The sequence below is a fragment of the Clostridia bacterium genome (assembly GCA_036654455.1).
Classification (GTDB): Bacteria; Bacillota; Clostridia; order Christensenellales; family CAG-314; genus JAVVRZ01.
This window is the reverse complement of record JAVVRZ010000002.1, coordinates 1-115,343: the sequence shown is the minus strand read 5'-3', so window position 1 is coordinate 115,343 and position 115,343 is coordinate 1. Positions and strand designations below refer to the sequence as shown.

93 protein-coding genes, 4 tRNA genes and 1 riboswitch (1 of these 98 running past the window's edge) are annotated in these 115,343 nt (G+C 37.7%); of the genes, 72 read left to right on the top strand and 25 right to left on the bottom strand.

Going from position 1 to position 115,343, the window contains the following annotated elements:
• Both RR062_02645 and proS read left to right on the top strand, forming a co-directional pair.
• Positions 1-315, top strand: partial view of a hypothetical protein gene (locus RR062_02645; protein ID MEG2026609.1) — the 3' portion only. Its footprint begins 1,089 nt before the window's first position; only the last 315 of its 1,404 coding nucleotides appear in the window; its start codon lies off the left edge, out of view; it ends in the stop codon at positions 313-315.
• Between the two features lie 222 nt (positions 316-537).
• On the top strand, positions 538-1,962 hold the full coding sequence (proS, locus tag RR062_02640) for a proline--tRNA ligase (GenBank protein MEG2026608.1): 1,425 nt from the start codon (positions 538-540) through the stop codon (positions 1,960-1,962).
• A 111-nt stretch (positions 1,963-2,073) separates the two neighbouring features.
• On the opposite strand, the gene RR062_02635 is transcribed toward proS, so the two are convergent.
• Genes RR062_02635 through RR062_02625 form a run of 3 tightly spaced genes read right to left on the bottom strand, consistent with a single transcriptional unit; the run spans position 2,074 to position 5,242 of the window.
• Positions 2,074-4,053 (bottom strand): AAA family ATPase, encoded by a 1,980-nt coding sequence (locus RR062_02635; GenBank protein MEG2026607.1) that lies wholly within the window; start codon positions 4,051-4,053, stop codon positions 2,074-2,076.
• Positions 4,050-4,208: a hypothetical protein gene (locus RR062_02630; protein MEG2026606.1), complete on the bottom strand. Its 159-nt coding sequence runs from the start codon at positions 4,206-4,208 to the stop codon at positions 4,050-4,052. The genes RR062_02635 and RR062_02630 overlap by 4 nt, the downstream gene beginning before the upstream one ends.
• Complete coding sequence (locus tag RR062_02625) at positions 4,205-5,242, bottom strand: metallophosphoesterase (protein MEG2026605.1); 1,038 nt, start codon at positions 5,240-5,242, stop codon at positions 4,205-4,207. The genes RR062_02630 and RR062_02625 overlap by 4 nt, the downstream gene beginning before the upstream one ends.
• Before the next feature lie 258 nt (positions 5,243-5,500).
• On the opposite strand from RR062_02625, the gene RR062_02620 reads away from it, so the two are divergent.
• The 5 genes from RR062_02620 to RR062_02600 all read left to right on the top strand — a co-directional run bounded on the left by RR062_02620 (position 5,501) and on the right by RR062_02600 (position 10,856).
• A tRNA-Arg gene (locus RR062_02620) sits at positions 5,501-5,577 on the top strand.
• A gap of 177 nt (positions 5,578-5,754) precedes the next feature.
• A complete protein-coding gene (locus RR062_02615) occupies positions 5,755-6,291 on the top strand; it encodes a sigma-70 family RNA polymerase sigma factor (protein MEG2026604.1) in 537 nt (178 codons plus the stop codon).
• A complete protein-coding gene (locus tag RR062_02610) occupies positions 6,281-7,435 on the top strand; it encodes a hypothetical protein (GenBank protein ID MEG2026603.1) in 1,155 nt (384 codons plus the stop codon). Before RR062_02615 ends, RR062_02610 begins: the two co-directional genes overlap by 11 nt.
• 273 nt (positions 7,436-7,708) lie before the next feature.
• On the top strand, positions 7,709-9,424 hold the full coding sequence (locus RR062_02605) for a hypothetical protein (protein ID MEG2026602.1): 1,716 nt from the start codon (positions 7,709-7,711) through the stop codon (positions 9,422-9,424).
• Between the two features lie 358 nt (positions 9,425-9,782).
• Positions 9,783-10,856, top strand: coding sequence for a hypothetical protein (locus RR062_02600; protein ID MEG2026601.1), 1,074 nt, complete (start codon positions 9,783-9,785; stop codon positions 10,854-10,856).
• Between the two features lie 370 nt (positions 10,857-11,226).
• Here the strand turns inward: RR062_02600 and RR062_02595 are convergent, their stop codons facing one another.
• Positions 11,227-12,930, bottom strand: a complete 1,704-nt coding sequence (locus RR062_02595) for an MFS transporter (GenBank protein MEG2026600.1) — start codon at positions 12,928-12,930, stop codon at positions 11,227-11,229.
• A 325-nt stretch (positions 12,931-13,255) separates the two neighbouring features.
• Here RR062_02595 and RR062_02590 point away from each other — a divergent pair, with 325 nt between their 5' ends.
• The 8 genes from RR062_02590 to RR062_02555 all read left to right on the top strand — a co-directional run bounded on the left by RR062_02590 (position 13,256) and on the right by RR062_02555 (position 28,496).
• Positions 13,256-14,371 carry a hypothetical protein gene (locus RR062_02590; GenBank protein MEG2026599.1) on the top strand — a complete coding sequence of 372 codons (1,116 nt, stop codon included), beginning with the start codon at positions 13,256-13,258 and terminating at the stop codon, positions 14,369-14,371.
• Between the two features lie 109 nt (positions 14,372-14,480).
• The gene (gene murB / locus RR062_02585; protein MEG2026598.1) at positions 14,481-15,365 is read left to right on the top strand and encodes a UDP-N-acetylmuramate dehydrogenase; all 885 of its coding nucleotides are present in this window, start codon (positions 14,481-14,483) and stop codon (positions 15,363-15,365) included.
• 132 nt (positions 15,366-15,497) lie between these two features.
• Positions 15,498-16,244, top strand: a complete 747-nt coding sequence (locus RR062_02580) for a PHP domain-containing protein (protein ID MEG2026597.1) — start codon at positions 15,498-15,500, stop codon at positions 16,242-16,244.
• 201 nt (positions 16,245-16,445) lie between these two features.
• Positions 16,446-17,396 (top strand): DNA-binding protein WhiA, encoded by a 951-nt coding sequence (gene whiA / locus RR062_02575; protein ID MEG2026596.1) that lies wholly within the window; start codon positions 16,446-16,448, stop codon positions 17,394-17,396.
• Positions 17,396-21,013 (top strand): DNA polymerase III subunit alpha, encoded by a 3,618-nt coding sequence (locus tag RR062_02570; GenBank protein ID MEG2026595.1) that lies wholly within the window; start codon positions 17,396-17,398, stop codon positions 21,011-21,013. The genes whiA and RR062_02570 overlap by 1 nt, the downstream gene beginning before the upstream one ends.
• Positions 21,014-21,148: 135 nt before the next feature.
• The gene (locus RR062_02565; protein ID MEG2026594.1) at positions 21,149-22,882 is read left to right on the top strand and encodes an ABC transporter ATP-binding protein; all 1,734 of its coding nucleotides are present in this window, start codon (positions 21,149-21,151) and stop codon (positions 22,880-22,882) included.
• Between the two features lie 5 nt (positions 22,883-22,887).
• Positions 22,888-24,807 (top strand): ABC transporter ATP-binding protein, encoded by a 1,920-nt coding sequence (locus tag RR062_02560; GenBank protein MEG2026593.1) that lies wholly within the window; start codon positions 22,888-22,890, stop codon positions 24,805-24,807.
• Between the two features lie 140 nt (positions 24,808-24,947).
• Positions 24,948-28,496, top strand: a complete 3,549-nt coding sequence (locus tag RR062_02555) for a hypothetical protein (protein MEG2026592.1) — start codon at positions 24,948-24,950, stop codon at positions 28,494-28,496.
• A 230-nt stretch (positions 28,497-28,726) separates the two neighbouring features.
• Here the strand turns inward: RR062_02555 and RR062_02550 are convergent, their stop codons facing one another.
• Positions 28,727-30,412: a M3 family oligoendopeptidase gene (locus RR062_02550; GenBank protein MEG2026591.1), complete on the bottom strand. Its 1,686-nt coding sequence runs from the start codon at positions 30,410-30,412 to the stop codon at positions 28,727-28,729.
• 120 nt (positions 30,413-30,532) lie between these two features.
• Positions 30,533-31,390 carry a radical SAM protein gene (locus RR062_02545; protein MEG2026590.1) on the bottom strand — a complete coding sequence of 286 codons (858 nt, stop codon included), beginning with the start codon at positions 31,388-31,390 and terminating at the stop codon, positions 30,533-30,535.
• A gap of 214 nt (positions 31,391-31,604) precedes the next feature.
• On the opposite strand from RR062_02545, the gene RR062_02540 reads away from it, so the two are divergent.
• From RR062_02540 to RR062_02530, 3 genes are all read left to right on the top strand, one after another.
• The gene (locus RR062_02540; GenBank protein ID MEG2026589.1) at positions 31,605-32,954 is read left to right on the top strand and encodes an MATE family efflux transporter; all 1,350 of its coding nucleotides are present in this window, start codon (positions 31,605-31,607) and stop codon (positions 32,952-32,954) included.
• Positions 32,955-33,282: 328 nt separating this feature from the next.
• Positions 33,283-34,971, top strand: coding sequence for a M3 family oligoendopeptidase (locus tag RR062_02535; protein MEG2026588.1), 1,689 nt, complete (start codon positions 33,283-33,285; stop codon positions 34,969-34,971).
• A gap of 134 nt (positions 34,972-35,105) precedes the next feature.
• Positions 35,106-36,386 carry a PTS sugar transporter subunit IIC gene (locus tag RR062_02530; protein ID MEG2026587.1) on the top strand — a complete coding sequence of 427 codons (1,281 nt, stop codon included), beginning with the start codon at positions 35,106-35,108 and terminating at the stop codon, positions 36,384-36,386.
• 474 nt (positions 36,387-36,860) lie between these two features.
• Here RR062_02530 and RR062_02525 read toward each other — a convergent pair whose 3' ends face one another.
• Positions 36,861-40,646, bottom strand: a complete 3,786-nt coding sequence (locus tag RR062_02525) for a prepilin-type N-terminal cleavage/methylation domain-containing protein (protein MEG2026586.1) — start codon at positions 40,644-40,646, stop codon at positions 36,861-36,863.
• A 145-nt stretch (positions 40,647-40,791) separates the two neighbouring features.
• Positions 40,792-41,310, bottom strand: a complete 519-nt coding sequence (locus tag RR062_02520; protein ID MEG2026585.1) for a hypothetical protein — start codon at positions 41,308-41,310, stop codon at positions 40,792-40,794.
• Between the two features lie 378 nt (positions 41,311-41,688).
• Here RR062_02520 and RR062_02515 point away from each other — a divergent pair, with 378 nt between their 5' ends.
• The 3 genes from RR062_02515 to RR062_02505 are packed head-to-tail and all read left to right on the top strand — an operon-like array spanning position 41,689 to position 45,486.
• The gene (locus RR062_02515) at positions 41,689-42,813 is read left to right on the top strand and encodes a DUF362 domain-containing protein (GenBank protein MEG2026584.1); all 1,125 of its coding nucleotides are present in this window, start codon (positions 41,689-41,691) and stop codon (positions 42,811-42,813) included.
• A 36-nt stretch (positions 42,814-42,849) separates the two neighbouring features.
• On the top strand, positions 42,850-44,013 hold the full coding sequence (locus tag RR062_02510) for a lysophospholipid acyltransferase family protein (GenBank protein MEG2026583.1): 1,164 nt from the start codon (positions 42,850-42,852) through the stop codon (positions 44,011-44,013).
• A gap of 12 nt (positions 44,014-44,025) precedes the next feature.
• Positions 44,026-45,486 carry a hypothetical protein gene (locus RR062_02505; protein ID MEG2026582.1) on the top strand — a complete coding sequence of 487 codons (1,461 nt, stop codon included), beginning with the start codon at positions 44,026-44,028 and terminating at the stop codon, positions 45,484-45,486.
• A 205-nt stretch (positions 45,487-45,691) separates the two neighbouring features.
• On the opposite strand, the gene RR062_02500 is transcribed toward RR062_02505, so the two are convergent.
• Positions 45,692-46,204 carry an LURP-one-related family protein gene (locus tag RR062_02500; protein MEG2026581.1) on the bottom strand — a complete coding sequence of 171 codons (513 nt, stop codon included), beginning with the start codon at positions 46,202-46,204 and terminating at the stop codon, positions 45,692-45,694.
• Between the two features lie 116 nt (positions 46,205-46,320).
• Between RR062_02500 and RR062_02495 the strand changes: the two genes are divergently transcribed.
• The 7 genes from RR062_02495 to RR062_02465 all read left to right on the top strand — a co-directional run bounded on the left by RR062_02495 (position 46,321) and on the right by RR062_02465 (position 52,801).
• Complete coding sequence (locus RR062_02495) at positions 46,321-46,995, top strand: ThiF family adenylyltransferase (GenBank protein MEG2026580.1); 675 nt, start codon at positions 46,321-46,323, stop codon at positions 46,993-46,995.
• A 28-nt stretch (positions 46,996-47,023) separates the two neighbouring features.
• Positions 47,024-47,290 (top strand): hypothetical protein, encoded by a 267-nt coding sequence (locus RR062_02490; protein MEG2026579.1) that lies wholly within the window; start codon positions 47,024-47,026, stop codon positions 47,288-47,290.
• A 280-nt stretch (positions 47,291-47,570) separates the two neighbouring features.
• Positions 47,571-48,104, top strand: coding sequence for a helix-turn-helix domain-containing protein (locus tag RR062_02485; protein ID MEG2026578.1), 534 nt, complete (start codon positions 47,571-47,573; stop codon positions 48,102-48,104).
• A 51-nt stretch (positions 48,105-48,155) separates the two neighbouring features.
• A complete protein-coding gene (locus RR062_02480; protein MEG2026577.1) occupies positions 48,156-49,637 on the top strand; it encodes an ATP-binding cassette domain-containing protein in 1,482 nt (493 codons plus the stop codon).
• Positions 49,630-50,436, top strand: a complete 807-nt coding sequence (locus RR062_02475) for an ABC transporter permease (GenBank protein ID MEG2026576.1) — start codon at positions 49,630-49,632, stop codon at positions 50,434-50,436. Before RR062_02480 ends, RR062_02475 begins: the two co-directional genes overlap by 8 nt.
• On the top strand, positions 50,436-51,242 hold the full coding sequence (locus RR062_02470; protein MEG2026575.1) for an ABC transporter permease: 807 nt from the start codon (positions 50,436-50,438) through the stop codon (positions 51,240-51,242). Before RR062_02475 ends, RR062_02470 begins: the two co-directional genes overlap by 1 nt.
• Positions 51,239-52,801, top strand: a complete 1,563-nt coding sequence (locus RR062_02465; protein ID MEG2026574.1) for an extracellular solute-binding protein — start codon at positions 51,239-51,241, stop codon at positions 52,799-52,801. The genes RR062_02470 and RR062_02465 overlap by 4 nt, the downstream gene beginning before the upstream one ends.
• A 231-nt stretch (positions 52,802-53,032) precedes the next feature.
• Here RR062_02465 and RR062_02460 read toward each other — a convergent pair whose 3' ends face one another.
• Entirely contained in the window at positions 53,033-55,579 is a 2,547-nt protein-coding gene (locus RR062_02460; protein ID MEG2026573.1) for an ATP-binding cassette domain-containing protein, read from the bottom strand.
• 206 nt (positions 55,580-55,785) lie between these two features.
• On the opposite strand from RR062_02460, the gene RR062_02455 reads away from it, so the two are divergent.
• From RR062_02455 to pfkA, 3 genes are all read left to right on the top strand, one after another.
• Complete coding sequence (locus tag RR062_02455; GenBank protein ID MEG2026572.1) at positions 55,786-56,826, top strand: SIS domain-containing protein; 1,041 nt, start codon at positions 55,786-55,788, stop codon at positions 56,824-56,826.
• 59 nt (positions 56,827-56,885) lie between these two features.
• A complete protein-coding gene (locus RR062_02450) occupies positions 56,886-58,454 on the top strand; it encodes a beta-N-acetylhexosaminidase (protein MEG2026571.1) in 1,569 nt (522 codons plus the stop codon).
• 135 nt (positions 58,455-58,589) lie between these two features.
• A complete protein-coding gene (pfkA, locus tag RR062_02445) occupies positions 58,590-59,549 on the top strand; it encodes a 6-phosphofructokinase (GenBank protein MEG2026570.1) in 960 nt (319 codons plus the stop codon).
• 66 nt (positions 59,550-59,615) lie between these two features.
• Here pfkA and RR062_02440 read toward each other — a convergent pair whose 3' ends face one another.
• Positions 59,616-59,855 (bottom strand): hypothetical protein, encoded by a 240-nt coding sequence (locus tag RR062_02440; protein ID MEG2026569.1) that lies wholly within the window; start codon positions 59,853-59,855, stop codon positions 59,616-59,618.
• Complete coding sequence (locus RR062_02435; GenBank protein MEG2026568.1) at positions 59,852-60,340, bottom strand: helix-turn-helix transcriptional regulator; 489 nt, start codon at positions 60,338-60,340, stop codon at positions 59,852-59,854. The genes RR062_02440 and RR062_02435 overlap by 4 nt, the downstream gene beginning before the upstream one ends.
• 296 nt (positions 60,341-60,636) lie before the next feature.
• Here RR062_02435 and RR062_02430 point away from each other — a divergent pair, with 296 nt between their 5' ends.
• Positions 60,637-61,173 (top strand): phosphoribosyltransferase family protein, encoded by a 537-nt coding sequence (locus RR062_02430; protein ID MEG2026567.1) that lies wholly within the window; start codon positions 60,637-60,639, stop codon positions 61,171-61,173.
• Between the two features lie 219 nt (positions 61,174-61,392).
• On the opposite strand, the gene RR062_02425 is transcribed toward RR062_02430, so the two are convergent.
• Positions 61,393-61,466, bottom strand: a tRNA-Gln gene (locus RR062_02425).
• A 227-nt stretch (positions 61,467-61,693) separates the two neighbouring features.
• Between RR062_02425 and RR062_02420 the strand changes: the two genes are divergently transcribed.
• The 5 genes from RR062_02420 to RR062_02400 all read left to right on the top strand — a co-directional run bounded on the left by RR062_02420 (position 61,694) and on the right by RR062_02400 (position 68,117).
• Positions 61,694-63,175 carry a DUF1846 domain-containing protein gene (locus tag RR062_02420; protein ID MEG2026566.1) on the top strand — a complete coding sequence of 494 codons (1,482 nt, stop codon included), beginning with the start codon at positions 61,694-61,696 and terminating at the stop codon, positions 63,173-63,175.
• Positions 63,176-63,291: 116 nt separating this feature from the next.
• Positions 63,292-64,179: a cytidylate kinase family protein gene (locus RR062_02415; protein ID MEG2026565.1), complete on the top strand. Its 888-nt coding sequence runs from the start codon at positions 63,292-63,294 to the stop codon at positions 64,177-64,179.
• An 18-nt stretch (positions 64,180-64,197) separates the two neighbouring features.
• Complete coding sequence (locus RR062_02410) at positions 64,198-65,748, top strand: FGGY-family carbohydrate kinase (protein ID MEG2026564.1); 1,551 nt, start codon at positions 64,198-64,200, stop codon at positions 65,746-65,748.
• A gap of 63 nt (positions 65,749-65,811) precedes the next feature.
• Positions 65,812-66,423, top strand: coding sequence for a sugar O-acetyltransferase (locus RR062_02405; protein ID MEG2026563.1), 612 nt, complete (start codon positions 65,812-65,814; stop codon positions 66,421-66,423).
• A 149-nt stretch (positions 66,424-66,572) separates the two neighbouring features.
• Positions 66,573-68,117 carry an ABC-F family ATP-binding cassette domain-containing protein gene (locus RR062_02400; GenBank protein ID MEG2026562.1) on the top strand — a complete coding sequence of 515 codons (1,545 nt, stop codon included), beginning with the start codon at positions 66,573-66,575 and terminating at the stop codon, positions 68,115-68,117.
• A 170-nt stretch (positions 68,118-68,287) separates the two neighbouring features.
• Here RR062_02400 and RR062_02395 read toward each other — a convergent pair.
• Positions 68,288-68,363, bottom strand: a tRNA-Val gene (locus tag RR062_02395).
• A gap of 274 nt (positions 68,364-68,637) precedes the next feature.
• On the opposite strand from RR062_02395, the gene RR062_02390 reads away from it, so the two are divergent.
• From RR062_02390 to rsmI, 3 genes are all read left to right on the top strand, one after another.
• Complete coding sequence (locus RR062_02390) at positions 68,638-69,387, top strand: fumarylacetoacetate hydrolase family protein (protein ID MEG2026561.1); 750 nt, start codon at positions 68,638-68,640, stop codon at positions 69,385-69,387.
• Positions 69,388-70,272, top strand: coding sequence for a hypothetical protein (locus RR062_02385; GenBank protein ID MEG2026560.1), 885 nt, complete (start codon positions 69,388-69,390; stop codon positions 70,270-70,272). It begins immediately after the preceding gene.
• Positions 70,273-70,444: 172 nt separating this feature from the next.
• Complete coding sequence (rsmI, locus tag RR062_02380; GenBank protein ID MEG2026559.1) at positions 70,445-71,239, top strand: 16S rRNA (cytidine(1402)-2'-O)-methyltransferase; 795 nt, start codon at positions 70,445-70,447, stop codon at positions 71,237-71,239.
• Positions 71,240-71,426: 187 nt separating this feature from the next.
• On the opposite strand, the gene RR062_02375 is transcribed toward rsmI, so the two are convergent.
• The gene (locus RR062_02375) at positions 71,427-72,047 is read right to left on the bottom strand and encodes a hypothetical protein (GenBank protein MEG2026558.1); all 621 of its coding nucleotides are present in this window, start codon (positions 72,045-72,047) and stop codon (positions 71,427-71,429) included.
• 203 nt (positions 72,048-72,250) lie between these two features.
• Here RR062_02375 and RR062_02370 point away from each other — a divergent pair, with 203 nt between their 5' ends.
• Positions 72,251-73,138 (top strand): YitT family protein, encoded by an 888-nt coding sequence (locus tag RR062_02370; protein MEG2026557.1) that lies wholly within the window; start codon positions 72,251-72,253, stop codon positions 73,136-73,138.
• Positions 73,135-74,208: a YitT family protein gene (locus tag RR062_02365; protein ID MEG2026556.1), complete on the top strand. Its 1,074-nt coding sequence runs from the start codon at positions 73,135-73,137 to the stop codon at positions 74,206-74,208. The genes RR062_02370 and RR062_02365 overlap by 4 nt, the downstream gene beginning before the upstream one ends.
• A gap of 203 nt (positions 74,209-74,411) precedes the next feature.
• On the opposite strand, the gene RR062_02360 is transcribed toward RR062_02365, so the two are convergent.
• Positions 74,412-75,287 carry a RimK family alpha-L-glutamate ligase gene (locus tag RR062_02360; protein ID MEG2026555.1) on the bottom strand — a complete coding sequence of 292 codons (876 nt, stop codon included), beginning with the start codon at positions 75,285-75,287 and terminating at the stop codon, positions 74,412-74,414.
• Positions 75,288-75,604: 317 nt separating this feature from the next.
• Between RR062_02360 and tmk the strand changes: the two genes are divergently transcribed.
• From tmk to RR062_02340, 4 genes are all read left to right on the top strand, one after another.
• Complete coding sequence (tmk, locus tag RR062_02355) at positions 75,605-76,225, top strand: dTMP kinase (GenBank protein MEG2026554.1); 621 nt, start codon at positions 75,605-75,607, stop codon at positions 76,223-76,225.
• A 2-nt stretch (positions 76,226-76,227) separates the two neighbouring features.
• On the top strand, positions 76,228-77,190 hold the full coding sequence (locus tag RR062_02350; protein MEG2026553.1) for a hypothetical protein: 963 nt from the start codon (positions 76,228-76,230) through the stop codon (positions 77,188-77,190).
• The gene (locus RR062_02345) at positions 77,178-78,047 is read left to right on the top strand and encodes a stage 0 sporulation family protein (GenBank protein ID MEG2026552.1); all 870 of its coding nucleotides are present in this window, start codon (positions 77,178-77,180) and stop codon (positions 78,045-78,047) included. Before RR062_02350 ends, RR062_02345 begins: the two co-directional genes overlap by 13 nt.
• A gap of 84 nt (positions 78,048-78,131) precedes the next feature.
• Positions 78,132-78,305 carry a 4Fe-4S binding protein gene (locus RR062_02340; GenBank protein ID MEG2026551.1) on the top strand — a complete coding sequence of 58 codons (174 nt, stop codon included), beginning with the start codon at positions 78,132-78,134 and terminating at the stop codon, positions 78,303-78,305.
• Between the two features lie 168 nt (positions 78,306-78,473).
• Here RR062_02340 and RR062_02335 read toward each other — a convergent pair whose 3' ends face one another.
• The 3 genes from RR062_02335 to RR062_02325 all read right to left on the bottom strand — a co-directional run bounded on the left by RR062_02335 (position 78,474) and on the right by RR062_02325 (position 81,182).
• Positions 78,474-79,415 carry a 2-oxo acid dehydrogenase subunit E2 gene (locus tag RR062_02335; GenBank protein MEG2026550.1) on the bottom strand — a complete coding sequence of 314 codons (942 nt, stop codon included), beginning with the start codon at positions 79,413-79,415 and terminating at the stop codon, positions 78,474-78,476.
• Between the two features lie 46 nt (positions 79,416-79,461).
• Positions 79,462-80,640 (bottom strand): coenzyme F420-0:L-glutamate ligase, encoded by a 1,179-nt coding sequence (locus RR062_02330; protein ID MEG2026549.1) that lies wholly within the window; start codon positions 80,638-80,640, stop codon positions 79,462-79,464.
• A gap of 329 nt (positions 80,641-80,969) precedes the next feature.
• Entirely contained in the window at positions 80,970-81,182 is a 213-nt protein-coding gene (locus tag RR062_02325; protein MEG2026548.1) for a hypothetical protein, read from the bottom strand.
• Positions 81,183-81,374: 192 nt separating this feature from the next.
• On the opposite strand from RR062_02325, the gene RR062_02320 reads away from it, so the two are divergent.
• The 7 genes from RR062_02320 to RR062_02290 all read left to right on the top strand — a co-directional run bounded on the left by RR062_02320 (position 81,375) and on the right by RR062_02290 (position 90,568).
• Positions 81,375-81,992 (top strand): hypothetical protein, encoded by a 618-nt coding sequence (locus RR062_02320; protein ID MEG2026547.1) that lies wholly within the window; start codon positions 81,375-81,377, stop codon positions 81,990-81,992.
• Between the two features lie 30 nt (positions 81,993-82,022).
• Positions 82,023-82,802, top strand: a complete 780-nt coding sequence (locus RR062_02315) for a type III pantothenate kinase (GenBank protein ID MEG2026546.1) — start codon at positions 82,023-82,025, stop codon at positions 82,800-82,802.
• The gene (gene uvrB, locus RR062_02310; GenBank protein MEG2026545.1) at positions 82,790-84,754 is read left to right on the top strand and encodes an excinuclease ABC subunit UvrB; all 1,965 of its coding nucleotides are present in this window, start codon (positions 82,790-82,792) and stop codon (positions 84,752-84,754) included. Before RR062_02315 ends, uvrB begins: the two co-directional genes overlap by 13 nt.
• A complete protein-coding gene (gene uvrA / locus RR062_02305) occupies positions 84,751-87,576 on the top strand; it encodes an excinuclease ABC subunit UvrA (protein ID MEG2026544.1) in 2,826 nt (941 codons plus the stop codon). Before uvrB ends, uvrA begins: the two co-directional genes overlap by 4 nt.
• Positions 87,577-87,748: 172 nt before the next feature.
• Positions 87,749-87,846, top strand: a riboswitch (THF riboswitch).
• A gap of 71 nt (positions 87,847-87,917) precedes the next feature.
• Entirely contained in the window at positions 87,918-88,496 is a 579-nt protein-coding gene (locus RR062_02300) for a folate family ECF transporter S component (GenBank protein ID MEG2026543.1), read from the top strand.
• Positions 88,497-88,700: 204 nt separating this feature from the next.
• A complete protein-coding gene (locus RR062_02295) occupies positions 88,701-89,423 on the top strand; it encodes an NAD-dependent protein deacylase (GenBank protein MEG2026542.1) in 723 nt (240 codons plus the stop codon).
• A gap of 110 nt (positions 89,424-89,533) precedes the next feature.
• The gene (locus RR062_02290; protein ID MEG2026541.1) at positions 89,534-90,568 is read left to right on the top strand and encodes a glycerophosphodiester phosphodiesterase family protein; all 1,035 of its coding nucleotides are present in this window, start codon (positions 89,534-89,536) and stop codon (positions 90,566-90,568) included.
• A gap of 100 nt (positions 90,569-90,668) precedes the next feature.
• Here RR062_02290 and RR062_02285 read toward each other — a convergent pair whose 3' ends face one another.
• The 3 genes from RR062_02285 to serS form a co-directional block, all read right to left on the bottom strand.
• The gene (locus tag RR062_02285) at positions 90,669-91,046 is read right to left on the bottom strand and encodes a DUF4363 family protein (GenBank protein ID MEG2026540.1); all 378 of its coding nucleotides are present in this window, start codon (positions 91,044-91,046) and stop codon (positions 90,669-90,671) included.
• A complete protein-coding gene (locus RR062_02280) occupies positions 91,039-91,656 on the bottom strand; it encodes a DUF421 domain-containing protein (GenBank protein ID MEG2026539.1) in 618 nt (205 codons plus the stop codon). Before RR062_02280 ends, RR062_02285 begins: the two co-directional genes overlap by 8 nt.
• Before the next feature lie 300 nt (positions 91,657-91,956).
• On the bottom strand, positions 91,957-93,225 hold the full coding sequence (gene serS, locus RR062_02275; protein ID MEG2026538.1) for a serine--tRNA ligase: 1,269 nt from the start codon (positions 93,223-93,225) through the stop codon (positions 91,957-91,959).
• Between the two features lie 176 nt (positions 93,226-93,401).
• Between serS and cysS the strand changes: the two genes are divergently transcribed.
• The 5 genes from cysS to RR062_02250 all read left to right on the top strand — a co-directional run bounded on the left by cysS (position 93,402) and on the right by RR062_02250 (position 96,936).
• On the top strand, positions 93,402-94,787 hold the full coding sequence (cysS, locus tag RR062_02270; protein ID MEG2026537.1) for a cysteine--tRNA ligase: 1,386 nt from the start codon (positions 93,402-93,404) through the stop codon (positions 94,785-94,787).
• A 97-nt stretch (positions 94,788-94,884) separates the two neighbouring features.
• Positions 94,885-95,133 carry a hypothetical protein gene (locus tag RR062_02265; protein MEG2026536.1) on the top strand — a complete coding sequence of 83 codons (249 nt, stop codon included), beginning with the start codon at positions 94,885-94,887 and terminating at the stop codon, positions 95,131-95,133.
• A complete protein-coding gene (locus RR062_02260; GenBank protein ID MEG2026535.1) occupies positions 95,134-95,469 on the top strand; it encodes a spore cortex biosynthesis protein YabQ in 336 nt (111 codons plus the stop codon).
• A complete protein-coding gene (locus tag RR062_02255; protein MEG2026534.1) occupies positions 95,450-95,734 on the top strand; it encodes a hypothetical protein in 285 nt (94 codons plus the stop codon). The genes RR062_02260 and RR062_02255 overlap by 20 nt, the downstream gene beginning before the upstream one ends.
• A gap of 83 nt (positions 95,735-95,817) precedes the next feature.
• Positions 95,818-96,936 carry a hypothetical protein gene (locus tag RR062_02250; protein MEG2026533.1) on the top strand — a complete coding sequence of 373 codons (1,119 nt, stop codon included), beginning with the start codon at positions 95,818-95,820 and terminating at the stop codon, positions 96,934-96,936.
• Between the two features lie 194 nt (positions 96,937-97,130).
• Here the strand turns inward: RR062_02250 and RR062_02245 are convergent, their stop codons facing one another.
• Together RR062_02245 and nifJ are read right to left on the bottom strand one after the other, a co-directional pair.
• The gene (locus tag RR062_02245) at positions 97,131-98,024 is read right to left on the bottom strand and encodes a hypothetical protein (GenBank protein ID MEG2026532.1); all 894 of its coding nucleotides are present in this window, start codon (positions 98,022-98,024) and stop codon (positions 97,131-97,133) included.
• A gap of 167 nt (positions 98,025-98,191) precedes the next feature.
• Entirely contained in the window at positions 98,192-101,695 is a 3,504-nt protein-coding gene (nifJ, locus tag RR062_02240; protein MEG2026531.1) for a pyruvate:ferredoxin (flavodoxin) oxidoreductase, read from the bottom strand.
• A gap of 193 nt (positions 101,696-101,888) precedes the next feature.
• Between nifJ and RR062_02235 the strand changes: the two genes are divergently transcribed.
• The 12 genes from RR062_02235 (at position 101,889) to RR062_02180 (ending at position 112,393) form a co-directional block, all read left to right on the top strand.
• Complete coding sequence (locus RR062_02235; protein ID MEG2026530.1) at positions 101,889-102,734, top strand: energy-coupling factor transporter ATPase; 846 nt, start codon at positions 101,889-101,891, stop codon at positions 102,732-102,734.
• On the top strand, positions 102,719-103,567 hold the full coding sequence (locus RR062_02230; GenBank protein MEG2026529.1) for an energy-coupling factor transporter ATPase: 849 nt from the start codon (positions 102,719-102,721) through the stop codon (positions 103,565-103,567). Before RR062_02235 ends, RR062_02230 begins: the two co-directional genes overlap by 16 nt.
• Complete coding sequence (locus RR062_02225; GenBank protein MEG2026528.1) at positions 103,560-104,414, top strand: energy-coupling factor transporter transmembrane component T; 855 nt, start codon at positions 103,560-103,562, stop codon at positions 104,412-104,414. The genes RR062_02230 and RR062_02225 overlap by 8 nt, the downstream gene beginning before the upstream one ends.
• Complete coding sequence (gene truA / locus RR062_02220; GenBank protein ID MEG2026527.1) at positions 104,415-105,143, top strand: tRNA pseudouridine(38-40) synthase TruA; 729 nt, start codon at positions 104,415-104,417, stop codon at positions 105,141-105,143.
• Positions 105,144-105,370: 227 nt separating this feature from the next.
• Positions 105,371-105,805 (top strand): 50S ribosomal protein L13, encoded by a 435-nt coding sequence (rplM, locus tag RR062_02215; GenBank protein MEG2026526.1) that lies wholly within the window; start codon positions 105,371-105,373, stop codon positions 105,803-105,805.
• 11 nt (positions 105,806-105,816) lie between these two features.
• The gene (gene rpsI / locus RR062_02210) at positions 105,817-106,227 is read left to right on the top strand and encodes a 30S ribosomal protein S9 (GenBank protein ID MEG2026525.1); all 411 of its coding nucleotides are present in this window, start codon (positions 105,817-105,819) and stop codon (positions 106,225-106,227) included.
• Positions 106,228-106,478: 251 nt separating this feature from the next.
• Positions 106,479-107,372: a hypothetical protein gene (locus RR062_02205; protein ID MEG2026524.1), complete on the top strand. Its 894-nt coding sequence runs from the start codon at positions 106,479-106,481 to the stop codon at positions 107,370-107,372.
• A 117-nt stretch (positions 107,373-107,489) separates the two neighbouring features.
• A complete protein-coding gene (locus tag RR062_02200; GenBank protein MEG2026523.1) occupies positions 107,490-108,383 on the top strand; it encodes an FAD-dependent oxidoreductase in 894 nt (297 codons plus the stop codon).
• Between the two features lie 162 nt (positions 108,384-108,545).
• Complete coding sequence (locus tag RR062_02195; protein MEG2026522.1) at positions 108,546-109,859, top strand: hypothetical protein; 1,314 nt, start codon at positions 108,546-108,548, stop codon at positions 109,857-109,859.
• A 71-nt stretch (positions 109,860-109,930) separates the two neighbouring features.
• Positions 109,931-111,040, top strand: coding sequence for a cation diffusion facilitator family transporter (locus tag RR062_02190; GenBank protein MEG2026521.1), 1,110 nt, complete (start codon positions 109,931-109,933; stop codon positions 111,038-111,040).
• A 3-nt stretch (positions 111,041-111,043) separates the two neighbouring features.
• The gene (locus RR062_02185) at positions 111,044-111,865 is read left to right on the top strand and encodes a thymidylate synthase (protein MEG2026520.1); all 822 of its coding nucleotides are present in this window, start codon (positions 111,044-111,046) and stop codon (positions 111,863-111,865) included.
• Positions 111,866-111,886: 21 nt separating this feature from the next.
• Entirely contained in the window at positions 111,887-112,393 is a 507-nt protein-coding gene (locus RR062_02180) for a dihydrofolate reductase (GenBank protein MEG2026519.1), read from the top strand.
• Between the two features lie 170 nt (positions 112,394-112,563).
• On the opposite strand, the gene fba is transcribed toward RR062_02180, so the two are convergent.
• On the bottom strand, positions 112,564-113,487 hold the full coding sequence (gene fba / locus RR062_02175) for a class II fructose-1,6-bisphosphate aldolase (protein MEG2026518.1): 924 nt from the start codon (positions 113,485-113,487) through the stop codon (positions 112,564-112,566).
• A gap of 205 nt (positions 113,488-113,692) precedes the next feature.
• Between fba and gap the strand changes: the two genes are divergently transcribed.
• Together gap and RR062_02165 are read left to right on the top strand one after the other, a co-directional pair.
• Positions 113,693-114,694: a type I glyceraldehyde-3-phosphate dehydrogenase gene (gene gap / locus RR062_02170; GenBank protein MEG2026517.1), complete on the top strand. Its 1,002-nt coding sequence runs from the start codon at positions 113,693-113,695 to the stop codon at positions 114,692-114,694.
• 467 nt (positions 114,695-115,161) lie between these two features.
• Positions 115,162-115,238, top strand: a tRNA-Arg gene (locus tag RR062_02165).
• Positions 115,239-115,343: the final 105 nt, after the last annotated feature.

The window sequence follows — 115,343 nt, the reverse complement described above, 5'->3', positions numbered from 1 at the left end:
TTTATCTCGGTTATAGGCAACTACCTATACTACACTTTAAGCGAATGCAAGAATACGGCAATCGAAGATGGTATATATAGAGTTGACATCACAGCCGACAAGCTTGTTGAAGAATTTATAACTTCTAAAAAGATTTATACAAACTTTGCCTCTATTGACGTAGCGTACGGATATGTTTTCTTTATCAATTCGGAAAAAGCCGATAAGAGAAGAAATGTTTATCCATTAAATTGCGTCGAGCTTGCTAACCTAAGGGAAGAAAAACTATTTGATTTAACCAAGTATGTTATACCCGTACTTGACCCAACTAAATAATATTTAATTTTTTTGATTAAGACTGGGTATAAATAACCCAGTCTTTTTTATTTGCAATATGACTTTTTGACTATAATTATTTGTTTTAGATTAATTTTTAAATAAGTTTTTTGGTTACTAAGCAAAAAACTATTTCTTTACTTTAATTTGCGGTAAGGTTTTTTTCTTGACTAAACAGTCGTAATGTATTATATTTATAGTAATGAAATATGGGAGAAATTTATGCAGAAAGAATTTGTTAAAGAAGTTGCCGATATCAACTTAGATTTTCCACAGTGGTACACTGACGTAGTTAAAAAGGCCGAGCTAGCCGACTATGGCGCAGCAAGAGGCACAATCATATTTAGACCTTATGGTTACGCTATTTGGGAGAATATTCAACACGAACTTGACAAGCGTATTAAGGCAATGGGACACGAAAACGTATATTTCCCCTTGTTTTTCCCCACCTCTTTGCTTGAAAAAGAGGCGGAACACGTTGCAGGTTTTGCCCCCGAAGTTGCCACTATCACTAGGGGCGGTAAGGAAGAGTTGACTGAGACATTAGTAGTTCGTCCTACTAGCGAAACGGTATTTTCAACGGCTTATTCACAATGGGTGCAGTCGTATAGAGATTTGCCTATGCTTTACAATCAATGGGCAAACGTTGTAAGATGGGAGAAGACCACACGACCTTTTTTACGCACCAGAGAATTTTTATGGCAAGAAGGACACACAATTCACGCCACAAAAGAGGAAGCTATCAAAGAAACGCTAGATATTTTGGCAATGTACAAAGATTTCTGTCGCAAATTTTTAGCTATGGATGTCCTTACCGGTAAAAAGAGTGAAAAAGAGAAGTTTGCAGGCGCAGTCGCTACCTATGGTATGGAGTCTATGACGCTTGACGGCAAGAGCTTACAGGCGGGTACTTCGCACTTTTTTGGCGATAATTTTGCGCGCGCTTATGATATTAAATATCTTGACAAATCAGGCAAGCAACAATATGTATGGCAAACTAGTTGGGGCGTATCTACAAGGTTAATCGGGGCGCTAATAATGGCGCACGGCGACCAAAGAGGGCTAATTCTTCCGCCTAAGGTTGCTCCTACGCAAGTTATAGTAATTCCAATCGCCTCTTATAAAGAGGGCGTGCAAGAAACAGCCGAAAAACTTGTTAAAATGCTTAACAAGGCAAATATTAGGGCAAAGGGCGACTTTACCGACCAAAGAGAAGGTTGGAAGTTTAATCAATATGAAATGAAAGGCGTTCCGCTAAGAATTGAAGTTGGGCCAAGAGATATAGCTAGCAACGTTATGTGTTGCGTAAGAAGGGACGATTACAGTAAGAACAATTTGCCTCTATACGACATTGCGTCGGTAAAGAAGTTGTTAAAGACAATACAAGCCGATATGCTTACTTCTTCGCAAAACTTTATGTCTTCTCACCTTGTGCGGGTAGATACGCTTGAAGAAATGGGCGTTGCATTAGACGGTGGCAATATGACTAAGGCTTGTTGGTGCGGTTGTGCGGAATGCGAGGCTAAGATTAAAGAAAAATTCCAAGCGTCAAGCAGAGTTATGCTCAAAACCGACGTTAACGGTAAATGTATATGTTGCGGTAAGTCAGGTAAAATGATTGAGATGGTATTTGCAAGAGCTTACTAAAACGTCGCTTAGTTTTTACAAATAATAACTAATATACCAAACAAAAACAGCCGTAGGTAATTACCCATGGCTGTTTTAAGTTGAGAAGTAGTTTTTTGTAAATGACTATTTTTAGCTACGACTACTGTGACAGACGATATATATTATTTGATATTGTTTCGAAAGTTCGACAAGCAGTCTTTTAGCCTCTACAAGTTTGTCGTCGTCCATATTAGCTAAGGGGTCGTCTAATATTAAGAAGTTATTTTTGTTGTCAAGACACCCGCATAGAGCCAGCCTAGAACACAGCTTGACAATATCTTTGTACCCTTGCGACAAAAAATCATATTTTCTTGTTTGACCAAGCAAGGTAAAAGACGGGGTTAAATTGATGTCTAGGTCAAAGTTAAGCTCGGTAAAAATGTTGATTAGTTGTTTAAAGTTTTGTCTTAATTTTGGCAAATATTCTAACGCAAGTTCTTGTTTTGCCTTTTTTAAAAAGGTAGAAGTATAGTCAATCAAGGTAAATTCTTCTTCGCATTTTTTAAGTTCTTCGCCCAAATATTCTTGTTGCTCAACAATTTCTACAAGTTTATCTGCCAAATTTTTGTACGTTTTTATTTGACTTTCTTCTGTGGCAAGGTCGTGAGTAAGGGCGTTAATCTTTGCGATGCTTAAATCTAGCTGTCTTTGAAGCAATTCTATATTTTGAACGGATAATTGTTTGCCTTCAAGATTGTGTTCGGTTTTGTAATCGGCAATTTCTTGTTTAAGCTCGTTAATTTGTTTACAGTTTTGACTTAGCAAAGACAACTTTTGTTGCAGGGCAATAATTTCATTTGAGTAATTTAAGCAAATTTTACCAAAATATTTAGATAAGTATTCGTTAATATTAGCTATCTTGCCTTCAATCTCGGCTTGTCTATTTTTTAAGGTTTGCTCGTCGTTTGTTTGCTTAGAGTACATTGTATTTTGGTTTAATTTATTGTTATAGAATATGACAAAACTTACAGCCGAACATACAAAAGCTAGGGCTATTAAAATTATGCCGATTAAAGTATCGTATACGAAAGCTACGCAACCGCCAACTAAACAAGCTATAAACATTGCGATAAGGGCATAAAAAGCAATCTTTGATTTACCAGACAAAGTTTTTTGATTAGTTTGCGTAGGTTGAAGGTCTAAGTTTAGTTTAGTTTGAGCCAGTTCTATTAACTCGGTGTTTTTATCCATAAGTTGAGAAATTTTGTTTTCGTCAAGTATATCTAAGGGCAGACTCTCTTTAAGGCTCTTAGTTTGTTCTATAAGTTCGTCTAGCTTATTCTCTAACGTTTTAATATGCTCTAAATATATATTTTGTTGGCTTTGTTTTGTGGACAAAGCTATTTTTTGTTTAAGTGTTATTATTTGCGTTTCAAGTTCCTTAATTTGTTGATTTGTAAAGTCTAGCTGTTTTTCAAAAACTTCGACTTGATTTTGAGCCTTTCTAGCTTGGTTTTCGTCCAGTTGAAGTTGGCTAATTTTATCCTCCAATTTACAAATCAGTCCGCCTCGCCCTTTTTTAAGTTTGTAAGACATTCTTTTTTTGTCAAGAATGTCAAGCGCTTTTTTGTAATTTTCCTCGCTTTGACCGGCAAGCAAGCTGTTTAAACTACTATTCTCGTCACTCGACGTTAGTTCTATATTTTGTGGCAAATAGTAGCTACGCATATAGGTGTTTACATCTACTCCCAACACTTGAACGCCTATTTCTTGCGTATTATCGTAGTCCGTGGTCGTCATATTGGTTTTTTGGTCGTATACAACGCAAGATTTTTTGTCTTTTGTCCTTCCAAAAGTGCGTTCAATGCGGTATATCTTGTCATTTTGACTAAAAATTAAACTTCCGCCAAACACGCAATCGGCGAAAGGCTTGTATTTGTCGTATTCGTTGTCGCAAATAGAGTCTTTTCTAACGTCCTGAATATCATAAAGCATAGCTTTAATAAATACCGCAAGCGTGGTTTTTCCCCAGCCGTTAGGTTGACATATTGAGTTTAGGGTGGGGGCAAATTCGTAATCTAGATTTACTAATTTGCCAAAACCATCTATATGACAAGAAATAATTCTCATAAGTTTTCTCCCCTTAACACTTTAAGCCCATACTCGATTACCTTGCCTTTTTGTTGCTCGGTAAGCGTAGACGACGCCACATAAGACATAAATTGATTGCTCAAACATATTTCTTGACTTTTATCAATTTCGGGTTTGCAAGAAATAATTCTCATAAGTTTTCTCCCCTTAACGCTTTAAGCCCGTACTCGATTACCTTGCCTTTTTGTTGCTCGGTAAGCGTAGACGACGCCACATAAGACATAAATTGATTGCTCAAACATATTTCTTGACTTTTATCAATTTCGGGTTTGCTAGCGTCTTTTACGCAGAAGTAGAAGAACTTTTGCGAATATATTTCTTCAAGTTCTTTTATGCCCGTATAAGTGTCTATTTTGTAACTACCCTCTAACACCAAACGAACTATACTGGTAGGATTTACATTTTTAAGTAAAGTTTTTGCCGAGTCAAGTATTTGCGCATAATTAAGCGAAGTTAAGTCAAGACTGATTTGTTCGACTTGCCTGTATGCAAAGGGGATAAATGTCGACTTTATATTGTCGCAAGTGTCTAATAGAACAAAGCCTTTTTGCCCAAGCTCGTCGTACCCTCTGCCTTCAAGACAACCGCAGTAACAATATTTGCCTCGCCTGTCAAGTTTGTCTTGTCTAAATGCGTGCAAATGCCCTAAGGCGAGATAGTCAATATTTTTGTTTGTAAAGTCTACAAGGTTAAGATTGTCATTTTGCGAACGACTTGCAATTTGAGCGTGAAGAAGAACGATATTTTGGTTTGTAGGGCTAAGCGACAAAGAGCTAGCAAGGCAAGATATTTCGCCACAGCTTGCGCCACAAATGACAACGTTGCCGTAACTATAACTTGTCCAAGTCGAATTAAAGCGTTTAAGGTTGGGATAATTTAAAGTGGAGAGGAAATTTTGTTCGTCGTGATTGCCTTCAAGACACAAGAAGTCAATGTTTGCATTTGATTTGATTATCGAAGCAAACCGTTCTTTTGTGGCAAAAGTTGCAAAGTTAGTGTCAAAAATATCGCCGGCAAGCATAATAACGCTAACTCCGTTATCATTTGCGTACTCGGTAAGCCTTACAAAAGTAGTAATTAACTCCATTCTGCGTTTTTTTGCCAGTTCGCTAGGCAAAGCGTTTAGCGACGAATCTAGATGTAAATCCGAACAATGTATTAATTTCATTTCTTTCTCCTAAGAGTAATATAGCTAAGTTTAACACAATTTTAAAAGTTTATCAAGTGGCAAAATATATTACTGTCTTGCTATAATTTACAATTTAACTTATGTCTTGTTTAAATTTAACAAGCCAAATTGTTGAAATATTATTTAAGTGATTGACTTTTTTATTTTGTCGGTATATAATATGCTAGGTAAATTAGTAAATATTGCTTAGCAAAAAAGCAAATTTATCTTATTGCTTAACAAATTTATCAGCAATATGGACCATTAGCTCAGCTGGATAGAGCGTTGCGCTACGGACGCAAAGGTCGGAGGTTCGAATCCTCTATGGTTCGCCAAATAGATACGCTAGAATAATTGCGTATCTATTTTTTTATCATTGTTTAAGAAAAATAAAGGAATAATTATTGCAAATAACCTGCCTAGATGGTACAATATAGAAAATAATCAAATAATTATGCAATTTGTTAGAAATTCGAGCTAGTATAATTGTATATAAGGTAGTAGAAAAGAGTATGGACAACATAAGACTAAACCGTTGCGTTAAGGAGCTAAAAAAAGGTAAGCAACAGTATTTTGACGAATTCTTTGAATTGACGAAAAATGCTGTGTTTTACATTACTTTTAGCGTACTTAAAAATCAAGAGGAAGCTAACGACGTTATGCAAGAAACTTACATAACTTTCCTCAACAACCTTATTAGCCTAGATTGCGATAAAAATTTTCACGCATATCTACTTACGATTGCTCGCAACAAAGCAATTAACGTATATAATCAACGTAGATTTACCGCAAGCATCGAGAATGAAGAATTTCTATCTGCCGAAGCTCCTACTATATTTGATAGCATAGACACGCCTCTACTACTATTATGCAAGGAGAAGATGCCGGCTGAGGAATGGCAGTTAATCGAGCTTGCTGTAATACAAGGTTACAATAGAACCGAAATTGCCAATATGCTGGGTAAGCCTCTTGCCACAATTTACTGGCAATATAATAAAGCCATCGAAAAAGTTAAACACTATTACAAGGAGGTGTACGATGAAAGATAAATATAAACACGCTATTAATCAAGAGTTAGACAGCAAAATTAAAGTCGATAAGCAATATATTCTTAGTAGCGTCAACTGGCAGAATGCAAAAAAGAGTAAGCGTCCGCTTGTGTTTAAAATGACATTTGCCTCAGCCCTTGCGGTAATACTCTTGATTGTGTCGCTTACCGTATTCCTGCCAAGCGTAACTAGCCAAGCATATTGCGTTACAATGTCTATCAACCCTCGCGTACAGCTCGAAGTAAATAAGGATAACATTGTTACGGCTCAACAAGCCTTAAACGAAGACGGCGTCAAACTGCTACTTAACAACAATCTCGTGGGCAAGGATATTAAGGAAGCTACAAAAATTGTAATCGAGCGAGCCAAGAAGTTAGGCTATCTTAAAGATAACGGACAGTTAAAGTTAGGGGTTGTTAGCAAGGACAAAAAAACCCAAGAAAGCGTCTATACAGGTATACTTGCCGATGTTATGTCGGCGCTACAACAAGCAAATATCGCTAACGCCGACGTTCTATCTTTAAGCGAGGACGAAATAGAAACGTTGCTCGACCAACTAGACGAGAAAAAATTAAACGAATATCAAACGCAACTTATCAAAGACTTTGAACTAAAAATTAAAAACGGCTTAAAAACAAAGATTGACGAATTAACCAATCTTTCAAACAAAGTAACAGGTTGCAAAGAGGGTAAAATTACCTTAAATGAACTTAAAGAAACCTTAGCGGTATTTAAATACAAACTTGACTTTGATACAACCGAACTTGACACCACTGATAAAGAAGAACTTGCCGATAAGCTTGACGAGTTAGCTACAAAAATTGACGAACAGCTTGTAGACCTGGAAAAAATTCAAGCCGAATTAATTGACGGGTCAAAAACAGAAGAAGATTATAAAGATAAATTAGAAGATTTGTTTGAAATTGCTTCCGAAGACTTACTTGATAAGGACGGGAGCAATCAAGACGAAAACCCCGAAGAAGACACTAGCACTGAGGACAAGCCTACCGATAACCCTGATAACCCTACCGACAATCCCGATAACCCAACCGACAACCCTACCGACAACCCAGATAATCCTACCGATAACCCCGATAATCCAGATAACCCCGATAATCCCGACAATCCGCCTACCGACGAATAGACTCTAAGTTACATAAGTTGAAGCGCACTACTGTTACTAGAATTAAACTTTGTTCTAAAAATATGTCTTATTATATCGAAATTTTAACACTCAACGCAATTTGAGTGTTTTTTGTAATTTATAGGACAAAAAAATAACTATTTACGCTAAATTATCTTTTAAACGATTAAAAATTAATAGATAAAACTTGCAGAGATTTCAAAATGTGTTATAATTATATTAATTACATAAGAATATACAAATATTAATTAAATATTGTGGACGGAGATAACTATGAAGTACAAAACTTATAAAACTACAAACAAAAAAGGATTACTTATAAGCTTAATTGTAATAGCCTCTATTCTTGCGCTAACAGCCATTACATTCTTAATAATATCCTTAGTTGACGATGGCGACAGCGGAACTGGTGGAAATAAAATTGACATCTCGGGCGTAGTAACCTTTAATGGCGCAGGTTTGCCCGGCGTTAAGGTGAAGTATGGAACAATGGAAGTTGACGTAACCGACTCGCAAGGGCAATATGCAATAAATTTATACGAGGCGGCTACCATTACTTACGAAAAATTTGGCTTTAACTTCAACCCCAGTTCGGTTTTTGTTAACAAAAAGGGGCAGAAACAAGACGTTGTCGCTACCTTAGGCGAACAAGCAATAAATACTATTACAGTTAGATTTGTAGACGAAACCAATGCGCCAATAAATATCGACGTAGATTTTACCGTAGGCGACAAAACATATAAATATACCGCCGGCAATAGTTATGGTTTAACCGTCACCGCTAGCATAGGCGACAAGATAGAAATATTGCCTAACGACTATGTCGAAGGCGCTTCACAAACAATATTAGATAATAATAAAACTCTTTATACTACGACCTTAACGTATAAGCAGACTGAACTAACCATACGTATGGTAGATTTAAATGGCAACAATTTGAAAGGACTTGACATTTATGTCGACGCTGTAAAAATTGCCGAAACTGATAATAAAGGAAGCGTAAAACTACAAATTCCAAAAGACCAAGTAATAATAAGCGTTAAAGATAGTAGCGGTAATTTTGAATTTGATTCGTACTACGCTATCAACAAGCTAGATAACAACCGAGTAATTAAGGGCAGATACATCGCCAAAAAGTCTACTGCGGTAGAATATACATTTGTAGACAATTCGGGCAAACCTATTGCAGGCGATGTCTATGTCTATATTGGTATTGGTATGTGCCAAGGTCAACCTGCTTCAAGCCAAAAAGTTGGCAATTTCTACAAGATTGTAGTTAAAGATAAGCTAAGCATACCATCTTTACAAAAGCAATATTTTGAGCAAGGTCAATATATCACAGCTTACGCCGTCGTAGGTGATGTCGGCTATACCTTCAAAATTTATAATAGCTGTATTAGCGGTATGATAGTCGCCGTTGAGTCGCAAGTATTTAAAGGGACAATTAACGACCCTACAAAAGCAAATAGCCTAAACGTATACGTATCTAAACAAGGATACGCCTACGAGTGCGAATACGACTTGCAAGGATTAGGCAGTTTTTGCGTAGCTATACCCAAAAATGACGCTTTGTTTATCGACGATTTTCTTTTGACAAAAGTTGGCGATAGTTATAAAGTTGCAAATATTTGGGAAGAAGTTAAGCAGGGAGAATTACATTTATACGTAGCTAAAAAAGCGGTCTACAATGTAATCTTTAAATTCGAAGACGGTAGTTTTATTAACGAAAGCGATACTTCTTCGATAGGCAAATACGTTAAATTTATAAACAAAGACGGACAATTATTTAAAGCATCTATTACTTTTACAACCGGCGAAATGCCAGAGCAGAATACGACAATTACTCTATACGAGGGCGCTAATACAGAGTTTGACGTTTCAATATATTTAGACGAATCAATGGGGCAAGACGGTTACTATAAGGTTAGTTCGGTAATTGTTGATTCGGCAACTAAGACGATTACAATAGTCGTAGCTCCAAAGCAGTAAAAGGTTAAGTTAGAACAATAATTAATACGGTCAAAAAGGTTACGCTACAATTTAAAGTTAAATTAATAATATGTTTACCCTTTACAAATAAGTAAAGGGTAAATTTTTTTAAGTGGCAAATAGCTCTAAATTGCCTAGAATTTGTTTAGAAGAAAGGCTAACGAAAGCTAGATTAATTCTTTTAGACTAATAAAAAATAAAAATACACGGTATTATCTAACATTTAATTACAGTTATTAGAAATAATAGTAATAATAAAAGTTTTTTAAAATAATTTAAAGTATTTGTTAAAATTGTTAGAAAATTAGAAGGGTACGAATGTATATATAGTGTAAAACAAAAACGGAGGAACAAAAAAATGAAAAAAAGATTAAGTGTAATTTTAACGGTGATTCTTGCCTTAGCGCTAATCACCACAGCTTTGTCAGCTTGCACAGGCAAGACCATAGCAAGTAAGGGCGGAGTTAAATCCAAAGAGGTATATGCTTTCTCAGCAATGACAAGCGTAGAGTATTTATCAAATATGCCCGGCGCAGCTAGCGTTAACACAAACGGCAATATGTTTGCTAAGTTATCACCTAGATTAGTGCTTAATGCCGAAACAGCTCCTGTTCAAGAGCTTGCAAGACCCGCTAGCTTTACACAAGATGTTAACGAATTAGCTCGTTATATCAAAATGTTTGAAGGCTATATGACTCCTAGCGGAATTCAACAAACCACAGGCGCTCCCACAGCCGAAGACGGCGAGTATGCAACATACCAAATTAAACAAACTGTAACCACAACAAACGCTCTTGGCGAAACCGTAACTTATGTTATGTACTATAACGAAACTGCGCAAGCGGCAGACGCTAACCCCGAAGAAGTTCCTGAAAAAGACCCTGCAAATGCTGACGCTAACACAGAAGAAAACGAAAGCGATAAGCCAGCCGACGAGGAAGAAGAAACAGAGGAACAAGAAGACGAAGTTTCCACAACTCTTACGGGCGTACTAATCTATAATAACCAAGTATTTACCATCTCCGGCGAAAAAGAAGTTACAATCGAAGGCGAAGAGAAAGAAGTTGAAATTGAGTTTACAACCCGTAGCGAAGCTAACCCTGATAACTATATCGTAGTTAAACAAGAAGTTGAGCTAGAAGAAGTTGAGTTTGCTTACTCAATCTATGAAAAAGGCGAACTTGTAAATGAAACAAATGTTAGCTGGGAGAACGAACAAGGCGAAAAGGCCATTGAATTAGAGTTCACAGCAGTAGTAGAAGGCAAAGAACCCCTTAATATGTACGAAATCGAGCTTACCAAAGAGAACACTTACAGCGTAAGTTATGACTTTAACGGTTCGACAGGTAGCCTAACAATCGTAAGAACAGCCGAACAACTAACAGTTACTTATGACAACGGTTTTGTAGAAACTATCCAAGTAGCTAAATAATCTTCCTATCCCTTAGCTTAGAACGAACTAAGCAAATATGTTGAGCGCAGAGTTTACCCCCTCTGCGCTCTTTCTTTTTTTAAATGCCTATCGATTAAAAGCAATGACGTAGCGGTAGGTCAATTAAAGTATAATCAAGATAAGTCAACAGCAAATGTAATCTTAGCGTAATCAAAAGTCAGCGGTAAAGATAATTGAAAAAGAACAATACTATCATATATTTAGTAACGACCATACGCTAACGGACATAGCTAAAACTGTAAAGAATAGCAAAGGCTATAAAAATAACCGAGATAATCTTTTATCTCGGTTATTTTTATAGATTAATTAATAGTTTTGTCAATAAACTCTAATTTAATACAGTAATACTCTATTTTGATGTTGGACTGTCGCTAACTTCTAACAATTCTTCGGGTTCGGCAAGAGCGTCAAGCCCTTTATTCGCTTCGGGTTTGCTGTCGCCGTGCATTACAAATATCATAGTTACAAATGACAACGCAACAAAGATAGCGCCATAGGGGAATAATACGCTACGCATATCTAACGCCTCCATAAGAGCGCCCGAAATAATAGGCGTCAATGTTTGCGCAGCCATACTTGCAGTATAATAGAACCCTGTAAATTTGCCTACGTCTGCGCCGGTTGCAAGCTCTACTACCATAGGCAAACTGTTTACGTTGATTGCCGCCCAAGAAATGCCCGCAAGCACAAATAGCAAGCTCATAACAATCGAAGAAGTACCTGCGCCCATAAAACTAGCTACGGCAAAAGAAGCGGTAAGTATGATTATTCCGCCCATAATTGTTTTTTTACGCCCAATCTTGCTAGCGAGTAACCCAGCCGGGAAGAATGCGATTAAAGCGGCTATTTGAGCGATTAAAAGAGTAAAGTTGAAGTCCACGTTAAGCACAACCGAAGCGTAAACCGAATATTTGCTTGTTACGGCGTTATAACCAAAGAACCAGAACATAATTGACAACATCATAAAGACCAAAGATTTAATTCTTGCTTTGCCAAGTTTTTGCTTGCCGGTTTGGTCGACGACAATATCTTTTTCTTTGTCAAGACCGTATTTTGCAGTTTCGGCTTCCATTTCAGCGCAAAGTTTAGGTTCTCTTACGGTAAGGATAAAGACTATTAACGCAACAACCATAATTATACAAGTTATACCTATCATAGGTATGTAACTCATAAGAGCGTTGCTTGCGTTACCTGTGCCTATTACCATACCTAGACCAAGTATTATCGAACCGCCTATTACGCCCATAATGTTGATAATAGCGTTAGCTTTACTGCGCAAGGGTTTAATTGTAATTGCAGGCATTAACGCAACGGCAGGACTACGGAAGGTAGCCATAGATAGCAAGGCGAAGAATAATATTGCGATAAAGGCGATTAAACTTGCGGGGTTGTCCATAGTCACGCTCTTTGCGTAAGCGTCTCTTACGGGGATAACAAGGTCGCTATATAGTTGTTTTTGAGCGGTTATCTCTTTTTTCTGTTCGTCGGTTAATTTTTCATCGCTCGAAGCAGGAAAAATTAAATTTTCAAATGGTATTTCAGCCTCGCCTATATAGAGTTGTTTAAGCGTGCCTTTTTCAATCGTAGTATCAAAATATTTAGTAGCGTCGGTTTTTTTGTAAAGTTTATCCATCTTAGTGTAAGTGTAATTGAAGTAAGGGTTATCTATTTCACGATTTTCTTCCCACATTACACTAGATACTGTTTGCGGATTAGAATAGCTTTGCATTTTGGTAGCTTGCCCGGCGTCGGCAACCGACATAAAGAAAAAGCAAACGACGGCTATTACCGTACCTATTACGATAAATGGCGTGCGTTTGCCAAACTTCTTAGCGATTTTGCCGTCGGCTTTATCCGACAATGCGCCAAACAATGGTAGCATAAATAAGGCAAGTATGTTGTCAAGCGCCATAATTACGCCCGAGAGGGTGTGGCTCATACCATATTTATTTGTCAGCGTAAGCGCAACCAAAGAATCGTAAGTAGACCAAAAGGCGCATATTAAGAAAAATGCCAAGCCTACCAAAAAAGTTTTCTTGTAATTAAGTTTCATAACTAACCCTCCTAAGGTAATATGCGTAATTATTCTACTACATTTTTTTGTAATTGTAAACCCCATAATTTTTTTTATGTTAGAAATAGTATAATAAATTTTTGTTTACCCAATTTTAAATTATATAAAAAAGAATAATTAACAATTTTTCAAATTTTTACAGTTGCAAAATTTGTTATTTTTTGCGTTATTTTGACATTTGCAAATTATAATGTTTTTTGTTTAACTATATATATTTTTGTCTTATTATTTTCGACAAGTTTTTTAAACTTTATTTTTGGTTTTTAGCGTGGTAAATTGCGGTTTTCTTTCATAAGATAGGGGTATGAAAAAAGAAATTATTTCAATTATTATCCTTTTAATTTTTGTGTTTACTTTGCTTTTAGGCGTGGCGTATTTGCCATTTCAAAACGAGTCGGGAATAGACGGCAAAAAATATGACAGCATTATTACGGTTTGGCACATAGACAGTTTTGAGGGCGGTAACGTCAGTTGCGGAAATATTCTTAAAAATCTTGTAAGTAAATATGAACATATTTACTTAGGTTCTTATGTTCATATTGACATATTGACATATAATCAAGCGTTAGATAAACTTAGCAAAGGTGAACGTTTTGACATATTATCATTTTCGGCTGGTTCGGGCGCTAAATTTTTGCCCTATTTACAAGCCTACGAAGGCGCAGTATTTGCCAAGGATTGCTTTCAAAGCGTAGGCGAAGTCAGTGGCAAGATGTTTGCCGTGCCGTATTTAATAGGTTGTTATAGCCTAATTGCGACCAAGTCTTTTTGCGACCAAACATCTAATTTTACTACGCTTAAAGATAGAATTTTTACGCTTTCTAGCGATAGAAAAGTCGGTAAAAACGTCCTAGCTGTCAACGCATTTTGCAGTGGTTACAGCGAGTTTTCTAGCCCTCTTACAGCCCTCTACCTTGCCACGTCTTCACGACCGGACAAAAGTATGCCTAATACCTTTTGCCCAAAAGAGAGTCAATACAAGGCGTTTAGCGGGTTCATAAACGGCGAGTGTAACGTTTTACTAGCTACGCAACGTGATATTTCTCGCATAGAAGGAAGAATTAGAAGTAACCGAATAGGCGAAATTTTAGTCGAACCACTAGGCGAATTTACCGACCTTATTATGTGTTTTGCAATAAGTTCTTTCACAACAAAAGTTAGGCAATGCACAAATTTAATCGAGCTAGTTACCTGCCAAGAAACGCAAAAAAGGTTGGCAAATTATGGCGTGCTGTCGCCTCTTGACATAACAATTTATCAAGAGGGACATCTATCAGCTTGCGAGCGAGCGCTTGTTTGCCCCTATGTTATTAATGCCTTTTGCGACATAGCGATTATAGATAAATTAAGGCAAGAAAGCTTGCTGGGCTTATATGACGATAGCGTCGATATAAAGAAATATTTGCTTAAATGTTTTTAAATGCCGATAGAAATGTCAGTTATTATTTAGAAAATATACAATAATGCTAACTATTTATAAAATTTATATTTACTTACTTTAAATAATTGCAAAGAGTGTTTGGGGGAATATGATTACAGCTTACCAACAAATTGAGAATTTAGTAATAAGACACGACGTTGACTTTTCTAGCCTTACGACAATGAAAGTAGGCGGAAAAGCTTTATTGGTTGTCGAACCTTATTTAGTAAGACAAATAATACAACTTATTAATATTCTTAAAGAAAGCAAAACTAAGTACTTTGTTTTAGGACGAGGTAGCAACTGTATAGCCTGCGGGGACTACGACGGCGTAATTGTTTTGCTTGCAAATAATTTTTCTAGCATAGCTAGTTATGGCGACAGCGTGGTTGCGTGCGCAGGCGCTCCGCTTGCCCAAGTAGCTCAGCTCTGCCTCAAACGGCAACTTAGCGGAGCGGAATTTTTAGCGACTTTGCCCGGCTCGGTCGGCGGTGGCGTTACAAGTAATTGCGGTTGCTTTGGGCAAGAGATTTGCGATATAGTTAGTTCGGCATTACTAACCGACGGATATGTCACAAGGTGGTATTCGGCAAGCGAATTGAAGTTTAATTACCGAACTTCATTGATTAAAGACAGCGATAAAATAGCGCTAAAAGTTAAATTTAAATTAAAAAAAGGCGATAGAAATGCCATAGAAGAAAAGATAACGCAATTAAAAAGACAAAAATTAGCGACTCAACCGTTAAATTATCCAAGTTCGGGCAGTATTTTTTTGCGACAAGGCGAGATAATTCCGGCAAAATTAATCGAGCTTGCCGGGCTTAAAGGCATTAAAGTCGGCGACGCTCAAATTAGCCCAATTCATTCGGGATTTATTGTAAATTGCGGACACGCCACAAGTCAAGACGTAGTTAAATTGATAGAAATAATTCAAAATAATATTTTTACTAAATATCAAGTTAAACTTGTTAAAGAAGTTGTTTTTATAAAGTAAAATAATAATAACGACAAATTTTTATAAAAATGAAAAAAGTATTATTATTTTTTGTTAAAGTATGAAAAAATTTCCCTAAAATGTGTTACAATAAAAGAAGTATTACCAAGTAAACAGTTTAGGAGATAACAAATGATTTTTGGAGATTTTCACGCTCATACTAAGTTTAGCGACGGAAAAAACAAAATGGAAGATATGGTTAGCGCTGCGGTTGACAAAGGCTTAAAACAATTTGGCATTACCGACCACGGGCTAAGACACGTTGCATTTGGGTTAACTCGAAAAGAAATACCACTAGCTCGGCAAAAATTAGAAGAACTTAAAATAAAATACCCGCAGATTAAATTATACTACGGTATTGAAACTAATATTTATTCTTCAAGCGGTTCGATAGATTTACGCCCCGAAGACTACGATAACTTTGATTATATTATCGCAGGCTTTCACAAGGGTGTTTGGGCAAAAGATTTTATAGATATGTTTAGGTACAACCTTCCCGGTTTTTTTTGCGAACTACATTATTTTAGCAAAAGTGAAATTAAACTATATACCTCGACTTTTATTAACGCTATCAAGCACGGTAGGGTAAATATTATTTCGCACCCTTGTTACGCTCTGCCTATGGATATAGTAGAAGTCGGCAAGGCTGCTCTTGATTATGGCGTGTTGATGGAGCTTAACGGCAAGAAAGTAAGTATGAGCGACCAACAAGTCTTGCAGTTACAAGATTTAGGCACAAACTTTATTGTCAATTCGGACGCTCATAGGTGTGATAGGGTGGGCGATTTTACCGTTCCGCTTGGCGTTGTGGATAGGCTTAAACTCAACAAAGATAAGATTGTAAACTGGGACAAAGAAGTGTCGTTTATTAAAAGATAGTTAATTTATAGATATAACTAATAGAATAAATTTGCTAATTAACTAACTAATTAAGGGCATCTAATTACCAACTAAAATAAATTACTAATATCTAACCAATTTAAAGATTATAAAATATTAAGTTGCTAATAAATTAAAGGCAAACTTAACATTATGTTATAAGCCTTATTTTGCTAATAATTATATTTTGTAAGGATAGAAATGAAAACGTTCTCGCAAATAGTTAAAGATGAAACACTAGAAAAACTGCAACAACAGAAAATTTCTCCCTGTTGTATGCAGGTTTTTTTGGCTACCTCAATATTAAATAGTGAAATAGTCATTAATCAACAAGGGCTGGGTTTTTGTATAACTTCGGCAAATTTAGATTACATAAAATATATTTGTTCTCTTACGCTCAAACTGTACAACCAACAAAGCGACATTGTGGTAGAACAACTTAGCAAAACACGGGTAAAATATGTCATAACGTTAATAAATTCCCAACTGCTTAACGACTGTAAGGTCTTGTATTACGACCAAGACGGCTTAACTCAAATTGCAAAAAGCGTAGAAAAATATATGTGCGAAGACGATTGTTGCAAAAAAACATTTGTTAAAGCTTGTTTTTTGGTAGGCGGTAGTTTAAGTTTGCCCGAAAGTAGCGATACTGGCGAGGGAAAAACAGGATATCATTTAGAGTTTTCGCTCAACACTCTTGAAAGTTCGGTTATGTTGCAAGAAATTCTATCTTCCTTTGGTATAAATTCTAAGAGTTTAGAAAAGAAGGATAGCTATATAGTATATATTAAAGAAAGCGACGCAATTAGCGATTGTCTTAAACTATTTAACGCTAGTCAAAGTATGTTTAAGGTAGAGGACTTAAAAATTAACCGTTCTATGAGAAATAAGGCTAATAGACAAGCTAACTGCACGATTGCAAATATTGATAAAAGCACCGAGTCGGCAAACAAACAAATGCAAGCTATCCACTTATTGATAGCGCAAGGTAAAATGAATTTGCTTGACGACAAACTAAAACAATTTGCCGAAGCAAGAATAGAACACCCCTACGCAACTATCGCCGAACTTGCAACGCTACTTAATATTACTAAGAGCGGAGCGGTTCACAGAATGAATAAATTGCTTGATTTAGCCAAAGAGGAATACTAATGGAAGAATTTGCACATCTACATCTACATACCGAATATAGTTTGCTTGACGGCGCTGCGCATATAGAAAGTTTATTTGAAAAGTGCGTCAAAATGAATATGCATTATGTCGCTATTACCGATCACGGCAATATGTACGGCGCTTACCACTTTTATTGCGCAGACAAAAAGCGTCGCAATAATCTTAAAGAAAAGCGTGAAAAACTCAATCGAAGCAATCGTAAAGAAGCCGAAAGCAAAGGGCTAGAATATATTGATATTCCCCCAAGTTACGAGGAAGAATTTGTAGTAAAGCCAATTATCGGTTGCGAATTTTATGTCACCGACGATATGAACCGTCGTTCCGGCAGGGTCGACAGAGAGTTTAACCACTTAATTTTGCTTGCAAAAAATAATGTCGGTTACCGCAACTTAATGAACTTAGACAGCCTTGCTTTTACCGAAGGCTTTTATTACAAACCCCGCATAGATTTAAGCCTTCTTGCAAAGCATACCGAAGGACTAATTTGTATGTCGGCGTGCATAGCCGGGCAAATACCTCAACTTTTGTTGGATAATCGAGAAGCCGACGCAGAAAAAGCCGTAGAACAATATAAAAAAATGTTTGGCGAAGATTATTACATAGAAATACAAGATCACGGCATAGCCGAAGAAAAATATTGTATTCCTCGTTTAGTTGAACTTGCCAAAAAGTGTAACGTCAAGCTTGTAGCCACTAACGACGTTCACTATTTAAATCGAGCCGACGCCGAAATGCACGACATTTTGCTTTGCGTACAAACTGGCAAATATATTGACGACACCGATAGACTTAAATTTGAGGGTAGCGAATTTTATTTAAAGTCCTACCAAGAAATGCTTGATTTATTCCCCTTTGCTCCCGAAGCTATTGCAAATACTATCGAGATTGCCAAACAGTGTAACGTAACTATTCAAAAAGACGAAACGCTTATTCCTAACTATATTCCCGACAACGGACTTTCGCCGGAGGACTTTTTATATAGCTTAATGATGGAAGGGCTTAATGAAAAATATCCTACTCCGCTTAGTCAAGAAGTGTTGTCCCGAGCAAATTATGAGTTTGACGTAGTTAAGAAGATGAAATATATCGAGTATTATCTAATCGTTTGGGACTTTATACACTATTCTGAGCGTCAAGGCATAGCCGTAGGCCCGGGTCGTGGTAGCGGAGCAGGTAGCATAATTGCCTATGCGATAGGTATAACTAAGGTTGAACCGCTTCGCTATAATTTAATTTTTGAACGCTTTTTAAACCCGGAAAGAAAGACAATGCCCGACTTTGACATAGACTTTTGTATGGATAGGCGAGGCGAAGCTATCGATTATGTATTTAATAAATATGGCAAAGATAACGTAGCTCAAATTATCACTTTTGGAACAATGGCTTGCAAAGGCGCAATTAAAGACGTAGCAAGAGTGCTAAAAATACCTTTTGCCGACGTAACTAAGATAAGCAAACTTATTCCCGATGGCACTAAGGCTACAATTTCTCAAATTATCGGGCTAAGCAAAGATAAAGACGGCAACGACCTATCTATACCCGAAGTTAAAGAGATTTACGAGCAAGACTATCAAATGAAGAAGGTTATTAATCTTGCTTTACAGCTAGAAGGCAGTCCTAGGCATTGTAGCACGCACGCCGCAGGCGTAGTAGTTTGCCGAGAGCGTATTTGCGACCACGTTCCATTACAAAAGAACGGCGAAGATATTACCACGCAATTTAATATGAAGGAAGTCGAAGAATTAGGACTTCTTAAAATAGACTTTTTAGGGCTTACCAACTTAACCGATATTGACAAAACTATTAGACTGGTTAAGGAAACTAGCGGTGAAGTCATAGATTTTAGCAAGTCAAATTACGACGACGCAGGCGTGTACGAACTTATTTCTTCCGGCGATACGCAGGCAATATTTCAACTAGAATCGGGCGGTATGACTAAGCTAATGAAAGAGCTTTGCCCTAACTGTCTTGAAGATATTATAGCAGGAATTTCTCTTTATCGTCCCGGACCTATGCAATTTATTGGCGACTACGTTTGGGGCAAGCATAATCAAGACAAGGTAGTTTACAAACACCCTTTACTTGAAAATATACTTAAAAACACTTATGGTTGTATGGTCTACCAAGAGCAAATTATGCAAATTGTGCGTGAACTTGCAGGCTTTTCCTATGGCGAAGCCGACTCTATTCGTCGAGCTATGAGCAAAAAAAATGCCGACGAAATGAGCAATCAACGAGAGTACTTTGTCAACGGCAAGAAAAATGAAAAAGGCGAGCTAGTAACTAAGGGCGCAGTTAATATGGGGGTTAGCAAAGAAATAGCCAACGATATTTTTGACCAAATGACTGACTTTGCGCAATACGCTTTTAACAAATCGCACGCAGCGGGTTACGCTTATTTAGCTTATCAAACCGCATATTTAAAGAGGTATTATTTTGTCGAATATATTTGTTCCGTTCTCAACAATCGCACAAGCAAAGTTGACGAAATAAAGAAATATATCGCTTACGCAATAGAAAAGGGCGTAGAAATTCTTGTTCCCGACATCAATAAGTCAAGTCTAGATTTTTCGGTTGAAAGCCGACATATTCGCTTTGGGCTACTTGGCATTAAGAGCATAGGTCGAATTGCAATCGAGCGTATAATAGAAGAGCGCAATATTTCGGGCGAGTTTACCAGCTTGAAAGATTTTTTAACAAGGGTAGACAGCAAGGCATTAAACAAGCGCTTAGTTGAGAATTTAATTAAAGGCGGAGCTTTCGACTGTTTTAATGTTTCCCGAGCCGAGATGATGGCGACTTACGAGCCGATAATGGAGCGTATTTCTAACGATAAGAAGAAGCGTGAGATAGGGCAATTTTCAATGTTTGATATGTTAGGACAAGACTCGGCTTTTAGCGACGTCGAATTTGGTACGATTAAAGAATACGGACTTAAATATAAGCTGTCGCTTGAAAAAGAAGTTTTGGGTATGTGTGTTTCGGGCAATCCTCTTTCCGAATACGCTCAACGCCTTAAAGAATACGATTTTAACAGCAGTATGCTTTTTGCCACCGAGCAAGCCGAAGACGGCGAAACTACGCTCGAACAAGAATATGACGGCAAAAAGGTGACCTTAGGCGGCAATCTCAGCGACATATCTAAAACTTACACCAAACGCACTAATAAATTACTCTGCACTGCAAAATTAGAAGATATGACTGGTACTATTAGCTTAATGATGTTTGCTAACAGTTACGAGCGTAACAAAAAATATATCGTAGAAGATACTATGGTTACCGTAATAGGCACTCTTTCGGTAAAGAGCGAAGACGTTCCCAAAGTATTTGTAGATAAGATTATACCTTGGCAAGACAAAGAGGAAAAGAAGGTGTCAACTGCTCTATATCTAAGAATGCTTAAAAAAGACAACGGCGTTTATGAACAAATTTCTTCTATCTTACAAAATTACGAGGGCGATTTTCCAGTTATTTTAGTAATCGGCGAGAAGAAATACTCTATGCCTTCAACCGTAAGGCAATGCAAGGGCATAGAATACGAATTAACTAATATTTTAGGTCAAGGCAACGTTGTATTTGCAGAAAAGAAGGCTTAAATTAGGTTATGTTTAATAACCATATTTCACACTGACATTGACACAACAAGTAAGTAAGTTTATAATTACCTTGTTGTGTTAATTTTTATTTTTACATTAACTATTAAATATATTTAAGAAGGTACGATAAAATAGATGAAAAAGAAGGGTTTAGTTAGTCTGTTTGGAAATGTTAAGGGATATGTTCTTCCAACCATTCTTAGTCCGTTATTTATGATAGGCGAAGTAATTTTTGAAGTGTTGATACCTGCAAAAATGGCGGTTATTGTAAATTATATTCAAACCGCTAAACCTCAAATCGAGTTTATATTGCAAAGCGGATTAATTATGATAGCTATGGCGCTTGCGTCCTTGCTTTGCGGTATGGCTTCGGCGTATGTCGCAAGTAAGGCTAGCGTAGGATTTAGTTCAAATGTAAGACGCAGTTTATTCTATAAGATTCAAGGTTTTACTTTTAAAAATGTCGACACTTTTTCGACGGCTTCGCTAGTTACTCGGTGTACTACCGACGTTAACAACGTTCAAGTTTGCTTTATGCAGTTAATACGCATTATGGTTCGAGCGCCGCTTATGTTTGCGTTATCAATAGTTATGGCGTTTAACATTGACTCTCGTATGGCGTTAATATTTGTGGTTGCAGTGCCACTGCTTGTAGCTACGGTTACGGTATCGCTTGCGCTTGCTTTTCCTAAATTTAAGAAGTTGCTCAAAGGCTACGACGAAATGAACCAAGACGTTCAAGAGAATTTAATTAATATTAGAGTTGTTAAGTCTTTTGTAAGAGAAGATTACGAGAAGGAGAAATTTCGCAAGGGCGCAGGCGCTTTACTTAAATGGCAAATAGCCGCCGAACGCATATTTGTGCTACAAATGCCCTTAATGCAGTTGGTAATGTATGGTTGCAAACTTGCCATTACCGGTATAGGCGGAACGTTTGCTATCGAAGGCACGCTAGAAATAGGCAACCTTTCGGCAATGATTACTTATGCAGTTCAAATTCTCAACAGCCTTATGATGCTTTCTAACGTAGCGGTCACCTACGTTACAAGTCGAGCGTCAATATTTCGTATTTGCGAAGTTCTTCAAACTAACGAAGATATGAAAGACGGAACAAATAATAGACAAATAAACAGCGGTTCGATTAGTTTTTGTGACGTTGACTTTTCTTACGATAACAATATCGACGACGCAGTGCTTAAAAATATTAATCTCAACATCAATTCGGGCGAAACCGTAGGTATAATTGGCGGAACAGGTTCGGGCAAGAGTAGTCTTGTGCAACTTATACCTCGTCTTTACGACGTAGACAAGGGAGATGTGTTCGTAGACGGCATCAACGTTAAAGAATATTCTATGCAAGAACTGCGCTCTAACGTAGCGATGGTATTACAGAAGAACATTCTCTTTTCGGGTACAATCGCCGATAATTTAAGGTGGGGCGACGCTAACGCAACCGAGCAAGAAATTATCGACGCTTGCAAGGCTTGTCAAGCGCATCAATTTATAATGTCATTTCCCAATGGCTACGACGCTTTGCTAGGTCAAGGCGGAGTAAATATTTCAGGCGGACAGAAACAGCGTTTGTGTATAGCTAGGGCGTTACTTAAAAAGCCTAAGATACTAATTCTTGACGACTCTACTAGCGCAGTAGACACAAATACCGACACTAAGATTAGACAAGAACTTAAAAATATTCCTAACGTTACAAAGATTATTATCGCTCAACGTGTAGACTCGGTAATCGCTTGCGACAAAATTGTCGTACTTGACAAGGGGCAAATTGTTTCGGTAGGTTCGCACGAACAATTACTTAATGATTGCAAAATTTACCAAGAAGTTTACTATTCGCAAGAAGGAGGGGCAAAATGAAATCGATGTTTAGCAACGGAGTTAACGGACGGGCTCAAATGGGCGTAAGAAAGCCCGGCAAACCCAAAAACACTAAGCAAACGCTAGCCCGTCTATTTTATTACCTCAAACCTTATACTTTTCAAATGATACTTGTAACTGTGTTTGTTATGCTTGCCGCCATTTCTAATATAGCCGGTAGCTACTTGCTCAAACCTATTATTGACAACGCTATTATTAAAGGCGACTTAGGACTGCTTAAACAATATCTACTTATTATGGGATTGATTTATTTTGTTGGCGCAAGCTCGCTAATGGCGTATCAACGAATAATGGTAGACGTTAGTAGCGGTGTTCTTTATAATATTAGACTTTCGGCTTTTGACAAAATGCAAACTTTGCCTATTAGCTATTTTGACAAACGCACTCACGGAGAAATAATGTCGCTTTATTCAAACGATATTGATACTATGCGTGAAATGTTAGCCCGCAGTATTCCTCAGTTGATACAGTCGCTAACTACGATTATCGGTTTTTTAGTAGCTATGATATTGCTTAATTGGTTCTTGATTATAATTTGTATTGTTCAAGTTATAGTCAACGTATTTATTATCGGCGGTATCGGTAAACGCAGTAAAAATAATTATGTCGCTCAACAACGCTCTATGGGTGAAATTAACGGTAACATCGAAGAAGCCATCGAGGGGCAAAAAGTAATTAAGGTATTTAATCACGAGCAAAAGGCAAAGCAAGACTTTGACGAATTTAATCTAAAATTGTGCGCAAGCTCAACTCGGGCAAATACTTACGCAAATATTCTTATGCCTATTATGGGTAACACTGCGCATATATTTTACGCAATTATCGTAGTCGTCGGGGCGTTAATGATTTTTTATTCGGCAAACGGAGTCTTTACTTTGGCAGGGTTGAGCATTGCCGTTTCGGTGGGTAGTCTTGTGACTTTTTTAGATTATAGCCGTAGATTTTCTATGCCCATTACTAACTTGTCGCAACAATTTAATTCTATTTTTAATGCTCTTGCAGGAGCGGAAAGGGTATTTATTATGCTTGACCAACCTAGCGAAATAGACGACGGTCAAGTAACCTTAGTTAACGCTTCAATAGTCGACGGCAAGTTAACCGAGAGTTCTATTCATACCGGCTTATGGGCGTGGAAGAACATAGTAGACAATCAGCCGACATACGTTAAACTTCAAGGCGATATTGACTTTAAAAATCTTACGTTTAGTTACGAGTCTGACAAGGTCGTGCTAAAAAATATTTCTTTATATGCGAAACGGGGTCAAAAAATTGCTTTTGTTGGCAGTACGGGCGCAGGCAAAACAACAATAACCAACCTAATTAATAGGTTTTATGACGTTGACGACGGCAATATCACTTACGACGGCATTGACATTAATAACATTAAAAAAGCTGATTTAAGGCGTTCTCTTGCTATGGTGCTACAAGATACCCACCTATTTACAGGTACGGTTATGGACAATATTAGATATGGCAATTTGTCTTCGACCGACGAACAATGTATCAATGCGGCAAAACTTGCAAATGCAGATTTCTTTATCTCGTGTTTGCCCAACAAGTACCAAACAATGCTTACCGCAGACGGCGCTAATTTGTCGCAGGGGCAGAGGCAATTACTGGCTATTGCTCGTGCTGCCGTTGCCGACCCGCCGGTGCTTATACTTGACGAAGCTACAAGTAGCATTGATACCCGCACTGAAAAATTGATTGAAAAAGGTATGGACGGATTAATGAAAGGTAGAACGGTATTCGTAATAGCTCACAGACTGTCTACCGTACGCAATTCTAAGGCCATTTTAGTACTAGAAAAAGGCGAAATAATCGAGCGTGGCAATCACGATTCTTTACTTTCGGCAAAAGGCAAGTATTACGAACTATATAATGGTATGTTAGAGTTAGATTAAAGTGAAGTTTGGCAAGTTGCATTAAATAATAAATTAACCTTTTTAAGGTTAATTTATTTTATTATTGACTTTTAATGAGTATTAGCATATAATTTAAAAAACAAATTGCATATATATTTATTTATATAGGGAGGTCAATTATGAACAGAGGGTTGTGTTTTATACTGGGTATGTTATTTGGTATAATATTTCTTTTTGCCGCAATTTTTGGCGTAGGTTTTTACGCCTACAAAGAAGGCACGTTAGAAATGGTTGGTATCAAAAACGACGCATTAGGTCAATTCCAAAGTATGAAAGTCGAGAATTTGATTGATGTAATTATCAATATGAGCAAAAATCCCGATAATAGTACGCTTACATATCTTAATACCGAGTACGGCTTTGACTTAAATAGCTTAGTAGGGCTTGACACTATTAAGCAAGGATTTTACGAAGAAATTAAAGACGCTAAACTCGGGTTTATTTTGCAAGGCGATATTAACGGCTTTTTAAATACAATTAATTTAGGCGTAGGCTTAGTATTTGCCGATGGCGTAGTATCTAAGGGCGGTTACGAACAGCTTAAAGATATTAGCTTAACTCAATTATTAGGCGCCTTAGGCGACACTACGCAACTTGTCGGCTTGCTTAAAGACGTTAAACTCGGCGCTGTTTTGGGCAGTAAATTTACCGAAGTAGAAACTCCGCTAGGTAGTGGAATTTACGAATATACGGCTATTCCCGGCACTAGCGCAGGCGTACTTGGGTTACTTGCTAACTGTTCGATTGGTTCGGTTGCCGGCGTTATCTTAGGCGGAGAAGATATTCTTATGGCAATTGCAAGCGAGAATGGCGGACTAAAAAGCCTAGGCGAGCTTAAACTTGACGAACTTCTTAAAGATACGGGTTTTGGTAATATTGTCAAAGATAAGAAGATTGCCGATTTAATTAAAATTACAGGCAACGTTGCAAAACTTGAACTCGGCGGACTTTTCGACGGGCTTTATGTTGGCGCATTACTCAAATATGACCACGTAGACGTTAACCCCGACCCAGCAATAGAAGAACTTGTTTGGCAAGACAAGGGCGTTAAAGTAGACGCTTTAATGACCGCTCTTGCCGACATCGAACTAGGCAAACTTATCTCGGGCGGGTCGATAGACTTTAATTCGTTACTGGGTGACTTATATATTGGCGAAGTTATGAAATATACTAAGGGCGAACAGACAAATAAAGCCGAAACAGATATAGACCCAACTATTACCCCTAAGTATGCTTGGGATAATTCCGGCACAGCGGTAGAAGGACTTGAACTTTCTATGGCTAACGTCAAGCTAACAGATATTACAGGCGGTAAATTTGACGCTATGGGCATTGTTGGCGACGTAAAACTAGGTTCTCTACTTGGTCTAAGCGATACTGCGACGGGTATTATGGCAGTTTTAAAGAATAAGACAGTCAATGACCTTAAAAATGGCGCAATCGATAATATTCTTCTTGGCGAAGTACTTAATCTAGTAAAACATAATAATATATGGTACGAAACATTTGTCGCCGAAAATGACCCTTTAAATAAGGAAGCGACAGGCATATTTAAGACTCTTGCCGACTTAAAGATTAGCGAATTATCTAATAGCGCAGTATTTAACGACAAGCTAGATACGGCAAAAATTAAAGATTTGTTAGAGTTTAAGGGAACGGAAACCGGCATTATGAAAGAACTCGGCGACAAAACAATAGCTGACTTAAAGAATGGCACAGCCATAGATAATTTAAAGGTCGGCGTTACGCTAGGTCTTATCAACGTTGGCGGAGTTTGGTACGAAACATATACCGATGACAACAACGCAAGCAACGATGTCTTAGCAAGCGGTATAAATAAAGCTCTCGCCGATATGACTATTAAAGATTTGGCAGACTCAACCAAACTTAACGCAAAGATTGACACGATTAAGTTAGGCGAATTGCTCAATATCAAAGATGGCGAAAAAGGTATTCTTGGTTCTCTTAAAGATAAGACAGTAGCCGAACTTAAAAATGGCACTGCAATCGACACTGTAAAAGTTGGCGTTGTTCTAGGTCTTACCGAAGTAGGCGGAATATGGTACGAAAGTTATACCGACGCTACTACAAATGTTAAGGCGCAAGGACTCTATTCCGCTCTTGCAAGCTTAACTGTTAAGGAGCTTGGCGACATTACTAAGGACATAGATGGCAACACCGCAATCGACCGAGCGATTAATGGCATTAAGTTAGGCGAATTGCTCAATATCAAAGATGGCGAAAAAGGTATTCTTGGTTCTCTTAAAGATAAGACAGTAGCCGAACTTAAAAATGGCACTGCAATCGACACTGTAAAAGTTGGCGTTGTTCTAGGTCTTACCGAAGTAGGCGGAATTTGGTATGAAAGTTATACCGACGCTACTACAAACGTTAAGGCAAAGGGAATTTATTCTGCGCTTGCAAGCCTAACCGTTAAGGAGCTTGGCGACACTACTAAGGACGCAAATGGCAACACCGTAATGGACAGAGCGATTAACGGTATCAAGTTAGGCGAATTACTCAACCTAACAGGCAAAGAAACGGGCATTATGGGTTCGCTTGCAAATAAGACGGTAGCCGAACTTAAAAATGGCACTGCGGTTGATAATGTAAAAGTTGGCGTTGTGCTAGGTCTTATCGAAGTAGGCGGAATATGGTACGAAAGTTATACCGACGCTACTATAAACGTCAAGGCAAAGGGAATTTATTCCGCTCTTGCAGATTTAACCATTAAAGAGTTTGGCAACAGCTCTATTGTTGACTCAAAAGTTAACTACATTAAATTAGGCGAGCTACTAGATATTACTTCTTCAACTAAGGGCGTGCTTGGCGCGCTTGCCGATAAATCTATAAATGATATTAAAAACGGCGCTATTGACAAAATTGAAGTTGGTGTAGTGTTAGGGCTTACAAAGGCAAACGGAGTTTGGTACAAAACATATACTGACGACAACAACGCAAGCAACGATGTATTAGCGAGCGGTATTGACGGCGCACTTGCAGGTCTTACAATAGGAACTATGGACGCAGTCACAATTAAAAACAAAGTCAACGGGCTTAAACTTGCCGACTTAATCGATTGCACAGGCACACCTATGCTTAAACTTCTTGCAAACGCTACGGTAGGAGATATCGGGTCAAGATTAGACCAACTATATTTAGGCGAAGTACTCGATTATACGCTAATTTGGACTTGCGCAAATCCTACGCCGGGTCACCTTCATTCTATTGTTGGTTGCGCTCACGTTTGGGCAAAGGAAGTAACTAATATTGCTAACTACACCGTAACCGTTAACGCTATGGTCAAAAAAGACTCAATAGGTAATATTATTATGAAATCAGGCGAAAAATGGTATCAAGCCGAACAAAGCGGAGCAGAGTATGCGTTTGCCGACTGCGACGGCTTAACTAAGGTTATGGCGGACACTAAAATTGCCGAGGCTAATACAATATCTGGCAAATTGACAACCTGGGTGCAAAAAGCTAAGATTCAAACCTTAATAGATATGAATGTCCTTAACTTTGACTCTCAAACCAAGACTAATCTTACTAGAATTTTTGGCGACAATAGTTGGTCGACTCGCTCTATGCCGGGCTTTATAAATTCGTTGATTTATAAAATTTCTAACCCGATGTCTTCTATACCGGACGACCCTCTATTTAAATAAAAATTATTTATAAAATTTAAATACCAAACGAAAAAGAATATCCCGAATTTCGGGATATTCTTTTGTTATTGATAGATTAATATTAGATTGTTTTGGCTTACCCTAAACGAAGTATTAGCGTTTTAAACCATATTGATATTTTTAAAAAGTAGTCTTAGCTTAAAAATAAAATATTATAAATTTTGGTAAATTAGCATTGAGTAAAATTATCCGGTTTTGTTGTGGTAGTTTTAGCTAAGTTTGCTAAGTATTTTTAATACTTCATTTGCAACGTTATCAAGCGTGCCATTTGCAAAGGGGTAAGCAACGCCCGAATCTTTAATTAGTTTATCAAAACCTTTGTTACCACCGGCATAAACAAGTTCAATATATTTGTCAAACGCTTTTTTATAATTGCTTTGCATAGCTACAAGGAAACCAAACGCAACCGTTTGAGCTAGACAATAGTCGATGTAGTAGAAGGGGTTTTCATAAATATGCGCTTGATATTGCCATCTTGCGCCTCTTTCTAGGTAAGGTATATTTTCGCAAGACATATAAGGTTTGTATTTGTGTTCGAGTTCTTTCCATTTCTCGCATCTTTGGTCGGGGGTTAGAGTGGGTTGTTGGTAAACTATATGTTGGAATTCGTCGACCATAACGCCATAGGGAATAAACGAAAGCGCTGCGCAAATATGTTTGTAGAGATATTTTTTGGTGTCTTCTCCAAAAAACTTTTGCATATATTTACCGCAAAAGAACTCCATACTCATTGAGTGACATTCGGCTGTTTCGTAACCGCCTATATTTATTTCGTAGTCGCCCTTTTCAAACATAGCGCCATAGGCGTAAGCGTGACCAAATTCGTGCGTCATTACTTCAATATCGGCAGAGCTACCGTTAAAGTTTGCAAATATAAATGGTTGAGCATAGTCCGCTATATCAGTACAGTATCCTCCTCCCATTTTGCCGTCCCTAGCCACTACGTCAAAGGCCTCGCTTTTAACCATTTCGTCAAAGAACTCGCCGGTTTTTTGGCTAATATCGTTATACATTTTGCTAGCTTGAACAAAAATTTGGTCTTTATTTAATATTGGTTTAGGGTTACCATTTGAAAGGTATACGCCGTCGTCGTAAAACATAGTTTGGGCAATGCCAATTTTGCCGGCTATTTCTTCTTTAAGTTTGGTTACAACCGGCACTATTGATTGATATACGTTTTGTCTAAATGTAGATATCATTTGTTGGTCGTAGTCAATTCTTTGCATACGGTAATAACCTAGTTCGACAAAGTTAGCGTAACCCATTTTCTTTGCCATAGCGTCTCTTACCTTAACAAGTTGGTCAAATATTCCGTCAAGTTCGGCTTGATGAGATTGTAAAGCTACGCCGATAGCGCAACAAACATCTTTACGCACCTGTCTATCGCTATCTTCTAATTTACCACGAATAATGCTAAATGGTATTTTCTCGCCGTTGTAATCTACAAGAATTTGCGAAAGCAAGGTTGAATATTTTGTAGTCAGCGTATTTTCTTCTTGTTTTTCTTTAAGAATAATGGGCGAGTAAGCTTTGCTTTGGCACACATACATCTTGTAAACTTGTGGATTAAGTTGTTTTTCAAGTTGCTTGCGGAAAGGGGTGTTTAACATCAACTCGGTATATTTAAGCATAAGTTCGCTAAACATAGGGCTTGTTTGATTGTAGTAATCTACTTCGTTTGCATAAAACTCGTCCCTTGTGTTAAGGGAATACCGCACTTCGGCTATTTGATTTGGCGTGTTGAAATTTTTAATAATTTGAATGTGTTTTTCTCTTGCGTTAATACAATCGTTGACGGTTTTGGCGTTTTCCAGCAAGTTATAAACTTCTAGGTAGGCAGTTTTAGCTTGCTCGATAGTGTATCTAACATACTTAATTTGGGTAAAATTTTCCATTATGTTCTCCTTTTTGTAGAAATTTTATTTTTTGTAAATATTTTGTACAGCTTTAATTATATCAACTTAACATAGTTAAGTCAATAACGAATTTTTAAAGTTTGCTAATTTGTCATAAGGTTAAAATTTTTGAGAAAATTGACAATGTTTACAGAGTTCTTCAACGTGCGTTCTGTTTTGAAAACCTTTTACCATATCTTTAACTCTTTTTGTGTCAAGAATAGTTTCAAGGTCGTTAGAGTAAATATTACCAAGATTAATTATCCCTTCGTTATCAAGACAACAAGGCGTAACAGTCCCGTCAACAAGTATGGCAAGTTGTTCGATAATTGCGTGGCAATAGCCGTTTGCGTTTGCGTGGCTATTTGTTGTGTCGGGCCAGTCAAACTTTTCTGCAAAGCCAATGTAAGTATTTTCTTCAAGTTTTACAGTGTTATTGACTATGTTAAGTTGGGAAATATTGTACGCCTTTTTAATATAGTCTAATATCCTATCGTTTAAATTGTTTTTAGTAGGTATATCAAGTTCGTTTCCGTCAAGGTTCCATAGCCTTAAATCGCAAATTGTGTTTAGAGATAGTATTTTGCAAGCGTTTAGGCATTTTTCAAGATATTCTTCAAGTCCGCCTTGATTATTTGATTCGTAACTATGCAAAGAAAGGCTAATCTTTCTTAAATTTTTGCAATTTTTTAATATATTTAGGTTTTGTTCGAGTAACGTTCCGTTTGTGGTAATGTTAATTTTTTTGTCATAGCTAGTCGCAATCGACAATATTTCTTCTAGTTTTGGGTGCAAGAGAGGTTCGCCCATTACGTGAAGATAGATGTAATCGGTGTAACCGTCGACCTTTTTAAGCGTTTTTTCAAAGTTTTCGACGCTCATAAATTCTTTTTTCCGCTTTGTCTTTGGGCAAAAGTGACAATTTAGATTACACTGGTTAGTAATCTCTATGTACATACGTTTAAATCTTTTTTTCATTTTAACCTATTTTGCGATTGATTTTTATAAAATTAATTATAGCATAGCTTAGCCTTTTAAGTCAATGCAAGCTATTTGTTTGTTTTTAATTGATTAAATATATTTGACCTTAAACAATTAAACTTTTGTTTGTTTTTTAATTTTTATGCTTATTGAAATGTTATACTTTATTAACTAAGTAAGCTATAATTGAGAAATAGAAGGAAGATTACTTATGCAAAAAGATTTAACAGTAGGCAAGCCATTTTCGGTATTAATACGTTACGCATTACCGCTCTTTGGCAGTATTGTATTTCAACAACTTTATAACATTGCCGACAGTCTTATCGCCGGTAGATATATAGGGACGTCGGCGCTTGCTGCCGTTGGCAATTCTTATGAAATAACGCTAATTTTTATTGCCTTTGCCTTTGGCTGTAACATTGGTTCTTCGGTTGTCGTGGCAAAATATTTTGGTAGCAAAGACTTGGCAAAAGCTAAAACAACAATTTATACGGCGGTTATTTTTAGTTCGATATTAGGCGTTGTTTTAACAACGCTCGGGCTTGTGTTTGCAAATCCTCTTTTGCGTCTTATTAATACGCCTGAAAATATTTTTGTAGACTCTTCTAAATATTTACTAATTTATATAGGCGGATATTTGTTCCTTTTGCTTTATAACATAGCTAACGGTATTTTTTCTGCCTTAGGCGACTCAAAAACTCCCTTTATTTTGCTTGTAATTTCTTCAATTTCTAACGTAATTATGGATATTGTGTTTGTTAAATATTTGCATCTAGGCGTTAGCGGAGTTGCGTGGGCAACTTTTATTTGTCAAGGCGTATGCGGAACGGTAGCGCTTGTCTATGCGCTTATAAGGACAAGAAAGATATTCGCTCAAAAAGTTTGTCTTTTTGACTTTAAAATTTTAAAAGAAATATCTCAAATTGCAATACCTAGCATATTACAACAATCATTTATTTCTGTGGGAAATATTGTAATTCAAAGTTTTATTAACGCTTTTGGTATGTCTGCAATCGGGGGATATGCAGCGGCTGTTAAGTTGAACAATATGACCATTACTTCAATAACCGCAATCGGCAGTGGCGTATCAAATTTCACATCGCAAAATCTCGGGGCAAACAAGCCCGAACGCATAAAGACAGGCTTTATAAGCGGTATAGTTCTTTCTTGCATTTGCGCAGTGATATTTATAGCAATTTATATTCCATTTGGAGCTACTCTTGTAAGGTTGTTTATAATTGACGGCGATGTTACCGCTATTGAAGTTGGCAAACAATTCTTGCTTATTATTTCTCCGTTTTATGTTGTGATTGCAATTAAATTAGTTGCCGACGGAGTGCTAAGAGGGGCAAATAAAATGGGTTGTTTTATGATTTCTACGCTTACCGACTTAGTGATTAGAGTAGCGTTTTCGGCGATATTTGCAAAGTCTTTGGGCATAAACGGCATTTGGTGGTCGTGGCCCATAGGGTGGGTTATTGCCTCAATTATATCGCTAGGGCTATTTTTATACGTTCAAAAGTCTTTGCTCAAAAATAAACTAGAAGAAATAGAAATTTAATAAGTTTGCATTATTTACTTTATTTTATACTTAGATGTAGCTAAAAATAATAAATAAAAGTACGGCGTTACAGGTAAATTTAGTTTAACGACTTTGTTTTTATAACAAAACTAAAAGACAGTTTTAACAGACATAACGGTAGAAATTATATATAAACTCTTTAAATATAATAAAATATAGCAAAATGTAGCAAACAATGCATAGGCATACCTTGCTGTGTCAGTTATATGCAAAATTTATTATTGCATATTTTCGTGTTAAGTGGTAGAATAGTGATAAAATTAGTTATGCAAAATAAATATTTACTTAAAAATTAGGAGGGGCAACTATGGAAAAATTTAGTGAATTTGCGTATGTAAGACCAAATTTTGTCGAGCTTAAATCAAAGTTAAAGGGCTTGCTTAAACAGTTTAAGACTGCGTCTACATTTGAGGAAGCGGAAGAAGTTTATTTAGCTTTTGACAGCGAGAGCAAAAAAATCTCTACGCTAAGCGCTATTGCAAGCATTCGTCACGACATAAATACTGCCGACAAATTCTACGAACAAGAAGTTATGTATCTTAACAAGCAAGTAACTCTACTTATGCCACTACAAAAGAAAGAATATAAGCTTTTGCTTATGTGCAAATTTAGAAAGCAATTCGAGGATAAATACGGCAAAGTTATCTTTTTAAACGCCGAGGCAGACAGCAAACTTCTATCGCTTAAAAATATTATGCCTACCATTAAAGAAGGCAATCTATCAATGCAATTTAGCAAGCTAGTAGCTTCCGCAAAAACCGAGTTTATGGGCAAATCTTGTAATTTCTATGGTTTGCTTAAATATATGCAAGACCCCGACCGAGAAATAAGACAAGAGGCGTTACGCAAATGGTCAAATCTATATTGTTCGCTTTCGCCACAACTAGATAAGCTTTATTCTAAACTTGTGCAACTTCGCACAAAAATGGCAAAAAGATTAGGTTTTTCAAATTATACCGATATGGCTTACCTTATGCGACACCGTTACGATTACACGGCAAACGACGTTAAAAATTTCCGCAAACAAGTTCTTAACGAGATTACGCCGTTATGTCAAAAATTGATTGAAGAACAACGAGTTCGTTTAGGCGTAGACAAAATACATTTTTATGACGAAAGCCTTATTTTTGCCGACGGCAACGCTAACCCCATAGGTAGCACGCAAGAATTGCTTGATAAAACTATGGAAATTTATACGGCGCTTTCGCCCGAAACCCAAGAGTTCTTCAAATTTATGCGTTCGGGCGAGTTGTTCGACCTAGAAACCAAACCCAACAAACACATGGGCGGATATTGCGCAACTCTACCCGAATATCTTGCTCCGTTTATATTTAGCAATTTTAACGGCACAGGCGCAGACGTTCAAGTATTGACGCACGAAGCCGGGCATTGCTTTAATATGTATTTGTCAATGCGTCACAATAAATTGCTTAGTCTTGTTTCTTCAACAAGCGAAGTCAACGAGATTCACTCAATGAGTATGGAAATGTTTACCTATCCTTACTGGGATAAATATTTTGGCGACAAGGCGGATAAAGCTCGCTACGCTCACTTGGTCGAAAGCTTATACAATATGACTTATATGTGCGTAGTCGACGAATTCCAACACGAAGTTTATGCTTCGCCTAAGCAAACCGCCGAACAACGTATGGCGACTTGGCGTAGAATTGAAAGAGTTTATATGCCTTGGCGTGACTACGGCGACAACGCTTTCCTTGATAAGGGCGGTTATTGGATGCAAAAACAGCATATTTTCCTATATCCATTTTATTATATTGATTACGCCTTAGCTAGACTTGGCGCTTACGAATTTTACGGCAAGAGCAAGACCGACAAAACAGTTTGGAACGATTATGTAAATTTATGTCGAGCAGGCGGTAGCAAAACTTATCTAGACCTACTTAGTTATGCTCATTTATCTTCTCCTTTTGCAAAAGATAGCGTTAAAAAGGCTATTGGCTATTTGCAAGACGATTTGGTAGCTCCAAAAGAATAAAAGAGTTTATTTTAGTTAGTCAAACGTACTTTTAAAATTAGCTTAAAAAGTCTAACTTTTAGAAATTAGGTTTAACGCCACAGTAAAGATAAAAATATTAGTCAAGTTAACACAAAAAAAGGAAAAACAAAAAAATGAACAAAAAAACTAACCTTCCGTTTGGAAATATAGACGATAAAAAAGAACTTCCAAATAGCTCAAACACTCCCTTTGCAGGCGAAACCATATCTAGCGAGCAAGACGCTCTGCCCGAGCAAACAGCGCCTCAACAAGTAGAGCAATCTCCTCAACAAGTAGAGCAATCTCAACAAGCAAAGACCAAACAAACTTTGGGTTCGGTTATTAAGAAATTGTCTAAACGGTGGTTTATCGACGCTTTTTCGGGTATGGCGTTAGGGCTATTCGCAACCTTAATCGCAGGCACTATTTTTGAGCAAATCGGTAAATTAATCGGGGACAATCTCGTAGGCAACTTGATTGTTTTTATAGCAAAAGTGGCAAAAACTTCAATGGGCGCAGGCATAGGCGTAGGAATAGCGCATAGTTTAAAGACTGACAAACTAACTATGTTTGCGTGCGCAGTAGCAGGTTTTGCAGGCGCATTCGCAAGCGGTTGGCTTGGCAGTTTCACCATCAATTTTACGGCTATCGGGCAACCGGGTAACCCTATTGGAGCGTATTTAACCGCCCTTACTAGCGCCGAGCTAGGCAAACTTGTTGCCGGTAGGACTAAGCTCGACATACTACTTGTACCGCTTGTAGCGCTTACTACGACCTGTATTGTGGCTGTTACTTTGTGTCCGCCGGTTACCTATCTACTTAGACTGCTCAGTCAGGGCATTGCTATGGCAACAGTGTGGAGTCCTTTCTTAATGGGAATAGTAATCGCCGTAGTAATGGGGTTACTACTGACCTTGCCTACTTCGTCCGCTGCAATTTGGGTAACGCTAGCAACCTTAGCGCCTTCGCAAGAGTCGCTTTTACTTGCAGGCGGCGCTGCCGTTGTCGGTTGTTGTTGCCACATGGTTGGCTTTGCCGTTATGAGTTACAAGGAGAATGGCTTTGGCGGACTAATTGCGCAGGGGCTAGGCACAAGTATGTTACAAATACCCAACTTAATGCGTAACCCTCGTATTCTTATACCCCCAGTCGTAGCTTCGGCTGTATGCGGACCTTTGGCTACTACGGTATTTAAATTGCGTTGCGCAACCGGGGCAGGTATGGGTACGTCCGGGCTTGTTGGCGTGATAGATACAATTAGCGTAAGCCTTGCGCAAGGTCTTAATGTTTGGCTACTTGTCGGCGGTATAATTTTGCTTATGTTTGTTTTGCCGGCGGTTATAAGTTATTTTACTTGTCTACTGCTTAGAAAGGTAGGTTGGATATCTTCTGGCGACCTCAAACTTAGTCTTTAATTACAAACTAGGCAAGCGTCAATTTACTTAAATAACGCTTATAGTAGCAATATAATTAGTATATTTAGTATAGAATAATACCGCTTATGTTAGGCGGTATTACTTATTTTGTCGTACTAATGTTAGGCGGTATTACTAATTTGTCGGGGTAGGGGATTGCTTGGTCTTTGTTTAGCTTTAATTTTGTTTTTTGCAAATTTACTAACCCGATAAGGACGCTATCCTATCTTGTTTTGTCGTGCAGTAGAATAGCTTATATTCCGTATCTTTAATTCTTGAAATATTATTGTAGAACAGAAGTTTTTAGGCAAAAGCATACGCCCTAAGGTGAACAATACTTAGGGCGTATCTTATAAAAAAGGAAAGATATATGTAATAAACTACGGGGGTAATGTAGTTTTTACATTTTTGTTAGTCGCAAACTATTCTTTGTAGCTAAATCCGCCTCTAAGTTAAACGCTTAGCCGAATATGTTTAAGGTTTAGGTGGTGTATAGTACTCGATTACCGCCATAATGCTGATACTGCCACTTCCGTCGATAGCTTGCAGTAATTGATTGGGTAGCTTCGAAGTTGTCATCATAGTATTATACATTGCAATATAAGCGACCGTAGCGGCGGCAGCTTTTTGCTGTTTTTCTTGGTCGCTACCGGTTTGTTTCGCAAGTTGGTCAGCGTAAACCTTTACAATAAATTGCTCTTTTTCGGTAAGTCCGCTATTATTTTTGCCGAGAGCCGTTGTAACCTCTGTCTGTGCGGCAGTTACTGCTCCTGCAAATGCCGTAACTTGCGAATACTCGTTTACAGGCGCCATAAATGCTCCGCCTTGTTTGCGAGGGTCGTTGTTATTGATATCGGGAGTTTGGGCATCGCTATCTGGATTAAAGAAAAACGGTCGGCTAAGGTCGTAGGCATAAGTAGTAGCAGCCCCTTCTTTATTTACAAATTTAATATCCCAACAGGGGTTGAGATTACTTCCGTCGCCCGTTCCGCACATAATAAAATTCATTTTTTCAACCGCAGTTGCGTTTTCCTTTTTAATCGCTTGCATAGCGTTTCCCGTATATAGTATGATATTTGCTTCAACAGTTCCCTTAACGTTAGTCGCTAAACCGCTAAATCCGCTTGCTACAAACCACAGTTCTGTGCCGGATACCCAGTTGTCAAAGGTATTGTTGCCTTTAAATATATACTTAGGGTTATTAGTTGGAGAGTTGTTAGTAGTATCTTCGAATTTGTCAATTAAGTATACTAACGGACCGCCCGAGTTAGACAAGTGACAATCTTCTACCGTTGTTTCATAGCAAGCAAAGGTATCAAGATTGAATGTCGTAGTGTTGTAAATGCGAGTATTCTTTACGTAACTTTTCGAAAAGCCAGTATTGATCTTGTCAGCGTGATAAGTAATACCGCTAGAACCCGAAGTTAATATGCAGTTAGTTACATCGATGTCGCCAAAACCTTTAATGCAAATAAAACCGCTTGTTTCGTAATATTTTTCATTTACCGGGTCGCCGTTTACATCAGTGCCGTCGGGTCGTTTGTTGTTGCCAATAATCCTTAAATTATTAAAGACCATTTTGTTTAGCTCGCCAAATCTAACACCGTTAGCTCCTACCACCGCATTTCCAACTTTATCGCATCTAGCGCTTTGGAAGATTGCTTGATAGCTATTTGCAAGTTTAGCATTACTATTGCCGACAGCGTTATATACGCCGTGTTTATTTTCGCAATAACCAAGTCGAGCAAGTCTTGAACCGTCTACCGCAAAGTAGTTGCCGTTTACCGTAATGGTGTTAGCGACGGTATCTTCAAATCTTACAAAGGGGTTGCAATTTTGCGCTTTTTCGCCAGCCATAGAGTTACCGTCGTTTGCCCTAGCGTGACCTAAGGGCTTACCACTTTCGTCTACAAGTAACCAAGCCGTAATTACTTCGGCTACGCCCTTTTTGGTTCTTGTAAAGCTAATTGTCTTGCCGTCGGTAGAACGATTGACAGCAACTTCATCATAAGTTACTACGCCTTCTTTGGTTTGGTTATAAACGTAAGTTTTATATTCGCCAACAGTCTTTTCTACTACGTGATAGAAATTCTCTTTTTGGTCGTAATACATATTGCCAACGCAATTACATTCCGTGTCAGCGTCATAGAAATTTGCGCTTGTGTGCGCAGTTTTAAGTCGTAATGTTCTTAGCAAATTAACTGTGTGGACATTAAGGTCGGCAAAACAATTTCTCATATCTTCCTGCGTATATACGTTATGTCCGTCGTTTACGGTTACTTTCATTTCAACAGACAAATTAGTTTGATATTTAGAAGTAATTTTAAGGAAGAATGTCTTGCCAACTGCGCTTGCCTTTGTTCCTGTGGTGTCGGGGTCTGTTAAATTAAATTGTATGCCTCCGCTAACTATTGTAGCGTAGGTATCAAAGACGTTTGTTCCGTTTGTTCCTTCCTTTAACTCGTAGTTAAAGTATCCGCTATCAAAGGGCATATTTATCAATATATCGGGTATAAATACGTTTGAAGCGCCAACGGTATAGGGGACTACGGTAGCGTCAATATAACCCTCACTTTGAAGATTTTTAATATTGTCGCAATAAATATTGTAATCAGTTCCTAGCGTAAGCGTTGCGGTATGTTCGACTATTCTTACCTTCCAAGTAGCGGTGTCTGCGCCCTTTGTCAAGGTAATAACGCCGTATCCAACGCTACTTGCAGTTAGCTTTTTGTTTTGTTCGCTAAGAGTAAAGGCGTTGTCGGTTTGCATATTTATTGAAATTACCGCATCGGCAAAGTCATAAGTCATACCTTTAAACAGTATATAAGTCTTGCTTGCGGTTGATTTTTGTCCAATTACGTCGCCACTAGCATTTTTAATAGCCTCGTAGACTACTTTTGCGCCGGCTGTAAAACTTGCGCAAGAGGGCAAGCTGTCAGTTTGGTTGCCACCCTTTGCGATTATTTCTACGCTAATTATATCGCCGACTTGATAAGCGTTAGTGTCAACTTGCAAGAAGTTAACGCTTGTAGTGCGTGACAAGCCGTTGACAATAACAGTGTAGTTTGTAGCTTTTTCGCTCCTATCCCAGAATAAGCAACCTTCGGCGTAACTAATATTTGTCACCCTTGTATTTTGTCCGGGCGTTACAGTTACAATGTTGTTGCTTTGAGGTAGAGTATCTTTTGCCGTAGAATATGGTTGAGTAGTTGCAGTTAAGCCCGAATTTGTTGTTTCGGTATTAATTTTAGTTGTATCGGTAACATTGATTATTACGCTAGGGCAAGTCGCTACCATAGCTAGTAAGTCTAAGTGAATAGCGATGTCTTCGGGTATGGTAATATTTACCGTTGCCGTAGTAGGGTATTGAGCGAACAAGTCGCTAGGCAATACATAAGTCTTTTCGCTTTGTTTTAATGCGGCAGCGCTAGGCAGTACGGGTGTGTTGGCTACCGTTGGGGGGGGGCATTTTCCAAGTAACGTCAAAAGAGTACTAGTTGGTATAATAGCCGATTCGAGTTTGGCTGCCGTAACATTTACAAATACCCTAGAAAGGGCGTTTGTGATAAGACTATTTTCCGCCGAGCCTTGTTTGCTAGCGTCGTTTTGCTTAAAATTTGCTAATGCGCTAAAATAATCGTTTACCGAATAGTATTCGGTGGCGTTCTTTTTGCGGTTTGCCATAATATCTTCGTAGATACTTAGGCTGTCAATCAATTTATTTCCCGACCTATTGCCTTTTTGGTCGGCAGAAGCGTAATTAGCTATGCCCATACCTTTAATTATTTGATTTTGTGGAAAAGCATAATCTTTGCTAGAAAGTTTAGGCATATCGGCAAAGGCTTGATTAATAACATTATTTGCAATTTTTGTTCCCGTTGCCAAAGCGACTATTTCGTCGCTATCTTTAATAAGAAAGCTAAGCGTGGCATAGTCGAAGAATACGTAACAATCGTTATTAATAGCCGCGTTAAGCGTTTTAAATTGTCCTTCGACATTCGAGTCTACCGTTTTAAGTTTGTCTTTAAGCTTAACCATTGAAGGTTCGCCGTTTTCATAGATATCTTCTAATTTAAGCCCTTCGGCTTTTAGTATTGATATCGATGTGTTTAAGTTGCTAGTAGCTTCTACAACAGTGTCGACGTGCGCTCTTTTTATCACGCCCGCAAATGTTGGTATTAGTACGCCGGCAAGTATGCCAACAATAACTATTACAACCAACAATTCGACTAATGTAAAGCCTTTTGTATTTTTTCTCATACATTTTCTCCTTATAAATTTTATTTATAGCTATGCTATTGATATATTATATAAATTTGGTACGCTAAAAAATTGTAGTTAGACATACAAAATTTAAGCGTAAAACATAAGCGTGTTGAATTAAAAACTGTGTTATTACTAAAATTTATTGATTAAAACGACTAAATTGAAGATTAATTCTACGAATAAAAAATAAAGAATGAACAATTTGTTGCTTGAAATTTAAAGTAAAAAAAGATTGATTAAAGAAGATTTTTGCGTAGTCTTTGACTCCGCTTATAGAATATATTATTACCGAAACGCTTAGCGCTACAAAAATTTGCGACGCAAGCGTTTGAGCAAGTAGGGCAAGACCTGTTCCGCTTGTTATATTTGAGATTATTTCTCTTACGAATTGAACCTGCGTTTCTGTTAAATAAGACTTAATAAAGTTCGAAACTTCTACATAATTTATAGAAACAAAGATAGAAATTATGCCTACGCCAACAAATAGTAAAAATGCAAATGAAAAATGGCAATCGGCGACAACGGTTTGAGTTGGTTTTTCATTTAAATAAATTTGATTTGGGGCGAAAAAATTCGAACGCTTAATTAACCATAGTATCAAGTCCGCAACTACGGCTATAATAAAGATAATTAAAATAATAAAAAGCGAATTGAGCAAACAAATACCCCCACTTTGTTACAACAACCTCAATACCATATTACAACAAATTGTAAAAAACGCAATAGTTTTTTTAAAAAAATTTACATTATTTTATATAAATTGTTAAAATAGACACAAGTTTTTGTATATAGTTGACAAATTTAGCCGTAAGAATAATTTTTGTAAAATATTTTTCTCGCTAAATTTGCAAATTTAAATAATAACGCTATTGACATTTGCAACCAAAAACTATATACTAACGTTTAATGTATGTAGCAAATTCTTTATTAATTTATGTTAGCGTGCGAAAAAACCGAAGAAAAATAACTTTTAATTAGTCTAACGGCATACGAAATACAATAATATTTACGGGTTAAATTACAAGGAGAAAAATTTATGGCTTCGAAAGTATACTTTACAGATATGCGTGCCGAACCGGGCAATAACCTACTTCAAAAACTTAAAAAACTTATTATTAAGGCAGGTATTGATAATATAGATTTTAACAACAAATACGTAGCTATTAAGGTGCATTTCGGCGAACCCGGCAATATGGCGTATCTTAGACCGAACTACGCAAGAGTTATTGTCGACTACGTCAAGAGCAAGGGTGGCAAACCTTTCTTGACCGACTGCAACACTCTTTATGTTGGCAATCGCAAAGATGCGCTTGAACACTTAACCGCCGCTTATGAGAATGGCTTTAACCCCCTTGTTACTAACTGTCATACTATTATTGCCGACGGACTGCGTGGAACAGACGAACAGTTAGTCGAAGTAGTCGGCGGTACTTATGTCAAGCAAGCAAAAATAGGTAAAGCTATTATGGACGCAGATATATTTATTTCGCTCAATCATTTTAAGGGACACGAAACTGCGGGTTTTGGCGGAGCGATTAAAAATATCGGTATGGGTTGCGGTTCAAGAGCGGGCAAGATGGAACAACATTGCGACGGCAAACCTACCATAAACCTTACTAAGTGTAGAGGTTGCCACAAGTGTTCCACACAATGCGCCCAAGACGCAATTTACTTCAACTGCGACGGCAAAGCGGTAATAAACATTGACAAATGCGTAGGGTGTGGTAGATGTCTAGGCGAATGTAATTTCAACGCAATACATAACAGTAATAATTCTTCGGTTAAATTATTTAATATGAAGATGGCAGAATACGCAAGCGCAGTTTTACGCAATAGACCCAATTTTCATATCAATTTAATTATGGACGTAGCCCCTGTGTGCGACTGTCGTTCGGCAAATGATACTCCAATAGTTGCCGATATAGGTATGCTAGCTTCTTTTGACCCGGTCGCTCTTGACAAAGCTTGCGTAGATAAATGCAATCAAGCGCCCGTTCTTCCCAACAGCCAACTTGCCGAACAACTGGCTAAACACACAGATTTACACGAACACTTTAAAAATACTAATGTAAATAGCGACTGGCAAGCTTGTCTTACGCACTGTCAAGAATTAGGCGTAGGCGAACAAGAATACGAGCTAGTTTCAATAGACAAGCCATAATAAAATATAGCCAGTTAATTTTTAAGAGGCAAACAAATGCAGTGGATACAAAAACGTCATCAAAGGACATATAAATTTTTTGCGCCATTCTTTAAATGTGCGCTTAGAAGGCGTAACTTTACATATTCTAAGCATACTTTGCCGAGCGGTTCGCATTTTATTATTTCTAACCATTTGACTAAGGCAGACCAATTTATGTTGTCAATATTTTTCGGCAAGCTATTATATTTTGTAATGCGTGACGACTTGTCGAGTTTGCCTGTTTTGGGTAAAATTATCAATTATCTTGTCGCTCCTATACCAAAGAGCAAAGTTCATAGCGATATCGCAACTATACGCATAGCAAAAAAGATTGCAAAAGAGGGCGGTAACATTATGCTTTTTCCCGAGGGCAACCTCAGCTTTGACGGTAGACTTTGCGATTTTAGCATCGCAACAAGTAAATTTGCTAAATTACTTAATATTCCAATAGCTGTTGTCAACATTGAAGGCGGTTATGGCGCTATGCCTAGATGGTGTAATAAGCGTCGTAAAGGGTATTTAACGGCAGAAGTAAAAAGAATTATTTCGGTTGAAGAATATTCCGCTCTAACAAGTCAGCAACTGTACGACCTTATTCGTAGCCTACTTGACGTAGATAATTTTAATGCGATTACGCCTTATGTTTCGTCTGCACGAGCGGAATACTTAGAAACATTGCTATATGTTTGCCCACACTGCGGTTTTACACAGTTTGTTTCTAAGGGCAACTTTGTCACTTGTAATACCTGTAAGCGAACCTGGCAATATACCCCTAACCTTACGTTTGAACCGCCCGTACCTTTTAAAAATACAGGCGAGTGGCATAAATATCAGCTTGATTATTTACAAAATATAGATTATAGTAATGATAAGCCAATATTTACCGATACGATTAAAGCCTTAAAATTGAAAATTGCCGGTGGAAAAAATCGTCGTAAGAAACTATTCGGTCGCTCGACTATACAACTTTATTTTAACAAAATAGTCATTTCTTTTTATAATAGGACGCAAACTTTTAATTTTAGCGACATTTCTAGCATAGCTATGTTAGGACGCAACCGCATAGAATTGCTTTTTTGCGATGCCGACTACTTTATTGTGCCTACCAAAAGGCTTAATTCGGTTAAAGTTATTAATTTTTTTGATTATTATAAGGCGCAAGTTAATATTGATAAATAACAAGGAGAGTATATGACAAATTTTTGGGACGGCGATGTTTGGTCGCTTGTTACAACCCTAGCAATTTTGCTAGTTGCGTGTTTGCTGGTAAATATTCTATTTAACACATTTAAGTTTTTGCGTAAGTTATTATTGCCCGTTCCGGTTTTAGCCGGGTTTTTGGTACTTGCTGTGATATTAATCTATAATCTATGCGTACCCGACCACGTAGCAAACCCTTTAATGTCAACCTCTACGCTGGAAATTTTAACCTATCACGGTCTTGGCATAGGCTTTATAGCAATCGCCCTTAAACACCCCACAAGAAAGAAAAGTAAAATAAATAATACCGATGTTGTCAATGCCGGCATCATTACCGTTTCGGGTTATATTCTACAAGGCATTGTTGGACTTGTCATTACGCTAGGTTTGTCTTATATTGTTAGCGGAGTATTTGCAAGTTCGGGTATGATTCTTCCAATGGGCTATGGGCAAGGGCCGGGTCAGGCTTTTATTTGGGGCAAAAATTACGAGGCGTACGGCTTTACTAACGGAGCTAGCTTTGGTCTTGCGGTTGCTTCTTGTGGTTTTATTGCTTCTGCAATAGGCGGAGCGATATATTTGTCACGAATAAAACATAAACAAGGCATTAACCCCGATATTCTTGCAGAACTGCCCGAACAACGCCTTAACCGCACAAAGGCTAGCGTAAGCGTAGATAACTTAACAATACAGTGCGCTTTGATATTCTTAGGTTACATCATTACATATTTAATTATGTCCGGTCTATTTGCCATAATAAAATTAATCGAACCAATGGGCGACGGCTTCTTCACCAAGACTGTCAACCCGCTTATTTGGGGATTTAACTTCTTAATAGGTATGGTTGTCGGCACAGTCATTAAGATAATAGTAATAAAAATTGAAGATAAGAAAGGTATTGAGATACTCGACGACGCTTTGCTTAATCGAGTGTCGGGCTTCTCTTTTGACATAATGATAGTAGCTAGTATGGGCGCAATTAGTCTTTCGGCGTTTTTAAACCCCGAATTTATACTTCCGCTATCTTTAATATGCGTAGCCGGCGGAGTTATTACATACTTCCAAGTGCAATTTTGTTGCAAACGACTTTTCCCGACTTATGTAAACGAAGCGTTTTTGTCAATGTTTGGTATGTTAACAGGCACAGCTAGCACGGGTATGATTTTGCTTAGGCAAATTGACAACGAATATAATACGCCGGCTGCAAATAATCTAGTTTATCAATCTCTATACGCAATCGCTTTTGGTTTCCCGTTGCTACTGCTTATGGGACTAACTCCGCAAGACACACTGGGCGTAAATGGGTGGGCTTTCCTTTCGCTTGCTATAATGGTAGTAATGCTTGCCGTTTACACCGTTATATTATTTAGAAAACAAATATTTAAAAAGAAAGGTCTAGTTTTAAATGCTTCAACTGATACGCAAGAGTCAAGCGACCAAACAACGGAGTAATATGTTAGTTTGCTAGGACTTACAAATTTTAATTTTTATTAATGTATTAATTTTTTAAATTTAAAGGTCGGTAAAATAATTTACCGACCTTTTTATAATGTCATAATAGAAACATTTATTTGTTAGTATCGAACTTGCTGAAACTTACGATATTAACAGCGTGATTACCTAGATATTTAAGTAATTTAGCCTATAAGTAAAAGTTTTAATTGTTAGTATTAGATTTATGTTGATTATACATATCTACGCATAATACCGAACAAAGCGTTAAATCTACTAAACTGCTATCGTTTATTTCTACTTGATATCTATCGGCAAACGATAAACAGCGTTTATCTATAACTGCGACTACAACTGGGTTTTGTTTAGAAGTTGTAACTATATTATAGTCAAGTCCTAGCCAATTTCCGCTAACGTCAAATTTGTCCTCGCCTCTTTTAATGTAAAACCTTTTGCCAAAGCCAATGTGGAATTTTTGTTTAAACTTAGCAATTTTTTCATTATTTCTGTCTAGGATATCAATAGTTGTAAGAAATCTAAACAATCTTCTAACTAGGGTGAAGACGGTATTGCCGTCTTTGTCGAGAAGTCTTAATTTTTTGCCAGCCCAAAAACGTTGTCCGTATATTTTGTATACAAAGTTGCCGTTTTCGTCTAAAATGTCAATGTCTTCTCTTGTAAATGTAAAAAATTTTTGGCTGATAAAATACTTCATAATTTCTCCTTTTAGAACAATTTTTATTATTATATTATAAACTTATGATTTGCAACTGTCAATACATTCTTTACTTAGTTGTTTTTTTGTATTATAATAGTTTTAGCGGAGGGAATACGATGTTTCAAAGAACCGAACTTCTTATAGGCAAAGAGAACTTGGCTAAATTAGCAAGTAGCCGTATTGCTGTCTTTGGACTTGGCGGCGTAGGGGGATATGTTGTCGAGGCGCTTGCAAGGGCAGGCGTAGGGGAGCTTATTCTTATCGACAGCGACAAAATAGATATAAGTAATCTCAACCGTCAAATACTCGCTCTTAATTCCACCATTAATCAATTTAAAGTAGACGTTGCATTTAGCCGTATAGCCGACATTAATCCAAATTGCGTAGTTAAGCCCCATCGACTTTTTGTAGATTCTTCAACAATTAACGATATTGACTTTACTAATCTTACCTTTTGCGTCGACGCTATCGATACCCTTGTAGCCAAAGTTGATATTGTAAAAAAAGCTCAACAATTTAATGTTCCAATTATTTCTTGTATGGGCACAGCCAATCGCACTACCGCAGACTTTGTGATTAAAGACGTATTTAGCACTTCTAATTGTCCGCTTGCAAGTAAATTTAGAACTTTGCTTAGAAAACAGTCAATTAAGAGTTTGCCCGTTCTTGTTTCTCTTTCGCCCGCCGAGGTCAAATGTGTCAATCCGCTTTCGAGCATTTCTTACGCTCCTGCAATAGCCGGACTATTGATAGCCCAATATATAATTAAACATATTATTGATAACAATTAATCTAAATATTTTTGGAGGGACTTAAATTATGTCAAACAAACCAAGTAACGCTTTTACTCTTGTTAGTTTTGTGCTATTTATTCTTTGGGCAATCGGCACAATTCTTAACGCTTTTGGAATTTTTGCCTCAATTTCAAATGTTGTCAACCTCATTTTAAGGTTATTTGCCCTATTTTCAATGGTGTACTGCGCTTACCTTTATTACGTTTCACACAAAACTAAGGTTGTTTGCGTGTTTTTCTGGTGCGCCGTAGTAGTCGGCATAGTAGCCGTAATTTTGCCAATGTTTTTCTAAAAGTAAATTAGCGTAAAACTCATATTTATTGCGTAATGACTAATTTTATCAACAATTTTATCAACAATTTAGGTAAAGCATAGCAAGTATAAGGTTTAACTTAACAAAGTTAAGCCTTATTTTTTTGGCAAAAGGTTTAGTAAAATCAATCAAATTGTTTGCTAAAAACTATATTTTAAAAATATTTAAAAAAAGTTTAGTAAAATCAATCAAATTGTTTGACAACAGTAACTATTTAATATATTGTATTTCTTATAAAATATAGGGGGAAGAATAACGTATGGATATAGGCGCTAAAATTAAGCAAATAAGATTGCAACGTGGACTTACACAAGAGGAACTTGCGTCTAGGTGCGAGTTGACCAAGGGCTACATAAGTCAACTTGAAAATGACCTTGCTTCGCCCTCGATAGCTACCCTAGTAGATATTTTAAATATTCTAGGCGTATCGTTACAATTTTTCTTTTCCGAACAGGTCGACGAACAAGTAGTATTTACCGAAAAAGACTTCTTTATTTCTAACAATGACTCTCACGACCTAATTTGGCTTGTGCCAAATAGCCAAAAAAATCAAATGGAACCTGTAATAGTCGTGCTTGCAGAAAATGGTTCTACCGACCAAAGAGAACCCTTTGAGGGCGAAGAATTTGGTTATGTTTTAGAAGGTCGCATTGCAATAGAGCAAAATGGCAAGACATATAAAGCTAAGCGTGGCGACAGCTTTTACTTAGACGGCAGATATTCGCACACCATTACAAATCGTGGAAAAGGCGTAGCTAAGGCGCTTTGGATAGTCACCCCAAGCAATTTTTGATTAAACAACATATTTTACATACAATCAATACATAAGGAGAGTAATTAAATGGTGCAAAACACTAAAAACGACCGTATTATCGAGTTAAAGAACGTAAGCAAATTTTATGATGGCAACCCCGCAGTTAAGAACATTTCTTTGTCAATTAAGCGTGGCGAATTTGTAACTTTGTTAGGGCCTTCGGGCTGTGGCAAAACAACTACGCTGAGAATGATTGCAGGATTTGAGAATCCTACTTCCGGACAAATATTTTTTGACGGCGAAGATATTACTAAAATACCGCCATATTGCCGAAATATTAATACGGTTTTTCAAAAATATGCGTTGTTTCCCCATCTAAACGTGTTTAACAATATAGCTTTTGGTTTAAAGGTTAAATTAGTGCCAAATGGCGAACCTTATGTTAAAAAAGGCAACACTTACCAAGATATGCGCAAATTAACTAAGCTAGAAATAGCCGAAAAAGTAAACGCTTCGCTTAAAATGGTCGACCTTGAAGACTATGGTTACCGTGCAGTCGACAGCTTGTCGGGTGGTCAGCAACAACGTGTTGCAATCGCTCGTGCTCTTGTCAACGAGCCACAAGTGCTTTTGCTTGACGAACCACTAGGAGCGTTAGACTTAAAGATGCGCAAAGATATGCAACTAGAACTTATGTCAATGCACAAAAAACTAGGCATAACATTTGTCTATGTCACTCACGACCAAGAAGAGGCGCTTACAATGTCGGATACTATCGTAGTTATGGAAAGAGGCATTATTCAACAAATTGGCGCTCCGCAAAAAATTTACGACGAGCCCGCTAACGCTTTTGTCGCCGACTTTATAGGCGAAAGCAATATATTTACCGGTATTATGAACGAAGACTACAAGGTAAGTTTCTTAGACGGCGTTTACGAATGCGTTGACAAAGGCTTTAAAAAGAATGAGCCAATCGACGTAATTATTCGCCCCGAAGATATTAAAATTGTAAATGTCGACTCTCCTAAGTGTATGCTTGTTACCGAAGTAATCAGTTCGGTATTTAAAGGCACGTATTACCAAACTACTTGCCTAACTCATAATGCCGACCCTAGCGAACGAAACGAAATGTTAGTTCACGACAATGTCGAATGTAAGGTCGGGCAAGATATAGGACTATACGTCAAGCCTTTTGACTTACACATAATGCGCAAGTCTAGGGTAGTCAACACTATCGAAACAACTATGTACGAACCTAACGTTGTTACAATTTGTGGCGGTCGCTTTGATTGCAACGCAGATTTACCAAGCGACACTGCGGTTTCGGTTGCCATAGAATTTGACGACGTTCTTCTTTGCGACGACGAAAACGACGGAACAATAGCCGGTGAAGTTACCGATATGATATATAAGGGCAGTTATTATCTTGCAATAGTTCGTACCGACGACTACTATGAGTTTTTCGTAGATACCGAAGACGAATGGCTTAAAGGCGATAGAGTAGGTATTTCTATCAATAAAGATAAAATTAGAGTTACTCAAATAGAGGTTGAGGAGGTTGCAAATGATTAAAAATTTGTCTGCGAAGCGTAGGTTTTACACCTTAAAGCGTAGAACTTTTTCCTATCCTTACCTACTATTTATGATGGTATTTATAGTAATTCCTCTTGTGTTAGTGCTTGTCAACGCTTTTATGGTAGACGGACATATAAGTTTTTCTAACTTTGTTGACTTTTTTGCCGATAGCACAGGGTTTAGCGTGCTTGTCAATTCGCTTGTAATAGGGCTTGCAACAACAATGTTTTGTCTTGCGCTTGGTTACCCCGTTGCGTATTTATTGGCAAAATATCACGCAGGAAATAAGATACTCGTACTTTTATTTATTCTACCTATGTGGGTAAACTTTTTAATAAGAACACTATCTATTAAGACAATTTTTCTTGCCCTTGACGTAAAACTAGGTATGGGGACGGTCTTTTTTGGTATGGTATATAATTACCTACCCTTTATGATATTGCCTTTACACACCGTTTTGTCGGGCATTGACAAGTCTTACTACGAGGCTGCGCAAGACCTAGGCTTAGACGACTTTGGCGTCTTTTTAAAGACTACGCTACCTATGTCAATACCCGGTATTCTTTCGGGAATAACCATGGTCTTTATTCCTACTATTTCGACTTTTGCAATTTCGGAGTTGCTTAGCAATCGTCAAATTTTCTTATTTGGCGACTCAATCAACACTAAATTTATGCAAGATATGTACGGGGTCGGTAGTGTTATGAGTTTAGTTATGCTTTTGCTTGTAGTAGTATCTAATTTGGTGCTTACAAGATTTGGCGACACTAAGGATAAGGGAGGGGCAATTTTATAATGAAGAAATTAAAAAGATTTTTTGGCGAAAGTTACCTTGCCCTAATACTTACTTTGCTATATTTGCCAATTCTGGTAATAATTGTATTCTCTTTTTCGGGCAACAGCAATTTTACATTTAGTCAAGGGTTTACTTTTTCGGCGTACGTAGATATATTTACTTCAAGCAAGACTCAAACTTTGTTGTCGGCGCTTAAAAATACCTTGTTTATAGCTATAACTTCTTCGCTAATTGCAACATTATTAGGCACTTTTGCCGCTGTTGGTATGCACTACTTAGGCAAACGCAGTAAGAAACTTGCGCTTTCGGTAAATCAACTTCCAATGGTAAATAGCGAGATAGTTATGGCTGTTTCGCTTATGATATTCTTTGTAACTTTTTCTTTTCCGCAAGGTTACGTAAGACTAATACTGGGTCATATCTCATTTTGCACGCCCTATGTCGTGCTTTCGGTTATGCCAAGACTTGCTCAAATGAACCCTAATTTATATGAAGCTGCGCTTGACTTAGGCGTAAGACCGTTTAAAGCTATGTTTAAGGTAATATTCCCTTATGTTTTACCGGGTGTAATTTCGGGTTTTGTAATGGCGTTTACATTATCTATGGACGACTTTATCATAACTCAAATCAACAAGGGACAAACGGGTATAGAAACTTTGTCGACTTATATCTATGAGGACGCAAGATTAAAGAGCCTTGAACCGTTTTGGTTTGCAATATTTAGCATATTGTTTGTAGTTGTGCTTGCGCTACTGCTAATTGCAAATTTAAAGCGTTCAAGCAAAGGCAAGGAGGTAGCGGTATGAAAAAGGCACTTTCGATTATTATACTTATAGTTCTTCTTTCAACCACCCTACTCACTTTTACCGCTTGCGCAGAAGAAGCCGATATTCTTACAATTTACAACTGGGCAGACTATATTTACGACTATGAAGACGATTTTATGGCGTTTTATAAAGAAAAGACAGGGCGAGACGTTATTCTTAAATATGTAACATTTGACACTAACGAAACAATGCTCACTAAAATTATGAATAACGACGCTAGTATCGACGTAGCTTGTCCGTCCGAATACGCTATACAAAAATTACTTGTAGCTGATAAATTATTGAAGATTGATTATTTTAACGACCCATTCTACACTAATTCCGGCAACGTCGAACCCGATATAGTAAACAAAGTAAAAGAAAGTTTTGCCGATTATACCGCAAGCACAGGAATAGACCTTACAGAATATTTTGTGCCGTATATGTATGGCACGCTAGGTATTCTATTTAATGCCGATGTAATTACTAGGGAACAAGCTGAACAAGCCGGCTGGGGGTTACTGTGGAATAAGAATGCAAACGGTTTGGTTAGTCAAGATATTCTAGGTAAAATTTATATGAAAGATAGCATACGTGACGCTTATGCGGCAACCTTACTATACCTTAAAGAATACGATATGTTACCCGAAAAATATACTAAACTAACGGTTGAACAACTGATTAATACTATTGACGATACCCTGTTACAGCTTTCGCAAGATGTTTTAATCGAGCAGAAGGACCAACTATATGGTTATGAGGTTGACTTTGGCAAGAATGAAATGATTGCAAAGCAAGCGCTCGTTGACCTTGCTTGGTCGGGCGACGCAATGTACGCCATCGAGGAAGCCGAAGCAGTCGGCATTAATCTTGACTATATTATTCCCAAAGTTGGCGGTAACGTATGGTTTGACGGTTGGGTAATACCTACGACTTGTAAAAATCTAGAAGGCGCAAAAATATTTATTGACTTTTTAAATAGCACCTCGGTAGGTATGTACAATATGATGGAGATAGGGTATACTAGCGCAGTAAATAGAGACTTAATACAACAGGACGAGAATGCTCTATCTATTTATTATGAAGTATACGAAGTTTACGAGGACGCCGAACTTAACTTAGCCGAAGATATCTTTGACGATATTCATCAAAAAGTTGTCGACGTTACGGCTAATGCAAGAGAAGATAGACAAGCCGAAACAACTAACGACCAGTTTGAAATTGACCTAGCTACCAAATTGCTTGAAGTTTTGCCCGATAGCTATACTCACGAAATAGTATTAGACGCTTTGCAAACCGCAAGAGACGATTCGCTTGACTATTTCTTTAACGACTTGCGTCGTTATCCAACAATAGACGACCCTACGCTAGGCGTTATGCACGATTTTGGCGATAAGAACGCTTCGGTAGTAACTATGTGGGAAAAAGTTCGTTCTACCGGTATATCTCCTTGGGCGTTACTGCTCTATGTGCTTGCATTCTGCGTTGCCGTAGTAGGCGTTATGGTTGCGGTTTATTATATTAGAGCTTATCGCAAAAAAAGAGTTAAACTTGATTAAATAATAAAAATATAGTATTTTAAATTTTGTATTAAAAAGACGCTTGTAAATATTTACAAGCGTCTTTTATTGTTATAGTTACATTTGTTTAATTATTTTGGTTTTACCCGAGTAGCGCTACCAAACAAATTTTGTCTGTCTTGCTTTTACAACGTATTTATTTTGTTTGTCTTGCGTTAAGTTTATAAGGTTAAGGCATCAAGACTATATCTAGATTAGTCTAAACATTGTTTATTCTGTTCTTAGAGCGGTTACGGGGTCTTTGTTGCTTGCAATGCGGGCGGGTATTACGCCTGCAAATACCGTTAATACAAAGCTTATGCCTACGAGCATAAGAGCGTGCAAGGGGTTAAGCATTGCTAGCGAAGACAGTAGCGGAGCAACTGAGGACATTATTAGGTTGATAATAAGACTTAGGAAATAGCTTATTCCAATACCCAGTACGCCTGCTACAAGCCCGATTATAAAAGTTTCGGAGATAAATACGACCATAATATCTTTTTTGCTAGCGCCTAAACTACGCAATACGCCGATTTCTCTTGTGCGCTCTACAACAGATACATAAGTAATTATCCCTATCATAATACTGCTAACAACAAGTGAAATTGCCGCAAAAGCTATTAAAACATAGCTAATGCCGTCAATCAATATGCCCATATAATTTGTAAGTAGCCCGGTAGGGTCATAAATAAGTATTTGGTCTTTTTCTTCTTTGTCCTTGTTAAATTCGTCAATCGTATTAAGAACTTTTGCTTTTGACTCAAAGTCTTTTGCGTAGATATATATTTTTGAAGGCATATCGCTTAGCCCAAGAATTTTAGAAGTCGTTTGCCAATTTTCGTTTACGCTACTTGGCAAAAAGTGCGGATAGAATTCGCCCTTAGTTTTGGGGTCTTTTACCGCCGTTATATTTGAAGTTGTCGAAGACGTTTTAATACAAATAGCGTCGGCTTTTTCGTAATCTTTAATAAGTTGCTGGCTATTTGTTGTTTCGAGCATTTTGTCGGTAAGCATAGGGGTATATATTATTCCGGTGTTGAAATGTGGAGAAGGCGAATTAAATTTAGCTCTAACTACACCGCTAATAGTTAGCGTAATCGCTTGCTTATCTTGATACATTTCTTCGATATTTTTATTTTGCGTCAAGGTAATTATATTAAGATTTTTATCTTCTTTTTGCAAGGTTTCAAACGAATATTTATAGAATAAACTATTAGGTAGCACGGTTATTGTCTTGCCTACAAAGTCGCTTGTTTTAAAGCCGAGTTTAATTTGTTCTTGACTAAATCCCATCGCTTCAAGCACGGTTTTATCAACTTTATTATATTCGTCAACCACAAGCCCAATTTGGTTTTCTTTTGTTGGAAATTCTCCGTCAAGCGTGTCGTAGTTGTCGGTGATAAAAGATGTTTCTTTAATTAAACTTGTCCAATTTATAGAAGAATACATTGCGTTAAAGCTATCGACATAACGCATATATTTACTTAAATCCATTGTCGCCATCATTTCGGCGATAGAATAGTATGGGACGGAAATTTTTTGAAGTTCGCCGTTTTGGTCAAAGCCTTTGCGCATAAACATATTTAGTTGTAGTCCGCTGTTATAAGTTGCCACTTTAATAAAGTTTTTGGTATTTTCTTTAAGATATTCGATAAATTCGGGGGTAAAATTATTAGTATGTTGTAGGTCGCTTGCAACGTCGCCAACGTCTTCCCAAGAAACATCTCCGCCTGCGGTAATTCCGCTTTGGTCAATATCCGGATAAGCGTCTTGCGGGGGTTTAGGTTTTTCTTGCGAGTTTCCGCCCATAATATTGTGAATATTTTCAAAGTCTAACGCTTGACTTTTTAATATTGAAGAATAAATTGTAACTGGGGCGTTAGACATAGTATTTTGCTGTAAGCTGTCAATAAATATGCTAAATCCGTTAGAAACAGCAAGCACAAGGGCAATACCTATTATGCCAATGCTACCGGCAAAACTCGTAAGGAAGGTTCTTGTCCGTTTGGTAATTAAATTACGCATACTCAATTTGAAAGAGGTTGCGATTGACATTTTTGTTTTTTTAGGTCGCTCGCCATTTGTTATTACGGCGTCGTCTTGCGCTAACGGCGAACTGTCGCTTACAATTTTGCCGTCAAGAAGATTGATTATTCGTGTCGAATATGCTTGCGCAAGGTAAGTATTATGCGTAACCATTATTACTAATTTATCTTTTGCAATTTCTTTAAGTAGGTCAAGTACTTGTTGGCTTGTTACGCTATCTAATGCGCCGGTCGGCTCGTCGGCAAGGATAATTTCCGGGTCGTTTACAATCGCCCTTGCTATTGCAACCCTTTGCATTTGTCCGCCCGAAAGTTGATTAGGGTATTTTTTTAATTGATTGGCAAGACCTACTTTTTCAAGCGCAAGTTTTGCCTTTTGCAAACGTTCTTGTTTGTCCATTCCGGCAAGCGTAAGCGATAGCTCGACGTTTTGCAAAACATTTTGGTGAGGTATTAAATTGTAGGTTTGAAAGACAAAACCGATAGAGTTGTTGCGATAAGCGTCCCAATCTCGTTCGAAATAATCTTTGGTAGATATGCCGTCAATTACCAAATCGCCCGAGGTATACCTATCTAATCCGCCGATAATATTTAACAGTGTTGTTTTTCCGCAACCGGAAGGACCAAGTATAGAAACGAACTCATTCTTCTTAAACGTCACCGATATGTCGTCTAATGCGGTAACGCTATTTGCGCCAGTATAGATTTTTGTTATGTTTTTAATTTGTAACATATTACACCCGCTTATAGTAAGATTTTCATTTATTATATCACAAATTGTCAAACGCTATAACAAATTTTGGTGAAACTTTCAAAATGCTTTAATAAAAAGAATTGAAAAATTATTAATGTATGGTAAAATATATATAAATAATCAGTTATTTAGTACACAATAGACCTAACAAGAATATAATTGATAATATAGTAGGGAGGTATAATATGGAAACAATTATGTATAGAGAAATACTTTCTCAAAGTAAAGTATTAAAGAATACTTATGAGACTAATCAAGAGTTAGCCCAAAGGTTAGCCAAGAATATAAAAGATAAAAAAATAAAGCAAATTTTTGTAGTAGCTAGGGGTAGTAGCAACAATGCGTGTATGTATTTCAAATATCTATGCGAGATTTTAGTTGGTATACCAGTAAATTTTGTTAACCCTTCGGTTATTACCGCATACAAAGGCAAATTAGATATGTCTAACTCGGTAGTAATAGGCGTATCCCAAAGTGGCAAAGCGCTTGACGTACAATTAGTATTGTTTGAGGCAAGCAAACAAGGCGCAACTTGCGTAGCAGTGACTAACAGTCTTACCAGTTCGCTTTCGCTTACTACGCAGTACCATTTCTATTTAGATGTCGAGGAAGAAATTAGCGTTGCCGCAACCAAGACTTTTACGGCGCAGATGTTAGTTTTGCAAATGATAGTTTTTGCCCTTGCCGACGAAAAGACGCATTTGCCGTCAAAGCTTCCGATTTTGCCTAGCTTGCTTGATAGCACTTTCGAGCTTGCGCCACAGCTTGATATTTTAGCCGACAAACTACTTGTCGCAAAAGAATTGTTTGTGCTTTCTAGGGGATTAGCCCTTGCGGTTGGCGACGAAATAGCCCTTAAACTTCAAGAGACTTGCTATTTAAACGCTCGCAGTTACGCTATTTCTAACTTCCATCACGGTCCGTTTGCCTTAGTTAACGCAGATAGCAATATTCTCTTAATAGCTTTAAATGGTCAAACTTATCTAGATAATCAAGAAATTTTTAACAAACTCAGTTCGGTCGGTTGCAATATATATACTATTTCACAATCGCAAGAGCTTGTTTCGTCAAGCGCTTTTGGCGTGCTTTTACCCGAATGCGACCAATTCTACGCTCCGTTTAGCGCCGTTGTCGCAGGACAGTTACTGGCAAATAGCTTGTCGCTCAAACGCTCTCTCAACCCCGACAGTCCTAGGGGGCTAAGCAAAGTGACAATAACCAAGTAATTTTATTAATTTGCTTATATATATTTTAATGTTTTAATATACAAAAGGAGGCTTTGCAAATGAATAATTTAATACCCCGCCCCAACTTTTTTAAACATAAAGAAGGGCAATTTATTGTAGATAAGTCAGTCGGCGTTACTTCATGCGAACAATTTAAGGAAGTAAAATTGCTGTTAGAGAATCTAATTAGCAAGTCAATAGGCTCTACCTTGCAAGGCGAAAAAGGTATAGAAATTATTTGTGAGCCGACGCTTGACGTCGAGGCGTACGCCATTAAAGTTACCCCTACGCTTATTACTCTGTCTGCTTCTACCGTTCGTGGAGCAATATGGGGGCTTCAAACGCTAAGGCAGATTGCAAATTTAGATTTTTCGCATAAATCGTCAATTATTTTAAACTGTTTTCAACTAAAAGATAAACCACGATTTTCTTATAGAGGATTACATTTTGACATAGCTAGACACTTTTTTGATAAGCTAGAAATTATGCGTTTAATCGACCTTGCCTCTCGTGTTAAAATAAATGTCTTGCATTTGCATTTAAGCGACGACCAAGGCTGGCGAATGCAAATTGACGGCTACCCCGAGCTTACCAACAACAGCGCTTGTGTAATAAATTATGCGAAGTCAAATCGACAAGAGCAAGACGGTAAAGTATCTTGTGGTTTTTTGACCAAACAAGACTTAAAAGAAATTATTGCTTACGCCCAAAAATTAGGCGTAGACATTATGCCCGAGATAGATTTCCCCGGTCATACGCAGGCTCTACTTATGGCTATGCCCGAGTTATCTTGCGAAAGCAAACAAATTAGTTTGTGGGAAAGTTGGGGCGTATCTAAACATATTCTTTGCGCAGGCAACGTTAAGGTGTACAAAGTTTTAGAAGATATTTTTAGTCAAGTTTGCGAGCTATTTCCATATCCTTATATTCATATCGGCGGTGACGAAGCGCCCAAAGACGAGTGGAAGAAATGTTCTAAATGCAAGGCAAAACTAAACGAACTAGGACTTGCAAACTATGAGCAACTACAAAGCTATATGTTTAATTATATTGAAAAGTTCTTGCAATCACGAGGTAAAATTGTAGTTGGTTGGAACGAATGTTTGAGCGACAAGCTGTCAAATTCGGTTGTAGTCGAGCATTGGACAAGTCGACTTATGCGTTCTAGGCAAGATACGATTAAACACATAAATAGAGGTCGAAAGGCAATTATAGCTTACTTTACCTCAACTTATCTTGATTATTCTTACGCTATGACGCCTATTTCTAGGGTATATAATTTTAACCCTATATTTAAAGGCATTACCAAACAGGGCGAGAAAAACGTCTTGGGTATGGAGTGCTGTGTCTGGACGGAACATATTCCAAATCGAAAAAAACTTGATTTTAATCTTTTTCCTCGTCTATACGCTTTTGCCGAGAATGCGTGGAGCGGGTCAACCGACTACGCTCAATTTGTAGCAAGACTACAAAATTATTACCACACGCTAGATGTTTTGGGTGTAGAATATGCTCGGGGCTACGAATTTAAGGGTCGCAATCTTGTAACAGCTATGAAAGCCTTAGCCAAAGACGCTTATTGCGAATTTAACAAACAGCAAAACGCTCAAATAAAAGAAAAGAAATAACTAATAGAGGAAATTAGTCGTAAAAAAGTAATGGCAAACAAAAAAGCAAAGTAATATTAGCAAAGTAAAATAAATTTAAAGTATTAAAATTCTTAATCAATAAATATATACAAAAGAATTTGTAAAGAGGTAAAAATGAAAAAAATTGGTGTTTTAACAAGCGGTGGCGACGCTCCGGGTATGAATGCGGCGTTAAGAGCTTTTGTAAGATATGCTATCAATCAAGGCATTGACGTTTACGGCATTGAAAGGGGCTACGAAGGGCTTCTTAAAGGCAATTATCAACAACTTAATCGCCGTAGCGTGTCGGATATTCTTCAACGAGGCGGTACGATATTAAAGACGGCTCGTTCGGCAGAATTTATGACCAAAGAGGGCTTAGCGTTAGCTTGTGACAGAATAAGAGAAGCTCAACTAGAAGGCTTATGCGTTATCGGCGGCGACGGTACTTTTGCAGGCGCAAACGAACTCGCCAAAGCTAGCGGTATTGCAATTGCGGGTATTCCCGGCACAATCGACAATGACTTAGCTTATACCGACTATACTTTGGGTTTTGACACCGCAGTCAATACTATTCTTGACGCTATCAACAAGCTTCGTGACACTATGACTTCTCACGATAGGGCTTGCTTTGTGCAAACTATGGGTAGGCGTTGTGGCGATTTAGCCCTGTACGCAGGCATCGCAGGGGGAGCTGAGGCTATTCTTGTTCCCGAAGTGGAATACGACGTAACTAAGCTTGCCGACCTTGTGCTTGCCAACTACAAAAAAGGCAAAACAAGCGATATTATTGTAGTAGCCGAAGGCGCAGGCAAGGCGGAAGAACTTGCAATCGTGCTTAAAGCCTTGACAAAAATTTCAATGCGTAGCGTAGTGCTTGGGCATATACAACGAGGCGGAAGCCCGACTTTGCAAGATAGACTCCTTGGCGCAAGGTTTGGCGTTGAAGCTGTAAAAGTTCTACAAAAAAATCAAGTTCAAGTTGTAGGCATAAAGAACAATAAAATAATAACCTTAGATATTGACAAAGCGCTTTCAATGAAGAAGGTCTTTGACAAGAAACTTTTAAATATTGCAAATATTCTTGCCGAATAGTTTATTTTAATTTATATTAATTTTTTAACAAATAAAGACAGCTATTTTTAGCTGTCTTTTTGTTAGTTAAATTGTTATGATTATAGTAGCGTCGTTACTTATAATTTCAACTATTTGCAACCCTTTATATTTCTTTAATTCTTTTAAACTAGGTTTAAGAATACTAAGAATGTCTTTTTTGTCTATTATATCTTCTTGTAATTTGGTTTTTTTGCAAATCAGTTTAATTATAAATTTAGTTTTAACTATTGATAAAGGCAAATGCAACGACGTTTTTTTCTTCTCGCCACAAATTAAAATTTTCATTCCACCCACACCTCAATAGTGTCGCCGTCCTTGCTTACAATGTCTACGACTTTGCCAAGCATTCCCATTTCAACACATTGAAATAATTCTTCTAGGTCAACGCCTTCTAATTTTTGGCTGATTGTTGGAATTTTCATACCCGTTTTAGTTGCAGTTTTAATAAAAGTGTAGGGTAGCTGTACGTTGACTTTGTCGCCGTCGCTAGAAAGAATTTTAATTTTTAACATTAAATTCTTAACTTCTTTGTTAGTTAAGGTTTGAGATTGCTGAATTTGTTCGATTGTAGTCGCTCCAAGTAGGTCGTCTACCGTGGTGTCAAAAATTTTTGCCAGTAGCGGAAGGGAAGAAATATCCGGGCTTGTAACGTCGTTTTCCCACTTGCTAACCGATTGCGCCGTAACGCCCATTTTTTCGGCGAGTTGGTCTTGCGTATACTGTTTTTGTTTTCTTAAAAATGCTATTTTTTCTCCTAATGTTGTGTTCATATTGTTTACTTCCTTTTATTTATTTTGTTTTACATTAATATAATACTATTTGCTAACCCACTTTGCAATATATTATATTGATATTTTATATCAATCTAGTTGAATTTAACTATCGAGTTAGGTTATGCGTTAATATTTGTATCTGTTTAAGCGTTAGGCTTACTTTAAAATGTAAAAATAAATTGAGCGTGTTTTATTCGCTACTTGTAAAAGGTTTGACAAAATAATCTATTAGTAGTAACATTAAAATGTTGTTTTAGCAATAGACAAAAGATTTATCAGGCAAGGAGATAATTATGGACTTACTTAAATTAGACATCGCAGGTATGACGGCGGAACTGCCAATTTTACCGCTTCCAAGCGGAGTAATGATTGCTTTCTTTAATCTTCACGGCGCTCAAAAGCTAACTGAGCATTGCGCTAAGGCGTTAGCTCCTTTTGTTGAAGGTTGCGATATCTTATTTACGCCCGAAAGCAAGGCGCTTCAACTAACCCACTGTATCGCTCGTATTCTGGGTCACGACTACTATGCCGTTGCCAGAAAGACCAAGAAACTCTATATGCAGGACGGTATTGAAGTTGAGATTAATTCAAGTATCACTACTGGTCAAACGCAAAAATTATATGTTTCTCGTCACGATGTCGAACTTATGAGGGGCAAGAAAGTTGCCATTATAGACGACGTAGTTAGCACCGGCAATAGTTTACTAGGTTGCGAACAATTAGTAAAACTTGCAGGCGGTATTATCTGCAAAAAAGCCTTTGTGCTTGCAGAAGGTAAAGCAGCGGAGCGTAAAGATATCTTCTACCTCGCTTCTATTCCACTTTTATAAGCTACAAACTTAAAGTCGCTTTTAGCGACTTTTTTATTTTACTTAGTTTAGGTCGAATTAAGTAACAATAAATAAACATTGTTAGATAGTAGACAGCGTTAAATAGTAAATAAATATAGTTAAGACGATATAGCCAAAAGAAAATAAATATTTTTGCAAATATTAAACTAAAAACAGCAATTAAAAAAACGGCAACGAAATTTTGTCGCCGTTTAAGTTTGGCTAGGGTAGTAGGATTTGAACCTACGATGACGGAGTCAGAGTCCGTTGCCTTACCGCTTGGCTATACCCCAATATTAGTTTAATAATAATATAATATTAATTGTCGTTTGTCAAATACATAGAGGGAAAAAATACCTTTCGCAATTATAATAATGAAAAAGATAATTTTTTTTAAGTTCAAAAAGTCTTGAAATTTATAGTTAAATTTGGTAAAATTACGGGCAGAATTATTTTTTAAGACATTTATAAAAAGCGTTTATAAGGGTTACAATAATTAAAAAAGGGAGCGGGTCAACTAATGAAAATAGGGTTTGATAATAATTTATACGTCGAACAGCAAACGGCTAAAATTTTAGAGCGTATCAATCAATTTGATAATAAACTTTACCTAGAATTTGGCGGTAAGTTATTTGACGACCTTCACGCTTCGAGAATTTTGCCGGGTTTTGACGAAAATGTAAAAATTCGCTTGCTTCAAAAGTTAAAGGATAGGGTAGAAGTTATTTTTTGTATAAGTAGCAAAGATATTGTTCGTAACAAAATTCGAGCTGACTTTGGCATAACTTATTCCCTAGAATCTTTACGTGTAATTGACAACTTGCGTAAGGTAGGCATTCTTGTTTCGGCTATTGTAATTACCCTTTACGAAGACGAAGTACAAGTCAACCAGTTTATTAGAAATCTTACAAACAAGGGCGAAAAAGTATATATTCATAAAGAAACTAAGGGTTACCCTCTTGACGTAGAAACTATCGTCAGCCCCGAAGGTTACGGCAAAAATCCTTATATTCCAACCACTCGTCCTCTTGTTGTCGTTACTGCGCCCGGTCCGGGTAGCGGTAAGCTTGCAACTTGCCTTTCTCAACTTTATCACGAGAATCTTCACGGAGTCAAGGCTGGCTACGCTAAGTTTGAAACTTTTCCTATTTGGAATTTACCGCTTTCGCACCCGATTAACGTAGCTTATGAAGCTGCGACGGCAGATTTAGGCGACGTTACCACGATTGACCCTTATCATTTACAGCGTTACAATATCACAACTACAAATTACAATCGAGATATCGAGGCTTTTCCCGTTGTCAACAATATTTTGACAAATATTGCCGGCGAACAAATATATTTTAGCCCCACTGATATGGGGGTAAACTGTCTTTCAAGCGCAATTATAGACGACTCAGCGTGTAGATACGCTTCTTGCCAAGAAGTTATTCGTCGCTATCTAGTCGCCAAGGTCGACTATAAGAAAGGTCTTGTAGGGCTTGATACCGTTACAAGATTAGAATTTTTAATGCGCAAACTTGGGTTGTCGGTGACCGACCGCCCCTGCGTTACCCCTGCGTTAGAATACGAGCGTCAATGCAGTGTTCCCGTTACGTCTATCGAGCTTGCAAACGGTCAAGTAATTACAGGTAAACAATCAGATTTGCTTACGTCTTCCGCTTCTTGCACCCTCAACGCTTTAAAGACGCTTGCAGGCATATATGACGAAGTTAAGTTGTTACCTTGCGAAGTTATCGAGCCAATAGTGTTTTTAAATCGCAATGTTTATAAGAGCAAGCGTGAAATGATGACGCTTGAACAAGTTCTTGTAGCGTTATCTATCTCGCAATATTACAACGATACGGCAATAATCGCTTTAAAACAACTGCCCAAATTAAAGGGTTGCCAAGTTCACACAACCAGAATACTTACACAAGGCACTTATTCGGTATTTAGAAAACTAGGCATTGACGTTACAAGCGAAGACGTATACGTTTCGGGCGACTTATATACCGAATAATTTATTTAAGGCTAACAAAATTTGTTAGTCTTATTTTTTATCTTTATTGCAAAAGTCTTTATTATGTGATAAAATGAATAAGTAGAGGTCAAAATACATTTTTAAAGGATACATATATGTTTATAACAATTAACGGACAGTTAGGAAGCGGTAAGTCCGCCGTATGCGACATACTTGCAAGACAAGGCTACGACATATTTAGTACGGGCAGAATTCAACGAGATATCGCTCGTGACAAAGGTCTAAGCACGCTTGAACTCAACCGTCTATGCAGTAATGACTATAACTATGATTACTTAATCGATGGCAAGTCTAAGCAATACGCTAAGGATAACGCCGATAAAGATATAATTTTCGACTCTCGCCTAGCCTGGCATTTTATCACGCCGTCGTTTAAAGTTAGGTTGCTTGTTTCGCCCTACGTCGCCTCTTTGCGAGTATTTGCTAACCGCAAAGCAGAAGAAGAAACTTTTAGTTCAATCGAAGATGCCCAAGCCGAGCTTGACGCAAGATACGAAGAAGAAGTTTCTCGTTACAAAACTGTTTACAACGTAGACGTAACAGATTTTTCTAACTACAATTTAATTATAGACACCACTACAATTTCGCCCGAAAAGGTAGCCGAGCTTATTTTAAGCGCCCTAGACGACTATAAAAATAATCCAAAGTTACGCCGTGTTTATGTTTCGCCAAGCAATATTTATCCTACTCTTAACGTAGATACGATTAGAGTAGCTAAGGTAGATTATTTTATAGAACAAATTAATTGTCGTTGCGCCTTGCCTAAACTTGAAGTGTTAAGTTTTGCAAATAAACTTTATATTTATACCGGGCATACATTAGTAGTTTCGGCAAATCTTGCTCATTTAGGTTATCTCGAAGCGTTAATTTATTCGCAAGACGATACCTTGCCTAACGGGCTAACCGTAGGCGAATATATTAAGAAATCTAACGCAGACCTTGTTAGTTGGCAAACAATGTGCGGTTTTAATTACAAAGATTAATTTATTTTTGGAGAAGATATGGAACGACTAGTATTATCTATTGATTGTGGCACGCAGAGCCTTAGGGCTATGGTATTTAACAACGTTGGCGAACTTATTTGCATTTCTAAGCAAAAATATCCTCAATCTTACTATGCGCTACATTCGGGTTGGGCTGAACAAAGTATTGATTTGTACTGGGACAGCCTATGTAGGGCTACTAACGACTGTAAAACGCAAATAGGCGAGCGTTGGAACAACATTATTTGTATGACCGTTTCTCCAATGAGAGATACTTTTACTTGCGTAGATAAGCAAGGCAATACTATTAGAGATTTTATACTTTGGCTTGACCAACGACGAGCCGAGTGCAAAGCGCCCCTTCCCCTTAAATGCAAAGTCGCTTTCCGTTTAGTAGGTATGAGCGAGGCGATTGACGTTCAACGCAAAATTACCAAAAGCAACTGGATAGCCGAGAACCAACCTCAACTTTGGAAAAAAACTTACAAATATATGAGCTTAGGCGGGCTACTTAACTTTAAACTAACAGGCGAATTTAAAGAGTCGGTCGCTGGCTGTATCGGGCATATTCCTATGCAGTATAAAGAACGCAAGTGGAAACCTACAAGCGATATTCAATATCCCATTTTTGGTATTATTGACCATAGTTGGCTACCCGAATTAGTTCAACCCGACCAAGTAATAGGTTTAGTCACCAAAAAAGCAAGCGAGCTTACGGGCATTAAAGAGGGCTTACCTTTAATTTCTGCCGGTAGCGACAAAGGTAGCGAGGCAATAGGGCTAGGTTTAATAGACCAGAATAGCGCAAGCCTTTCCTTTGGAACAGCTTCTACAATACAATTTGCCACCCAAAAGTATATCGAACCAATGACGTTTATGCCTTCTTATCCGTCGGTAGCGCCAACGCTATTTAACCCCGAAATACAAATTTATCGTGGGTACTGGATGGTTAACTGGTTTTTAAACGAATTTGCGCAAAAAGAAGTTAACAAGGCTAGGGAGCTTGATATTCCACCCGAAGAAATTCTCAATGAAGAGCTTAACAATGTCCCCGTTGGTTGCGAAGGGCTAATGTTACAGCCTTACTGGGCGCCTCAACTCAAACAACCCGAAGGCAAGGGCAGTATTATAGGTTTCAATTCCGTTCATACCAAAGCCCACTTATATAGGGCTATTATCGAGGGCGTAGGCTACGCTCTTTACGACGGTTATTTAAATTTGAAGAAGCGTACAGGCAACGATATTAAATTTTTAACAGTAGCGGGGGGCGGTAGTCAAAGCGACGTTATTTGTCAAATGACAGCCGATATGTTTGGTTTACCCGTTAAGCGAATACAGACTTATGAGGCGACAGGCTTAGGCGGAGCAATTACCGGCTATGTCGCTATGAAAGACTATCCCGACTACCAAACCGCAGTTGCTTCAATGACGCACTATACAAGCGAGTTTATTCCTAATTTAGACAATCATAAACTCTATCACGAATTGTATACTGAGGTCTATAAACAAACTTATCCGCAGTTGCAACCAATTTATAAGAAGCTCTACGACATCTTAAAACGTGATTAACCTGTTTTACAAAGGCTAATTGTTTAATTAAGGTTTTACTTATTCGCTTTAAAAAGGAAATATATGACTGAAAAAGAACGTATGGACAAAGGGTTACTTTATCTACCGCTTTCGCCTCAAATATTAAAGAGTCAGGTTGAGTGTCTAATGTCGCTTTACGAATTTAACGCTTGCCGACCAAACGAGCTTGACAAACGAACTAATATGCTCAAAACAATGTTTGCTCACTTTGGCGACAATTCCTATATCGAACCGCCTCTTCACGCTAACTGGGGCGGTAGTCACGTTAGTTTTGGCGACAATGTTTACGCAAACTTTAATTTAACCTTAGTCGACGACGGTAATATTACAGTAGGCGACTGCGTTATGTTTGCGCCTAATGTTACAATCGCTACCGCCGGTCACCCTATCGAACCCACTCTACGTTCAAAAGGGTATCAATATAACAAAGACGTGGTAATTGGCGACAACGTTTGGATAGGTGCGGGCGTTTTAGTTATGCCGGGCGTTACAATAGGCAATAATAGCGTAATAGGCGCAGGGAGCGTAGTCACTAAGAATATTCCTAGCGACGTTGTGGCTTACGGCAACCCTTGCAAGGTTATTCGTCCAATTTCCGCCAAAGACCATAAATATTTTTATAAAGACCAATTAATCGACTGGGAGAATATTTAACCTTTCTTTAAATTAATAGTTTTATCTTTTAAGTCTTTAATAAGGCAAGTGTTCTTGCCTTTTAGTTTGTAAAAAACTAGCGATTTTATTATTTGCTTTTATAAAAAGCTATCTTATGATATAATAAATAAATATTTTGGAGTAAATTAATGAGCATACTAACGGTAAACAATTTAACCCACTCTTTTGACGGTAAAATTTTGTTTGAAAAGGCAAGTTTTAACGTTAACAGTAAAGAACATATAGGTATTGTTGGCTTTAACGGCGCAGGCAAGACAACTTTCGTCAACATTATCGCAAGTAAAATTATGCAAGACGAAGGCGAAGTGCTGTGGCTTAACGGCGTTCGTTTTGGTTATCTTGACCAACACGCAAATATCGACAAATCTTTGTCGGTTATGGATTACTTAAAGACTTCTTTTGAGAATTTATTTGTAACCGAGCAACGCCTCGAACAGCTTTATAACGAAATGTCTAATTTAACCGACCTAGACGAACTTGAAAAGTTATGCAACAAGAGTTCTAGACTTCAAGAACGATTAGAAACGTCGGGTTTTTATGAAATGGACGCAACCATTAAGAAAGTTGCCAACGGACTAGGCATAGGCGCTATCGGTTACGATACTAGCGTATCTATATTAAGCGGAGGGCAACGAGCCAAAGTAATGTTAGCGAAATTATTGCTTGACGACTATGATTTGATTATGCTTGACGAGCCTACAAACTTTTTAGACCTTGAACATATCGAATGGCTAGCTAAATATCTAGAAACTTATCAAGGCACGTTTTTGTTAGTTTCGCACAATACCGCATTTTTAAATAGAGTTACAAACTTTATTTTAAGCATAGAGAACCACGAAATTAAGAAATATCCCGGCAATTATGACGCATTTTTGCTTGCACACGACAATAATCAACGTCAATATGTTGATTCTTATGAGCGTCAACAGCGTGAAATTAAGAAGATGGAAGAATATATAGCCAAAAATAAGGCTCGTGCGGCAACCGCCGGTATGGCTAACAGTCGTAAAAAAATGCTTGACAAAATGGACGTGCTAACTAAACCCGTAACCGTACTGCCATCGACTTTTTCTTTTGAGTGCGACTCGGTTATTACTAAAAATATGTTAGTAGTTGATAATTTGGTAATTGGCTACGACAAACCTTTGCTTCCGCCCCTATCAATTCATATTGGAGGCGAGGACAAGCTGTGGATACGTGGTACGAATGGCATTGGCAAGACCACGCTAGTTAAGACAATTATGCAGTTAATTCCCAGTCTATCGGGCAAGTTTTCAATCAACGCAAATGCAAAAGTAGGCTATCTCGAACAAGACTTTTCATTTAGTAACCTTGCAAATTCGGCGATTGCTTACCTTCAAAATATCTATCCTAAATATTCCCAAAAAGAAATTAGAACCCTGCTCGCTAGCGTAGGACTTAAAGGCGACCTTGCCACTAAGGCGATAGGTAATTTGTCAGGCGGAGAACAAGTTAGAGCCAAACTCGCCTCTCTTGAACGCAAGCCAACCGGGCTACTTATACTTGACGAACCGACAAACCATCTTGACGTTCTCGCCAAAGAAGAACTTCTCAAAGCTCTGCAAGCTTACACGGGCGCAATTCTTCTTGTTTCGCACGAAATTGAGTTTTCCCAAGCGCTTTGTAACAAAGTTTTCGACGTTACCAACTAGGCGTTTTAGCTTGCGCCACAATAAAATGTAATTTAGGCGTTTTTAATTTGTATCGTAAAAACACAATATGCTTATAAGACTAAATAAGCATTTGCGACCGTCGCAAAAATAATTGACAATTCAAGGTTAATAGAGTACAAAAAAACGACAATAGTTATATTGTCGTTTTTTGGTGGGCGATACAGGACTCGAACCTGTGACTTTCTCCACGTCAAGAAGACACTCTCCCAACTGAGTTAATCGCCCGAATTTATTAAATTATACAGTATTTTAAACAAGTTGTAAAGGACTATTTTTCTTTTTACAAAAACATTTTGCTCGTTAGACTGTTTAAGCCGGCAAGATTAATTATTGATTGTTTAGTTTAGCGTAAATAAGCAAGGGTTAGCAAGGTAAAGTAAGAAGTTTTTTTAAAAAAAAGATAAGTCAATATTTAAAAATTAATCTAAGTTGAGGTTGATTAAATTGATTAAGTATGATAAAATAATCATAAATATATGATTATTAAGAGGTCTAAATTATGCAAATTGCGAGAGTTTTGTTTAATGACGTTCCAACTTACGCCGAATATAAAGACGGCAAATATTATCTAATTTCGGGCGACATTTACGGCGAATTTAGCGTTGGCAAGCAAATAGAAGTGTCAAGTTTGCTTTGCCCAGTCGTCCCAACTAAGGTTGTCGCTTTGGGCGTAAATTACGCTAAGCACCGTGAAGAAATGCGTCACGACCCTAATATGTTACCTGTAATCTTTCAAAAACCTGTTTCGGCGTTACTTGCGCCTGAGGGCAATATAGTTTATCCAACGCTTGCAAGCACAGTTCACTATGAGGCAGAACTTGTAATAGTAATCGGCAAGCGTGTTCGCAAGGCGAGCAAAGCCGACGCTGGCAAATATATCTTTGGTTATACTTGCGCAAACGATGTTTCGGAGCGTAATTTTCAAAAAATTGACGGTCAATGGACACGTGCTAAGGGTTATGATACCTTTTGTCCTGTTGGTAGCTATATTACAACCGATATTGACCCAACAAATCTAACCGTTCAAACCGTTCTTAACGGAACTGTCGTACAAGACGGCAACACCGCCGACCTAATAAGAAACGTTTACGATATTGTCGAATTTGTTTCAAGTATAATGACGCTTGAAGTTGGCGATATTATTCTAACCGGCACACCGCAAGGCGTAGGCGAAATCCACGTTGGCGATACCGTAACCATACAAATTTCTTCTTTGGGCAGTATTACTAATAGAGTAATCGCCGAATAGATGGGCATTGATGATATTTTAGCTCAAAAAGGCATAGTTTTGTCTGCAAATCAAGTTGCCGAAGACCTTGAAGTCGGCGACTTGTTTATTGTGCAGAGCAAATCGGGGTATCGTTTTACCAGCGACTCGGTTTTGCTTGCAAACAGCGTAAAAAATATCGCAAGCAAACATGTAGTCGAACTTTGTAGCGGTTCGGGAGTGATATCAATATTGCTCGCTTATAAGCAACGCCCAAGTAGCGTAGTTGCGGTAGAATTTCAACAGTCGCTTTACAATAATTGTTTGCTTAGCTTAAAGATTAATAATCAGCAAGATATAATAAAGCCCTTATGCCTAGACTGTAACGATATTTTATCGGCTATTACAAATAAACGGCAAAGTCTAAGCGTTAAACAGTCTAATTTAACGGCAAAACCTAACTCGGTAGAGGACATAAACTTAGACGGAAAAATTAGTTTAATCGCAAACGACTACCTTAACTATTTTCAAGACGTAGATTGCGTGGTGGCAAATCCGCCTTACCGCAAGCTAAATTCCGGGCAAACTCAACAAAATCAAGAAATTTTGCTTGCTCGCCACGAAGTCGGGCTTACTTTACAGCAACTTTTAGCGTTAAGCTCGGCAATTTTGAAAGATTCGGGTAGTTTCTATTTAATACATCAAGTTCAGCGGTTAAGCGAAATTATGGTTCTTGCCAGTCACTACAATTTACAGCCCAAAGAACTTACTTTTATTTGCGCTCGACAGGGAGTTAGCCCAAAGACTGTAATTATTAAGGCGACAAAATGCGGTAAGGTTGGTCTAACCATACTGCCGGACATAATAATTTTTGATAAAGACGGCAATTATACGCAAACTGTCAAACAATTATACGGTAAAGTTTAGCAAAGAAGTTGTATCAACTGCAAATTATATAAACAGTGTTGGTAGCGACGATAGTTGTAGTTATATCGCAAGTTAACATAAGCTGTCAAATACAAAAAATAGCAAAAATTTCGGCGTAAAATAGGGGGATAACAATTACTCTTATAATAAGTATAAAAGAAGTGGGGAAAAAGTGGTAAAAGTTTATTTTGTGGCAACTCCAATAGGTAATCTCGGGGAAATGAGTCCTCGTGCAATCGAAACGCTTAATTCTGTCGACGTTATTTACTGCGAGGATACTAGGCATAGCGGTATGCTTCTTAAAAATTTTAATATAACAAAACCTCTTCGTTCTTACCATAAATTTAACGAAGTTTCTACCCTTGCTCAACTTTCACAAGACATTTTAGTAGGTACTGTCGCCGTGATTGCAGACGCAGGCATGCCTACGATAAGCGACCCCGGACAAATAATGGTTAATTATTTGAAAGAAAACAATATCGCTTATACCGTTATTTCGGGCAGTTGCGCTTTTGTCAACGCAGTTGCGCTTTCGGGTTTTTCTTCTCCATTTACTTTTGTGGGGTTTTTGCCCGAAAAGACAGTCGAAAGAGATAAGCTTTGGCAGACTATTTCAACTGCCTGTACGCTAATATTTTATTCTTCGGTTCATAATGTCGAAGATGACCTCGCTTATTTATACACTGTCTTAGGCGAAAGGCAAGTTTGTATAGCTAGGGAGCTTACCAAACTTTACGAAAGCCTTACTTTTGGAACATTAGGTAGCGTAAAAATCGACGTTGCAAAAGGCGAATTTGTAATTGTTGTCGAGGGCAAACTCGAAGTCAACCCGCTGACAAATTTAACAGTTCAACAACATATAGATTACTATATCGATTGCGGACTAACCAAAATGCAAGCCATTAAGCAAGTCGCAAAAGACCGCAACATCACCAAAAACGAAATATACGCTAAGACAATTAAATAGAACTTACAAAAATAATCTTGATAAAATAAACGTTGCAAAAATAATCTTGATAAAATAAACGTTGCAAAAATAATATTGATAAAATAAACGTTGCAAAAATAATCTTGATAAAATAAACGTTGTAAAAATAATAATTTTTAGCAATAGCATAAAAAAAGGGTTACATTTATTATGTAACCCTCAATTTTTATCCCGCTGTTTTTTGTTTTCTACCACAATAATTGGCTAACGCTTTGTCAAGTAGAGGCAATAAATTTGTCACGTCCTCGTCGTCGATAATTCCTCCTAGAAGTTTAGTCAATTTTTCTGTTCTAATTTCCTTGTTTGTAAATTCCGTATAGATAGATTTAGCGCTATTTGCAAGCGTTTGCGCCTGCCCAATTAAGTCGGGCAGGCTTATTTGCTTGCTAAGCAGTTGCTCAGGCGCAGACGTAAAGGCTAACAACTGGTTATAGAATAAATTAAACAAGTCGTCTTTAAGCAAAGATTTAAGTCCTTTTTTGTTAACCGATTGATAGAGATGGTATAACGCCGTGCTTAGAGCGCCGGTAATCAGCCCCCTTTGTAACGAAATAAGTATGTCAAACTTTGTCTTGTTTGTACATAAACTTACAACTATACAAATTACAATTCCAAATATATAGGGGAATAAGGTAGAAGGGTCAAAAGTATGCAATACGTCGACTTTTACTTTGTTAATCAACATTTTTTTTGCAATAGCGGTCAAAAAACAACAGCACAATGCGCCAATCAAGAGATAAGCGTCGCTTGCGCCCAGTTCCAAAACGGTTTTTATGAGTTCGTCCATAATACCCTCCTAAAAGTTGCAACAACCCAAATACAACCATTTTTTTGTCGATGTATCAATCTCGACGCAAAATATTATAGAATACGTTTTGCTTTTGTCAATACTTGCCAACCGACAATTTCTAACTAATTTTACCTACTTTCCTCAATACACACGTCGCTTTTTTATTGACTTTTTTTTGGCTATTTGATACTATACGATTGATGAAGAAAATTAATATTAAAAACACTATTTTAAGTTATTTAAGGCTAACTTGTTCGGCGTTAGTCACCGCTACTTGCCTACACATGTTTGTTGTTCCTAACAACTTAGTACCGGGCGGTTTTAGCGGTATAGCTAGTATTATATACTACGCTACGGGTTTTCCTGTGCAATATAGCACCTTTTTGTTAAATTTACCTTTGCTTGTACTTTCGGTAATATTTTTATCTAAGGAATTTGCGGTTAAAACAATCTACGCCACCGTTATGGGGTCGGTTATTATGGAGTTGTTTGATATACTGCATTTGCCTGTTTTTGACGGAGAAATACTCGTCGCCGTATTTATCGGCGGTATCCTTGCAGGTATGACATTAGTGCTTGCTTACGGCGCTAGCGGTAGTAATGGCGGAACGGAAATCGTAGCAAAACTTATTACCAAGAAGAAGCCCGACGCCAGCATCGGCACAATCTTAATGAGCATTAATATTGTGGTAATGTCAATAGGCGGTTTTTTCACCAAGCAAAGCGGATACAACCTTTGGATTGTAGTTTACTCTTTGCTTTATAGTTATGTATGTAGCTTTGTGCTTGACCATTTCAGTCAATTAGCCGACCCGCTAGTTAAATTTACAATTATTACCGATAAACCCGCCGAAGTTGGTTCTAGCATAACTAACGCTCTTAAAAGAGGGGCAAACGTAATTGAGTGCCAACAGCCTAGTGGCGAGTCCTGCAAGAATTCGGTAATTGAGGTTGTTGTTCAAGTTAGACAAGTTCCATTAATTAAAAAAATATTACAAATTAACGACGCAGAGTGTTTTGCTTTTACAACTGCGGTAGACGGCGTAATCTTACGTCCTGATTTTAACAAGAGGTACAAAGTTTTATGAGCAAACAAAACCTTGACATTATAGGCGACGCCGACACGACGAATAATTCGGCTTCAACCGATACCGACGCTACTCAAATAGACAATACGATAAATATATCAACACAACCTTCAACCGATACGGACAAAGCTACAAGTTCTGCCGAGGTGGTTTCTGCCGTACCGCCAAAAAAATCGCCTTTATTTACAATAAAAACCGGGCTTTATACTGTTTTTTCCGCCCTTGCTAGGGCGCTTGCCGTACAACTGTTTTTAATACCTAACAGCATTGTTCTAGGCGGAGCTACCGGTATTGCAAGTTTAATTGAAATAAAACTATATAGCGTCAGCCCTATTTTTTCGGCTTGCTACTTTTTAATATTTATCAATATACCTCTACTGATAATAGCCTTTTTTAAAGTAGGCAAACGTTGGACTATTAGAACTACCATAAACGTTCTACTTACTTCAATATTTTTATGGCTGATTAAGTTTTTCGACCTCGCTAGATTGCTCAACACAACAAACAGCGAACAAACGGTGTTATTTGTGCTTATGGGTGGCGTACTATCGGGGCTAGCTCTACCAATGATGCTCAACGCTCACGGTTCAACAGGCGGTAGCGATATAATTGCCCTACTTATTCGCAAGAAAAACTCAGTTACGACAATTCGCAACATTTTATATATGGATATAGCTGTTTCGGCTTTAAGCGCAGTGGTGCTTATGAGTTTTAACGTCTTTGTGTTCTCAATGATGGCTTTGTTTGCTTCCGAAGTAATAGGCGAGATAATGTATAAAGGTTATTCTTCGGCTATGGTGCTAGAAATTGTAACCGACAAACCGCAAGAAGTCAGTCACGCTTTGATGTATGACCTCAAACACGGAGTTACAAATATTAAAATTCGTGGCACTTATACAAACAGTGAGAAGATGCTTGTGATATGTGTAATTTACAAACGCCAAATCAACGCTGCAAAACAATTAATTAGAGAAGTCGACAATAAGGCTTTTGCATACGTGCTTAACGTTAAAGAAGTTGTCGGTTTAGGTTTTAGAAATAAGGAAGAAGAACTAATTAGCAAAGACTAATCTACGTATAGTGTTAATTTAAGATAAACAAAAACACGCAAAAATATTTTTGCGTGTTTTTTTAATTGAAATTTATTAATTTTTATTTATTACTATTTTTAATCAATTTTTAGTATTTTGGCTTATTGCTTTTTAGCAATACTTATAATTCTTCGTTTAAATTTAGCAATTTTAATGTTTAAGAGTATTTAATTAGTTATTGTTTATTTATAAATTTTGTTATAAATATGTTGAGCATAGCCGGAAGCTACGTTTATACCCGTAACCGACTCAATACCCTTGAAGAAAGCATTGCTGTTTACTTCGCATAGTATAGGTTGACTATTTTGGTCAAACATTATGTCGACGCCACAATAATCTAAGTTGAGTACGCTTGCTACTTTTTCCGCCATATCTATAAAACTTTGTTTGGGTTCGATTTTGCTACCTACTCCGCCAAGTTCGAGGTTAGACCGAAAGTCATTCTCGTTGCGACGTAACATCGAAGCGTAGACTTTTCCGCCTATTACAATTATTCTATTGTCAAAGCCGTAACTAGATGCGATATACTGTTGATATAGGTGAGGCAAGCCTTTAAGTCTAGCGTAAATTTCCCTAAGTTCGGTTACGTTATTTATTAGACTAACTTGCTGACCAAACGAGCCAAAACATTGCTTAACTACAATAGGAAAGCTAAGTTTGCTACAAATTTGCGTTTCAAGCTCGTTAAAGCTACCCGTAGGCGAGTAATTGAGGGGGGAACTGATAGTAAAGGGCATAGCGATGTCGTGTCCTGCAAGGGCTATATAGGTAGCCATTTTGTCGTCGCAAAGATAAATCGAACGAGCGCTGTTAAACAATTTATAACCTGCAAGCTCTAACATTTCGGCTAAATGACGGTCTTTGTCAAGATATATTACAAAGTCGCAATCGGGTATATTTGCCTTAATTTTGTCGCAATCAATGTAGGCTGTGAGAAGATTTGTAATAACTTTAATCTCTACTCCTAGCGCTTTAAATTCTTGTAAAAGTCTATCCGCTTGATATTCTTGTCCGCCTCTTGTTGAGAAAGCGTTTATGATAATTAAACCTTTTTTCATATTTTTTATTGTAGCATATTTTTTGTTTAAATTCTACAATAATAAGGCAAAATGTGGTAAAATATATATGTAGATAAAAGTTTAAATAGCCATTACAATTAAAAGGAAAAAGTAATTTAGTCATAGATTACAAAATTTACAAAACCCTAACTAGACAAAACTTTTTTAGTTTGACCTATGCCGTTGAGTTACAAACAAAATACTATTTGACAATTTTGCTACTGTGTGCTTTAATTTATTAGGTTGACAAAAAGTTTTATTATTAATTTGCAATTACAAATAGAATTAGAGTACTATCAAGTAGAAAGGAAAATATAATGAATAAATTTATCACGATAGAAGGTTGCGAAGGCGTAGGCAAAACTATGCAAACCAAAATGCTTAAACAATATTGCGAGCAAAACAATTTAAATATCTTGTTTACACGTGAGCCGGGCGGTTCAAGGGTCGCAGAGAAAATTCGCCAAATTATACTTGACGCAAATAACGCCGAGATTTGCGATTTGTGCGAGGCTTTTCTCTACGCTTCGTCACGAGCCCAACATCTTAATGAAATAATCGTTCCTGCCCTAAATCAAGGCAAAACTGTAATTTGCGATAGGTTTGTAGATAGCTCCTACGCTTATCAAGGCATAGCACGAGGACTAGGACTAGAAAAAGTTCGTCTTTTAAATAGCATAGCCATAGGCGAATATATGCCTCAATACACAATCTTTCTTGACCTTGCTCCCGAACTTGCCTTCGCAAGAAAAGGCGGAGTTGACAAAAGAGATAGGATAGAGGTGCAAAACGCTGAGTTTCACAAAAAAGTATATTCGGCTTACCACGAATTGATTAGACAAGAACCGTCTAGGTTTATAGTAATCAACGCTTCTGGCACAAGAGAAGAAACGCAAGAAAAAATTAAATACGCTCTAAAAGTTAGAGGAATCTTATAAATATGGATTTAACTAGACTTCTACTTGCAAATAAACCAATTAAGACAATCAAACAGGCTTTTGCCAGCAACAAAGCAAGTCACGCCTATATAATAGAGGGCGAAGCTAGTATGGTTGAAAAAAGCTTGACTCTGCTAAGTTGTTTTGCCTTATGCGACAATTTTGGTTGCTTGTCGTGCGTAAACTGTCTTAACGCCCTTAAAGGACTTCACGTAGATTGTTCAAGTTATCCAAACGAAAAAGATAGAATAAACGTCGCAAATATTGAAGAACTTGTAGATTTGTCAGTGGTAAAGCCCAAAATAAGCAAAAATAGAGTTTTTCTAGTCAATGCTTGCAAAATGTCTTTTGCCGATAATTGGCAAGGCAAAATTTTAAAAACCTTAGAAGAACCAAATAGCAACGTTTATATTTTTATCGGCGTAACTAATTTAGGCGAGCTTAACGACACTGTAAAAAGTAGGTGTTATTGCGTTACGCTTGAAAAAACTCCGCCTAAACAAATTGCCGACTATTTTGTCGCAAATGGTTTTGAACTTAAACCATCTCAAATTGCAAGTGTGCTATGCGTGGGCAATCTTTACCGAGCCGAGCAAATTTTGCTTAGTAACGACTCTCAAATGTGCGATATTGTCTTCGATATGTTTATAAATATGACTTCGTCGGGTTACGCAATTAAATATGTGTCAAAACTTGCAAAATACGAGCAAAAATGTAAAGAATTGTTTTTGCTTATGCAAACAATTCTACTAAATAGCGTAAAATTAAATGGCGAGCTAGAATTATCTAGTTATATAGACGAGCTTAAACTTGTAGCTAACAATTACTCAAAAGAAAGCGTGTATAGAATAATCGAATATATTGATACTGCCAAACGAAATATAGATAGAGGCGTGTCCTATGACGCTACGCTTGACAACTTAATACTCAAAATTTTGGAGGTAAAACACAAATGCCAGATATAGTAGGCGTAAGATTTAAAAGCGCGTGCAAAGTTTATTACTTTTCACCCGAAGGCATAGAATTTAATGTAGGCGATAACGTTATTGTCGAAACAATTAGAGGCATAGAATTTGGTTTTGTAGCTATTGCTAATAAAGAAGTTGCCGACGACGAGATTAAAGGGCAACTCAAACCAATTATTAGAAAAGCTACCGAAAAAGATTTAGCCCACCAGCAAGATAATCTTGCAAAAAGAGAGCGAGCTATGCAACTTGCCCAAGAAAAAATTGACAAGCACAAGCTCGGTATGAACTTAACCGGTTGCGAATACACCTTTGACGACGCTAAAATTATTCTTTATTACACCGCCGACGGTAGGGTAGATTTTAGGGAGCTTGTCAAAGATTTAGCTAGCGTATTTCATATAAGGGTTGAACTTAGACAAATAGGCAAGCGTGACGAGTGTAAACAAGTAGGCGGACTTGGCCCTTGCGGTCGTCCTTGTTGTTGCGCTACTCATTTAACTGACTTTGACGATAAAGTAAGTATTCACATGGCAAAAACGCAAGGCTTATCTTTAAATCCCGGTAAAATTAGCGGTTTATGCGGTCTTTTAATGTGTTGTTTAAGATTTGAGAATGACCATTACGAAGAAACAAGCCGTTTTATGCCGGCAATAAATAGCATTATTACTACTCCGCAAGGCAAGGCAAGAGTGGTTTCTGTCGACCTACTTAGACGTAAAGTCAAGGCGGAGATTACTTCGGGCGACCAAAGCGAATACCACGATTATGACCTAGAAGAAATTAAAGCTTCTAAGGTGATAGCCGAAGCTATCGACGACAGCGTAGAACCCGACTTAAAGAATATTATTGACTAAAAAGTTTGTTTGTCTTGGTTAATAATTTGACAGTACTATCAATAGGTGTTAGAATATAGTTACTTAGTAGAGGAGGTATTTACTATGGCTCACAAAATTACAGATGCTTGCATAGCTTGTGGTTCTTGTCAATCTGTTTGTCCTACCGAGGCTATTTACGAAGGCGACGGCAAATTTGAGATTAACCCTGACCTGTGCGTTGACTGCGGTACTTGCGCAGCTCAATGTCCTGTTGGCGCAATAAAAGAAGCTGAATAACAGCTAGACGCCTTTGCCTGTGGTTTTCCACAGGCTTTTTAATAGGCTTAGAGTTAAACGCTTTAACTCTATTAAACAAATTTTAAAGATAAAATTACCTCTTACTTTTTGGGTAAGAGGTAATTTTTTTAAAAATTATTAGTTTAATATTTTGTTACTGATTTAGGTTTATTTCTTAATCTGTTTTTTTGATTGCTTTGCTTGCTGTTTAAGTTTAATTGCTTGGTCGATTGCTTTTTGTTTAGCTTGTCTAGCTATTTCGGCGTCAACTTTTTGGTCGTGATACTCGGTTTCAAGATTTTCCGGAAATAACATATTGCGTTTAAGTACTTGGAAAGAACCGCCCGAATAGTGTCCGTCGCATATTCTTTCGTCACAAGAAAAACCTAATTTTATTATTTTTTTGGGTACTACTTGATTTAATTCGTTTACAACCGGTTCCATTTTCTCTTTGCCCATAGCTACAAATAGTCCGGTCGTGCCGAAGTCGTAACAATGGTGAAAGATTGTGCTCATTTTAATTGATTTAAGGTTTGTAATAAAAAAACTTGTGTGGAAGGGCGATATATCTAAGAATTTTTTGGGCATACAGTTATTTTTATCGGTAATGCGCAAGAAATTTACTACCATTTTGGATAGCCAAATAGGTAGTCCGCCTACGGTGCGAGCTGTTTTTGTCGTACTACTGACGCTAGTTTGATTGAGATTAGAGTCAATTAAATGGTCAAGCGTATTTTTAATTTCTTGTATTGTTTCGTGTCCGCAGAAGGTGTGCTTGATGGTAATTTCTTCGGCGTCGTCCCTAAGTACTTGCTTAATTGTAAAGCAAACGGTAACGCCGTAACGTTCGTAAAGTCTAGCGTTCATTACAAAACGGTTGAAATGAGGGCGAATAGCAAGCGTACGCACTAACGAAGCAATTATTATGTGCATATAAGAATATTTTTCGCCGGTTTCTTCACGCTTTTTTGCTATAAATTTGTCCATACCTTCGCAAGGAATGTCAATCATAGAGTAATTTGTAGCGTCGTACCTGCGAGGCATTATACTCATAATTAAAGAAAATGTTGGGTCTACGGTTTTAATTCTAAAAGCTTCTCTTCTTTTCATATTTTTCTCCTTATAGCATATTACGATAGAACTTGTAAATTAATTTTTATTTATCCGCATAGTTGTTGAAGTAATTTTTAATAAGTATTATGGGCGTACCCTTGTCACCGCTACCGCTAGTTAAATCGGCTAAACTTGCAAGCAAATCGATATACCTACGAGGTGTCGTACCCTGTGTATTAAAGGCGTCGTTTTCTTTACTCTTATTCTTAATAATATCTTGCATGCGTTCAACTGCTTCTTGCCCCGAATAATCTTTAAGCGTAGTGTCGGCAAGATACTTTAATTTTAGCTCGTTAGGGTTACCGCAAAGGTTACTTGTGTATGCAGGGCTAGTTACTGGGTCTGCTAATTCCCAAATACCGCCGACAGGGTCTTTAAAAGCTCCGTCGCCGTAAACCATTACTTGAATATTTTTGTTTGTTGCAGTTTTAAGCGAACTAGCTAGTTGGTCGACAAATAATTGCGCGTTGTTAGGAAAAAGTTTTATGCTTGTTTGGGTTGCAAGATTACTGCCAAGCAAGCCAAATTGACTGTTAAATCCGCTACCGTCTACGCTAGAAGTCAATATTTCGTCAAGACAAATAACCTTAGCGCCCAAGCTTTGCAAGCGCTTTTTGGTGTGTTGCCGAGAGTGAATTTCGGCTACTATAATAGTGTTTGTATATTTAAGCAAGTTATCGCTACGGTTGCTAAGAATAATTTCGCAATTAGGGCAAATCGACTTATAATACTCTAAATAGTCGACTTTGGTAAAAGGGTGGCAAGGTTTGCCGAAAGTATCTACGAATTGTTCGTAGGTAAAACTATCAAAATAAGGGTTGACGTTAGAATTTACAAGAACTTCTTGCGAATTTGCAAACAAAGGATTGCCGACTTCGTCGCAAGGATAGGTGAGCTGAATAATAACTTTTTGACACGCTTTTGAAATTGCTTTAAGAATTAGAGAAAAACGATTTCTTGAAAGTATGGGGTTAAGTAGTCCTACGACTCCGCCGTTGGTTTTGCTAGCTATATCGCTTGCAATTTGGTCGATTGTTGCGTAGTTGTTTTGCGAACGAGCGACTACCGCTTCGGTTACGGCGACTATGTCGTTATCAAGTAAGGGCAAGGCGAGTTCTTGCTCGGCTTGCAGTACGCTACTTGTTACTATCTTTACTAAATCGTCGCCACGCTTGATTATTGGCGCTTTAACGCCTATGCTAATTGTCCCGACTGTTTTCATTTGTTGGTAGCTCCTTATTTAGATGACTTACATAAATTGTATTATTATTAAGCAAAAATGTCAAACGTCTTGCGATAAAAGTGCGATTATCACTAATAATTTAACGCTTATGTCGTTTATAATATAGTTATTTTGAAAGATAAACTAGACAAATTACGTTGAAATAAATTAAAAATTATTGTTTTAGTAAGGTAAAAAGTAAACCCATAATTAATATCATATTAAAAAGCATAGACTGCCATAAAGACAGTCTATCTTTTAATGGTTTTTAAGTACTATGTACTTCTTTGGTAAATTTTAAACTGCTTGGGGCAATACTTTAAAAAGTATTAGCAGTCTTTTTGACCTAGGCGAATTCCGCCACAGCACCACAATAAGCCAAGTAATAGAATTAGACAGCAGGGATTTACGTTGATTGAAAAGTTCTTAATCTTGCCACCACAACAGCAACAGAATATGATTATAAGAATAATCCAGTTGCAACCGCCACAACCGCCACGTCCGCCACCGTGCTCGTCTTGTGAAAAAAATTCTCCGAACATACATAACCTCCAATAAAGATTGACATAGGAATGTCTAATTTACTCTATGGTTTGGGGTTAAATTTTGTTACAAATTTTAAGCTTTATGGTATAATGTAAGCGAACCGTATTTAACTAACGGTATCTTAAAGTTTGACTGTTTGAGTAAATAAACAGTATGCGGTATATTTCAAGCCGTAATTTAAGGAAAAAATGAAAAATAAAACTTACTACATTGCGCTTTATGGCATTATGTTTGCGGCAATCTTTGTGGCAATGATGTTAGATAGGCTAATTAGTTTGGCTTTGCCAATTTCAACCGCAGCTTGTGTTTTACTCATTACATTTAGTTTTTGTTTCATTAAGAATGACTGGCTAATAGGTTTCTTTTCGGGTTTGTTCTTTGGCGTTGCAAGCTTAATCAAAGGAATAATTTTTAACGCAGTCGCCGTTCCAATCTATTTTGCCCCTTTACTTTACATTGTCCCTAGATTATTCGTAGGCATAGGCGCATTTGCAGTTTACAAGTTGTTTTTAATTATTTTAAAAGATGTCAATAATCAAACTGTCAAACAAGTTATTTCTTTGGTGCTTGGCACGTTAATAGGTTTATGTATTAACACAGTTTTATATTTGTTGGCTTTAAATGGAATAAAACTCTATATGGGCGAAGAATATACTGCGCTATTTACAACTATAAAAATAGTAATTTTTACCAATATTTTACCCGAATACTTAATTTCACTTATATTTGTTCCTATACTCGTGCTAAGAACAAGGGTAGCTTTGCATCTAGGTATTGAAGGTAGAGTCGCAAAAATAGAAGAATAATACAAGCTAATACTTTTAGGAGAATAACAAATGATACTAACCTTAGACGTAGGCAACACTAATATTAAGTTGGGGCTATTTACGGGAGACGAACTTGTCGGCAGTTGGAAGATAGGCACAGACGTAAGGCGTACTTCGGACGAAACAATAGCTATAATCAAACAACTCTTCCGCAGTAACGATATTGACGAACACAAAATTACAGGGGGAATAATGTCCTCGGTAATACCTCAACTTAACTATTCGCTTTTTCACGCTATCGAATATTATTTTGGTTTTAAATTAATTACTGTTTCGGCAGGCATAAAAACCGGACTTAATATTAAATACGAATCGCCTAAGGAGCTAGGTAGCGACCGAATCGTAAATTGCGTAGCCGCCTTAAAAAAATATGGCGCTCCCTTTATTCTAGTAGATTTTGGTACGGCTACGACTTATAACGCCGTAAACAGCAAGAAGGAATTTGTCGGCGGTTGTATCACGGCGGGAATAAAAACTACGCTTGAAGCTCTATGTTCTCATACGGCTCAGCTTCCAAGGGTAGAACTTGTAGTTACCCCTAACGTAATCGAGAATACAACCAGAAAGGCAATTCAATCGGGTATTATTTACGGCGCAATCGGGCAAACTAAGTTTTTGCTTGAAGAAATTAAGAAAGAATTAAACGCAAAGGACGCTAAAATTATCTTTACCGGCGGACTATCTCAACTTGTAACCGATAAATTTAATTTACACGACTATGTTGACCGTGAATTGTCGCTTGAAGGACTAAATATTTTGTATAAATTAAATACGCCATGCGAGAAATAGAAAAAAGAAATTTCGAATTGCGCTCGGCTTTTTCACCTTGCGGAGACCAACCGCAAGCCATCGAAAAGCTTTCGCAGGGAATAGCCGACGGACTGCGTTATCAGGTTTTAAGGGGCGTAACGGGTAGTGGCAAGACCTTTACCGTAGCTTCGGTAATCGCTAAGGCAAACCGTCCAGCTCTTGTTATATGCCATAACAAGACCCTTGCTGCGCAGTTATGCAACGAGTTAAGAGAGTTTTTCCCCAATAACAGAGTTGAATTTTTTGTTTCATACTACGACTACTATATGCCCGAGTCGTATATGCCTAACAAGGACTTATATATCGAAAAAGAAGTTGATATAAACGACGAAATAGATATGCTTAGACACTCCGCTACTTGTAGCCTAGCCGAACGCACAGATACTATCGTAGTAGCTAGCGTTTCTTGTATTTATGGTCTAGGCGCTCCCGAACAATACTACAAGTCGGCTCTGTCGCTTAGACCTAGCCAAGAATTTAATCGTGAAGATATGATTAAACGGCTTATCGAACTTGCGTATATGCGCAACGACTACGAATTTGCACGTGGCGTTTTTAGAGTAAGGGGAGATATCATTGAAGTTTTTCCTAGTTCGTCTATGGATAAGTCGATAAGAATTGAGTTTTTTGGCGATATAATTGAGAGAATTAGTCAATGCAATGCCGTAAGCGGAGCAAAACTTGCCGAATTAAATCACGTTGCAATTTTTCCCGCTACTCATTATACCGTGAGCGACAAACAAGAGGCTATCGCTCAAATAAGAGCTGACCTAGCAATCGAGGTAGAAGAACTTAAACAGCAAGGCAAGCTTATGGAAGCAACTAGGCTTGTTCAACGCACAAATTACGACTTAGAAATGCTCAACGAACTCAATACTTGTAGCGGTATTGAGAATTATTCTCGTTATTTTGACGGAAGAAAAGCAGGTCAGCCGTCATACACCTTAATAGATTATTTCGGCGACGACTTTATTACCATAGTCGACGAGAGCCATATCACCCTACCTCAAATTAGAGGTATGTATAATGGCGACCGAGCAAGAAAAGAAAATCTTGTAGGCTATGGTTTTAGAATGAAGAGCGCTTACGACAATAGACCGCTTACCTATGACGAATTCGACAAGAGAATAGGACAAGTTATCTATATGTCGGCAACTCCTAACGAATACGAGCTAAGCCGAGCCGACCAATTAGTCGAACAAATTATACGTCCAACCGGGCTAATCGACCCCCCGATTGAAGTCGTCAAGACACAAGGGCAAATCGACCACCTAATTGCAAATATTAAAAAGGTTGTCGCCGACAAAGGTCGTGTTCTTGTAACTACGCTTACTAAAAAAATGGCTGAGTCGCTTAGCAAATACTTAGGCGAACGGGGAATAGCCGTCAAATATATGCACAGTGAAATAGACACGTTGGAACGCATACAAATACTTAGCGGATTAAAAAATGGCGACTTTGACTGTCTTGTGGGCATAAATTTGCTTAGAGAAGGGCTAGACTTGCCACAAGTCGAGCTAGTAGCTATTTTAGACGCCGACAAAGAAGGTTTTTTGCGTAGCGAAAGCGCTTTAATACAAACTATCGGTAGGTCGGCAAGAAATGTAAAAGGTCACGTTATTATGTACGCCGACAATATCACCGGCAGTATGCGTAGAGCTATCGACGAGACAAATCGCAGAAGGGCAATTCAAAAAGATTATAATACTAAATATGGCATAACTCCAAAAACTATTGTGCATAATGTAGAGAATACTATAAGTATTAGAAAAGTCGACATTAATTTGACCCCGATTGATATTAAACTAGAAATCGAGCGAGTTCAAGCGGCTATGCGTTTATCGGCAGGACAGCTTGACTTTGAAAGAGCCATAATATTGAGAGAACAATTATCAAAATTACAAAAAAGGTTAGAGAAAAAGACTAAATGAAAGATATAATTATCAAAAATGCAAGAGAAAATAATTTAAAAGGCATAGACGTAGTTATTCCTCGTGAAAAATTAGTAGTATTTAGCGGTATTTCAGGTAGCGGAAAGTCTAGCCTTGCTTTTGATACAATTTTTGCCGAAGGACAGCGTCGGTATGTCGAGAGTTTGTCAGCATACGCTAGGCAATTTTTAGGGCAAATGAACAAGCCCGACGTAGAATATATCGAGGGTTTGTCGCCCTCAATCTCAATAGACCAGAAGACAACTAATAACAATCCACGCAGTACCGTTGGTACGGTAACCGAGATATACGACTATCTAAGATTGCTTTATGCAAGGATAGGCACTTCTTATTGCTACAAATGCGGTAGAGAAATTGTAAAACAAAGCGTTGACAGTATTTGCGACAAAATAATTAGTAACCCCGAAAATAGTAAACTTCAAATTTTAGCTCCCGTAGTCCGGGCAAGAAAAGGCGAATTTAACAAACTTTTCGACCAATTTAGAAAGGCAGGTTTTGCAAGGGTAAAAGTCGACGGAATTTTAACCAATCTTGACCAAACAATAGACCTAGAAAAGAATACTCGTCACACTATAAGCGTGATTGTGGATAGGTTGATTAATAAGCCCGACATAGTCAAACGCTTGACCGATAGCTTAGAGATTGCCTTAAAACTTGCCGACGGGCTAGTCGTATGCGATTGCGAAGGCGTAGAAACCTTATATTCTTCTAAATATACTTGTCCCGATTGCGAAGACGTAAGCATAGAAGAGCTTGAACCTAGAATGTTTTCCTTCAACTCTCCTTTTGGCGCTTGTCCTAATTGTACGGGGTTAGGCGTTCTTGCCGAATTTGACCTAGATTTAGTCATACCCGACCGCAGTTTAACGCTCAACAACGGCGCAATTAAGCTTATTGGGTTTAGTATGGACGGCGGAACGTGGATGCACAACTATCTTAATTCGCTTGCCGAAAAATTTGAGTTTTCTTGCGATACTCCGCTTGATAAGTTACCCAAAGACAAACTTGACATTATTCTTTATGGCAGTAGTCAACCTTTTGCCGTATACACAAAAAACGGCGATTACGCCTATAAAGCTAGCCGTTGGGAAGGGTTGCTGCCTATGCTTAAACGTAGATATACCGAAACTACAAGTGACTTTGCCAAACAGGAATATGAAAAATATATGGTTCAAACGCCTTGTCCAGTCTGTCAAGGCAAACGACTTAAAAAACAAGTTCTATCTATCCTTGTAGGCGGAAAGAATATTTATGACTTGTGTCAACTAAGCATAGTGGATACGTTAAACTTTTTTAACAACCTCGAACTTGACCAAACTAAGAGCGTTATTGCTAAAATGGTGCTTAAAGAAATTAAAACCAGATTAAAGTTTTTAATCGATGTCGGGTTAGGCTATCTTACGCTTGCTCGTAGTTCGGGCAGTCTTTCGGGCGGAGAAGCGCAAAGAATTAGACTTGCAACCCAAATAGGTAGCGGTCTAGTGGGCGTGCTTTATATATTAGACGAACCTTCGATAGGTCTACATCAACGTGATAATCGCAAACTTATTGACGCTCTTTGCAAGCTTAGAGATTTAGGCAATACTTTAATTGTGGTAGAACACGACGAAGAAACAATTATGTCGGCAGACTATGTCATAGATATTGGCGTAGGCGCAGGCGTTCACGGCGGAGAGGTCGTTGCGGTAGGTACTCCGCAACAAATTATGGCTTGCCCGCAAAGCGTTACCGGTCAATATTTATCGGGTAAATTAAAAATTGACATTCCTTCTCAAAGAAGACAACCCAAGGGCTACTTAACTATTGTTGGCGCTACCAAAAATAATCTTGCAAATATCGACGTAAATATTCCTCTTGGTTGTTTTGTAGCAATTACCGGCGTTTCGGGTAGCGGTAAGAGTAGCTTAATCAACCAAACATTAATGCCGTATTTGTCGCACAAATTAAACAGAGCTAGGGCTGTTTCGGTCGAGTGCAAAGAGATTAAGGGTTGCGAACAACTTGACAAAATAATTAACATTGACCAGTCGCCAATAGGGCGTACTCCTAGGTCAAACCCTGCGACTTATACAAGTTTATTTACTCAAATTAGAGAGTTATTTGCGCAAACCCCCTCTGCAAAAGAGCGAGGCTATAAGGCTGGACGGTTTTCCTTTAACGTTCCCGGCGGTCGCTGTGAGAATTGCTCGGGCGACGGTATAAAAAAGATTGAGATGAACTTTCTTGCCGACGTTTTTGTACCCTGCGAAGTGTGCAAGGGGAAGCGATACAACCGAGAAACGCTCGAAGTTAGATACAAGGGCAAAAATATCTATGAAGTTCTTGATTTAACCGTAGACGAGGCGTTAGAATTTTTTGACGCTATTTTCTCGATTAGAAATAAACTAAATACTCTTAGCCAAGTTGGGTTAGGCTATATTAAGCTAGGGCAATCGGCGACTACTCTTTCGGGCGGAGAAGCGCAAAGGGTTAAATTAGCAAGCGAATTAGCTCGCAGAAGCACAGGAAAAACGCTATATTTGCTTGACGAACCTACAACCGGACTGCATAGCGCCGACGTTAACAAATTAATTTACATCTTAACCAAGCTTGTCGAGGGCGGTAACACCGTAATTGTAATCGAACACAACCTAGATATGATTAAAGTCGCCGATTACTGTATTGATTTAGGGCCAGAGGGTGGCAACGAGGGCGGTAGAATAATTGCCGTCGGCACGCCCGAACAACTTAGCCTGCAACCAAATAGTTATACCGGTCAATATTTAAAGAAATTATTTGACAAAGATATAAATAATCAGTAATTTATTAAATTTTTGTTTAATAAGTTGCGTTTACTTTAAATAGTTTTTATATCGAATATTTGTTGACAGCTAATAAGACTTAGTAGAACTTACTAAGTCTTTTTTAAGGGCGAAAGACTCAAATATTTGCGACAAATATTGTATTTTTTTGCAAGCTGTGCTATAATAAATATGCAAAGTAGATACAGTGCGTTAAGTGTGCTATGAATGGGAAGTCGTCTAGCAACGAAAAGAGCCAAGCTCTTGCGGTACTGTATTGCGTCCGTTGCGATAATAAACGCATACTTTAAGTATTGCGTAAGTATTTCTACGGTCTTCCTTTGCATAAAGGGGGATTTTTTATGTTAACGGCTAAAAAGCTGAGTATCACGGCTATATTTGTGGCTCTTGACGTGCTTGCAAATATTTTTTCTATTCCTATTATGGGTAGCAATTACATTTCTTTTACATATTTAGTGTGTTTTGCCGCCGCTTTTTATTTAGGGCTTACCCCTGCTTTAATCGTAGGGGCGTTAGGCGACCTTATAGGCTGTTTAATTGTGCCAAAAGGGGCGTTTAACCCAGTTATTTTTATGTCCAGCGTGTTAATTGCGGTTATTCCCGCCTTAATATTTAAGATTAAAGGCGTAAATAAGTATGTTAAGTTAGTAATAGCTCTTGTTATTTGCACAGTCTTAGTTACGGCATTTTTAAATACCTATGCGTTATGGTTGATGTATAGCAAAGGCAAGACTTTCTTTGTCTATTTGTGGGCAAGACTTCCTTTTCAATTACTTAACACCGCTGTAAACGGGCTACTAATGTTTATACTTATGCGAATAGGAATAATTGATAAATTGATACAAAAATATGAAATAAATGCAAAAGTGGGCGACTCAAACGTAGTAGTTGAAGATACAAACGAAAAATTAGATAATTAAAATGCAGTAGTTGAGAATGCTAATCAAGCCTTAAACTTATGCGTAACGACAAAACTATTGACAATCAAGCCGAGCACGCAAACAAAATAACTGAAAAAAGTAGCGAAACCGACAACACAGAAATTTAGAAAATAATTAATATTATCGCAACTTTACGTTTAGGTCAAATTAAGTTAATTATTTAATAAATCAAGGAGCGAGAAGTTGACAAAGCAAGAAATTTTAAAAAGCTGGTTAGACGCTAGCTCGAATATCGTATTTTTTGGAGGGGCAGGCGTTTCAACCGAGAGCGGAATACCCGACTTTCGTTCGACGGACGGTCTTTATTCGCAACAATACAAGTATCCGCCCGAGCAAATTTTATCCCACGACTTTTTTGTAAATAATACCGCTGAGTTTTATAATTTTTACAAACAAAAAATGATTAATTTAACTGCTCAACCTAATTACGCACATAGATATCTTGCAAAGCTTGAACAAAAAAATAAACTTAAAGCCGTAGTAACTCAAAATATTGACGGATTGCATCAAATGGCTGGTAGCAAAAACGTTTTCGAATTGCACGGGTCGGTACATCGCAATTATTGTGAAAACTGTGGTAAGCTGTTTAGCGTAGATAGAATTGTAAATAGCGATAGAATTCCTCATTGCGAATGTGGCGGAGTAATCAAGCCCGACGTTGTGCTTTATGAGGAAAGTCTTGACGAACAAACAATTCTTGGCGCTGTTTCGGCTATAAAGAAATGCGAAATGCTTATTGTCGGCGGAACATCGCTAACTGTTTATCCGGCATCTAGTCTAATCAATTATTACAAGGGTAGTAAATTAGTACTTATCAACAAGTCAATTACCCCTTATGATCAACAAGCCGATTTATGTATAAATGAGTCAATAGGGCGGTTATTTGAAGAAATAGACGATATTTAACAGCAAAATTAAACATTTTTAATAAATTTTAATATTTTTCGTCAATCGTATATTGACTTAACTAAAAATAATTGTTAATATTAGCTAGAATACAGCAGGAGGACACAATTATGACTTTAAAACTTAAAAGGTGGCATAAAGCGTTAATTATTATTAGCGTAATAATTCTTGTTTGGGGGACAATCGCAATCTTTCCACGTAGCAAAGTTAAGAATAATCCGCTTATTGTTAACGACAGTTTGCCTTTATTGATTGCCCATCGAGGCGGTAGATGCGAATTCCCCGAGAATACGCTTGAAGCCTATTACAACGCATACAGCATTAACCCTAACGTTATGTTAGAAACCGACGTTTCAATCACTAGCGACGGCGTACTTGTAATGTGTCACGATTTAGCGCTTGACCGCACAACTAATATAACAGGGCTTGTATCCAACTACACCTATGATTATTTGCTTAAAAACGTAGACTTCAATTATTCTAACCCAATGATTTCAAGCGACTTAGGCTATGATGTTTACGACCAATCAAAGCCAAGGGAACAATACATAAGTTCTCACCCAAATTTTGACGGTAAGACCGTTAAACCTAGCGACGTTACCTATCCGTCGGGCGTTTCGGCAAGACACGAGAGCAAATTCCTTGTAACTACCCTCGAAGAAGTTTTAATCGCCTTTCCCAACAATTTAATTAGCGTTGAGATTAAGCAAGACGGACAATTAGGGGCGCTTGCTCTAAAAGAAACAATCAACCTATTAGAAAAATATAATTCATTTGACCGAGTTAGTCTAGGTTCTTTTAACAGCGACATATATAAATTGCTTAAAGAATACAAAAAGCAGTATAAAAATTTGATTTTTAGTCCCGAATATATGGGGGCGGCAGGTTTGCTTATTACAAGTTGGTTTTTGGTAGATTTATTCTATTTTGAGCCGATTACTTGTCTACAAGTGCCAATGGATATGAGCGGAATACAAATAGCCACACGCAACTTTGTAGCTACTGCGCACAGACATAACATTGCCGTACAATTCTGGACAATCAACAAGGTCGAAGATATGCGTAGATTAATTGATTTAAAGGTCGACGGTATTATGACAGATTACCCTAGTAGATTGCAAGAAGTTTACAATAGTCAAAAGTAATTTATATTTAGACTTATAAACCACAATATTTAAAATTAATTAGACTTATCAAATTTAGTTTGATAAGTCTAATTTTTAAAACAAGTAATAGAAATGGTATTTATATTACGTGTTGAATATCCGGCACTGCAAGGTTAGGGATATATTCGGCAAGCATAGCTATTATACTTAGTTGATTATATGCGTTTTTATAGTCTTTAAGTTCGACAAAAGCTGTGCAGTCGGTTATTCTAAGATTCAATTCGTAAGTGTCTATATGAGGTAAGAATAGCTCGCTTAGCTCTCTTAGTTTTATCCATTGTTTTTTCATATCAATTACGTTTTCATTTGTAATTGTCTTGTCGAAGGCTTTTTGCTTATAAACTTCTACTTGTTTTTCAAATTTTTTGTATTCTTTGCCGACAAGTACAAATTCTAGCACTCCGCCCGTTATTACCACTACAAGTAGAATTAAGGCTATTATTAGACTTTTATTCATTAATCAACTTCTCCTTGTAGTCTAGGGCTATAAAAGGTTTGTATTTGATGTGTATGATAACCCTATTTTTTTGGTCGGCTGTAAGCAACAAGATGTTTTTCATTTTTAGTTTTTTGCTTTTTATTATGCTTGTAATTTTGTCTTTATCTACCTTGTATCTACGCATATCGTCGTCGTCCCATTTGCCGTCAAGAATTATAGGTATAGGTAGAGTTTTAGGCTCTTTTGAAGTATCTTTGTTTGGTACAACCGAGAGTTGACCATTTGTTTCCATTAAACCGTAGTCAATTTCTTCAACGCTGAAATATCCTGCCGAGCGTATTGCTTGCAATAAGTCGTTGACCTGCATATTTAGTTGTTTAAGCGAATTTGCGCATATACCTTGCTTGTCAATTACCATTACGGGTTTGCCCGAAAGGATAGATTGAAGTCGCATATTTTTCGATAGCAAAAGTATGAGTTGATGTATAAAGAACATCGTAAGTATAGCTACTATGCCATAGCTAATTGGAATGTTGCGGTCTGCCATAGGTATGCAGGCAAGTTCGGCAATAATAAGCGTGATTACAAGTTCGAAAGGCTCCATCGAGCCTATTTGCCGTTTGCCCATAAGGCGTATTACTAGCAATAAAATAAAGAACAATATACCTGTTCGTAAAAATATTATAAGCATACTATTAGTTTTTAATTTAATTAAAAAAATATACTTATTAGTTTAGATAAAAAGTATATATAAAAATAAATATTTAAGTTAAAAGTCAAAAAAAAGAAACATCGTAGCGAAGATGTTTCTTTGGTAAGGTTTAATTATTAATTTTGTTAGAGATGGCTAAAAATATTTGTTAAGTATAACTATTTGTCAAAATTGTTAATTATTTTGTAAATATAGCAAGTTAAATAAATTTTGGCATTATTTTATTATATCAAAACCTGTATATTTACGCAAAACTTCGGGTACTGTAATGCTTCCGTCGGCATTTTGGCATTGTTCGACAATAGCGGGTATTAATCTACTTGTAGCTAGACCGCTACCGTTTAAGGTGTGCACAAATTTAATTTTGCCCGAACTATCCTTGTATCTAGTGTTATTGCGTCTAGCTTGATAGTCGTTACTATTTGATACGCTACTTACTTCTTTATAAATATTCATACTTGGTAGCCATATTTCTATGTCGTAAGTGCGAGCCATAGAGGCTGAAATATCCGCTCCTGCAAGTTTGCTTATTCTAAAATGTAGACCTAGCTTAGTAACTATGCGTTCGGCTTTGGCTACGAGCAGTTCAAACGCCTTTGCGCTTTGTTCGGGGGTAGCTATGCTTACCATTTCTACCTTATTAAATTGATGTCCTCGTATCATACCACGTTCTTCTTGACGATAGCTACCGGCTTCCTTGCGATAACACGGGGTATAAGCAAACATCTTAATCGGTAGGTCGCTTTCTTTTAAAATTTCTCCGCTATACATATTTACAAGCGCAGTTTCGGCCGTGGGCAACATAAATTGTTTTTGAGCGCCGTCGCCGTCTATCCAATAAACTTCGTCGGCAAATTTGGGAAATTGCCCTGCGCCATAACCGCATTTATAGCTTAGCATGTGCGGAGGAAGAATAAACTCGAAGTTATCCGCAAGATGTTCTTCCACAAAAAAGTTGAGTAGCGCCCATTCGAGAATTGCGCCCTTATTGCGATATATCCAATAACCATTACCGCCTAGTTTTACCCCTCTTTCGTAGTCGATTAAGTTATGGCTTACGCATAAATCTACGTGATTTTTAAATTTAAAGTTAAAGTTTGGCTTTTCGCCGATAATTTTTATAACTTGATTCTGTTCCTTATCGCCTGCTATAATGTCGTCGTCGGGCATATTTGGTAGCACTGCCATTGCAGAATTAAGTTCGTCTTGTACTGCGGTTAAGGTTAAGTCAAGTTGCTTGATAGTTTCGGCAAGTTTGCCCATAGCGATAATTTTGTCGCTTGCGTCAAGCTTTGAGCGTTTGAGCTGAGCAATCTCGGCTGTTACGCTATTTCGCTCGGCTTTTTTTGCCTCAACGTCGGCGATAATGCTACGGCGTTTAGCGTCTAACTCGATTATTGTATCTAAGTCGTAAGCCCCGCCTCTTTTTGCTAGGCGAGCTTCTACCAACTGTTTGTTCTCTACTATTAATTTAATGTCTAACATAATAATATCCTCTTTATTTAGTTAGTTGTAGTTTAGCACAAAAGCTACGATTTTACAAATAATTACAGGCAAAATATGTGTCAGGCTTACAATAAAAATATACTTTAAGTTTAACTTTGTTGACTTAAACAATAAAAAATAGTAAAATTATATCAATAAGTTAAGAGGTAGCGAAAATGATTAGATTTTATAACACTTTATCACGAACCAAAGAGGAATTTGTTCCTATTAAAGAAGAAGTCGGCATATATTCTTGCGGTCCAACCGTTTATAAATACGCTCACGCCGGCAATATGCGTGCTTATGTTTTTGTCGACACTCTTGTTAGAACACTTAAATACTTTGGCTACAAGGTAAAAAGCGTTATGAACATTACCGACGTAGGGCATTTGCTTTCTGACGCCGATACAGGCGAAGACAAAATGGCTAAGTCGGCAAAAGAAGAACATAAATCTCCGTTAGAAATTGCTAAATTTTACACAAACGCTTTCTTTAAAGATTTTGACAGTCTTAACAATTTGCGTCCCGTTGTAGTGCCACACGCTACTGATAATATCAAAGAAATGATAGCCATAGTCGTCGACCTACTCTCTAACGGATACGCTTACGAAACCGAAGACGGCATATATTTTGACATATCTAAGTTTGCAGGCTACGGCAAGCTGTCGGGCATTAACCTTGACGAACAACTTTCCGGCGCAAGGGTCGAAGTTAATTCAGGCAAGCGTCACCCTGCCGATTTTGCGCTTTGGAAGAAAGCTACGCCAAATCATATTATGCAATGGGACAGCCCGTGGGGCAAGGGTTTTCCGGGTTGGCACATTGAGTGTACGGCTATGAGCAAGAAGTATTTAGGCGAAGTTTTTGATATTCATACCGGCGGAGTCGACCATATTCCAATTCACCACGAAAATGAAATTGCGCAAAGCGAGTGCTGGTTAGGTAAGAAAACGGTAAATTACTGGCTTCATAACGAATGGATGTTATTTGAAGGCGGTAAAATGAGCAAATCTTTAAACAACGGCTACACCGTTACCGACTTTACAAATATGGGCTATTCGGCAATGGCATTTAGATATTTTTGCTTAAACACGCATTATAGACAAAAATTAAACTTTTCTTTCGAGGCTTTAACTGCCTCGCAAACAGCTTACGACAGATTAATAGCTACGCTTTATGCGCATAAACAAGCTAGTCAAACAACTGGCAAAGAAGTAATTGACAAATATTTGCTTGCTTACGAAGAAGCTATAAGCGACGATTTAAATATTCCTATGGCGCTAGGAATAATGTATAAGGCAATTAAAGAGCCTAAGAGCAAAGATATATTCGATTTAATTGTAAAAATGGACACAGTATTTGGCCTTAACCTTGCAAAAGCAGAACCTAAACAAGAAGAGCTAACCTTGCCCGAAGAAGTTATTGATTTATTGTCGCAACGCAAACTTGCAAGACAAAATAAAGATTTTGCAAGCGCTGACAAGCTTAGAGATAAGTTATTGGAATTAGGCTACGTAGTAAAGGACACTTTAAGCGGACAAGTTGTCGATAAGGTCAAATAGACTAAATTACCAAAAAATTAAATTATAATTAGTTAAGGGCAATTCTTTTAATAATATCTAATCTGCATTAATATATTATTAATGCGGAGGAATAATAATGAGCGAGAATTACCTAAGCGTAACTAATCAAGACGCCACAATAAAAGGCGTCACTAACGTCGAAAGTATTTTTGACAAAGAAGCCATTATTTCTAGGCAAGAAGGGCAAATCTCTTTTAAAGGCGAGGGAATAAGCATTAGTAAACTTGAACTTGAACAAGGTTTGTGCGTCATAAGTTATAGTGCGCTTCACTCCATAAATTTTGGCAAAGTTAAGAAGAAATTCTCTTTTTCTTTATTTAAATAGATGGACGTAACGCTATCCCAACCATTTATTTTTGCCGTATTTACTCTTGTGGGAATTGCGCTAGGGCTGTTTTATACAGTTACGCACCGTAGTAGTAACAAGGTATTTGTGGTAATTGCCGATGTTTTGTATGGCGTAACTAGTCTAATAGCTGTTTTTTATCTTAATTTAGCTATTAATTGCGGTAAATTCAGTCTTTATTGCTTTTTTGCCTTAGGACTGGGACTTTTTATTTATTGCAAAACTTGTCTTACCTCTATTGACAAAGTCTTAAAGTGGTTGTATAATAAGGCAACAAACTTTAAGGAAAAGGGTAATGACAATATTTCAAAATAAAAAAATATTATTAGCCGGTTGCCTAGCCATACTCGTAGTGGTAGTGCTTTGCTTTGTGTTGACGACTTTGCTTGTGCAAAAGTTTACTTTTGAAAACAAAATTAAGGAACTTGTAAAGCAAATTAAGGATAACGAATTTCTTATCGATAAATATCGTAACGACATCGAGTACCGCAAAACTACCGACTACATAATAGAACAAGCCAAAAAGTTAGGGTTACTTACTCAGGAAGAAATTGCTTGGGTAAACGATAAATTAAATTAATTAGCAACCGAAACAACAACGGTTGCTTTTTTTGAGGTATATTCTTGACACGACTACCAAATAAATTTATATACAAGATGTGTATGAGGTTTTGGTCAAAACCTATTTGCGACAAACTTGACGCTACATTTGACACAACTTGTTTAGAGGGGTTGACACCGCCTTTACTAATACTTGCTAACCACGCTAGCGAAAAAGACGTTCACCTAGTAAGTAGAGCCTTAAAGGCGTATACTTGTAACTTTATAGTCGCCGAAAATTTTCTGGCTCGCCATAGACATATTTTAAATGCCGTAGGGGCGCTTACTAAACGGCAGTTTACGCCTAATATTAAGCTGGTAAAACAAATTAAGAGTCTATGCGACAAATCTGCGGTAGTTACGCTTTATCCCGAAGGGCGTCTAAGTTGCGATGGCAGGACAAGCCATATTCCTATGTCGATTGCAAAACTTGTAAAGTTTTTAGGCGTTACAACGGTAGCTATCAAGTGTCAGGGCGGTTATCTTCATTATAATAAGTGGTGTAAAATTAATAGAACAAGCAAAATTAAGTGCGAGGCTAATATTATTGCATACGCAGAAGAACTTAGCAATTTAGATATAGACGTAATCTACGATAAAATAATCAATTCGCTTAGTTATGACGAATACAAATATCAACAAGAAAATAAAATAAAAGTCGATAGACCCGCTTACAATATTCACACCGTACTTTACAAATGCTTAAATTGCGGTAGCGAATTTAATATGACTAGCGACGACAATTTAATCAAATGCAATTCTTGTGGCAAAATTTACGCTATGGACAGTTACGGAGTAATCTCAAACGGATTAGACCGCCTTAGCTTTACAGAGTGGTACGACAAGCAAAAAGATAGCGTCCGCAGTCAAATTCAGGCGGATAAATATTGTTTCGAAGACGATTGTCTAATTAGTCAAACAATCAACAATAAGTTTGCGTCTAAGGTCAAAGGAAAAGTTAAGCACGATATAAGAGGTTTTACGCTTTTTTTAAACGGCGACGAATTACATTTTAACTCAAATGGTATGTATTCGCTTTCTTATGAACCTAACAACTGCTTTTATTTAAGCAAAGACAATGTCTATAAAATAATTCCAATAAATAAGGCTATGCAAATTACCAAAGTTGCGCTTGCGGTAGAAGAAATATTTGCGTTAAATCAAGCGAATAAAGTAAAATAGCTAGAAGTTATCAGCGATGTTAAATAAATAACGTTTTTTTAAATGTGTCGCTACAACTACTGCGAGCTAAAAGGACAACTTGATAGGCGAGAGTTAGAAATTTATCTAAACAAAAATAGGTTAACGGTTATATTCTATAAATAAAAATAAAAAAAAGCTACGGTAAATTTACCGTAGCTTTCAAATTTAATATTTTAATAAATTACGTCGGCTATATACCAGGTCGTGCCAACATAAACAAGCACAATTTGAGGATTTTTTGTTTTTTGGCTATCTACTATTGTTTTAGTGCCTACTCTAACTCTAATTCTAATTGCTACCGAAAGGGAAACCTTATATTCTTCGCCATATATCTTTGCAAAGTCATTTTTCTCAACATAATCTTTGGTTAGATATACAATATCCTTTAAGTCAACTTTAAGATTAGAACCTTCAACAGCGTTATTAGTAACCCATTCGAGTAGCTTAACTTTAAGCTTGTCACGTTGCTCAACGGGAAGCAAGGGGTTAAATAGAGCGTTAAACGTTGATTCGTATACCGCCTGATTTTTCGGTGGGTTAACTAAGAAGTCTGCAAAAGCTTGTACGGGTAGAGAGATATTAGAATCTCTAAGAAGGTTAGTTTTGTCATAAATTACGCTTCCTATATACCAGTTACCAGCAATTTTCATAAAGATTATTTCAGCTGTCGAACCTGAGAAAATTGAAACGTTTTGTAGCACAAAATTGTAGTTGGCTTTGCAAACTGCCATTGCGGAAACTTTAAAGCCGTACTTTTTTGTTAGCGAGTCCGTCATAGCCTTGTCATAATGGACAAATTCTTTAAGTACAAGGTCAAAAGTAACGCCTTCGCCTATTTTTTCGTTGGGCCAACTGGTCATATCTTCTTTAAGTTTTAAGATTGTTTCTTGGGGAAGTTCGCTATAAATAAATTTATCAAGGTCAGCGTCGGTAAACTCTTGACCTTCGATAAGCGACCTATATTCTTCAACCATAGTCATAAGTTTGTTTTCATTTCCGCAACCGGTCAAAACAAGACTCACTAGGGTTAGTAAAACTAATAGTATAGCTATTCTCTTAATTTTCATTTAATGTCCTCCAACAATGTCATATTAGTAATATTGTTTATTTTGCAAGTAGCATAGTGACACTATAAACCTTTTGGTTGTTTTTGTCAATATCAAAACTAAAATTTTATTAAAAATGATAAAAAAACAGCCTAATAATGTAGATATTAGGCTGTTATGTTACTCAATTACTCTTTGTCGGCGAGTTTAGCGTATTTTGCTACTCTTTCTTTGGCTTCTTTTTCAGATTTTGCAAAAAGAACGTCTGCGACTTCGGGTTTAGTTTTTGTCAGCGAGCTGTAACGTGTTTCTTTCATAATGAAATCACGATAACTTCCCTCAGGGTTAGCTACGCTATCTAGCGAGAAAGGATTCTTACCTTGTTCTATTAATTCTGGATTGTAGTGGTATAGTTGCCAGTAACCGCAATCAACGGCTTTCTTAATTTCGTTCATAGAATTTGACATATCAATACCGTGATTAATGCAAGGCGAGTAAGCGATTATTAAAGACGGACCTTTATAAGCCTCAGCCTCTTTAAGAACGGTAACTAATTGCGCCATATTTGCGCCCATACCTACTTGCGCTACATAAACATAGCCATAACTCATAGCCATCATACCTAAGTCTTTCTTTTTAATGGGCTTTCCGCCTGCCGCAAACTTAGCTACTGCGCCTGTCGGGCTAGATTTGCTTGCTTGTCCGCCGGTATTGCTATAAACTTCGGTATCAAGCACAAGAACGTTTACGTCTTCTCCGCTTGCTAGTACGTGGTCAAGTCCGCCGTAACCAATGTCATAGCCCCAGCCGTCTCCGCCAAATATCCAAACTGACTTTTTAACAAGACAATCTTTATTTTGATAGATTTCTTTGCAAAGTTTGTCGCATTCGCAACCGCAATCTTTACAATCGGTAATAATTTTTAACAATTTTTGACTTGCGACCTTGCTATTAGTAGTGTCGTCTTTTCCGTCAAGCCATTCTTGACAAATATCTGCGCATTCTTTGCAATCGGCTAATTTTTCTTTAAGTTGCTTAACTAGGTCGGCTATGCGGTTACGTCTTTGCATTTGAGCTAGGTTCATACCAAAGCCAAACTCTGCGTTATCTTCAAATAAGCTGTTTGCCCACGCCGGTCCAAAGCCATTAGCCTTAGTTGTATAGGGGCAAGTAGGAGCGCTACCGCCATAAATTGAAGAACAACCCGTAGCGTTTGCTACTAACATTTGTTCGCCAAATAACTGTGTTACTAATTTTACATAGGGAGTTTCACCACAACCTGCGCACGCTCCGCTAAACTCAAATAAAGGTTGCTCAAATTGACTGCCCTTTACTGTAAATTTATTTAACGGGTTAGAAATTTTCTCAACTTTTTGACTGAACTCATAGTTGGCTACTTCGTCTACTTCTTCGGCTGGAACCATAACAAGAGCTTTTTGTTTGCTTGGGCAAATGTTTGCGCAAGAAGAACAACCTGTGCAGTCATAAGGGCTAATTTGCATACGGAATTGAGCGTCTTTTACGCCGTTTGCCTTAACTGTGTCAAATCCGTCGATTAACTTAGTGTCGTTTGCTACTAATACGGGGCGAATTACTGCGTGCGGGCAAACTAGCGAACATTGATTACACTGTATGCAGTTTGCGCTTATCCACTTAGGTAGCATTACGGCTATATTTCTCTTTTCAAATTGAGTCGTGCCGGTAGGGGCTGTTCCGGTAGGGTCAAAGGAACTTACTTTAAGGTTGTTGCCGTCACGGTTTAAGATAGGTTTAACAAAGTCTTGGTAATATTTATTGTCAATATTATCAACTACGACTGCGCCGTCTTTGGTCACAGCCCAACTAGTTGGCACGTTGACTTGGTGGAAACCGTTCATACCTTTTTCGATTGCCGAGAAGTTGCTTTGTATAACTTTTTCGCCTTTCTTGCCATAGGTTTTAATAACGGCTTTTTTCATATAGTCTTCGGCTTGTTCGGCTGGGATAATGTTAGCTAGCTTAAAGAAGGCGGCTTGCATTACCATATTTTGCGATTTTGCCGAACCGCTTGCGATTGCAAGTTCTAGTCCGTTGATGCAGTAAAATTTAAGGTGTTTGTTGGCGATTTGGTTTTTCATATAAGCGGGCAAGCGTTCTTCAAGTTCGCCGTCGCTCCAAGCGCAGTTAAGTAGGAAAATTCCGCCTTCCTTAGCGTCGCTAAGCATATCGTACTTTGTTACGTAGCTAGCGTTGTGACAAGCGATAAATTCGGCTTGGTCGATTAGATACGTCGATTTAATTGGCTTGTTGCCAAAGCGTAGGTGAGAAATTGTTATACCACCGCTCTTTTTACTGTCGTATTCAAAATATCCTTGCGCATAAAGCTCGGTATGGTCGCCTATAATTTTAATACTATTTTTGTTTGCGCCGACTGTGCCATCGCTACCTAGACCGTAGAATTTACATCTTGTTGTGCCGGAAGTAGCAATATCGATAAATTGGTCGATAGGTAGAGACTTATTAGTTACGTCGTCTTCGATACCTACTGAAAAACTGTTGATAGGTTCTTTCTTTTCAAGATTTTTGTAGCAAGCGAGTACCATAGAAGGGGTAAATTCTTTACTGCCTAGACCGTATCTACCGCCAACCACTTCAATATTACGACCGCTCTTTGCAATTGCGGTTACAACGTCTAAATAAAGAGGTTCGCCCTGACTGCCACATTCTTTTGTTCTATCAAGTACACAAATACGTTTGGTAGACTTAGGTAGCGCTTCAATAAATTTTTCGGTTGCAAAGGGACGATATAGTCTTACTTTAAGCACGCCTACGTTTGAACCCGAAGCGTTTAAATATTCTACCGTTTCTTCGCAAGCTTCTGCTCCGCTACCCATTATAACTATAATGTTTTGAGCTTTTTGACTGCCAACGTAGTCGAATAAGTTGTAAGTTCTGCCCGTAAGAGCGCTTACTTTACTCATATATTTTTCAACAATAGATGACGTAACGTCATAATATTTGTTGTGAGCTTCTACGTTTTGGAAATAAATGTCGGGGTTTTGAGCGCTACCTTTTAGCTCGGGGTGCTCGGGGTTTAACGCCCTAGCTCTAAATTCGTCAACATATTTGCGGTCAAGCAAGGCGTCCATTTCTTCGTAGCTAATCTCGTCTACTTTGCTAACTTCGTGACTGGTTCTAAAACCGTCAAAGAAGTGTATAAAAGGTATTCTCGATTCTAGCGTAGCTAAGTGAGCGACAAGGGCTAAATCCATAGCTTCTTGTACGCTGTTACTTGCAAGCAATGCAAAACCCGTTTGCCTGCACGCCATAACGTCTTGATGGTCGCCAAATATTGACAATGCGTGAGTTGCAAGCGCTCTTGCCGAAACGTGCATAACGCAGGGCAGTAATTCGCCTGCAATTTTGTACATATTGGGAATCATAAGTAGCAAGCCTTGGCTTGCCGTAAAGGTGGTTGTCAATGCGCCGGCTGTTAGCGAACCGTGCATAGCGCCTGCTGCGCCTGCTTCGCTTTGCATTTCGGCAATTTTTAATTTTTGACCGAATAAATTTAACCTACCGCTACTTGCCCATTCGTCGGCAACTTCTGCCATAGGCGAAGAAGGCGTAATAGGATAGATAGATGCGCAGTCGGAAAATGCGTAAGCTACGTGCGCCGCAGCAGTATTTCCGTCGATGGTAACTTTTCTCATACTGTTCTCCTTGTATATGTTATTTTGATATAATTCTATTTAAAAACCATTCCCACCCATTATATTATTTTGCGTAATAAAAGTCAATAATAGAGCTTGTAGTTTATGTATAATTTGTCAATTTAATTAGAATTTATCTAATTATAAGTATATTAATTGTGTAAAAAACACTTATATGATATAATTATAACCTATGGAAAAAATAATAGAAATTAAGGATATGTCGTATTCTTACAAAACTTACAGCGCAAACGGCGAAGTTTCTTATGTCTTAGGCGTAAGCGATATCAACGTAGACTTTTACGAGGGCGAATTTGTGGCAATAGTGGGGCATAACGGCTCGGGCAAATCTACGCTTGCAAAAATTCTTAACGCTTTGCTTATACCCAAAGGCGTGGTTAAAGTTTTTGGAAAAGATACTTGCGTTAAGGCAAATAGATTTGATATTAGAAAAGACGTAGGTATGGTATTTCAAAACCCCGATAACCAAACCGTAGCTAGTATTGTAGAAGAAGACGTTGCTTTTGGACCTGAGAATTTAGGCGTTCCTCAACAAGAGATTGTCGAGCGTGTTAAGTGGGCGCTTTCTAGCGTAGGTATGCTCGAATACGCTAAGCGTTCGCCCCATAAGCTTTCGGGCGGGCAGAAACAACGTATAGCCATAGCCGGCGCTCTTGCTTTGAAACCAAAAGTGCTTGTGCTTGACGAATCAACGGCTATGCTTGACCCTTCCGGACGAAAAGAAGTAATTTCAATAGCAAAAATGCTCAACAAAGAGTTAAAAATGACGGTTATTTTAATAACTCACTTTATGGAAGAAGTCTTGACCGCCGACCGAGTTATTGTAATGAATAAGGGCGGTATCGTAGCCGAGGACACTCCTAAGCAAATATTTACTACTATTGACCTTAACAAAATCGGGCTAGCTCTGCCTAGAACAGCCGAGCTTAATAGCTTACTCTACAAGTTTGGGTTAAATTTACCCGATTATTGCGTAGACGCCAACGAATTAGGAGATAAACTTTGCCAATTATTGTAAAAAATCTTACTTATATATACAACAAAAAAACTACGTTTGCCAAAAAAGCCTTAGACGATGTTTGCGTAACCATAAATGATGGTGAAATTATAGGCGTTATCGGTCAAACAGGTTCGGGCAAGTCTACTTTTGTTCAGCATCTTAACGGCTTAATCAAATTGCAAAGCGGTAGCGTAATAGTTGACGATATTGATTTAACAAGCAAAAAAGTCGACTTAATGCGACTTCGCAGTAAAGTCGGTATGGTTTTTCAATATCCCGAATATCAACTCTTTGCAAATACGGTAGAAGAAGACATAGGTTTTGGACCAAAAAACTTTAAACTAACTAAGCCCGAGATTGCTCAGCTTGTCAAGTCGGCAATCAATCTTGTTGGACTCGACTACGATACGGTCAAAGACAAGTCGCCTTTTGACCTTTCGGGTGGCGAAAGGCGTAGAGTTGCGCTAGCGGGCGTACTTGTTATGAATCCCAGTATAATAGTGCTTGACGAACCTACCGCCGGGCTAGACCCACAAGGTAAATTGCAAATATTACAGTTGGTTAGGGGACTTAACGCTTCGGGTAGCACCATTATTATGGTTAGCCACGATATGAACGAAATATACGAGAATACTTCACGAGTCCTTCTTTTTGACAATGGCAGAATAGTTAAAGATTGTTCTACCGAGCAAATGTTTGAAAATCCCGACAATTTAAGCCAAAATTTAGAAATGCCGGCAATGGCGCAAGTAAAATATATGCTAGCGCAAAAGGGCATAGTTGTCAAAGGGCGTAACGTGCAAGAAGTGTACAAATCAATTATCGAGCTTGTTGGGGTGAAAAATGCTTAACGACGTAACGCTAGGACAATATTACCCGACAACGTCGTTTGTTCATAAGATGGACGCAAGAATAAAAATTCTATTAAATATTTTTTATTTAATAGGTATCTTTTTTGCCACAAGTTTTTTTGCCTTTGGCATTATTCTTGTATTTTTGTTGATTGCGGTAGCTTTTTCAAGAGTTCCGCTTTCAAGCGTGCTAAAAAGTATTAAAGGCATAATGTTTATTGTAATCTTTACAAGTATCCTCAATGTTTTTTTTACTTCGCCTAGCGAAACTTCAAAGTTGCTTGTCGATTGGTGGATATTTCAAATTTACGATACGGGTTTAATTTTTGCCGGCTATATGATGCTTAGACTTATCTTTTTAGTGTTAGGCGCAAGTTTGCTTACGCTTACTACAACGCCGGTTGAACTTACTCACGGCATAGAGAGCTTGCTCTATCCGCTAACGCTTATAAAAGCGCCTGTACACGAATTAGCCTTAATTATGTCGCTTGCGCTTGCCTTTATACCTACCTTAATTGAAGAAACCGACCGCATTATTCGTGCTCAAAAGGCAAGAGGCGCTAACTTTGATACCGGCAATATTTTCAAACGAGCCGGCGCTTTTGTGCCTATACTTATACCTCTACTAATTTCTTCTTTCCGCAGGGCTGGCGAAACGGCTTTGGCTATGGACTCTCGTTGTTATGAGGGTTCGACTAAACGAACAAAAATGCAGAAAATGCGTCTTTCGTGGCGTGATGCGGTGGGAACGCTTGTTATCGCTATATTCTTTACTATGGTATTTTTAATTAGAGATATGTCGCTAGGAAGAGGTTTTCTGCCTATAATTAAATGGATGATATTTTAAATGAGAATAAAACTTATTATTTCTTACTTAGGCACAAATTATTCGGGTTTTCAACTTCAAAATAACGGCAAAACAATACAAGGCGAGCTTGAAAACGCCCTTTTAGAACTATATAAAAAGCCTATTAGAATTACCGGCGTAGGTAGAACCGACGAAGGCGTGCACGCAACTTATTATGTCGCTCATTATGATGCGCCAAGTAATATTGATTTAGCAAAAATTCCGCTAGGGCTTAATAGATTTTTGCCACAAGACATAGCCGTTCATTCCGCCGAAATAGTATCTAATACTTTTGACGCAAGAAGAAATGCAATCAAAAAAACCTATGTTTATCGATTTTATGTGTCTAACACTCGTATTCCTGCGCTCGACCAAACCTATCTTCAACTTTATAAAATGCCAAACGTTGATTTAATCAAACAAGGGGCGGAAAAATTATTAGGCGAACACGATTTTTTAGGGTTTGCTAAGTCAAGCGAAGTAAAAAGCACAGTTCGTATTATTTATAGTCTTGAAGTTGTGGTTACGCAAAACGTTATTGAAGTTTTTGTTTGCGGTAATTCCTTTTTATATAATATGGTTCGCAATATTTGCGGAGTTTTGCTCGACATAGGGTATGAAAAACTTGTTTTGCAAGATATTGACGATATGTTAGCGCAAGGTAAGCGTACAAAATATTTTAAGACGCTTAGTCCCAAAGGGCTAACCTTAATCGACGTAGTATATTAAACTATACTATTAGCTTACTGAGAGTTTTTAACAAGTTTTAGATTAAATTAATCATATTTATACACAAAATTAACATTTTTGCTTGACAAAAAATTAGTCATTATATACAATTAAAAGGCTGTGAATAAGCAAAGGGTATTTAAGCTCTGCCCTTGACTATCTTCCTCCACAAAGATGTTTATTCGTCGTGAACAGCAAAAATCTTAATTAACTAAGTGAGGAACATTATGAAAACTTATATGGCAAACAAACAAACCATTGAACGCAAATGGTTCTTGATAGACGCAAGCGGTCTAGTACTAGGCAGGCTTGCAAGTAGCGTTGCCGCAATACTTAGAGGGAAGAATAAACCTACGTTTACTCCCCACGTAGATACCGGCGACCACGTAGTTATTATTAACTGCGACAAGGTTGTTTTAACAGGCAACAAATTAGAAGATAAAGTCTTCCGTCGTCACTCTGGTATGGCTGGACAACTGCACGAGATTACCTATGGTAAACTTATGCAAAATAGAAGTGACTTTGTAGTTTATAGAGCAGTTAAAGGTATGCTTCCCAAAAATTCTCTCGGCGCAGAAATGCTTAAAAAATTGAGAGTTTACAAGGGCGCAGAGCACGAACAGCAAGCGCAACAACCCGTAGCGCTTACGCTTGATATTTAAGGAGGCAAACTATGGCGAAAGTTATTTTAAAGAAAAAGACACAATTTTGGGGTACAGGCAGGCGTAAGAAGTCAATCGCTCGTGTGCGTGTATTACCTACGGGCGCAGGCGCAATTACAATTAACAATAGGGATATAGCCGACTATTTCCCATTAGATACGCTTAGATACATTGTTCGTCAACCTCTCGAAATCACAGCTAGCGTAAACAAATACGATATATTTGTCAACGTTTGCGGAGGCGGTTCGACAGGTCAAGCTGGCGCAATTAGACAAGGTCTTTCAAGAGCCTTACTTCTTGCCGGCGAAGACAGAACGACTCTCAAAAAAGCAGGCTTTTTAACACGTGACCCAAGAATGAAAGAAAGAAAGAAATACGGTCTCAAAAAAGCAAGAAAAGCTCCTCAATTTTCAAAGAGATAGTTTTTCCAAGTTTACAATTATTTTTACAAATGTCACCTTTTTTAAGGTGGCATTTTTGTTGCTTTTGTTAAGTTAGGTTAGGCTATATTTTGTAAACGCTTTGTTTGTGTTTTGCCTTTATTTATAATCACTAAAACAAAAAGTAAATTATAAAAATCTTCACAAAACTTTTACAAAAGCGATTAGTCGAAAATGTTGAAATAAAGTTAAAACTGTGCCATAATATAGGCATAAAAGGAAATAAATAATATATGGCGACTAATTTTTTGGGGCTATTTGCCTCGCAATATAATTTTAAATATTATCATAGCCGAGTGTATGGCACGTTTAACGGCTATGACGTTTGTCTTGCTATGCAGGGCGGTATGCTCGCTTGCTATTTTAATACCCAAGTAGTCGAAATAAATTCCTTTATAAGCACAATGGAGGAGAACGCTCAGCGTTATGGCATAGTTACTTTTCGTATGTCTCCGCCTATTGTTTCGGTCTTTGCTTCGACCGACGATATAGTAGCCGTGCTTAACTTTATTACACAATTACTAAGGTTATGCAAATCTAGCACAAGCGAACTATGCTCATTTTGCGGAGAGAGATTAAATCAAGAAGAAAGAATATATTTTTCGGTAGAAGAAGTGGTATGTGTGTCGCATTACAAATGTTATGAGAAATTTGTCAGCAAATTAAGTAAGGAACGGGACGAACTTAAAAAGGAACTTTTGCCTTGGCATAAAGTTATTCTTACGCCGTTTTTATTTGCCTTTATTATTATGCTCGCTACCGTTATGATAACTAAGACTTTTTTAACGGGCGGGCTATATGTAATGCTAGCCGGAATGTTTGCTATGGGCTTTATGGCGTCTAAGCGTTACTTCGACAAGGGCGGTAAAGGCGGAATGCAGAGTTTGGTTTCGCTCGGCATAATGGGCTTTGTTCTTGTTTTTTGCGGATTTATGTTGCTCTACGTCTATCAATATTCGTCAAACGGAATACTTGTTGCCCTTAAACAGTTCTTTACCGTTAAATTTGCTCAACAAGTCTTGTATATAACTTTTGGAATTGCTCTATATTTTGTAGGCGTATTGCTCAAATTTTTTAACAACGGCAATAATTACTTAGACAAAAAAATAAATATCCACAAAATTTAATTTTAATTACACTATTTAATTAGTTTTAAAAGCGACAAATATTTAGGTAAATTCTTATTTGATAACTCATATAACTATAACTTAGACAATATACTGATAAAATAAAGAAGGGGAAAAATGATAGATATTATTATAATAGGTTCTGGTCCGTCGGGTCTTACGGCAGGCATATATGCGCTTAGGGGCGGAGCAAGCGTAGTATGTTTTGAAAAATCTTTTGTAGGCGGACAAACTGCCCGACTCAATGAAATTGCAAATTTTCCCTCATATACTCAAATAAACGGATACGACCTTACTCAAAAGATGTTTGAGCAGGCGACAAAACTTGGGCTAGAAATGAAGTATGAAGAAGTTACTTCTGTTTTGGCAGACGGCAAAAATTATATTGTAAAAACTAATAAGCAAGACTACGCTTGTAGTTGCGTGATTATTGCAACAGGCGCTACTTACGCAACGCTAGGTATAGAACAAAACTATATCGGCAGGGGCGCTCACTACTGCGCAACTTGCGACGGCGCTTTTTATCGCAACAAAACAGTCGCCCTTGTAGGCAATAACAAAATAGCAATAAGCGATGCGATTTATTTAAGCAATATTGTTAAAAAATTATATTTTATATATAAGGGCGATAAGCAAAAGAGCGAGAACTTCCTTTCTCCGCTTAATCGTGAAAATATTGAAATAATATATAATGCAACCCCAACAAAAATTATCGGCGAAAAGGTTGAAAAAATTGTTCTTAAAGACAATGTTACAAATTTGACCTCCACCATTGATATAGACGGACTGTTTGTCAACGTCGGTACAACGGCTTTAACGGGTTTTGTTGCAAACACAATTAACGTAAATAACGGTAGAATAATAGTAGACGCCAATATGGCTACAAGCAAAGGCGGAATTTTTGCTTGCGGAGATTGCATTGACAAGCATCTAATGCAAATTGTAACCGCTTGCGCCGACGGAGCTGTCGCAGGCGAATCGGCTCTTTCCTATCTACGCTTAAATAAATAAAAGCTTATTTTATACTTATCAAGCGGTTTTTCGGTAACATATAATTTATCAAAAGCATATTATTTAGAATATCAAAACAATTAAAATTTTATAATACCAAAGAATATTTATACACAAAAGACCTTAAACGACAACTATTTTATTTACGGGAGGTCTTTTTTTATGACTAATATTTTTGGAACAGACGGCATACGAGGCGAAGTGGGCGCAACGATTACGCCCTCGCTTGCCTATAAACTAGGCACAGGTTTAGCCGAAAGCGAAAATTTAATAGTAATAGGTAGGGATACAAGACTTTCGGGCTCGATGTTGCTTTCCGCCCTTGTTCAAGGTATTTATGATTTTGGCGGTAACGTGATAAACATCGGCATAATGCCTACAAATGCGGTTTCGCACTTTGTAAGAAAATTTAACGCAAGTTACGGCGTTATGATAAGCGCATCGCATAATCCGCCTAACTATAACGGGTTTAAGGTCTTTGACCGTTATGGAGTTAAACTTTGCTCGTCGCAAGAACAAGCGTTATCTAACAAAATTCAAGGGTTGAAGATGTACTACCCTAAACAAATGATAGAGGTAAAAGTTTTTGACAATATTGAAGAAATATACATAAATGACTTGCTCGGCAAACTTAACGTCGACCTTGACGGAATGTCAATAGCGCTAGACTGTTGCTACGGTTCGTCATTTTCGGTTTCGCCCAAACTATTTAATCAAGCAAACGCTAAGGTCAAAGCGTATTGCTATTTTAACAGAGGGGAGAAAATAAACGTTGACTGCGGAGCGACTTGCCCCAACTTTTTGCAAGGGCAAATTGATACTAATACCGACCTAGCTTTTGCTTTCGATGGCGACGCAGATAGACTTACCGTATTCGAAAAGGATAAACTTATAGACAACAATGCGGTTTTTTATGCCTACGCAAAGTATTATAAGTATAAAGGGCTACTCAAAGATAACGCAGTCGTAGGCACGGTCTTGACTAATGGCGGACTAGAACACAGTCTTAATAAGCTAGGCGTAAGCGTATATCGTAGCGCAGTAGGCGACAGCAAAATGTTCGAGTTAATGAGCAAGGAAGGCATAGTTATCGCAGGCGAAGAAAGCGGTCACTATTTATTTAGCCAGTATTTTACAACTGCCGACGCTTTATTTAACGCCTTGCTGATTTGTAAAATATATAAGGAAGTTGGCAGTATCTTAGCCTATACCAAAGAACTTGTTTGTTTGCCTAGCCAAGACCTAAGTATTCCTATAAGTCCTTCTAGCCAAGAAAAAATTAAGCAAAATTTAATACCGTCTTTAATTAATAAGGTCGAAACAATGTATCCGCAAGCAAGATTAATTTTGCGTCCTAGCGGAACAGAACCTAAGTTAAGGGCGCACGTAGAATGCGACGAGATTACTTGCAAGCAAGTTTTAGGCTACATTTTGCAACAAACCGAGCAATTCTTGTCGTTACTAGACTATTCGTAGATTATTTGTCAAAATTTTGTAAGTCAAAAAAGTAATTGACAAAAGAAGTTGCAAGCCTTAAACTAGATAATATGAAAAAAATAAGAAATCGTAATTACTACGGAGTAATGTCAAGTATAATATCGGTTGGCTGTAACCTTGTGCTATTTGCTTCTAAACTTATCGTCGGGCTACTGTTTTCTAGCATAGCTACGGTAGCCGACGCCTTTAACAACTTATCAGATTTGGGTAGCAACGCAGTTTCGCTAGTAGGGTTTAAGATTTCCTCAATTCCAGCAGACAAACAGCACCCCTTTGGACACGCAAGAGCCGAATATATTTCCGCCCTTGTAGTGTCTTTCATTGTACTTTTTTTAGGCGGACAGCTACTTATTACCGCAATAGAGAAGATTATCAATCCCGTTCCCACACAATTTAGCATAGTTACTATAATTGTGCTTGTGTTGTCGATTGTGGTAAAATTTGGTATGTTTGCTTACAACAAAACTATGGGCAAAAAGATATCTTCGCCCGTTCTTAAAGCAACCGCAGTTGACTCTCTGGCGGACTGTATTAGCACTACCGCCGTGTTAATCGCAATGGTAATTACCTACTTTACAAACGTAGACCTAGACGCATATATGACAATTCTAATCGCCCTTGTTATTATTTTTGCAGGCTTTAAGATTGCCAAAGAAATTATGTCTAAATTAATAGGCGAAGCTCCTACGCAGGAGTTTGTCAAAAGCGTTAAGCAACGCATACTTGCTCACGAAGGAGTTTTAGGCGTTCACGACCTAGTCGTTCACAGCTACGGTTACAACAAGACCTTTGTTTCGGCGCACGTAGAGGTCGACTCGTCTAAGCCTATTCTTAGCAGTCACGATATTATCGATAATATCGAGCTGTCTTTTGCCCCCGAAATAACTATGGTAATCCACCTAGACCCTATCGTGATAGACGACCCTTTGGTAAATCAGCTTAGGCAAAAAGTTGAAGAAATTGTCAATAAAATGGACGGCAATCTATCAATGCACGATTTTAGAGTAGTGTTTGGAACAACGCACAGCAACCTTATATTCGACCTCGTTATTCCTTTTGAGTGTAAGACCAAGCTTGAAACTATTAAACAAGAAATAATAGACAAAGTTAGTCCGCTAGGCAATAACTATCTTGTGCATATCAACGTGGACAGGGAGTAGTTTATGAGTAAAGCCGACCAAATTTTTATAGATAACATTAAACAAATATTAGCTTATGGCGTCACCGAGCAAGGCGAAGTTCGCCCACGTTGGCAAGATAAAACGCCGGCGAGAACAATTAGCCTTTTTGGCTTAGTCAACCGATATAATTTACAAGAAGAATTTCCAATTATGACGCTAAAAAGAACGTTTTATAAGTCTGCGCTAGAAGAACTTCTTTGGATATGGCAAAAAAAGTCAAACAAAGTAGCCGATTTAACCACGCATATATGGGATAACTGGGCAAAAGACGGCGAAATAGGCAAGGCTTACGGATATCAACTAGGGGTTAAACACAAATACCCAGAGGGCGAGTTCGACCAAGTAGATAGAATTCTGTTCGATTTAGTAAACAACCCTAATTCGAGAAGAATAATCGCTAATATGTATGTGCATCAAGATTTGCACGAAATGAACTTATATCCCTGCGCATATTCGCTTACGCTTAATGTTTCGGGCAAAGTTTTAAACGGCATACTTAATCAACGCAGTCAAGATATGGCGGTAGCCAACAACTGGAATGTTACGCAATACGCTATCCTATTACATTTATTTGCAAGCGTTAGCGGTCTTGTCGCAGGCGAATTAGTACACGTAATCGCAAACGCTCATATTTATGATAGACACATTCCTATTGTCGAACAGCTTATACAACTTCCTACGTATCAAGCGCCTAAATTTGTGTTAGACAAGGTCGGTAGCTTTTATGACTTTACCACAAACAGCGCAAAACTAATTGATTACAAATATAACGACTTTGCGCCTAAATTTGAAGTGGCGATTTAACTATTTACTAGGAGTAAAAATATGAATTTAATCGTAGTAGTTGACAATAACTGGGCGATAGGGGCAAATAACGACTTACTGTTTCGTTTGCCTTATGACTTAACCGTTAATTTTAAAGGCAAAACGCTAGGCAAAACCATAGTGGTAGGTAGCAACACCCTAAAATCTTTTCCTCACAGTAGAGCTTTGCCCAAACGAACAAATATAGTGCTTTGCGATACGGGCGAAACTTTTGACAACTGCGTTATGGCAACAAGTCTGCAAGAATTATTTGAAATATTAAGAGATTACGACAGCGAACAAATCTTTGTCTGTGGCGGAGCAAGCGTTTACAAATTACTTTTGCCTTATTGCAAAGTTGCTTATATTACTAAGGTCAATGCTAGTCGCATTGATGCGACAGCCTTTTTCCCTTGTTTAGACACTTTAACAAACTGGGCAAACGTCGAGCAATCTCAACCAATTATAGACAATGGCTACGAAATTACTTTTAACAAATATTTTAACAATATGCCTAAACAATTTTAACTTTTAAACTTAATTTAACAGTTTATTATAATATTAACAAAAACAAGTACCTAGTTTTAAGGTACTTGTTTTTGTTATTTATGTTTTTATAAAAATTTAAATTTAAAGCTACATAAAACTTCTTAGCAATATCGTTATAGTATTATATTAATTTCTAAGATATATTTAATTTAGGCTTTGCCATTACTGCCCAAAACGTTGATAATTTTACGCATTACCATCTGTTTGATAGCTTCTCTTGCCGGGGTTAAATATTGTCTGGGGTCGAAATGGTCGGGGTGAGTAAATAGATATTCTCTAATGCTTGCAGTAATAGCAAGACGAATGTCGCTGTCAATGTTAATCTTGCAAACCGCTCGTTTTGCAGCTTCTCTTAGCATTGCTTCGGGAACGCCCTGAGCACCTGATATATTACCGCCATATTGATTTATTTTTTGCACAAATTCTTGCGGAACGCTACTTGCTCCGTGAAGCACGATTGGGAAATTCGGTAATTTTTGTTCTATTTCTTCAAGAATATCAAATCTTAACATCGGTTCGCCCTTAAATTTAAATGCGCCGTGACTTGTACCGATAGCTATTGCAAGGCTGTCTACGTTTGTTTTGTTGACAAATTCTTCTACTTCGCTAGGGTTAGTGTATTGACCGTATTTGTTATCAACGTGTTCTTCAATGCCGGCGAGCTTGCCAAGTTCGGCTTCTACTACTACGTTACGAGCGTGAGCGTACTCAACCACTTTGCGACTTAACGCAATATTTTCTTGTAGGGGGAGTCTTGATGCGTCTATCATAACCGAGGTAAAGCCGTCGTCTACGCATTGTTTGCATATTTCAAAGCTATCGCCGTGGTCTAAGTGCATACATATAGGAAGATTACTCGTAGCTACTCCGGCGTCGATTAAACCTTTAAGGTAAGCTATATTTGCGTATTTTCTTGCGCCCATAGATATTTGCAAGATTAACGGACTATTTGTTTCTTGTCCGGCGCTAATAATACCTTGAATTTGCTCCATATTATTTACGTTAAAAGCTCCTATTGCATAACCGCCCTCATAGGCTTTTTTAAACATTTCTTTGCTTGTAACAAGTGGCATATTATTATCCTCCTCAATATTTGAACGTATTTGTTATAAAAATAAAATATTTTGCCTCTGTTTTGTCAAACTAATATCATTTAATTGACAAAAAGTCATTTTATTTTTATAATCTTTATTACAGTTTAACATAAAAGCATAAATTGGTAAACAAAATATAAGTATTGTAAGCAAATATAGCTAAAATTAATAGGAGGAAATTTAAATGAAAAAGATTAGAATTGGTATCAATGGGTTTGGCAGAATAGGTAGATTGATACTAAGAGCAACATTGACAAGACAAGATTGCGAAGTAGTAGCGATAAATGACCCTGCGTTTAATGATATGGATTATATGCGTTATATTTTTGAGCACGACACTGTTCACGGTCGTTTTAATGGTACGGTAGAGGCTGTTGCCGACGGCTTTATTGTAAACGGGGCAAAAATTGCCGTTTATAATCTCAAAGTTCCGGCTGAAATTCCGTGGGGCAAACACGGCGTTGACGTAGTTTGCGATGCTACCGGTATATTTAAAACAATCGATAAGTGTCAAGGGCATATTGACGCAGGCGCAGAGAAAGTAGTAATAACTGCTCCTTCGGACGACGCTCCTATGTTTGTTATGGGCGTAAATGACAACACTTATTGCGGACAGACCGTAGTAAGCAACGCTTCTTGCACAACTAACTGTCTTGCGCCTTTGGCAAAGATTATAAACGACGCTTTTGGCATAAAAGACGGCTTAATGACCACCGTTCACTCTACGACGGCGACTCAACTTACAGTTGACGGACCTAGCAAAAAAGATTGGAGAGGCGGACGCGCGGCTTCGGCAAATATTATTCCTAGCACAACTGGCGCTGCTAAGGCAGTTGGCAAGGTTATACCCGAGCTTGACGGCAAACTAACGGGTATGTCGTTTAGAGTGCCCACCCTTGATGTTTCCGTAGTAGATTTAACGGTAAATCTTGTACGCTCGGCTACTTACGAAGAAATAAAACAAGCCGTTAAGACAGCTTGCCAAACGACGCTTAAAGGCATAGTTTCTTACACCGAAGACGCCGTAGTTTCTAGCGACTTTATCGGCGACACCCACACTTGTATTTTTGACGCTTCGGCAGGTATTGCGTTAACTGATACGTTTGTTAAGCTTGTAGCTTGGTACGACAACGAAATGGGATATTCCCACAAAGTAGTAGACTTAGCTGTTCTTATTAGCAAATAACTAACAAATATAGTTTATACTTATTATTCTAGAAACGCTTTGCAATTTAGCAAGGCGTTTTGTAATATAGCCATTAAAAAAGTTTATATTTTATATTTTTTATGCTATAATATTTTAACAAAGTTTTCTAAGCGCTTACTAATTTGTAGCTAACTACACTTAAAGAGGCGTTTTAACTTTCGCAAACGCCACCAAATAAATAAGCCCTTCAATAGACAAACGCTATCGAATAAATAAACCCAGCAATAGACAATCTCTATTAAACAAATAAACTCAGCAATAGACAAACACTACCAAATAAATAAATCTTGCAATAGATAAACACTATCGAATAAATTAGCCCAGCAATAGACAAACGCTACCAAATAAATAAGCCTTGCAATAGACAAACACTATCGAATAAATAAGCCTTGCGATAGACAAACTCTATTGAATAAATAAATCTTGCAATAGATAAACTCTACTTTGTACCCGTAGTTCAACTGAATAGAATGCCAGATTCCGATTCTGGTGGTTGGGGGTTTGAATCCCTTCGGGTACGCCATCTAGGTATACACTTATGTCTTAATCGACACGAGTGTATATTTTTTTGCCCAAAATGAGTTTAGCAAGGATTTTAATGCGTTTTGCAAGGAAATTAGCAAGTTTT

What these genes read in the sequence shown, in the direction of transcription:
- proS (MEG2026608.1), top strand. Translation starts at nt 538, where the DNA reads ATGCAGAAAGAATTTGTTAAAGAAGTTGCCGATATCAACTTAGATTTT.
- RR062_02635 (MEG2026607.1), bottom strand. Translation starts at nt 4,053, where the DNA reads ATGAGAATTATTTCTTGTCATATAGATGGTTTTGGCAAATTAGTAAAT.
- RR062_02630 (MEG2026606.1), bottom strand. Translation starts at nt 4,208, where the DNA reads ATGAGAATTATTTCTTGCAAACCCGAAATTGATAAAAGTCAAGAAATA.
- RR062_02625 (MEG2026605.1), bottom strand. Translation starts at nt 5,242, where the DNA reads ATGAAATTAATACATTGTTCGGATTTACATCTAGATTCGTCGCTAAAC.
- RR062_02615 (MEG2026604.1), top strand. Translation starts at nt 5,755, where the DNA reads ATGGACAACATAAGACTAAACCGTTGCGTTAAGGAGCTAAAAAAAGGT.
- RR062_02610 (MEG2026603.1), top strand. Translation starts at nt 6,281, where the DNA reads ATGAAAGATAAATATAAACACGCTATTAATCAAGAGTTAGACAGCAAA.
- RR062_02605 (MEG2026602.1), top strand. Translation starts at nt 7,709, where the DNA reads ATGAAGTACAAAACTTATAAAACTACAAACAAAAAAGGATTACTTATA.
- RR062_02600 (MEG2026601.1), top strand. Translation starts at nt 9,783, where the DNA reads ATGAAAAAAAGATTAAGTGTAATTTTAACGGTGATTCTTGCCTTAGCG.
- RR062_02595 (MEG2026600.1), bottom strand. Translation starts at nt 12,930, where the DNA reads ATGAAACTTAATTACAAGAAAACTTTTTTGGTAGGCTTGGCATTTTTC.
- RR062_02590 (MEG2026599.1), top strand. Translation starts at nt 13,256, where the DNA reads ATGAAAAAAGAAATTATTTCAATTATTATCCTTTTAATTTTTGTGTTT.
- murB (MEG2026598.1), top strand. Translation starts at nt 14,481, where the DNA reads ATGATTACAGCTTACCAACAAATTGAGAATTTAGTAATAAGACACGAC.
- RR062_02580 (MEG2026597.1), top strand. Translation starts at nt 15,498, where the DNA reads ATGATTTTTGGAGATTTTCACGCTCATACTAAGTTTAGCGACGGAAAA.
- whiA (MEG2026596.1), top strand. Translation starts at nt 16,446, where the DNA reads ATGAAAACGTTCTCGCAAATAGTTAAAGATGAAACACTAGAAAAACTG.
- RR062_02570 (MEG2026595.1), top strand. Translation starts at nt 17,396, where the DNA reads ATGGAAGAATTTGCACATCTACATCTACATACCGAATATAGTTTGCTT.
- RR062_02565 (MEG2026594.1), top strand. Translation starts at nt 21,149, where the DNA reads ATGAAAAAGAAGGGTTTAGTTAGTCTGTTTGGAAATGTTAAGGGATAT.
- RR062_02560 (MEG2026593.1), top strand. Translation starts at nt 22,888, where the DNA reads ATGTTTAGCAACGGAGTTAACGGACGGGCTCAAATGGGCGTAAGAAAG.
- RR062_02555 (MEG2026592.1), top strand. Translation starts at nt 24,948, where the DNA reads ATGAACAGAGGGTTGTGTTTTATACTGGGTATGTTATTTGGTATAATA.
- RR062_02550 (MEG2026591.1), bottom strand. Translation starts at nt 30,412, where the DNA reads ATGGAAAATTTTACCCAAATTAAGTATGTTAGATACACTATCGAGCAA.
- RR062_02545 (MEG2026590.1), bottom strand. Translation starts at nt 31,390, where the DNA reads ATGAAAAAAAGATTTAAACGTATGTACATAGAGATTACTAACCAGTGT.
- RR062_02540 (MEG2026589.1), top strand. Translation starts at nt 31,605, where the DNA reads ATGCAAAAAGATTTAACAGTAGGCAAGCCATTTTCGGTATTAATACGT.
- RR062_02535 (MEG2026588.1), top strand. Translation starts at nt 33,283, where the DNA reads ATGGAAAAATTTAGTGAATTTGCGTATGTAAGACCAAATTTTGTCGAG.
- RR062_02530 (MEG2026587.1), top strand. Translation starts at nt 35,106, where the DNA reads ATGAACAAAAAAACTAACCTTCCGTTTGGAAATATAGACGATAAAAAA.
- RR062_02525 (MEG2026586.1), bottom strand. Translation starts at nt 40,646, where the DNA reads ATGAGAAAAAATACAAAAGGCTTTACATTAGTCGAATTGTTGGTTGTA.
- RR062_02515 (MEG2026584.1), top strand. Translation starts at nt 41,689, where the DNA reads ATGGCTTCGAAAGTATACTTTACAGATATGCGTGCCGAACCGGGCAAT.
- RR062_02510 (MEG2026583.1), top strand. Translation starts at nt 42,850, where the DNA reads ATGCAGTGGATACAAAAACGTCATCAAAGGACATATAAATTTTTTGCG.
- RR062_02505 (MEG2026582.1), top strand. Translation starts at nt 44,026, where the DNA reads ATGACAAATTTTTGGGACGGCGATGTTTGGTCGCTTGTTACAACCCTA.
- RR062_02495 (MEG2026580.1), top strand. Translation starts at nt 46,321, where the DNA reads ATGTTTCAAAGAACCGAACTTCTTATAGGCAAAGAGAACTTGGCTAAA.
- RR062_02490 (MEG2026579.1), top strand. Translation starts at nt 47,024, where the DNA reads ATGTCAAACAAACCAAGTAACGCTTTTACTCTTGTTAGTTTTGTGCTA.
- RR062_02485 (MEG2026578.1), top strand. Translation starts at nt 47,571, where the DNA reads ATGGATATAGGCGCTAAAATTAAGCAAATAAGATTGCAACGTGGACTT.
- RR062_02475 (MEG2026576.1), top strand. Translation starts at nt 49,630, where the DNA reads ATGATTAAAAATTTGTCTGCGAAGCGTAGGTTTTACACCTTAAAGCGT.
- RR062_02470 (MEG2026575.1), top strand. Translation starts at nt 50,436, where the DNA reads ATGAAGAAATTAAAAAGATTTTTTGGCGAAAGTTACCTTGCCCTAATA.
- RR062_02465 (MEG2026574.1), top strand. Translation starts at nt 51,239, where the DNA reads ATGAAAAAGGCACTTTCGATTATTATACTTATAGTTCTTCTTTCAACC.
- RR062_02460 (MEG2026573.1), bottom strand. Translation starts at nt 55,579, where the DNA reads ATGTTACAAATTAAAAACATAACAAAAATCTATACTGGCGCAAATAGC.
- RR062_02455 (MEG2026572.1), top strand. Translation starts at nt 55,786, where the DNA reads ATGGAAACAATTATGTATAGAGAAATACTTTCTCAAAGTAAAGTATTA.
- RR062_02450 (MEG2026571.1), top strand. Translation starts at nt 56,886, where the DNA reads ATGAATAATTTAATACCCCGCCCCAACTTTTTTAAACATAAAGAAGGG.
- pfkA (MEG2026570.1), top strand. Translation starts at nt 58,590, where the DNA reads ATGAAAAAAATTGGTGTTTTAACAAGCGGTGGCGACGCTCCGGGTATG.
- RR062_02440 (MEG2026569.1), bottom strand. Translation starts at nt 59,855, where the DNA reads ATGAAAATTTTAATTTGTGGCGAGAAGAAAAAAACGTCGTTGCATTTG.
- RR062_02435 (MEG2026568.1), bottom strand. Translation starts at nt 60,340, where the DNA reads ATGAACACAACATTAGGAGAAAAAATAGCATTTTTAAGAAAACAAAAA.
- RR062_02430 (MEG2026567.1), top strand. Translation starts at nt 60,637, where the DNA reads ATGGACTTACTTAAATTAGACATCGCAGGTATGACGGCGGAACTGCCA.
- RR062_02420 (MEG2026566.1), top strand. Translation starts at nt 61,694, where the DNA reads ATGAAAATAGGGTTTGATAATAATTTATACGTCGAACAGCAAACGGCT.
- RR062_02415 (MEG2026565.1), top strand. Translation starts at nt 63,292, where the DNA reads ATGTTTATAACAATTAACGGACAGTTAGGAAGCGGTAAGTCCGCCGTA.
- RR062_02410 (MEG2026564.1), top strand. Translation starts at nt 64,198, where the DNA reads ATGGAACGACTAGTATTATCTATTGATTGTGGCACGCAGAGCCTTAGG.
- RR062_02405 (MEG2026563.1), top strand. Translation starts at nt 65,812, where the DNA reads ATGACTGAAAAAGAACGTATGGACAAAGGGTTACTTTATCTACCGCTT.
- RR062_02400 (MEG2026562.1), top strand. Translation starts at nt 66,573, where the DNA reads ATGAGCATACTAACGGTAAACAATTTAACCCACTCTTTTGACGGTAAA.
- RR062_02390 (MEG2026561.1), top strand. Translation starts at nt 68,638, where the DNA reads ATGCAAATTGCGAGAGTTTTGTTTAATGACGTTCCAACTTACGCCGAA.
- RR062_02385 (MEG2026560.1), top strand. Translation starts at nt 69,388, where the DNA reads ATGGGCATTGATGATATTTTAGCTCAAAAAGGCATAGTTTTGTCTGCA.
- RR062_02375 (MEG2026558.1), bottom strand. Translation starts at nt 72,047, where the DNA reads ATGGACGAACTCATAAAAACCGTTTTGGAACTGGGCGCAAGCGACGCT.
- RR062_02370 (MEG2026557.1), top strand. Translation starts at nt 72,251, where the DNA reads ATGAAGAAAATTAATATTAAAAACACTATTTTAAGTTATTTAAGGCTA.
- RR062_02365 (MEG2026556.1), top strand. Translation starts at nt 73,135, where the DNA reads ATGAGCAAACAAAACCTTGACATTATAGGCGACGCCGACACGACGAAT.
- RR062_02360 (MEG2026555.1), bottom strand. Translation starts at nt 75,287, where the DNA reads ATGAAAAAAGGTTTAATTATCATAAACGCTTTCTCAACAAGAGGCGGA.
- tmk (MEG2026554.1), top strand. Translation starts at nt 75,605, where the DNA reads ATGAATAAATTTATCACGATAGAAGGTTGCGAAGGCGTAGGCAAAACT.
- RR062_02350 (MEG2026553.1), top strand. Translation starts at nt 76,228, where the DNA reads ATGGATTTAACTAGACTTCTACTTGCAAATAAACCAATTAAGACAATC.
- RR062_02345 (MEG2026552.1), top strand. Translation starts at nt 77,178, where the DNA reads ATGCCAGATATAGTAGGCGTAAGATTTAAAAGCGCGTGCAAAGTTTAT.
- RR062_02340 (MEG2026551.1), top strand. Translation starts at nt 78,132, where the DNA reads ATGGCTCACAAAATTACAGATGCTTGCATAGCTTGTGGTTCTTGTCAA.
- RR062_02335 (MEG2026550.1), bottom strand. Translation starts at nt 79,415, where the DNA reads ATGAAAAGAAGAGAAGCTTTTAGAATTAAAACCGTAGACCCAACATTT.
- RR062_02330 (MEG2026549.1), bottom strand. Translation starts at nt 80,640, where the DNA reads ATGAAAACAGTCGGGACAATTAGCATAGGCGTTAAAGCGCCAATAATC.
- RR062_02325 (MEG2026548.1), bottom strand. Translation starts at nt 81,182, where the DNA reads ATGTTCGGAGAATTTTTTTCACAAGACGAGCACGGTGGCGGACGTGGC.
- RR062_02320 (MEG2026547.1), top strand. Translation starts at nt 81,375, where the DNA reads ATGAAAAATAAAACTTACTACATTGCGCTTTATGGCATTATGTTTGCG.
- RR062_02315 (MEG2026546.1), top strand. Translation starts at nt 82,023, where the DNA reads ATGATACTAACCTTAGACGTAGGCAACACTAATATTAAGTTGGGGCTA.
- uvrB (MEG2026545.1), top strand. Translation starts at nt 82,790, where the DNA reads ATGCGAGAAATAGAAAAAAGAAATTTCGAATTGCGCTCGGCTTTTTCA.
- uvrA (MEG2026544.1), top strand. Translation starts at nt 84,751, where the DNA reads ATGAAAGATATAATTATCAAAAATGCAAGAGAAAATAATTTAAAAGGC.
- RR062_02300 (MEG2026543.1), top strand. Translation starts at nt 87,918, where the DNA reads ATGTTAACGGCTAAAAAGCTGAGTATCACGGCTATATTTGTGGCTCTT.
- RR062_02290 (MEG2026541.1), top strand. Translation starts at nt 89,534, where the DNA reads ATGACTTTAAAACTTAAAAGGTGGCATAAAGCGTTAATTATTATTAGC.
- RR062_02285 (MEG2026540.1), bottom strand. Translation starts at nt 91,046, where the DNA reads ATGAATAAAAGTCTAATAATAGCCTTAATTCTACTTGTAGTGGTAATA.
- RR062_02280 (MEG2026539.1), bottom strand. Translation starts at nt 91,656, where the DNA reads ATGGGCAAACGGCAAATAGGCTCGATGGAGCCTTTCGAACTTGTAATC.
- serS (MEG2026538.1), bottom strand. Translation starts at nt 93,225, where the DNA reads ATGTTAGACATTAAATTAATAGTAGAGAACAAACAGTTGGTAGAAGCT.
- cysS (MEG2026537.1), top strand. Translation starts at nt 93,402, where the DNA reads ATGATTAGATTTTATAACACTTTATCACGAACCAAAGAGGAATTTGTT.
- RR062_02265 (MEG2026536.1), top strand. Translation starts at nt 94,885, where the DNA reads ATGAGCGAGAATTACCTAAGCGTAACTAATCAAGACGCCACAATAAAA.
- RR062_02260 (MEG2026535.1), top strand. Translation starts at nt 95,134, where the DNA reads ATGGACGTAACGCTATCCCAACCATTTATTTTTGCCGTATTTACTCTT.
- RR062_02255 (MEG2026534.1), top strand. Translation starts at nt 95,450, where the DNA reads ATGACAATATTTCAAAATAAAAAAATATTATTAGCCGGTTGCCTAGCC.
- RR062_02250 (MEG2026533.1), top strand. Translation starts at nt 95,818, where the DNA reads ATGAGGTTTTGGTCAAAACCTATTTGCGACAAACTTGACGCTACATTT.
- RR062_02245 (MEG2026532.1), bottom strand. Translation starts at nt 98,024, where the DNA reads ATGAAAATTAAGAGAATAGCTATACTATTAGTTTTACTAACCCTAGTG.
- nifJ (MEG2026531.1), bottom strand. Translation starts at nt 101,695, where the DNA reads ATGAGAAAAGTTACCATCGACGGAAATACTGCTGCGGCGCACGTAGCT.
- RR062_02235 (MEG2026530.1), top strand. Translation starts at nt 101,889, where the DNA reads ATGGAAAAAATAATAGAAATTAAGGATATGTCGTATTCTTACAAAACT.
- RR062_02225 (MEG2026528.1), top strand. Translation starts at nt 103,560, where the DNA reads ATGCTTAACGACGTAACGCTAGGACAATATTACCCGACAACGTCGTTT.
- truA (MEG2026527.1), top strand. Translation starts at nt 104,415, where the DNA reads ATGAGAATAAAACTTATTATTTCTTACTTAGGCACAAATTATTCGGGT.
- rplM (MEG2026526.1), top strand. Translation starts at nt 105,371, where the DNA reads ATGAAAACTTATATGGCAAACAAACAAACCATTGAACGCAAATGGTTC.
- rpsI (MEG2026525.1), top strand. Translation starts at nt 105,817, where the DNA reads ATGGCGAAAGTTATTTTAAAGAAAAAGACACAATTTTGGGGTACAGGC.
- RR062_02205 (MEG2026524.1), top strand. Translation starts at nt 106,479, where the DNA reads ATGGCGACTAATTTTTTGGGGCTATTTGCCTCGCAATATAATTTTAAA.
- RR062_02200 (MEG2026523.1), top strand. Translation starts at nt 107,490, where the DNA reads ATGATAGATATTATTATAATAGGTTCTGGTCCGTCGGGTCTTACGGCA.
- RR062_02195 (MEG2026522.1), top strand. Translation starts at nt 108,546, where the DNA reads ATGACTAATATTTTTGGAACAGACGGCATACGAGGCGAAGTGGGCGCA.
- RR062_02190 (MEG2026521.1), top strand. Translation starts at nt 109,931, where the DNA reads ATGAAAAAAATAAGAAATCGTAATTACTACGGAGTAATGTCAAGTATA.
- RR062_02185 (MEG2026520.1), top strand. Translation starts at nt 111,044, where the DNA reads ATGAGTAAAGCCGACCAAATTTTTATAGATAACATTAAACAAATATTA.
- RR062_02180 (MEG2026519.1), top strand. Translation starts at nt 111,887, where the DNA reads ATGAATTTAATCGTAGTAGTTGACAATAACTGGGCGATAGGGGCAAAT.
- fba (MEG2026518.1), bottom strand. Translation starts at nt 113,487, where the DNA reads ATGCCACTTGTTACAAGCAAAGAAATGTTTAAAAAAGCCTATGAGGGC.
- gap (MEG2026517.1), top strand. Translation starts at nt 113,693, where the DNA reads ATGAAAAAGATTAGAATTGGTATCAATGGGTTTGGCAGAATAGGTAGA.